The 115,343-nt window shown below is 70.6% G+C and carries 90 protein-coding genes and 5 pseudogenes (2 of these 95 running past the window's edge); 45 read left to right on the top strand and 50 right to left on the bottom strand.

What is annotated here, in order from left to right:
* Positions 1-335, top strand: the 3' end of a protein-coding gene (locus BN6_RS10335; RefSeq protein WP_015099552.1) for an FAD-dependent oxidoreductase. Its footprint begins 865 nt before the window's first position; the window shows 335 of its 1,200 coding nt (coding positions 866-1,200); its start codon lies beyond the left edge, outside the window; the stop codon is at positions 333-335.
* A gap of 183 nt (positions 336-518) precedes the next feature.
* Here the strand turns inward: BN6_RS10335 and BN6_RS10340 are convergent, their stop codons facing one another.
* From BN6_RS10340 to BN6_RS43480, 4 genes are read right to left on the bottom strand one after another with little or no spacing between them, the layout of a single operon-like run.
* Positions 519-773 carry an acyl carrier protein gene (locus tag BN6_RS10340; RefSeq protein WP_015099553.1) on the bottom strand — a complete coding sequence of 85 codons (255 nt, stop codon included), beginning with the start codon at positions 771-773 and terminating at the stop codon, positions 519-521.
* Positions 770-1,831, bottom strand: a complete 1,062-nt coding sequence (locus BN6_RS10345; protein ID WP_015099554.1) for a beta-ketoacyl-ACP synthase III — start codon at positions 1,829-1,831, stop codon at positions 770-772. The genes BN6_RS10340 and BN6_RS10345 overlap by 4 nt, the downstream gene beginning before the upstream one ends.
* Positions 1,828-2,940, bottom strand: a complete 1,113-nt coding sequence (locus BN6_RS10350; protein WP_015099555.1) for a 3-oxoacyl-ACP synthase III family protein — start codon at positions 2,938-2,940, stop codon at positions 1,828-1,830. The genes BN6_RS10345 and BN6_RS10350 overlap by 4 nt, the downstream gene beginning before the upstream one ends.
* A gap of 46 nt (positions 2,941-2,986) precedes the next feature.
* Positions 2,987-3,859 carry an arylamine N-acetyltransferase family protein gene (locus BN6_RS43480; RefSeq protein WP_051075499.1) on the bottom strand — a complete coding sequence of 291 codons (873 nt, stop codon included), beginning with the start codon at positions 3,857-3,859 and terminating at the stop codon, positions 2,987-2,989.
* A 226-nt stretch (positions 3,860-4,085) separates the two neighbouring features.
* Between BN6_RS43480 and BN6_RS45500 the strand changes: the two genes are divergently transcribed.
* The 3 genes from BN6_RS45500 to fabG are packed head-to-tail and all read left to right on the top strand — an operon-like array spanning position 4,086 to position 5,799.
* Entirely contained in the window at positions 4,086-4,529 is a 444-nt protein-coding gene (locus BN6_RS45500; RefSeq protein WP_015099557.1) for a PaaI family thioesterase, read from the top strand.
* Between the two features lie 16 nt (positions 4,530-4,545).
* Positions 4,546-5,079, top strand: a complete 534-nt coding sequence (locus tag BN6_RS10365; protein ID WP_015099558.1) for a flavin reductase family protein — start codon at positions 4,546-4,548, stop codon at positions 5,077-5,079.
* Between the two features lie 15 nt (positions 5,080-5,094).
* Entirely contained in the window at positions 5,095-5,799 is a 705-nt protein-coding gene (gene fabG, locus BN6_RS10370) for a 3-oxoacyl-ACP reductase FabG (protein ID WP_015099559.1), read from the top strand.
* A 149-nt stretch (positions 5,800-5,948) separates the two neighbouring features.
* Here fabG and BN6_RS10375 read toward each other — a convergent pair whose 3' ends face one another.
* Together BN6_RS10375 and BN6_RS48535 are read right to left on the bottom strand one after the other, a co-directional pair.
* Positions 5,949-6,371: a MaoC/PaaZ C-terminal domain-containing protein gene (locus tag BN6_RS10375; protein ID WP_015099560.1), complete on the bottom strand. Its 423-nt coding sequence runs from the start codon at positions 6,369-6,371 to the stop codon at positions 5,949-5,951.
* On the bottom strand, positions 6,368-6,883 hold the full coding sequence (locus tag BN6_RS48535) for an FAS1-like dehydratase domain-containing protein (RefSeq protein ID WP_051075501.1): 516 nt from the start codon (positions 6,881-6,883) through the stop codon (positions 6,368-6,370). Before BN6_RS48535 ends, BN6_RS10375 begins: the two co-directional genes overlap by 4 nt.
* Before the next feature lie 304 nt (positions 6,884-7,187).
* On the opposite strand from BN6_RS48535, the gene BN6_RS10385 reads away from it, so the two are divergent.
* From BN6_RS10385 to BN6_RS10395, 3 genes are all read left to right on the top strand, one after another.
* Positions 7,188-8,768, top strand: a complete 1,581-nt coding sequence (locus tag BN6_RS10385) for a class I adenylate-forming enzyme family protein (protein ID WP_015099562.1) — start codon at positions 7,188-7,190, stop codon at positions 8,766-8,768.
* Between the two features lie 43 nt (positions 8,769-8,811).
* Positions 8,812-10,038, top strand: coding sequence for a 5-aminolevulinate synthase (gene hemA, locus BN6_RS10390; protein WP_015099563.1), 1,227 nt, complete (start codon positions 8,812-8,814; stop codon positions 10,036-10,038).
* A gap of 136 nt (positions 10,039-10,174) precedes the next feature.
* Entirely contained in the window at positions 10,175-11,701 is a 1,527-nt protein-coding gene (locus BN6_RS10395) for a long-chain-fatty-acid--CoA ligase (RefSeq protein WP_015099564.1), read from the top strand.
* Between the two features lie 105 nt (positions 11,702-11,806).
* On the opposite strand, the gene BN6_RS10400 is transcribed toward BN6_RS10395, so the two are convergent.
* From BN6_RS10400 to BN6_RS10425, 6 genes are read right to left on the bottom strand one after another with little or no spacing between them, the layout of a single operon-like run.
* A complete protein-coding gene (locus BN6_RS10400) occupies positions 11,807-12,916 on the bottom strand; it encodes an LLM class flavin-dependent oxidoreductase (protein WP_015099565.1) in 1,110 nt (369 codons plus the stop codon).
* 10 nt (positions 12,917-12,926) lie between these two features.
* Positions 12,927-13,640 carry a beta-ketoacyl synthase chain length factor gene (locus BN6_RS41750; RefSeq protein WP_015099566.1) on the bottom strand — a complete coding sequence of 238 codons (714 nt, stop codon included), beginning with the start codon at positions 13,638-13,640 and terminating at the stop codon, positions 12,927-12,929.
* 32 nt (positions 13,641-13,672) lie between these two features.
* Positions 13,673-14,866, bottom strand: coding sequence for a beta-ketoacyl-[acyl-carrier-protein] synthase family protein (locus tag BN6_RS10410; protein WP_015099567.1), 1,194 nt, complete (start codon positions 14,864-14,866; stop codon positions 13,673-13,675).
* On the bottom strand, positions 14,856-15,113 hold the full coding sequence (locus BN6_RS10415; RefSeq protein ID WP_015099568.1) for a hypothetical protein: 258 nt from the start codon (positions 15,111-15,113) through the stop codon (positions 14,856-14,858). The genes BN6_RS10410 and BN6_RS10415 overlap by 11 nt, the downstream gene beginning before the upstream one ends.
* Complete coding sequence (locus BN6_RS10420) at positions 15,110-15,388, bottom strand: acyl carrier protein (RefSeq protein WP_015099569.1); 279 nt, start codon at positions 15,386-15,388, stop codon at positions 15,110-15,112. Before BN6_RS10420 ends, BN6_RS10415 begins: the two co-directional genes overlap by 4 nt.
* A 39-nt stretch (positions 15,389-15,427) precedes the next feature.
* Positions 15,428-16,246: a 2-amino-3,7-dideoxy-D-threo-hept-6-ulosonate synthase gene (locus BN6_RS10425; RefSeq protein WP_015099570.1), complete on the bottom strand. Its 819-nt coding sequence runs from the start codon at positions 16,244-16,246 to the stop codon at positions 15,428-15,430.
* Positions 16,247-16,538: 292 nt separating this feature from the next.
* Between BN6_RS10425 and BN6_RS10430 the strand changes: the two genes are divergently transcribed.
* Genes BN6_RS10430 through BN6_RS10445 form a run of 4 tightly spaced genes read left to right on the top strand, consistent with a single transcriptional unit; the run spans position 16,539 to position 21,457 of the window.
* Complete coding sequence (locus BN6_RS10430; RefSeq protein ID WP_041312521.1) at positions 16,539-17,657, top strand: 3-dehydroquinate synthase II family protein; 1,119 nt, start codon at positions 16,539-16,541, stop codon at positions 17,655-17,657.
* Between the two features lie 33 nt (positions 17,658-17,690).
* A complete protein-coding gene (locus tag BN6_RS10435; RefSeq protein WP_015099572.1) occupies positions 17,691-19,121 on the top strand; it encodes a class I adenylate-forming enzyme family protein in 1,431 nt (476 codons plus the stop codon).
* Positions 19,118-19,912, top strand: a complete 795-nt coding sequence (locus BN6_RS10440) for a thioesterase II family protein (RefSeq protein ID WP_015099573.1) — start codon at positions 19,118-19,120, stop codon at positions 19,910-19,912. The genes BN6_RS10435 and BN6_RS10440 overlap by 4 nt, the downstream gene beginning before the upstream one ends.
* A gap of 36 nt (positions 19,913-19,948) precedes the next feature.
* Positions 19,949-21,457 (top strand): MDR family MFS transporter, encoded by a 1,509-nt coding sequence (locus tag BN6_RS10445; protein WP_015099574.1) that lies wholly within the window; start codon positions 19,949-19,951, stop codon positions 21,455-21,457.
* A 23-nt stretch (positions 21,458-21,480) separates the two neighbouring features.
* On the opposite strand, the gene BN6_RS10450 is transcribed toward BN6_RS10445, so the two are convergent.
* Entirely contained in the window at positions 21,481-23,298 is a 1,818-nt protein-coding gene (locus tag BN6_RS10450; RefSeq protein ID WP_015099575.1) for an AfsR/SARP family transcriptional regulator, read from the bottom strand.
* Between the two features lie 631 nt (positions 23,299-23,929).
* On the bottom strand, positions 23,930-26,320 hold the full coding sequence (locus tag BN6_RS10455; protein WP_041312523.1) for a UvrD-helicase domain-containing protein: 2,391 nt from the start codon (positions 26,318-26,320) through the stop codon (positions 23,930-23,932).
* A 213-nt stretch (positions 26,321-26,533) separates the two neighbouring features.
* Here BN6_RS10455 and BN6_RS10460 point away from each other — a divergent pair.
* From BN6_RS10460 to BN6_RS10480, 5 genes and pseudogenes are all read left to right on the top strand, one after another.
* A pseudogene (locus BN6_RS10460) lies at positions 26,534-27,007 on the top strand (IS630 family transposase); the annotation flags it as partial.
* Between the two features lie 291 nt (positions 27,008-27,298).
* On the top strand, positions 27,299-27,745 hold the full coding sequence (locus tag BN6_RS10465; protein WP_015099578.1) for a YbaB/EbfC family nucleoid-associated protein: 447 nt from the start codon (positions 27,299-27,301) through the stop codon (positions 27,743-27,745).
* Positions 27,746-27,749: 4 nt separating this feature from the next.
* Complete coding sequence (locus BN6_RS10470; RefSeq protein ID WP_015099579.1) at positions 27,750-28,055, top strand: type VII secretion target; 306 nt, start codon at positions 27,750-27,752, stop codon at positions 28,053-28,055.
* The gene (locus tag BN6_RS10475) at positions 28,052-32,473 is read left to right on the top strand and encodes an RHS repeat-associated core domain-containing protein (RefSeq protein WP_015099580.1); all 4,422 of its coding nucleotides are present in this window, start codon (positions 28,052-28,054) and stop codon (positions 32,471-32,473) included. The genes BN6_RS10470 and BN6_RS10475 overlap by 4 nt, the downstream gene beginning before the upstream one ends.
* 1 nt (position 32,474) lies before the next feature.
* Entirely contained in the window at positions 32,475-32,918 is a 444-nt protein-coding gene (locus BN6_RS10480; RefSeq protein WP_015099581.1) for a hypothetical protein, read from the top strand.
* A gap of 183 nt (positions 32,919-33,101) precedes the next feature.
* Here the strand turns inward: BN6_RS10480 and BN6_RS10485 are convergent, their stop codons facing one another.
* Entirely contained in the window at positions 33,102-33,863 is a 762-nt protein-coding gene (locus BN6_RS10485; RefSeq protein ID WP_041312527.1) for a nucleoside phosphorylase-I family protein, read from the bottom strand.
* A gap of 65 nt (positions 33,864-33,928) precedes the next feature.
* On the opposite strand from BN6_RS10485, the gene BN6_RS43490 reads away from it, so the two are divergent.
* Complete coding sequence (locus BN6_RS43490) at positions 33,929-34,171, top strand: tetratricopeptide repeat protein (RefSeq protein WP_269454354.1); 243 nt, start codon at positions 33,929-33,931, stop codon at positions 34,169-34,171.
* Here BN6_RS43490 and BN6_RS47715 read toward each other — a convergent pair.
* Positions 34,110-34,643: a tyrosine-type recombinase/integrase gene (locus tag BN6_RS47715; RefSeq protein ID WP_197540255.1), complete on the bottom strand. Its 534-nt coding sequence runs from the start codon at positions 34,641-34,643 to the stop codon at positions 34,110-34,112. The two genes, BN6_RS43490 and BN6_RS47715, sit on opposite strands and share 62 nt — an antisense overlap.
* Before the next feature lie 1,070 nt (positions 34,644-35,713).
* On the opposite strand from BN6_RS47715, the gene BN6_RS10495 reads away from it, so the two are divergent.
* The 3 genes from BN6_RS10495 to BN6_RS10505 all read left to right on the top strand — a co-directional run bounded on the left by BN6_RS10495 (position 35,714) and on the right by BN6_RS10505 (position 38,871).
* Positions 35,714-36,148, top strand: a complete 435-nt coding sequence (locus tag BN6_RS10495) for an IS5/IS1182 family transposase (protein WP_041312530.1) — start codon at positions 35,714-35,716, stop codon at positions 36,146-36,148.
* 112 nt (positions 36,149-36,260) lie between these two features.
* The gene (locus BN6_RS49525; protein WP_015099585.1) at positions 36,261-38,285 is read left to right on the top strand and encodes a DUF3289 family protein; all 2,025 of its coding nucleotides are present in this window, start codon (positions 36,261-36,263) and stop codon (positions 38,283-38,285) included.
* A 13-nt stretch (positions 38,286-38,298) separates the two neighbouring features.
* Positions 38,299-38,871 carry a hypothetical protein gene (locus tag BN6_RS10505; RefSeq protein WP_041312532.1) on the top strand — a complete coding sequence of 191 codons (573 nt, stop codon included), beginning with the start codon at positions 38,299-38,301 and terminating at the stop codon, positions 38,869-38,871.
* Between the two features lie 261 nt (positions 38,872-39,132).
* Here the strand turns inward: BN6_RS10505 and BN6_RS10510 are convergent, their stop codons facing one another.
* The 3 genes from BN6_RS10510 to BN6_RS10520 all read right to left on the bottom strand — a co-directional run bounded on the left by BN6_RS10510 (position 39,133) and on the right by BN6_RS10520 (position 49,896).
* Complete coding sequence (locus BN6_RS10510; protein WP_231905198.1) at positions 39,133-47,898, bottom strand: SpvB/TcaC N-terminal domain-containing protein; 8,766 nt, start codon at positions 47,896-47,898, stop codon at positions 39,133-39,135.
* A gap of 1,209 nt (positions 47,899-49,107) precedes the next feature.
* On the bottom strand, positions 49,108-49,482 hold the full coding sequence (locus tag BN6_RS10515) for a hypothetical protein (RefSeq protein ID WP_015099588.1): 375 nt from the start codon (positions 49,480-49,482) through the stop codon (positions 49,108-49,110).
* Between the two features lie 144 nt (positions 49,483-49,626).
* A complete protein-coding gene (locus tag BN6_RS10520) occupies positions 49,627-49,896 on the bottom strand; it encodes a hypothetical protein (RefSeq protein ID WP_041312534.1) in 270 nt (89 codons plus the stop codon).
* A gap of 514 nt (positions 49,897-50,410) precedes the next feature.
* Between BN6_RS10520 and BN6_RS10525 the strand changes: the two genes are divergently transcribed.
* Positions 50,411-51,160 (top strand): DUF6338 family protein, encoded by a 750-nt coding sequence (locus BN6_RS10525; RefSeq protein WP_015099589.1) that lies wholly within the window; start codon positions 50,411-50,413, stop codon positions 51,158-51,160.
* Positions 51,161-51,516: 356 nt separating this feature from the next.
* Here BN6_RS10525 and BN6_RS48555 read toward each other — a convergent pair whose 3' ends face one another.
* On the bottom strand, positions 51,517-51,789 hold the full coding sequence (locus BN6_RS48555; protein ID WP_148302816.1) for a hypothetical protein: 273 nt from the start codon (positions 51,787-51,789) through the stop codon (positions 51,517-51,519).
* 177 nt (positions 51,790-51,966) lie between these two features.
* On the opposite strand from BN6_RS48555, the gene BN6_RS10530 reads away from it, so the two are divergent.
* The gene (locus tag BN6_RS10530) at positions 51,967-54,204 is read left to right on the top strand and encodes a CHAT domain-containing protein (RefSeq protein WP_148302817.1); all 2,238 of its coding nucleotides are present in this window, start codon (positions 51,967-51,969) and stop codon (positions 54,202-54,204) included.
* Here BN6_RS10530 and BN6_RS10535 read toward each other — a convergent pair.
* The 6 genes and pseudogenes from BN6_RS10535 to BN6_RS10560 all read right to left on the bottom strand — a co-directional run bounded on the left by BN6_RS10535 (position 54,189) and on the right by BN6_RS10560 (position 61,533).
* Positions 54,189-54,566, bottom strand: coding sequence for a hypothetical protein (locus BN6_RS10535; RefSeq protein WP_041312537.1), 378 nt, complete (start codon positions 54,564-54,566; stop codon positions 54,189-54,191). The two genes, BN6_RS10530 and BN6_RS10535, sit on opposite strands and share 16 nt — an antisense overlap.
* Before the next feature lie 1,141 nt (positions 54,567-55,707).
* A complete protein-coding gene (locus BN6_RS45510; protein WP_148302818.1) occupies positions 55,708-56,154 on the bottom strand; it encodes a trehalase-like domain-containing protein in 447 nt (148 codons plus the stop codon).
* 359 nt (positions 56,155-56,513) lie between these two features.
* Complete coding sequence (locus BN6_RS10545) at positions 56,514-56,954, bottom strand: hypothetical protein (RefSeq protein WP_015099594.1); 441 nt, start codon at positions 56,952-56,954, stop codon at positions 56,514-56,516.
* A gap of 29 nt (positions 56,955-56,983) precedes the next feature.
* The gene (locus BN6_RS10550) at positions 56,984-58,381 is read right to left on the bottom strand and encodes a NucA/NucB deoxyribonuclease domain-containing protein (RefSeq protein ID WP_015099595.1); all 1,398 of its coding nucleotides are present in this window, start codon (positions 58,379-58,381) and stop codon (positions 56,984-56,986) included.
* A gap of 713 nt (positions 58,382-59,094) precedes the next feature.
* Positions 59,095-59,768 (bottom strand): annotated as a pseudogene (locus tag BN6_RS10555) (transposase); the annotation flags it as partial.
* A gap of 169 nt (positions 59,769-59,937) precedes the next feature.
* A complete protein-coding gene (locus BN6_RS10560) occupies positions 59,938-61,533 on the bottom strand; it encodes an ATP-binding protein (RefSeq protein WP_015099597.1) in 1,596 nt (531 codons plus the stop codon).
* Positions 61,534-62,063: 530 nt separating this feature from the next.
* Between BN6_RS10560 and BN6_RS10565 the strand changes: the two genes are divergently transcribed.
* Positions 62,064-62,624: an EF-hand domain-containing protein gene (locus BN6_RS10565; RefSeq protein ID WP_015099598.1), complete on the top strand. Its 561-nt coding sequence runs from the start codon at positions 62,064-62,066 to the stop codon at positions 62,622-62,624.
* 141 nt (positions 62,625-62,765) lie between these two features.
* On the opposite strand, the gene BN6_RS10570 is transcribed toward BN6_RS10565, so the two are convergent.
* Together BN6_RS10570 and BN6_RS46570 are read right to left on the bottom strand one after the other, a co-directional pair.
* On the bottom strand, positions 62,766-62,978 hold the full coding sequence (locus BN6_RS10570; RefSeq protein WP_041312543.1) for an OB-fold nucleic acid binding domain-containing protein: 213 nt from the start codon (positions 62,976-62,978) through the stop codon (positions 62,766-62,768).
* Between the two features lie 217 nt (positions 62,979-63,195).
* Positions 63,196-63,348 (bottom strand): glycosyltransferase, encoded by a 153-nt coding sequence (locus BN6_RS46570; protein ID WP_158509368.1) that lies wholly within the window; start codon positions 63,346-63,348, stop codon positions 63,196-63,198.
* A gap of 590 nt (positions 63,349-63,938) precedes the next feature.
* Here BN6_RS46570 and BN6_RS46575 point away from each other — a divergent pair.
* The 3 genes from BN6_RS46575 to BN6_RS10580 all read left to right on the top strand — a co-directional run bounded on the left by BN6_RS46575 (position 63,939) and on the right by BN6_RS10580 (position 68,167).
* Positions 63,939-64,082 (top strand): hypothetical protein, encoded by a 144-nt coding sequence (locus tag BN6_RS46575; protein WP_158509369.1) that lies wholly within the window; start codon positions 63,939-63,941, stop codon positions 64,080-64,082.
* A 141-nt stretch (positions 64,083-64,223) separates the two neighbouring features.
* Entirely contained in the window at positions 64,224-65,756 is a 1,533-nt protein-coding gene (locus BN6_RS10575; protein WP_015099601.1) for an RICIN domain-containing protein, read from the top strand.
* Between the two features lie 1,304 nt (positions 65,757-67,060).
* Positions 67,061-68,167, top strand: a complete 1,107-nt coding sequence (locus BN6_RS10580) for a HesA/MoeB/ThiF family protein (protein WP_015099603.1) — start codon at positions 67,061-67,063, stop codon at positions 68,165-68,167.
* On the opposite strand, the gene BN6_RS10585 is transcribed toward BN6_RS10580, so the two are convergent.
* The 7 genes from BN6_RS10585 to BN6_RS41765 form a co-directional block, all read right to left on the bottom strand.
* The gene (locus BN6_RS10585; RefSeq protein ID WP_148302822.1) at positions 68,110-70,365 is read right to left on the bottom strand and encodes an ATP-binding protein; all 2,256 of its coding nucleotides are present in this window, start codon (positions 70,363-70,365) and stop codon (positions 68,110-68,112) included. The two genes, BN6_RS10580 and BN6_RS10585, sit on opposite strands and share 58 nt — an antisense overlap.
* A 388-nt stretch (positions 70,366-70,753) precedes the next feature.
* A complete protein-coding gene (locus BN6_RS10590) occupies positions 70,754-72,244 on the bottom strand; it encodes a TRAFAC clade GTPase domain-containing protein (protein WP_041312545.1) in 1,491 nt (496 codons plus the stop codon).
* On the bottom strand, positions 72,241-73,005 hold the full coding sequence (locus tag BN6_RS10595) for a hypothetical protein (protein ID WP_148302823.1): 765 nt from the start codon (positions 73,003-73,005) through the stop codon (positions 72,241-72,243). The genes BN6_RS10590 and BN6_RS10595 overlap by 4 nt, the downstream gene beginning before the upstream one ends.
* A 263-nt stretch (positions 73,006-73,268) precedes the next feature.
* Positions 73,269-75,818 (bottom strand): hypothetical protein, encoded by a 2,550-nt coding sequence (locus tag BN6_RS10605; RefSeq protein ID WP_015099609.1) that lies wholly within the window; start codon positions 75,816-75,818, stop codon positions 73,269-73,271.
* Position 75,819: 1 nt separating this feature from the next.
* The gene (locus BN6_RS10610) at positions 75,820-77,346 is read right to left on the bottom strand and encodes an Hsp70 family protein (protein WP_015099610.1); all 1,527 of its coding nucleotides are present in this window, start codon (positions 77,344-77,346) and stop codon (positions 75,820-75,822) included.
* Positions 77,330-79,147, bottom strand: coding sequence for an SPFH domain-containing protein (locus BN6_RS41760; RefSeq protein WP_015099611.1), 1,818 nt, complete (start codon positions 79,145-79,147; stop codon positions 77,330-77,332). The genes BN6_RS10610 and BN6_RS41760 overlap by 17 nt, the downstream gene beginning before the upstream one ends.
* Positions 79,140-80,774, bottom strand: coding sequence for a protein kinase domain-containing protein (locus tag BN6_RS41765; RefSeq protein WP_015099612.1), 1,635 nt, complete (start codon positions 80,772-80,774; stop codon positions 79,140-79,142). Before BN6_RS41765 ends, BN6_RS41760 begins: the two co-directional genes overlap by 8 nt.
* 435 nt (positions 80,775-81,209) lie before the next feature.
* Between BN6_RS41765 and BN6_RS50380 the strand changes: the two are divergent.
* Positions 81,210-81,479 (top strand): annotated as a pseudogene (locus BN6_RS50380) (IS982 family transposase); the annotation flags it as partial.
* A 322-nt stretch (positions 81,480-81,801) separates the two neighbouring features.
* Here the strand turns inward: BN6_RS50380 and BN6_RS10625 are convergent.
* Positions 81,802-85,446 carry a BTAD domain-containing putative transcriptional regulator gene (locus BN6_RS10625; protein ID WP_041312551.1) on the bottom strand — a complete coding sequence of 1,215 codons (3,645 nt, stop codon included), beginning with the start codon at positions 85,444-85,446 and terminating at the stop codon, positions 81,802-81,804.
* 360 nt (positions 85,447-85,806) lie between these two features.
* On the opposite strand from BN6_RS10625, the pseudogene BN6_RS48560 reads away from it, so the two are divergent.
* Positions 85,807-86,189: pseudogene (locus BN6_RS48560) on the top strand (transposase family protein); the annotation flags it as partial.
* A gap of 685 nt (positions 86,190-86,874) precedes the next feature.
* Here the strand turns inward: BN6_RS48560 and BN6_RS10630 are convergent.
* The 4 genes and pseudogenes from BN6_RS10630 to BN6_RS43510 all read right to left on the bottom strand — a co-directional run bounded on the left by BN6_RS10630 (position 86,875) and on the right by BN6_RS43510 (position 88,615).
* Positions 86,875-87,483: a hypothetical protein gene (locus BN6_RS10630; protein ID WP_015099617.1), complete on the bottom strand. Its 609-nt coding sequence runs from the start codon at positions 87,481-87,483 to the stop codon at positions 86,875-86,877.
* A gap of 50 nt (positions 87,484-87,533) precedes the next feature.
* Positions 87,534-87,854: a hypothetical protein gene (locus BN6_RS43505; RefSeq protein ID WP_148302824.1), complete on the bottom strand. Its 321-nt coding sequence runs from the start codon at positions 87,852-87,854 to the stop codon at positions 87,534-87,536.
* A gap of 147 nt (positions 87,855-88,001) precedes the next feature.
* Positions 88,002-88,241, bottom strand: coding sequence for a hypothetical protein (locus tag BN6_RS10640; RefSeq protein WP_051075507.1), 240 nt, complete (start codon positions 88,239-88,241; stop codon positions 88,002-88,004).
* Positions 88,229-88,615: pseudogene (locus BN6_RS43510) on the bottom strand (DUF4383 domain-containing protein). Before BN6_RS43510 ends, BN6_RS10640 begins: the two are co-directional and overlap by 13 nt.
* 336 nt (positions 88,616-88,951) lie before the next feature.
* Here BN6_RS43510 and BN6_RS10645 point away from each other — a divergent pair.
* The 5 genes from BN6_RS10645 to BN6_RS10665 all read left to right on the top strand — a co-directional run bounded on the left by BN6_RS10645 (position 88,952) and on the right by BN6_RS10665 (position 92,626).
* Positions 88,952-89,143, top strand: coding sequence for a DUF2795 domain-containing protein (locus BN6_RS10645; protein ID WP_015099620.1), 192 nt, complete (start codon positions 88,952-88,954; stop codon positions 89,141-89,143).
* 130 nt (positions 89,144-89,273) lie between these two features.
* Positions 89,274-89,660, top strand: a complete 387-nt coding sequence (locus BN6_RS10650) for an OsmC family protein (RefSeq protein ID WP_015099621.1) — start codon at positions 89,274-89,276, stop codon at positions 89,658-89,660.
* 94 nt (positions 89,661-89,754) lie between these two features.
* Positions 89,755-90,480, top strand: coding sequence for a GAF and ANTAR domain-containing protein (locus BN6_RS10655; RefSeq protein WP_015099622.1), 726 nt, complete (start codon positions 89,755-89,757; stop codon positions 90,478-90,480).
* Positions 90,481-90,485: 5 nt separating this feature from the next.
* Positions 90,486-91,907: a PP2C family protein-serine/threonine phosphatase gene (locus BN6_RS10660; protein ID WP_015099623.1), complete on the top strand. Its 1,422-nt coding sequence runs from the start codon at positions 90,486-90,488 to the stop codon at positions 91,905-91,907.
* Positions 91,904-92,626 (top strand): GAF and ANTAR domain-containing protein, encoded by a 723-nt coding sequence (locus tag BN6_RS10665; RefSeq protein ID WP_015099624.1) that lies wholly within the window; start codon positions 91,904-91,906, stop codon positions 92,624-92,626. The genes BN6_RS10660 and BN6_RS10665 overlap by 4 nt, the downstream gene beginning before the upstream one ends.
* Positions 92,627-92,676: 50 nt before the next feature.
* Here the strand turns inward: BN6_RS10665 and BN6_RS10670 are convergent, their stop codons facing one another.
* From BN6_RS10670 to BN6_RS10685, 4 genes are all read right to left on the bottom strand, one after another.
* The gene (locus tag BN6_RS10670; protein WP_015099625.1) at positions 92,677-94,149 is read right to left on the bottom strand and encodes an aminotransferase class I/II-fold pyridoxal phosphate-dependent enzyme; all 1,473 of its coding nucleotides are present in this window, start codon (positions 94,147-94,149) and stop codon (positions 92,677-92,679) included.
* A gap of 37 nt (positions 94,150-94,186) precedes the next feature.
* Positions 94,187-95,326 (bottom strand): amidohydrolase, encoded by a 1,140-nt coding sequence (locus BN6_RS10675; RefSeq protein ID WP_015099626.1) that lies wholly within the window; start codon positions 95,324-95,326, stop codon positions 94,187-94,189.
* Positions 95,327-95,435: 109 nt separating this feature from the next.
* Positions 95,436-96,125 carry a DivIVA domain-containing protein gene (locus BN6_RS49530; protein ID WP_015099627.1) on the bottom strand — a complete coding sequence of 230 codons (690 nt, stop codon included), beginning with the start codon at positions 96,123-96,125 and terminating at the stop codon, positions 95,436-95,438.
* Positions 96,126-96,283: 158 nt separating this feature from the next.
* Positions 96,284-96,808 carry a DUF2243 domain-containing protein gene (locus BN6_RS10685; protein WP_015099628.1) on the bottom strand — a complete coding sequence of 175 codons (525 nt, stop codon included), beginning with the start codon at positions 96,806-96,808 and terminating at the stop codon, positions 96,284-96,286.
* 145 nt (positions 96,809-96,953) lie between these two features.
* Between BN6_RS10685 and BN6_RS41770 the strand changes: the two genes are divergently transcribed.
* Genes BN6_RS41770 through BN6_RS10700 form a run of 3 tightly spaced genes read left to right on the top strand, consistent with a single transcriptional unit; the run spans position 96,954 to position 98,702 of the window.
* Positions 96,954-97,703, top strand: a complete 750-nt coding sequence (locus tag BN6_RS41770; protein WP_015099629.1) for a hypothetical protein — start codon at positions 96,954-96,956, stop codon at positions 97,701-97,703.
* Entirely contained in the window at positions 97,690-98,097 is a 408-nt protein-coding gene (locus BN6_RS10695; protein WP_015099630.1) for a phage holin family protein, read from the top strand. Before BN6_RS41770 ends, BN6_RS10695 begins: the two co-directional genes overlap by 14 nt.
* Entirely contained in the window at positions 98,073-98,702 is a 630-nt protein-coding gene (locus tag BN6_RS10700; RefSeq protein WP_015099631.1) for a DUF3618 domain-containing protein, read from the top strand. Before BN6_RS10695 ends, BN6_RS10700 begins: the two co-directional genes overlap by 25 nt.
* A gap of 421 nt (positions 98,703-99,123) precedes the next feature.
* Here the strand turns inward: BN6_RS10700 and BN6_RS10705 are convergent, their stop codons facing one another.
* Both BN6_RS10705 and BN6_RS10710 read right to left on the bottom strand, forming a co-directional pair.
* Positions 99,124-99,366 carry a hypothetical protein gene (locus tag BN6_RS10705; protein WP_015099632.1) on the bottom strand — a complete coding sequence of 81 codons (243 nt, stop codon included), beginning with the start codon at positions 99,364-99,366 and terminating at the stop codon, positions 99,124-99,126.
* A 336-nt stretch (positions 99,367-99,702) separates the two neighbouring features.
* Positions 99,703-100,119 carry a DUF6892 domain-containing protein gene (locus BN6_RS10710; RefSeq protein WP_015099633.1) on the bottom strand — a complete coding sequence of 139 codons (417 nt, stop codon included), beginning with the start codon at positions 100,117-100,119 and terminating at the stop codon, positions 99,703-99,705.
* A 575-nt stretch (positions 100,120-100,694) separates the two neighbouring features.
* Here BN6_RS10710 and BN6_RS10715 point away from each other — a divergent pair.
* Genes BN6_RS10715 through BN6_RS10725 form a run of 3 tightly spaced genes read left to right on the top strand, consistent with a single transcriptional unit; the run spans position 100,695 to position 104,145 of the window.
* Complete coding sequence (locus BN6_RS10715; RefSeq protein ID WP_015099634.1) at positions 100,695-101,138, top strand: hypothetical protein; 444 nt, start codon at positions 100,695-100,697, stop codon at positions 101,136-101,138.
* The gene (locus BN6_RS10720) at positions 101,135-102,385 is read left to right on the top strand and encodes an ATP-binding protein (protein WP_015099635.1); all 1,251 of its coding nucleotides are present in this window, start codon (positions 101,135-101,137) and stop codon (positions 102,383-102,385) included. Before BN6_RS10715 ends, BN6_RS10720 begins: the two co-directional genes overlap by 4 nt.
* Positions 102,382-104,145 carry a tetratricopeptide repeat protein gene (locus tag BN6_RS10725; protein ID WP_015099636.1) on the top strand — a complete coding sequence of 588 codons (1,764 nt, stop codon included), beginning with the start codon at positions 102,382-102,384 and terminating at the stop codon, positions 104,143-104,145. Before BN6_RS10720 ends, BN6_RS10725 begins: the two co-directional genes overlap by 4 nt.
* A gap of 141 nt (positions 104,146-104,286) precedes the next feature.
* Here the strand turns inward: BN6_RS10725 and BN6_RS10730 are convergent, their stop codons facing one another.
* Together BN6_RS10730 and BN6_RS10735 are read right to left on the bottom strand one after the other, a co-directional pair.
* Positions 104,287-105,483, bottom strand: coding sequence for an RICIN domain-containing protein (locus BN6_RS10730; RefSeq protein ID WP_015099637.1), 1,197 nt, complete (start codon positions 105,481-105,483; stop codon positions 104,287-104,289).
* 1 nt (position 105,484) lies between these two features.
* A complete protein-coding gene (locus BN6_RS10735; RefSeq protein WP_015099638.1) occupies positions 105,485-107,008 on the bottom strand; it encodes an RICIN domain-containing protein in 1,524 nt (507 codons plus the stop codon).
* Between the two features lie 476 nt (positions 107,009-107,484).
* Between BN6_RS10735 and BN6_RS10740 the strand changes: the two genes are divergently transcribed.
* Positions 107,485-108,711: a glycosyltransferase gene (locus BN6_RS10740; protein ID WP_015099639.1), complete on the top strand. Its 1,227-nt coding sequence runs from the start codon at positions 107,485-107,487 to the stop codon at positions 108,709-108,711.
* Here BN6_RS10740 and BN6_RS10745 read toward each other — a convergent pair.
* Positions 108,691-109,653, bottom strand: a complete 963-nt coding sequence (locus BN6_RS10745) for a hypothetical protein (RefSeq protein ID WP_041312556.1) — start codon at positions 109,651-109,653, stop codon at positions 108,691-108,693. The genes BN6_RS10740 and BN6_RS10745 overlap by 21 nt on opposite strands.
* A gap of 1,123 nt (positions 109,654-110,776) precedes the next feature.
* Between BN6_RS10745 and BN6_RS10750 the strand changes: the two genes are divergently transcribed.
* The 3 genes from BN6_RS10750 (at position 110,777) to BN6_RS10760 (ending at position 112,870) form a co-directional block, all read left to right on the top strand.
* A complete protein-coding gene (locus BN6_RS10750; protein WP_015099641.1) occupies positions 110,777-111,160 on the top strand; it encodes a hypothetical protein in 384 nt (127 codons plus the stop codon).
* Between the two features lie 109 nt (positions 111,161-111,269).
* Positions 111,270-111,821, top strand: coding sequence for a hypothetical protein (locus tag BN6_RS10755; protein ID WP_015099642.1), 552 nt, complete (start codon positions 111,270-111,272; stop codon positions 111,819-111,821).
* A gap of 86 nt (positions 111,822-111,907) precedes the next feature.
* Positions 111,908-112,870 (top strand): DUF642 domain-containing protein, encoded by a 963-nt coding sequence (locus BN6_RS10760; protein ID WP_015099643.1) that lies wholly within the window; start codon positions 111,908-111,910, stop codon positions 112,868-112,870.
* Between the two features lie 24 nt (positions 112,871-112,894).
* Here BN6_RS10760 and BN6_RS10765 read toward each other — a convergent pair whose 3' ends face one another.
* Positions 112,895-113,971, bottom strand: coding sequence for an amidohydrolase family protein (locus BN6_RS10765; RefSeq protein ID WP_015099644.1), 1,077 nt, complete (start codon positions 113,969-113,971; stop codon positions 112,895-112,897).
* Positions 113,972-114,120: 149 nt separating this feature from the next.
* Between BN6_RS10765 and BN6_RS10770 the strand changes: the two genes are divergently transcribed.
* Together BN6_RS10770 and BN6_RS10775 are read left to right on the top strand one after the other, a co-directional pair.
* Positions 114,121-114,648, top strand: a complete 528-nt coding sequence (locus BN6_RS10770) for a hypothetical protein (protein WP_015099645.1) — start codon at positions 114,121-114,123, stop codon at positions 114,646-114,648.
* A gap of 161 nt (positions 114,649-114,809) precedes the next feature.
* Positions 114,810-115,343 carry the 5' portion of a DUF6896 domain-containing protein gene (locus BN6_RS10775; RefSeq protein WP_015099646.1) on the top strand. The gene runs 93 nt beyond the window's last position, so 534 of the gene's 627 nt are visible here — the first part of the coding sequence; it begins with the start codon at positions 114,810-114,812; its stop codon lies off the right edge, out of view.

Raw genomic sequence — 115,343 nt, forward strand, 5'->3', positions numbered from 1 at the left:
CTTCCTGGCGGGCGGGCCGGGTGCTGTTGCTGGGCGAGACCGCGAACGGTTTCCACACCCTCGGCGGGCAAGGCCTCAACCAGTCGCTCCAGAGCGCGGCATCGTCGGCCCGCGCGGTCGACGACGCGCTTCGACCCGGCGGCATCGCGCGGATCGACGACTACGAGCGGGTCCGGCGCCCGTACGTCGAGCTGTTGCAGGACACCCAGTGGCAGGTGCAGGCGCTGCGCTCCTACAGCACGGCACCGCCGGAGCGGGGCGCGCACCAGGACTTCATCGGGGTGATGACCAGACTCCAGCCCGAACTCGCCGAACAACTGGCCCGTCCGGCCTGACCCCGCACCGGAAGGACACCGCACGGAGGACGTCGCCGGGACATCGCCACGCAGACGCGATCGGCCGTCCACGACGATCCGGACATCGGAGCCGCATGGCGAGAGGAGGGGGCCCGACCGGGCCCCCTCCTCTCGCCACGCGGGCTGCCACCCGTCCTCCGGGGACGGACGGCGGCCGGTGGTTCAGACCGGAGCCTTCCCGTGTTCCAGGTAGGCGACGGCCTCGCCCACGGAGGTGAGCTTCTCGACCACCGAGTTCGGGACTTCGACGCCGAGCCGCCGCTGCACCAGGACGAACACCGACACCATGGCCAGCGAGTCGAGTTCGAGGTCCGACACGAACGCGCTGTCCAGTTCGATCCGGCCGGCCGGTATCTCGGCGACCTCGTCGATGATCTCCCTCAACACCTGTAGTACGTCCTGCCCGGTGGTGCTCATGATCGTCCTCCTCGGTCCGGTTCGGGTGGTGGGGCGGTGGCGGGCAGCGGCGGGTCGACCGGCGGCGTGGGCAGCCGGACCACCTGGCCCGCCCACACCAGACCGGTGCCGAACGCCAGCAGCAGCGCCAGGCCGCCCGGTCGCGCGGCGCCCGAGGCGAGCAACTCGTGCATCGCCAGCGGGATCGACGCCGCCGACGTGTTGCCGTGCTCGGTGATGCTGCGCGCGACCACCACGTGGTCGGGCAGCCCCAGCTCGACGGCGAGCTGTTCGGTGATCCGCAGGTTGGCCTGGTGCGGGATGAACGAGTCCAGGTCGCCGACCGCCACCCCGGCCCGGTCCAGTGCCTGCCCGGCGACCGGCCCGAGTTCGTAGGAGGCCCACCGGAACACGTCGCGGCCGCTCATGGTGATCGCCGGCCACCGGGCGCCGGGATCGTCGCGCAGGGCGTCCCACGGGACGGTCTGCCGGATCAGGTCCCGCTGCGCCCCGTCGGAACCCCACACCACCGGGCCGATCCCCGGTTCCTCGCTGGGGCCGACCACGACCGCGCCCGCGCCGTCGCCGAACAGGAACGCCGTCTGCCGGTCGTCGTGGTCGGTCAGGTCGGTCAGCCGCTCCACGGCGACGACGAGTACGTACCGGGCGCTGCCGGCGGCCACCATGTCGGAGGCGAGCGACACCCCGTAGCAGAAGCCCGCGCAGCCGGCCGAGATGTCGAAGGCGGCGGGAGAACCCGTGCCCAGCCGGTGCGCCAGCACCGCCGCCAGCGACGGCAGCTGGCGCAGGTAGGTCACCGTGGCGACGAGGACGCAGCCGATGTCGCCGGCCGCCACCCCGGCGTTCTTCAGCGCCCGCTCGGCCGCCGCGGCGGCCATGAACTCCACCGTCTCCGTCGTGTCCGCCCAGTACCGGGTCCGGATGCCGGAGCGGCTGTGGATCCACTCGTCGGAACTCTGGATCCGGTCGACCAGCGCGTCGTTGGTGATCCGCAGCGACGGGACGTAGCTGCCGATGCCGAGCAGGGCGGTGGATGCACCGCGCAGCGCCGGGCTCACGACCGGATCCCCGTCGATGCGAACTGCTCCGGCGCGAGCTTTTCCGGTGCGAACTCCTCTGGTGCGAACTCCTCTGGAGCGAAATCCTCTGGGCCGCACCAGCGGACCAGCGCGGCGCCCATGCTGAAGCCCGAGCCGAACGCGGCGAGCACCACCTGATCGCCGGGGGACAGCCGGCCGGTGTCCTCGGCCTCCCGGAGCACGAGGGGCACGCTCGCGCCGGAGGTGTTGCCGTACTTCTCGATGTTGACCACCGTCCGGTCCATCGGCACGCCGATGGCGGCCATGATCTCCCGGACGATGTAGAGGTTCGCCTGGTGCAGCGCGAACAGGTCGATGTCCTCGACCTCCCGCCCGGCGGCGGCGAGCAGCTCCTCGACGAACGGCGGCACCTCGCCGACCGCGAGACCGTGCACCGCGTTGCCGTCCAGCGTGGAGAAGTTGTCACCGAACCCGCTGGACAGCCGGGTGCCGTCGCGGCGGGTCCGCCGCTCGCGCGCGACCCGCACCGCCTGGTACGCCGACGGGTCGCTGCGCAGCAGCGTCGTGCCGATGCCGAGTCCGGGCGTGCAGGGCTCCAGCAGGTAGCAGGCCGCGCCGTCGCCGAAGATGACCGCGGGGCCGGGGTCCTTCCAGTCCATCGTCCTGGTGCTGACGTCGGCCAGCACCACGGCGACCCGGCGGTATTGCCCGGAGGCCAGGTACTTGGCGCCCACGTCGAGGGCGAACACGCCACCGGGGCAGGCGCCGCTGTTCACGTCGAACCCGGCCGCCCCCACCGCCCCGGACTTGTCGATCACGAGCATCGCGGTGGGCGGCGCCATGTGGTCCGGGGTGTAGGTGCCGCACACGACCAGGTCCACTTCGGACGGACGCACGCCCGCCCGGGCGCAGGCGTCCAGCAGCGCGGCGGCGCCCAGGTCGGAGGTCCACTGGTCGTCGGCGGCCATCCGCCGGGTCCGCACCCCGATGTTCTCCCGGATCCAGTCGTCCCTGGTGAGCAGTATCCGTTCGAGGTCGGCGTTGCTGACGACCCGGTCGGGCAGGTACCTGCCGATCGACCGGATGCCCACGCCCCTCGGTCGGGTGCGTTCGCGCAGATGCTCCATGGCGGGCCCAACACCTACTTCCGCGGGTTCGGGTGACAACGTCGGGTCAGATGAATTTCCGCTTGTTCTCGCGGCGGTCCGCCCTGGCCTTCTCCCACGCGCCGACCGCCTCGGCCAGCAGGTGCGGGTGCCCGTGCAGCACCTCGCCCAGCGCCTTCTCCGCGTCGGCCGGGTCCGCGAGGAACTCCGTCCGGTCGCGGCCGTCCAGCGACCGCAGGAAGTTCTCGCCCAGCACGACGAGCTTCCCGCCGGGCACCACCCGCGAGCACAGCACGGTGTAGGACAGCGGGGACTCCTCGGAGGTGAGGTGGAAGTCGACGATCCACGCGTAGTCGGGGATCTCCAACGGCTCGTCGGCGAAGCGGTAGACCGGCGTCCACTCGTCGTCCACGCCCGAGCGCAGCACCGTGCGGTAGCCGTCCCGCTCGACCACCCGGAACCGCCACCCGCCGTCGGCCTGGGGCGTGCCGGAGAGTCGCAGCGGCTCGGTCGGGGAGTGCAGCAGGAACCCGACGTCGACCAGCCAGTCCTCGCCCTCGGCCTCGACGACCAGCACGAGGTGGTCCCAGCGCGACCACCACTCGCCGCCGACCCGCCACATCTGGGCCGCCACCAATCGCGCCCGGAACCCGACGCCGCGCAGGAAGCGGCCGAGCAGGGGAGTGGTCTCCAGGCACGTGCCGCCGCGCCGGCGGCGGACCACCCGGTCGAACGCGGCGGTGTGCTCCAGGTCAGGTACGGCGCCGTCGAGCACGTCGAGGAACTCGTACGGCACGGCGTGCAGGTGGGCGGTGGTCACGGCGCGCAGGTACTCGGCGGTCGGCTCCAGCGGTCCGGTGTGGCCGATGCGCCGCAGGTAGTCGTGCCACGGCAGGGCTGCGGTCGTGGCGGTGCGGGACGGGGAAGCGACGTGTTCCAAGGCACTCTCCGATGGCTGTCGGTGCGCGGGGCTGCGCGACGTCACCCCGTCGGAATCGTGGTCCGGCGCCGCGGCGGCGGTAAGACCCGACCGCCCTGCTCGATGGGCTAGGCGGCGGTGCACCGGTCGCGGCGGGTGTTGTGCCACGCGGATCAGGTCTTGGCGGCCCCGGCGGGTGCCGGGAGAGTTCGCCCGGCGACCGAAACCGCGACCCGGAGGGCACCCGATGGACAGCAACGCCGTCGCGGACGGCGGCCCGGAGCCGACGGCCCGCTGGGGCCGGGCCCTGCCGCCGCACCTGGTCGACCGGCAGCTGGCCGTCCGCATGGGCATCGAGATCGTCTCGTGGGACCCCGACCGGATGGTCGGCACGATGCCCGTCGAGGGCAACCAGCAGCCGCTGGGCTGGCTGCACGGCGGGGCGAACGCCGTCCTCGCCGAGACCCTCGGCTCGCTGGCGGCCGGGGTCCACGTCGCCTCGCGCGGTGCCGTCGCGGGGCTCGAACTGTCCTGCACGCACCACAGGTCGGTCCGCCGGGGCGTCGTCACCGGGGTCTGCACCCCGTTGCTGCTGGGCGACCGGGTGGTGACCTACCAGGTGTCCATCAGCGACGACCGCGGCCGACTGACCTGCACCGCCCGGCTGACCTGCCTGGTGGGCAAGCGCTGAACCGAGAGGCGGTCCCATGTCCACTCCAGCCGTGCGGCTGCCGGGCGGCCGGTCCGCCGACCCGGGGGAGTTCCGCAAGGTGATGGGGTTGTTCCCCACGGGCGTCACGGTGGTCACGGCGGGCCGGGGCGAGCGGACCGAGGCGGTGACCGCGAGCGCGGTGGCCTCGATCTCGCTCGACCCGCCGCTGGTGCTGGTGAGCCTGCGCGCCGCCGGGAGGCTGCCGACGGCGATCGACGGTGCGGGTGGTTTCGCGGTCAACGTCCTCGCCGCCGACCAGGAGCGCCTGTCCGCGCTGTTCGCGGCACGCGATCGGCCGCGCGGCGTGGCGGCCTTGGAACGCCTGGGCGGCACTGTCGGCGCGAGCGGCCACGTCGTGCTGCCCAGCGCCGTGCTCTCACTGGAGTGCCGGACCGAGCACCGCTATCCCGGCGGCGATCACGTGCTGTTCCTCGGCCGGGTCCTCGCCGTGCACGCGGCCGAGCCGGTCAAGGCGCCCCTGGTGCACCACCGGGGTGCCTACCACCGCCTGCACCACCTCAGCGACTGAACAGGAGAAGCGCTCATGGCACGTTCCGTGCTGGTCACCGGGGGCAATCGCGGCATCGGTCTGGCCGTGGCCAGGAAATTCGCCGCGCACGGGGACGCGGTGGCCGTCACCCACCGGGGTTCCGGCGCCCCCGAGGGCCTGCTGGGCGTCAAGTGCGACGTGACCGACACCGACCAGGTGTCCCGGGCCTTCGCCGAGGTGGCGGCGGTCAACGGGCCGGTCGAGGTGCTGGTGGCCAACGCGGGCATCACCCGGGACGGCCTGCTGATGCGGATGGACGACGACCAGTTCCTCGGCGTGCTGGACACCAACCTCGGCGGCGCGTTCCGGGTGGCCCGGCACGCGGCCACCGACATGGTGCGGCGGCGCGGCGGGCGGATGGTGTTCCTGTCCTCGGTCGCCGGGCTGCGGGGATCACCGGGCCAGGCCAACTACGCGTCGAGCAAGGCGGGGCTGGTGGGCCTGGCCCGCTCGCTGGCCCGCGAGTTCGGGTCGCGCGGCATCACGGTGAACGTCGTCGCCCCGGGGCTGGTGGACACCGACATGACCGAGCAGCTCAGCGCGCAGCGCAAGGAGCAGATCCTGGCCGACGTGCCGCTGGGGCGCAGCGCCGCTCCGGAGGAGGTCGCCGACGCGGTCTTCTGGCTGGCTTCGCCGGGCGCGGCCTACGTGACCGGTGCGGTGCTGCCGGTGGACGGTGGTCTCGGGATGGGCCACTGACGGTAGCCCGGCGCGGGCCGGTTCGGCTCGCCGCTCCGGTCCGCGCCACCGATGCGGTGTCGTCCGCCGCCACTCGGGGCCGCGAACCTCCTGCCGCGAACCTCCTGCCGCGAACCTCCTGCCGCGGTCCGCACCGCGGACCGGGTGCTTCAGCGTGCCACCCGGACCAGCGCGTCACCCCGCACGGTGACCGGACCGTCCACGACCCGGACGGTGAGCGACAACCGCACCCGCCGCTCGCCGTCGTGCTCCGCCAGGTCCTTGACCTTGGCCGCGCACCGGATCCGGGCACCCACCGGCGTGGCGGCGGCGAAGCGCACCCGGAACGACAGCAGATCGGCGACCGGCACCCATTCGGTGACCAGCCGGCCCAGGAACCCCATGGACAGCATGCCGTGCGCGATGACGTCGGACAGGCCCGCGGCGCGGGCCGCGTCCGGGTCGAGGTGGATGGGGTTGGGGTCACCCGAGGCGTCCGCGAACCGGACCAGCAGCGCCCGGGTGATCCGCAGCTCCGGCAGCTCCGGCAGCTCGGTGCCGACCTCCACGTCGGCCAGGCTGAACGCGCTCACCGGTCCTCCCCGACGGACGCGGAGAGGCGGACCGCGATGATCTGGTGGTGGTCGGCGACCGGCTCGCCGTCGGTGTCGGTCACCGCCGTGTCCTGCACGACGAACTCCATCCCGCCGCGCCCGTAGATGTCGGTGATCACCGTGGAGAAAGTCAGCCGCTCCCCGGCGTAGGCGGTGCGGTGGTAGACGAACCCCTGCTCGACGTGCAGCACGCGGCGCAGCTCCACCCCCATCGCGGTCAACACGTCCGAGGGGTTCCGGAACTCCAGTCCGAACAGGAACGTCGGCGGGACCGGGAGATCCGGGTGCTTCGCCGCCCGCGCGACTCCGAGGTCGGCGAACACCCCGCCGCCGACACCCAGCACCTCGGCGAACGACGCCACCTCGCTCCGGTCCACCTCCACGGTGAACGGCGCGAGCCGCGTGCCGATGAACGCCCGGTCGATCTCCTGCCCCCTTTCGCGCGTCGGACCGCCATCCACCGACGTGCTGCCGAGCCGTGCGGAACCCACAACCGACCTCCTGCGCTCGCGTACCGGGACCTCGCGCCAGCATCGCGCTCGCGGCCCGGCCCGCGACAGCCCCGACGAACCTGTCCGACCGGCCACCCCGCATGGTGTGCGATCCGGCGTGAAACCTCGCCCGGCAACGGAAAGCACGCATGTGCCCGGTCGGCGCGCTCCGGTGGGCCCCTCGATCGGGCACACCGTCCGCGCCTCCCACCCGCTGCCCGGACCCGGCGAAGCTGGCGGTGCGCCCACAGCGCGGAGCGGTGCCACCGCCCGCAAGTCGTCGCCCGTCGAATCGAGGATCACCATGGCTGTTCCGGACGAGTGGTGGGCAGGGCACGGCGGCTACGCCGCCCGCGTCCTGTCGGCACTGGTCGCCGACCCCGACCGGGTCGCCCTGCACTGGCGGGGACGCGGCGTCACCGCCCGCGAGGTGACCGACGCGGTCGCCGGGATCGCCGACACCCTGCGCCGGCTGGACATCGGGCAGGGGGACGTCGTCGGCGTGATGGTGGCGCCCAACAGCCCGGACATGCTCACCGCGCGCTACGCGGCCCACCTGGTCGGCGCCGCGGTCTGCTACGTGCGATCGACCAACCCGGGTTCCGCCGACCCCGTGCTGTCCGAGGAGGAGCAGCTGCGCATCCTGCTGGACACCCGGGCCCGCGGGCTGTTCACCGATACCGGGAACGAGGACCGCGCGAAGCGACTCGTGGACCGGGCGCGCGGCCTGGTCGCCCTGGTCGGCTTCGACCTGGACCCGGCGGGGGCCACGGCGGTGGCTTCCGCCGACCGGGCGAACCTCGCGCCGGCCGCCGCCTGGGACCCGGCGGCGCTCGCGGTGATCGGCTTCACCAGCGGCAGCACCGGCCGGGCCAAGGGCATCAGCCTCCAGGCCAGGGCATGGGAGAGCACGGTGGTCGCCACCGAGGAGTCGATCACCGAACCCGACCCCGCGATCCTGGTCACGACCCCGTTGAGCCACACGGTGGCGCCGATGGCCGACGCGGTGCTGGCCCGGGGCGGGGTCGTCGTCCTGCACGAGGAGACCCGGCCGGGGCCCGTGCTCGACGCCCTGCGGCAGCACCGGATCACGCGGACGTTCGTGGCCACCCCCCACCTGTACGAGTTGCTCGACCACAGCAGGACCGCGCCGGCCGACCTGTCGTCGCTGCGGCTGCTCATCTACAGCGGGTCGCCGGCGGCACCCGCGCGGATCGCGGAGGCGGCGCGCGCGTTCGGGCCGGTGCTGGTCCAGGGCTACGGGACCAGCGAGTGCGGCCGGATCACGTTCCTGGGCCCCGGCGACCACTTCGACGAGACGGTGCTGTCCAGCGTCGGCCACCCGTTCCCGGAGATCGAGGTCGAGGTGCGCGAACCGGGTTCCGACCGGGCGGTGGCCGTCGGCGAGACGGGCGAGGTGTGCGTGCGCTCCCCGCACGTGATGCGCGAGTACTGGGCCGACCCGGCGCGGACGTCCCGGGTGCTGCGCGACGGGTGGTACCGCACGGGCGACATCGGCCGGCTCGACGAGCGCGGCTACCTGTACCTGCTCGACCGGATCGCCGACGTGGTGAAGGCCGATGGCGTCAAGGTCTACCCGGCCGTGGTGGAACGCGAGATCCAGTCGATCCCCGGTGTCGCGCACGCCGCGGTCTACGGGGTCCGCGACGAGGACAACGCGGAGCACGTCCACGCCGCGATCGTGCTCCGCCCGGGAGCGCGGGTCGGCGTGGACGAAGTGCGCGAGCGGGTCCGCACCGCGCTGTCGGCCGCGCACGCACCCGAGCACGTGCGGCTGCTCGACGCGTTGCCGCTCAACGGATCCGGAAAGCCGGACAAGGCACGACTGCGCGGCGAGGAACTCGCCGCGCGGGTGCCCCGGTGACCGCCCGCGCATCGAACCGACCGTACCGAGGGAGTGGGTTGACGTGACGAACCGGCACATGGACTTCTTCGTCCGCGAGATGGCGGACTTCGGCCCGCGGAAGCGGGAGTTCCTCGAGATCGGGCGCAGGGCGGGCCTGTTCCCCAGCGCGGTGGCGCGTCAGGGCCCGGACGGCACCGAGGCCGAGATCAGCGTCTGGTGCAGCAACGACTACCTCGGCATGGGGCAGAACCCGTTCGTCCTGGAGGCGATCAAGGACGCGGTCGACGCGTTCGGGGCCGGCTCCGGCGGTTCCCGCAACATCGGCGGGACCAACCACTACCACGTCCTGTTGGAGAAGGAGCTCGCGGCGCTGCACGGCAAGGAGGCCGCGCTGATCTTCCCGTCCGGCTACACCGCCAACGACGGCGCCCTGTCCGTTCTCGCGGGCCGCGCTCCGGACACGGTGGTCTTCTCCGACCAGCTCAACCACGCGTCCATCATCGACGGGCTGCGCCACAGCGGCGCCGAGAAGCGCATCTTCCGGCACAACGACGTGGCGCACCTGGAGGAACTGCTGGCCACCGCCGACCCGGACCGCCCCAAGCTGGTCGTAGCCGAGTCCGTGTACTCGATGTCGGGCGACATCGCGCCCTTGGCGCAGATCGCCGAGGTCTCGCACCGCTACCACGCCACGACGTTCCTCGACGAGGTGCACGCCGTGGGCATGTACGGGCCGCAGGGCGCGGGCATCGCCGCCCGTGAAGGACTGGCGGACCGGTTCACGGTCTTCATGGGCACGCTGGCCAAGGGCTTCGGCACCGCCGGCGGGTACATCGCCGGCCCGGCCGCGCTGGTGGACGCCGTTCGCAGCTGGTCGCGGTCGTTCATCTTCACCACCTCGCTGCCGCCCGCCACCGCCGCGGGCGCCCTGGCCGCCGTCCGACACCTCAGGTCGTCCGAGGTCGAGCGGGAACGGCTCGCGGCGAACGCGCGACTGATGCACCGCCTGCTGACCGAGCGGCGCATCCCGTTCATCTCCGACCAGTCGCACATCATCGCGGTGTTCGTCGGCGAGGACCAGTTGTGCCGCCAGGCCTCCGCGCTGCTGCTGCGGCGGCACGGGATCTACGTCCAAGCCATCAACGCGCCGAGCGTGCGGACCGGCGAGGAGATCCTCCGGGTCGCACCCTCGGCCACCCACACGGCCGGCGACGTCGAGAAGTTCGTGGAAGCGCTGGACGGCATCTGGCAGGAGCTCGGGATCCCCACCGGGCCGACTGCGGGATGACCTGGCGGGCGGACGCGGCCGCCGATCACGGCCGGTGCGCGGCGGGGGAGCGCGCCGAGGGGAGATCCCGTCCCCGGCGCTCCCCCTTCGCCCGACGGCGATCGCCGTCGGGCGGGTCGACGAGGAGGGAGTCCTGATGTCCGTGTCGTTGGCGGCCGTGCTCGCCGAGTCCGCCGCCCGGTACCCGGACCGGCCGGCGGTGGTGTTCGAGTCGCGGAAGACGTCCTATCGGGAGCTGTGGTGGTGGGCGCGGAAGTACGCGGCGGTGCTGCGGGACCACGGGATCGGGCGCGGTGACCGGGTCGCGCTGCTGCTTCCGAACTCGCCACACCTCCCGATGGCGTACTTCGGCGTGCTGGCGTTGGGCGCGGTGGTGGTGCCGGTGCACGCGCTGTCCAAAGCAGACGAGATCGAGCACGTGCTGCGGGACTCCGGGGCCGCGGCGCTGGTCTGCGCCGGATCGCTGCTGGAGCAGGGCGGTGAGGCCGCCCGGCGTGCCGGCGTGCCGGTGTTCACCGTCGTGGCGGACGACGGGCTCCGGTTGGACGTGGCGGCCGGCCCTGCCGCTCCGATCGAACGGTACGCGCCGTGCGCGCCCGACGACGCGGCGATGGTCCTGTACACCTCGGGAACGACGGGCAAGCCCAAGGGCGCGGTGCTGACGCACCTGGGCGTCACGATGAACATCACCGTCACGATGCTGTCCCCGTTCGACTTCCGGGCCGACGACGTGTTGCTGGGCGCGCTGCCGCTGTTCCACATATTCGGCCAGGTCTGCGGCATGTGCGTGTGCTTCCGGGCCGGTGCCACCCTGGTGCTGATGCCGGCGTTCGACGCGGCGCGTGCGATCGAGTTGATGGCCGAGCACCGGTGCACGGTGTTCATGGGCGTCCCGACGATGTACATGGCGCTGTTGCGCGCCATGGGGACAGCGACGGTGCGCCCGCGCCTGCACCGCGCGTACTCGGGTGGGCAGGCACTGCCGGTGAAGGTCCTGGAGGACTTCGAGGACCGGTTCGGCTGCCCGGTCTACGAGGGGTACGGCCTGACCGAGACCTCGCCGGTGGTCGCCTACAACCAGCCTGCGTGGCCGAGGAAACCGGGCACCGTGGGGCTGCCGGTCTGGGGCGTCGAGGTGGCCATCGCCCGGGCCGACGTGGACGGCCGGGTCGAGCTGCTGCCCGCCGGCGAGGTGGGCGAGGTCGTCATCCGGGGCCACAACGTCATGGCCGGCTACCTGAACCGGCCGGAGGCCACGGCCGAGGTCCTGGTGGACGGCTGGTTCCGCTCGGGCGACCTGGGCAGGAAGGACGAGGACGGCTATCTGTCCATAGTGGACCGCAAGAAGGACGTGGTGCTGCGCGGCGGGTACAACGTGTACCCGCGCGAGGTCGAGGAAGTCCTGATGCGCCACCCGGCCGTCGCGCAGGTGGCGGTCATCGGCGTTCCGCACCCCACGCACGGCGAGGAGGTTTGCGCGGTGGTGCTCCCGGCGCCGGGAGCGCGGCCGGGCGCCGATCTCGGGGTGGAGATCGAGACGTGGAGCAAGGCGCGGATGGCGCCCTACAAGTACCCGCGCCGGGTGGAGTTCGTCGACGGGTTCCCGCTCGGGGTGGGCGGCAAGGTGCTCAAACGCGAGCTGGTGGCCCGCTTCGCCCGCTGAGCCTCACCGCCGTCCACGACGATCCGGACGTCGGCGCAGGAGCTTCCGGACTTCGACGGCGGTGCTCCGGCTCGGGACCCGAGCCGGAGCACGGCACTTCCGGGTTCACCGTGCGGCGAGCTCCAGGGCTTTGGAGACGGCCCGACCGTAGGACTCGGTGACTCCGCCGAGCGAGCCGTTGAACTTCGGTGCGACGAACCTGGCGAGCAGCTCGAAGCTGCGCTTGAGCGCGCTCCGGTCCGCCCAGTCCAGGACGGTGACCAGCAGCCGCCCGAACCCGCCCGTCTCGTCCTGCACGTCCCGGATGGCCTGGACGCAGTCGTCGACCGAGCCGATGACGCTGCCACGCCGGTCGATCAGCTCCTCCAGCGCCTTGCGCGCCTCCGCCCGGGAGTGCACCCGCGGTGCGCCGAGCAGGGCCCAGTACTCGTTGCGGTACCGCATCCAGCCGTCCACGATCTCGTCCAGGGCCTGCTCGCGGCTGTCGGACACGTGCACCGACAGCGCCACCCGCCAGTCGCCGCGGTCGAGCTTCCGGCCGTGCTCGGCCGCCGCCGCCTCGGCGTGCTGCCACTGCCCGACCAGGTCGCCGATCCGGCTGCCCGGCCGCGGCGGGATGCCGAAGGAGATCGGGCTGATGCCGTACTGGCCCGCGAGCCGCATGCCGAACGGGGAGACCGCGCTGGACACCGCCATCGGCAGTCCCGCCGGCGAGTGGGGACGCAACTGCAACCGGGCGTCCCGCACCTCGAACCAGTCGGTGCGCACGGTCACCGGCACGGTGTCGTGGAGCAGCTTGTGGATCACGTCGAGGGCCTCGGCGGTGCGCCGTCGCGTGTCCGCCGGGTCGATGCCCAGCAGGTGCATGTCGGTCGGGATCGACCCGGCCCCGACGCCCAGCGTGAACCGCCCGCGCGTCAGCTGGTCGAGCTGGACGGCTCGCGAGGCGACCATGAACGGGTGGTGGTAGGGCAGGCTGACCACGCCGGTCCCGAGCCGGATGTGCCGGGTCCGCTCGGCCGCCGTGGCGATGAACAGCTCGGGTGAGCTGATCGTGCCCCAGCCCGCCGAGTGGTGTTCGCCGACCCACAGCTCGTCGTAGCCGAGCTGGTCGAGCCATTCGGCCAGTTCGAGGTCGCGCCACAGGCTCAGCGACGGGTCCTCGCCGAGCGGGTGGAGGGGGGAGAGGAAGGCGCCGAAGCCGATCCGGTCCATTGTGGACTCCTCAGTCAGTGGTGGACGTGTCGGGGTGGGCCGCCGCGGTGCACAGCCCGACCAGCTGCCCGAGCCAGCCGTACGCCGGATGCGGTGGGTCCGCTGGCACGGCGGGGCGCCCCCGGGTCGCGCGGCGCAGCAGCAGCGCCACGGCCGCGTCTTCGCCGAGCGGCAGGCGCCCGAGCGGGTGTTCCGCGCCGAGGCGGTCGCGCACCCAGGTGACCCGGTCGTTCGGCGCCAGTTCCACGCCGATCACCAGCACCTGCTCCAGCTCGTCGTCGAACAGCAGGAGGTCGGCCAGCCGCAGTGCCGAACCGGCGAGGTCCTCGCACGCCGAAACGCAGCTGACGGGGCCGGTGATGCCGTACTGACGGGCCAGGTGGCCCAGGATGGAGGTGGTCACCGACTGGAAGAACAGCAGCGGGCTGTGCACCTGGCCCGCGACCAGCTTCCGCGTCGCGAGGTCGGAGGTGGTGGTGTCGCCGCACGCCGTGGCAAGCACGATCGCGGTCCGTTCGCCGAGCCCGTGGATCAGGTCGCCGCCCGGCGCACCCAGGCACTGCTCGGCGACCGCCGCGACCAGCGGGTTGAACCTCGACGTGACGAAGCCGGGCACGGAGGTCAGGTCGACCGGCGCCGCGCCGGGCACGTCCCGCGCCCGCTCACCCCAGGGCGCCAGGCAGGCCGCGCCCACGACGGCACGCGGTAGGTCGGACGTCGTCATCGCAATCCTCTCGGCGTGGTGGAGCACGGTGCTCACACCCGTTTCAGGACGAGCGCGGCGTTCACCCCGCCGAAGGCGGCGTTGAGGGACAGCGCGTGGGTGATCGGCGCGCGGCGGCCCACGTCGGGCAGGTAGTCCAGGTCGCACTCGGGATCGGGCACCCGCAGGCTCGCCGTCGGCGGCAACAGGCCCTCGCGCAGCGCGAGCAGCGTGATCACCGCCTCCACCGCGCCGGTGGCCTCCAGCATGTGGCCGGTGCTGCCCTTGGTGGAGCTGATGGGCACGGCGGGCGCGTGCGCGCCGAGGATCCGGCGCAGGCCGGCGGTCTCGGCCACGTCGTTGAGCGGGGTGCCGGTGCCGTGCGCGTTGACGTAGCCCAGCTGCCCCACGTCCACCTCGGCGCTGCGCAGCGCGGCCCGCGCCGCCCGGACCAGTCCCTTGCCCTTCGGGTGCGGCTTGATGACGTGGTGGGCGTCGGAGGACATGCCCCAGCCGGCGACCTCGGCGAGCGGTTCGGCGCCTCGCGCCCGGGCGCGCTCGGCCGACTCCAGCACCAGCACGGCCGCGCCGTCGCCGTGCAGCAGGCCGTCCCGGTCGGCCGCGAACGGCCGCACCGCGCCGGACCTGCTCAGCGCCTTGCCCGAGTCGAACTTCGCGAACACGTCCTCGGTGACCAGGTACGCGCCGCCGCACACCACCGCGTCGGCCAGCCCGCGCCGGACGAGTTCCGCGCCGTGGCCGATCGCGTTCGTCGACGCGACGCAGGCGTTGACGAACGCGAGCCGGGGCGTGCCGAGCCCGAACGCCGCGCCCATCGACTCCGGCAGGTGACCGGGCAGGCTGTCCACTGTCCGGGGGTTGCCGGGGTCCCGACCCTCGGCGTGGTCGGTCCAGAACGACCGCGCCGCCGAGTGGTCGCCGTTGGTCCCCAGCAGCACGGGCGCACCGGCCGCGTCGGTGCCCGACATGCGCAGCGCCTCGGCGGCGCACGCGTGCAGCACCTCGGCCTGCGTCGGCGTGTAGCCGGGCTTGACCGGCACGCCGGGCATCTCCGGGCCGTCGCCCTCGTAGGTCGCGGCGTGCGCGGCGTGGTAGGGGGTGCTGTCGAAGCGGGTGACCGGCGCGAAGCCGGGCCGGCCGGTGAAGACGTTGTCCAGCAACGCCTCCGGCCCGAAGCCGAAGGCGGTCAGGACGCCGTACCCGGTGATCACGACCTCACGGGACATGCCGTGCTCCTTCCAGCGCGCCGGCCTGCACCCGGCGCAGGACGAGGTGGAGCGAGCCGATGGAGTCGCTGGCGGCGACCTCGTCCTCGTCCTCGGGGCCGACGACGATCCCGTACTGCTCCTCCAGGTGGTGCAACAGCCACACCGAGGTCAGCGAGTCCAGGACGAGTTCGGTCGAGCTGTCCCACTCGGCGAGCGGGAGGCCGGACTCCCGCAGGAGCCGCGCCACGTCGGACTCGGTGATCACCTGGCCACGCTGCCCGCGGCGGCGGCCGACCGCAGGCCGACCACGGTGTCCACCAGCGCGCCGAGGTCGGGCACGAGGTCTGCGGTCAGCTCGTCCTCCTGGAGTTCGACGCCGTACGCGCCCTCCAGCTGGAGCACCAGCTCGATCATGGCCAGCGACTCCAGCCCCAGGCCCTCCTCGCCGAGCGGGAGGTCGTCCTCGACCCGGTCGGGCAGCGGAATGTTGATCACGTCCCTGATCACGGTCAGGATGAACTCTCGGGTTTCTGCGCGCATCGGTGTCTCCGTTGGGTGGTGGTCGGCCCGGGGCTCCGCTCAGCGGGCCGGGACCGAGTGGACGCGGTCGAGCACGGGCACGGGGGACAGGGCTTCCTCGTGCACCACGGCCGAGACGGCGCGGATCACGCTCGCGGGCGAACTGCTCTGGAAGATGCCCCGGCCGATCGCCAGCCCGCTGCACCCGTGCGCCAGCAGCGTCGCGGCGAACGCCGCCGGGTCGACGCCCCGGTTGCCCGGACCGCCCGCCGAGAGCACCGGGATCGGGCAGCTCTCCACCACCTCCGCCATCCGCTCCAGCGGCACCGGCCAGGTGGTCTTCACCAGCGACGCGCCCAGGTCCGCCGCGATGTTGACCACGTGCGACAGCAGCGTCGGGTCGTGCGGGTCGGTGATCGCCGGGCCGCGCGGGTACACCATCGCCAGCAGCGGCACGTTCCACCGGCGGCACGCGTCGGCCACCGCGCCGAGGTCGGCCAGCTGCCGGCTCTCCGTGGCGGAGCCGATGTTGACCTGGACGCTCACCGCGTCCGCGCCCAACTGGATCGCCTCCTCCACGTCGCCGACCAGCACCTTGGCGTCGGGGTCCGGGCCGTGCGCGGTGCTGGCGCTCAGGTGCACGATCAACGAGCACGCGCGCAGCAGGGCAGGGTCGAGCGTCGCGACCCGTCCTTTGTGGACCACGACGGCGTCCGCGCCGCCCTCGACCGCCACGCGGACGAGCCAGTTGAAGCGCCCGGCCGCGATGATCGGTCCGTCGGCGACCGAGTGGTCCAGCGGCACGAACAGGTAGCGGCCCTCGCGGTGTCTGGCCAGCCTTGCGAGACGGACTGCGGTTCCTCCCGGCCTGGCGGACATGATGCACCCCTCGTCACCCGGAAAAGCGCCTACGCCGAGGGAGTCTGCCCAAGCCGGGTGGGTACCGGACCCTCGATCGGACTGCCCCTGCGAACGCGTGCGGCAGCACCATCGAGGTGCCCGACCGGTCAGGTCCGGCGCGCACCCGCCCGGCACCCGGTCGTGCAGGTCCATCGAGGCTGCCCCGGCGCGGTCGCCGCTGTGAGGGTTTGTCGCGGTGCCTCCCGGGCACCGGATTCGTCCCGACCGGCGGGCTTCGCCGCACTGGAACGCAGTAGGGGGATGGTTCGGAGTGAAGTTCGCGTGGATCGACATTCGTGCGGTGGACGCGCGACACCGGGAGGCGGTGGTGGACGCGGCCGTCCACGCCGGTCTCGGTGGGGTGCTGGACCACCGGCTGGAGACGTTGGCGACCTTGCCGCCCACGGTGACCAAGGTGCTGCTGCCCGGCCCGGGCGAGGTGCCGCCCGCCGAGGCCGCGGGCGCGTGCGACGTGGTGCTGACCCGGGTGGCGACCTTCACCGAGCTGGACAAGCTGAAGCTGGTCGCCGGCGAGGTCGACGCGCACGCGGGCGCGTTCGTGGAGGTGGTGGACGACCTGACGCTGCGGGTGGCGTGCGCGGCGGTCCAGGCGCTGGAGCACACGGTGGTCCGCTTCCGGGACCCCACCAAGATCCCGCTGGAGATCGTGATCGCCGCCGCCGACCGCGCACCCGGCCTGCTGGTGTGCGAGGCCGACGGCATCGAGGAGGCCCGCATCGTCCTGGACGTGCTGGAGAAGGGCTCGGACGGCCTGCTGGTGGCGCCCCGCGACGCCAACGACGTGTTCGACGTCGACAAGCTGCTCCGCACGGCGACCCCGGACTTGGCGCTGACCACGCTCACCGTGCGGTCGGTGGAGCACAACGGGTTGGGCGACCGGATCTGCGTGGACACCTGCACCCACTTCCGGGAGGACGAGGGGATCCTGGTCGGCTCCTTCGCCCACGGTTTCGTGCTGTGCGTCAGCGAGACCCACCCGCTGCCCTACATGCCGACCCGCCCGTTCCGGGTGAACGCCGGGGCGCTGCACTCCTACGTGTTCGGCGCGGACAACCGCACCAACTACCTCAGCGAGCTCAAGGCGGGCAGCACCGTGCTGGGGGTGACCGCGGACGGGCGCACCCGCCGCATCGTCGTCGGCCGCGTGAAGCTCGAATCCCGCCCGTTGCTGACGGTCCACGCCACGGCGCCCGACGGCACCGAGGTCGCCCTGACCCTCCAGGACGACTGGCACGTGCGCGTCCTGGGCCCCGGTGCGGCGGTGCTCAACAGCACCGAACTCGAACCGGGCGACCAGCTGCTGGGCTACCTGGCCACCGACAAGCGCCACGTCGGGTGGCCGGTCGGGGAGTTCTGCATCGAGAAGTGACCCGGGCGGATCCCGGCGAGGAAGGACCTCAAGATGACTCCAGGCAGGGACTTCGAGGCGTGGCTGGACGCCGCGCTGTCCGACCCGGACCGGCGCCGCCTCACGTGGGCGACGCACGGCGAGACCGTCGTGACGCGCGACGCGCTGCGCACGGAGGTCGACCGGGCCGGGCGGGTGCTCGGGGCGTCCTCGATCACCCGGGGCAGCACGGTCGCGGTGCAGCTGCTGCCCAGCTTCACGCTGCTCTGGTCGCTGTTCGCGTTGTGGTCGCGCGGCGCCCAGGTGATGCTGCTCGACCCCCGGCTCACACCCACCGAGACCACCCGGCTGCTGGAGCTGTGCCGGCCGCAGTTCCACCTCACCACCGGTGGCGTCGCGCGGACCTTCACCCCGTTCCGCGACCAGTGCGAGGTCCTCGTGCGGCCCATGCGGTCGGGTGCGCCCGCGCAGGGCGACCACCGGCTGATCCAGTTCAGCTCCGGTTCCACCGGCCTGCCCAAGGTGATCGGGCGGACCGGGGGCTCGCTGCTGACCGAGGTCGAGCGGTTCGCGCGGCTGTCCGACATGCCGCGCCTCGGTGAGAACGTGCTGCTGCTCAGCTCGCTGGCGCACTCGTTCGGCCTGATCGGCGGGGTGCTGCACGCGCTGAACGCCGGTGCGGCGCTGCACTTCGCCGGTCGGCCGAACCGGGGCGCGCTGCTGTCGGTGCTGGCCGGGCGCCGGATCGCCGCCGTGCTGGGTGTACCGGCACACTACGCCCTGCTCGGCAGGCCCGGTGACGTGGAGCCGCTGCCGGACCTGCGGCTCGCCGTCTCCGGCGGGGAAGCCCTGCCGCCGGAGGTGTTCGCGCGGTTCGAGGAGCTGTTCGGTGTCCGGATCGGGCAGGCGTACGGCATGACCGAGACCGGGATCATCGCGACCGACCTCACCGGCCGCCACGGGCCGCCCGCTGTCGGGGTGCCGGTGCCCGGCCTGTGCACCGAGGTGGTCGACGGCACGCTGCGGGTGCGCCTCGCCGAGACGCCCTACCTGCACGTGGACGCCGACGATCGGTACGTGGACGGGTGGCTGCACACCCGCGACCGGTGCGTGCGCCGACCCGGCACGAACGTCCTGGAGATCACCGGGCGCACCGATTCCCTGGTGTCGATCGGCGGGCTCAAGGTCGACCTGATGGAGGTGGAGGCGGTGCTCGCCGAGCACCCGGACGTCCGCGAGGTGGTGGTCGTCTACGGCGAAGCCGTCGAGGCGCACCTGGTGATCGCCCCGTCGTTGGCGCGCAGCGAACTGCTCGCCTGGTGCCACGAGCGGCTGAGCACGTACAAGATCCCCAAGGCGTTCCACTTCCGGACGGCGCTGCCACGCACGTCGAACGGCAAGCCGGTGCGCAACCGCGACCTGCTGCACGCGTCGGGGTACACCGCCCGGTCGGTCGTGCACAGCGAGGTCGGGCAGTCGGCATGAGCACGTGGCGAGACCCGTGGCTGCGACCGGTCACCGGATCCCGGCCGGACAGCGCCGTACGGCTGTTCTGCCTGCCCTACGCCGGGGGCAGCGCGACGGTGTTCCGCGCCTGGCGGTCCGCCGCCGCCGACGTGGAGGTGCACGCCGTGCAGCTGCCCGGCCGGGGGCGGCGGGTCGCCGAGCCGCCGCTGCACGACGCCCGGGTGCTGGCCCGGCGGCTGGCGGCGGCGCTGGAGCCGCACCTGGACCGCCCGTACGGCATCTACGGCCACAGCATGGGCGGGATCGTCGGCCTCGCGCTGGCGCACGAACTGGCGCGGTCGCGCCCGCCGAGCGGGCTCTTCGTCGGAGCGAGCGTCGCGCCGTCCTCGGTGCGGCCGGTACGGGTGTGGCGAGGGACCGACGAGGAGCTGCTGCGGTGGCTGGAGTGGGTGGGCGGCACGCCCGCGCACCTGCTGGACCGGCCCGGGCTGCGGAAGCTGCTGCCGGTGCTGCGAGCCGATCTGGCGGTGGTGGCGGGGTATCGCGGGCGGCCCGGTGAGCGGCTCGCGGTGCCCGTCACGGGGTTCGCCGGCGCGTCGGACCCGTTCGCCGGCCGGTCCGCGATGCTCGGCTGGGAGCGGGAGACCGACGCCGGCTTCACGTTGTCCGAGGTGCCCGGCGACCACTTCTTCCTGGCGGGCTCGGGTCGCCTGGTGCTCGACTCGGTGACCGCCTCCCTGCTCGCGGCGACCCGATCGGGCAACTATCCGACACTTGTTGCGCAAACGACGACTGTCGTGGAACCATGACGCGATCGAATCCGTCGACGAGGGGGACAGCCAGCCGTGGGAACTCACCGACCTCCGGCCACCGAGGGCGACTCGGACCGGCTCACACCGGAGCTGTGGTGGCTGAGCGCCATCATGGCGTTCGGCGGATTCGCCAGCCTGCTCGACGCCACGATCATCAACGTCGCGGTCGGCCCCCTGGCCGCGGTGTTCGCCGCCGACCTGGACACCGTCCAGTGGACGATCACCGGCTACCTGCTCGCCATCACCGCCTCGCTCCCGCTCAGCGGCTGGGCCACCGCGCGGTTCGGCGCCAAGCAGACCGTCATCTTCTCCCAGATCGTCTTCCTGGTCGGCTCGGTGCTGTCCGGGCTGGCCTGGTCGGCGACCAGCCTCATCGTCTTCCGGGTGATCCAGGGCATCGGCGGCGGCCTCGCGGTGCCGGTCGGGCAGGCGCTGCTGGCGCAGGCCGCCGGGCCGAGGCGGCTGGGCAAGCTGATGGCGATCGTCTCCATACCCGCGCTGTTCGCGCCGGTGCTCGGCCCGTCGCTGGGCGGCGTGCTGATCGACTACCTGGACTGGCGGTGGATCTTCTTCATCAACGTGCCGTTCTGCCTGGTGACCATCGCACTGGTGCTGGCCAAGGTCCGCAACGTCGTCCAGCCCTCGCGGACCGCGAAGCTGGACGCGCTCGGCCTGCTCCTGCTGATGCCCGGGCTCGTCGGCCTGATCTACGGGCTGGCCGAAGCCGGCTCGGCGGGCGGGTTCGACAGCGCGACGACCCTCGTCAGCCTGGTGGCCGGCGTCGTGCTCCTGGTGGTGTTCACGGTGCGGGCGCTGCGCAAGCGGCAGAACCCGCTGCTGGACCTGAGCCTGTTCCGGGTCCGCGACTTCAAGAACGGCACCGCGGCGGGTGTCCTGCTGAGCATGGCGATGTACGGCGTGCTCATCCCGCTGCCGCTGTACTTCCAGCTCGTGCAGGGGACCAGCGTGCTGGAGTCGGCGTTGCTGTTGCTGCCGCAGAGCATCGGCTACCTCATCGCGGTCGCGACGATGAACCGTTTCGCGTCGGTGCTGGGGGTGCGCAACCTGTCGCTCGTCGGCGTGGTGTTCGTGATCGCCGGCACGGTCCCGTTCGCGCTCATCACCGCCGACCCCAACCAGGTCCTGCTGGGCGCGGCGCTGGTCGTGCGCGGCATGGGTCTGGGGCTGTCGATGACGCTCACCATGACGATCGCCTACAGCAGCGTGTCCAAGGAGGTCGTCCCGAACGCCACCAGCGCGTTCAACGTCTTCCAGCGCGTCGGCGCGTCCTTGGGCACCGCCGTGCTCGCGGTGGTCCTCCAGAACCAGGTGGCCGGGCTGCTGCCGGCGGGCACCACGACGCTCCAGCAGGTCGAGCCCGGCGGCGACGTCGCGCACGGCCTGGCGTCCGCGTTCGGTGCGCCGTTCTGGTGGGCGCTGGCCTTCACGGTGGTGGCACTGCTGCCGGTCTTCTTCCTGCCGGGGCGCCAGTCGCCTGCCACCGCACCAGTGCGGGCGCCGGCGCCGGCGCGGGCGGACTGACCGGTCGGGAGCCCCGGCCCGGGTCAGGCGAACCGGGGCTCCGGCCACATGTCCGACAGCCGGCGCAGCGCGGCCCGGTGCCGCCCGAGCTGCTCCTCCGGGCCGGCCAGCTCCAGGGCCAGGCACCGCGCCAACTCCGGGAACCGGTAGTGCAACCGCGCGTCGCCCCGAATCACCACCACGTCCAAGAGCCGCGCGTCGACCAGCCGTTCCAGCACCTCGTCCGCCTCGGCGGAGGTGAGGTCGAGCAGCAGGGCCGCGGCCCGGGACGGAAAGTGCGGCACGTCCGGCAGGGACAGCAGCCGGAACGCGTGCCTGGCCTGCTCGTCCAACCCCCGGTAGCCGGAAATCAGGCGTGCCCGCACGTCCAGGTCGGCCACCCGCAGCTCGTCCAGCCGGCCGCGCCGGTCGGTCAGCAGGCCCGCCAGCCGGGACAGGGTCCAGTGCGGCTTGGCGGCCAGCCGGGCGCCCGCGATCCGCACCGCCAGCGGCAGGTGCCCGCACAGCTCCACGATGCGTTGCGCCGCACCGGGTTCCGCCCGGAATCGGTCGACGCCCACGATCGCGTGCAGCAGGCCGAGCGACTCGTGCGGCGACGGCAGGGGCAGGTCGACCAGCGCGGCGCCCTCCAGCGCGACCAGCCTGCGGCGGGCGGTGACGACGACCGTCGAACCGGGCCCGCCGGGCAGCAGCGGCCGTACCTGGCTCTCGCTGACCGCGTCGTCCAGCAGGATCAGCACCCGCTTGCCGACGATCCGGCTGCGGTACAGCCGGATCCGGTCCTCCAGGGTGTCCGGCACAGCCGTGCCCCACAGCGCGGTCAGCATCACGGCGAGCGCTTCGGCCGGGTCGACGGGGCGCCCGCTCCCGCCGAGGTCGACGTGCAGTTGACCGTCCGGGTAGTCCGACCGGCACTGGTGGGCGGCGTGCACCGCGAGCGCCGACTTGCCGACACCGGCCATCCCGGACAGCACGCAGACCGAGCCGTGCCGCCGCATCGCCCCGACGACCAGGTCGACCTCGCGGGCGCGGCCGGTGAAGTCGGCGATGTCGGCGGGCAGTTGCGCGGGCGGCGCCCCGATCGCGATCGTCGCGCGGACCGCGGGCGAGGCCTGCCGCGCGGTGAGGATCCGGTTGTGCAGCTCCTGGAGGTCTGCGCCGGGATCGATGCCCACCTCGTCGGCCAGCAGCCGGCGGTAGTCGTCATAGGTCGTCAGGGCTTCGGCCTGCCGGCCGCTGCCGTGCAGCGCCAGCATCAGCTGGGCCCGCTGTCGTTCCCGCAGGGGGTGCGCGGCGACGAACCCGGTCAGTTCGGAGACGACGCCGGCGTGCGCGCCCAGGTTCAGGTCTGCCTGCACCCGGTCCTCCCAGACCGCCAGCCTCGCCTCCTCCAGCCGGGGGCGTTCGGCGTCCCCCAGGAAGTCGGTCACCCCGGACAGCGCCGGACCGCGCCAGAGCGCGAGCGCCCGGCGCAGTTCATCGGCGGCCTGCGCGAACTGCCCGGCGGCCAGCGACTGGCGGCCGTCGGCGGCGAGCCGTTCGAACTCGAACAGGTCGATCTCCTCCGGCGGCACGCGCAACAGGTAGCCGGGGTGCTGCCGGACGAGTTCGGCGTCCGGCCCGACCAGCCTGCGCAACCGGGACATGTAGGTCTGGATCTGCGCCGCCGAGGCGGCGGTCCGCTGATCGCCCCAGAGCATCGTGGTGAGCCGGGCGTTGGACACCACTTTCGACCGCGCGAGCAACAGGACGGCGAGCACGGTGCGCAGTTTCGTCGCGTTCGGCCCGACCGGAACGCCGTCGTCGTGGACCTCCACCGGACCGAGAAGCCGAAAACGCACGTCAGGACGCCGCGGGCGTGCCGGTGGCGTTCTCCCGGCCCGGTGACGGGCCGCGCCGGCGAACGGCTGTGGATCTGGTCGTCCGCGGCATGTCCCAGGCCTCGTGCGCGAACTCGTGAACCATCAGCTGAAATCGTGACACTTGTCCCCCTGGATAACGCTGCCGCGTCCCGTCGGCGCTTCGCCGCCCCCGAGTACCACAGAACCGGTGGCGAGTCCCCACTCGCCACAGCATCGTCTGCAACAACGGTACCTGCCCTGTCCGGAACGTCATGTCCGGCATACGGGTCAATCTTCCGTCAGGCCCGAAGCGTAATCCGGAGGTGGTCCTCAGGTATATCCCTCTGCGCGTGACCGGAGTCCACACACCTGTGCCCGTACACCAGTCCCTACCTGGTCGATTGGGTCCGGCTGGGTGATTTTTCCCGAATGTGCGAGCCTGTCCGAATGTGGTGCTGGAATGCGTCGGTGGCGTCGGTGCACTCGTGTGCTCAGCACGCGGAATGATCGCGTGGTTCCGCGTCGATTTGTCCTGCGCTCCTTCTCGCGAGGTGTGCGGCGATCGTTTCCGTGCGAATTTATATGGTATTCCGGTCAATGGTCGAATATTCGTCTGCCGGTTGAGGGGCTGTTACCCGCGTAGGTCTTGAGCTTTCAGCTCCTCGCGAAGGTCCGCTCGCAGGCGGGCTCGTAGGGTCGCCAGTGGTGCTGACGCGCCCAGCTTGGTGAGGAAGTCCTCGACGTTCCACACGATCAGACCGCCCTGCCGGGACAGGTAGAGACCCACGCTGTTGATCGCGTAGTGGTTGTTGTAGTCCAGCAACAGGTAGCCCGCCAGTTGATGGAACTCGTCGCGACCCAGTCGGTGTGGGTCCTTTGTGGACTTGCAGTCCAGGAGCAGGCCTCCCAGGATGTAGTCGGCGTCCGCCGGGACGTCGGCACTCCCCGCGAACACCGGTCCGCACACCTTGGCCGACGGTGGCAGGGCGCGGAACCGGGCCAGGGGGCGGTCGGCCAAGGCCAGTTGGGCGTGGACGTCCTCGATCACGTACGGCGGCACGGCGGCGACGAGGTCCGCGAGTGCGGTCGTGGCGTCGTGCTCGGCGAGCATGCTGAAGCGGCGGATTTGGCCGGTTCGGTAGATGTCCTCGAAGGACGCCGCCACGTAGCACAACCTGGTCAGGGAGTTGTCGTCGTGGACGGTCGGATCGGCCAGGTGGGCGTCGATGCGCTCCAGGAGTTGTCTCCCCACAGTGGACAGTTGTCGGCGTGCGTGACCGTGTGACGCGCCGGGCAGTTGGTAGAAGCCCTCCAGCAGGGACACGCCGTGTGCGACCGCAGGCCCGAGATTGCCGCCGAAGGACAGCCGGAGGCGGTAGTCGACGGCGTGGCCGATGCCGGACCAGTCCGGGTACTGGACGTCGATCGGTTGCACCGGGTGCGGCAGGGTCGCCAGATACCTGTGGTAGTCGCGTTGTGGGCCTGCGGTGGCGGGCAGGTGGCGGGCCATGAAGTGGGAGACCGGAGAGTCGGGGTGGCGCAGTTGGCCGGTGAGGCTGAGTTCGGCCAGTCGCCTGGTGCGGGTCGTCGCGCCCTTCTCGTACTCGTGGATCCACGCCACGCCTTTGAGGTCCAAGCCGAGGCGGGCTCGGGTGACCGCGACGTAGATCAGACGCGCCTCGGCGGGGTTGACGTCCCTCGGCAGGCCGTCGTCGTCGGCTGACGGAGCGGCGAAACCCGGCCCGATGCGCACGGTCGCCCACTCGCGCCCTTTCGCCTTGTGGGCGGTGGAGACCACGACCTTCGCGTCCCCCTCGGCCGACAGCCTGCCCACTGCGCGCAGGACCTGCTCCGGGCCGTACTTGTCGACCAGCCTCACGATCGACTTCAGGTCCTGGCCCGCCTTGTCGTTCTCGACGTAGTCCTGGACCTCGCCCCACGAGCCGAACAGGAACAGCTCAGGGTGGCTGGTCCGCTTGCCCGCCTTCAACTCCTCGGCCGCGGCGGCGATGCGCTGGATCGCGTCGCCGCCGCCGGTCAGGGCTACCGGGACGCCTCGGTCGAGGAACGCCATGACCTCCTGCATGGCGTCGGCGTTTCCCCGGCACAGCACCACGTCCGGGTTGTGCACCTCGCCGATCCTCGACTCGCCGGGACCGCGTCCGGTCAGCCTCAGGGTCGACTCGGCGTGCCGCAGCCAGCGGTTGGCCTCCTCCGCGACCCGCGGGCCGAACCGGAAGGACTCGGTGAGGTGCAGGGATTCCGCCGGGAAGCCGGTCATCACGTCACGGGCGCTGCGCCAGCCGTAGATCTGCTGGGCCGGGTCGCCCACGCAGACCCGCTGGGCGCTCTGGTTCAGGAAGATCTCTTCGAGCACCGGGTTGGTGTCCTGGGCCTCGTCCAGCATGACGAAGTCCCCGGCCAGCTCGGGACCGGTGAGCGCCCACATCTTGAGGTAGTGGTCGTGCTCGAACCGGAGGGTGCCGCGGTCGGAGCGGATGTCCTCCCACGCGCGCGTCGCGTACGGGAGGAGGGTCCGGGCCAGGTACTCCTGGCCGACGTTGTCGAGGCCGGTGACCGTTTCCAGGTGGCGGGCCATGACCTGCTTGTCGGTCGAGTAGCAAAACCTGCGGATCATGCCCATCACCAGGCGAGCCTGGTGGTTGATCTTGATGAAGTGCTTGCCGACGGCCAGGTCCCGGGTGATCCCCAGCCTGCGCGCGGTCTGCCAGGCCGGGAGTCGGGTCTGTGAGCGTAATCGCTCCTGGTAGCGGCTGCCGATGGCGCGGTAGGCCAGGGAGTGGGCGGTGCGGCACTGGACGTTGGAGCCGAAGCGGGTGCGGGCCTCGTCGGCGATCGCCTTGTTGAAGGCGATGTACAGACCCCGCCTGCGGGTGGTCGCGGCCATCTGCACGAGCGTGGCGGTCTTGCCCGTCCCGGCGCCCGCGACCAGCGCGAGGTCGCGCCCGGCGGTGAAGACGTCCCGGGCGGCGGTTTGCTCGGGGGTCGGCGTGATCGCCATTGTCACCCTTTCCGGAGTGTCTCGACTACCCACAGTCACCTCAAAGGGGTGATCATAAGCTGCCGCCTGCCGAGCCTGGTTGTGAACGCGCGGCATACCCGGTCCGGACTCCTCCGAGTGTGGGGGACGGCCGGGAGATTCCGGCTGGGTAGCGCTCGTGGACGCGGCGGGGGCGCGATGTGACGATCCTGTGGAGGGCGGAGGTGTTACCGCCGGGCTGTCGCCGCGATGGGCCGGACTCCGGTGGTCCGGGTGACCGGCAAGCGCCTGCGAATCAACGTCATGTCCGCGGTCGCCTCACGCGGCGCGCTGTGGTTCACCGTGTTCACCGAGCGGTTCACCGCACCGGTGTTCACCGGCTTCCTCGACCGCGTGGCCCGCCAGGCCGACCGGAAGGTGCACGTCATCGCAGACCGGCACCCCGTGCGCCGCGGCAAGGCGGTCCGCTCCTGGCTCAAGGCCAACACCGATCGGATCGAGCCGCACCTGATGCCCGGCTACAGCCCCGAGCTCAACCCCGACGAACTGCTCAACGCGGACCTCAAGCGCAACGTCAACGCCTCCCGCGCCCACACCGTCGACCGCCTCGCCCACGAAACCCGCCGATTCCTGCGCCGCCGCCGGCATCAGCCGAACATCGTCCGCGGCTACTTCCGGGCACCGCACGTCCGCTACGCCGCTATGTAGGCAACCGGACACTTTCGGCTCAATAATCGCAGTTCGAGGCAGATCGTGTTCTTTGCAGTACAAAGAAGTCTCCCTCCTGCCCCTTCTCTTCCGCCCCCTGGAACACATTCAAAGTGACCGAGGTCCGCAGACATGCGTGGAGGTCTGCTCACGCGAAGGCAGATCGGTGGGCAGATTCACCACTCTGGGTCAACCGGTTGGGCCGATCCGGTCATCTTGGGAGCGAATCGGGCCGGTATGCCGTCCCGGGCGCAGTAGCTTGGCTCGATCCACGTCACCGGAGGGGAGCCGATGACTGATCCGTTGGCGAACGTGCAGCGTTTGGTGGACGACTGGGAGCGCGACGCGGAGGAGAAGGCGGCGCGGTACGAGTCGATGCGGCAGGAGGTCGAGCGGATCTCCATCACCGCGTCGGCCGCGAATGGCGCGGTGAGCGTGACCGTCGGTCCGAACGGCATCCCCAACGCGGTGAGCATGACCGACGGGGTGAGCCGGTTGCGGCCGGAGCAGATCGCGGCGGCGGTGATGGAGGCGATGGGCAAGGCCCAGGCCGGCTATCCGGCCGAGTTGGCGCGGATCGTCGGGGGAACGGTGGGTCCGACCCCCTCGGGGCAGCACATCGTGGCCGTGGCCGAGCGGAACTTCCCCCAGCCCGAGCCCGATGACCGACCTGCGGCCCCGCCGCGTCGCCGGCCGGGTGACGACGGTGACTTCACCGACGACAGCTTCCTGAGGTGACGTGATGACCGGCTACGAGGCCGTTACCGGTGAGATCGGCGCGTTGGCCGGTCGGGTGGAGGGTCTGGCGGACCGGTTGCGCACGGCGGCGGACGCGGCGCGGACGGTGGCGATGAACGACTCCGCCTACGGGGTGGTGTGCCAGCCGTTCGCGATGCTGCTGCAACCGTTCGAGGACATGGGTGTCGAGGCGTTGTCGAAGGCGGCGGAGACGGTGGCAGACAACGCCGCGAAGCTGCGCGAGACCTTCCGTGCCTACGACGACCAGGAGACCGGTGAGTCGGCGCGCTTCGACGGGATGAACACGTGAACAACCCCTTGGTCGCCACGGCGAAGAGCGACACGACCGCAGTCACCGGGATCGGCATCGCCGAGTCGGCCAACGACCTGGCGCAGGGCATCTCCGACGGCAGCTGGGTCGCGGCCGGGCTCGGTGGTGTCGGTGTCGGGCTGGAAGTGCTGTCGATGGTGCTCGACCCGATCGGCACGGTCGCCTCCTACGGGGTGTCCTGGCTCATCGAGCACGTGCAGCCGCTCAAGGAGGCGCTGGACTGGTTCGCGGGCGACCCGCCGGTGATCCGCTCGTTCAGCGAGACCTGGTCCAACGTCGCCGCCGAGGTCGCCCGGGTCGCCGAGGAACTGGCCGCCCAGGACGCACCCGGCTGGCAAGGGGCAGCCGCCGACGCCTACCGCGGCCACGCCGCCCAGACCGCCGACGCCATCGCGGGCGCGGGCTCGCTGGCCGACGGCGTCGGCGCCGGGGTGATGATCATGGGCGAGGTCGTCGCCGCCGTCCGCGAGATCATCCGCGACCTGGTCGCCGAAGTCGTCGGCAAGCTCATCACCTGGGCACTCGAAGCCGTCGCCACCCTCGGCCTGGCCACCCCCCTGATCGTGGCCCAGGCGACCTCCACCATCGCCAAGGTCTGCAACCGCATCGCCGACCTGGTCCGCAAGCTCGTCAAGACCATCGGCAACGTCACCCCGCGCATCCGCAAGGTCCTCGACAAACTCGGCGAGATCATGGAAAAGCTGGGCAAACTCGGCCGTCGCGCCGACGGCCCCAGCAGCCCCGGCACCACCAGCCCGTCCAGCACTCCCGGCGCGCCCGACGCACCCACCGTCAAAGGCCCCGACGGCACCACGTCATCGTCCGGAACCACCAGCCCGTCCAGCACCACCTCCCCATCGGGCACCACCTCCTCATTGGGCACCACCTCCTCATCGGGCACCACCTCCCCATCGGGCACGACGTCCCCGGCCGGCACGGACACGTCACCGGGCGCGACGAGTCCTTCCAGCACGTCACCGAGCACTGCGAGCAACGGCAAGTCTCCAGACCAACCGGGGACGACGAACCGCCCGGCCGATCCCAACGACACCAAGACCCCGGCCGACAAACGCACCACCTGCAACGATCCGATCGACATCGCGACCGGCGAGGTGATCCTGGAGCAGGTCGACCTCGACCTGCCCGGCACGCTCCCGCTGGTGCTGCGGCGGGTGCACGTCTCCTCCTACCGGGCGGGCCGCTCGTTCGGGCGGTCCTGGGCCTCCACGCTGGACCAGCGGGTCGAGCACGACCACGAAGGCACGGTCTTCGCGGCCGAGGACGGCGTGCTGCTGGTCTACCCGCCGGACCAGGAGCTACCGCTGGTCGGCCCGCGGTGGCCGCTGCGCCGCGAGAACGGTGGGTACGCGCTCGCGCAACCAGAGTCCGGCCGCACCCTGCACTTCGCCGGCACCGGCCTGCTCTCCGCCATCACCGACAACAACGACAATCGCATCGACGTCCGACGCGACCACGCGGGCGCCGTCACCGGGGTCGACCACTCCGGCGGGTACCGACTCACCGTCCGCACCGACGACACCGGCCGGATCACCGAACTCGCGGTGGCGGGCATCAGCGCGATCCGCTACCGCTACGACGACGCGGGCAGGCTGCGGGAGGTCCACAACTCCTCCAACCTCCCGGCCCGCTTCGACTACGACGACTCCGGCCGGATCACCCAGTGGACCGACCGCAACGGCGAGTGGTACCGCTACTTCTACGACGCCGACGGCCGCTGCATCGCCAACCAGGGCTCCGGCGGGCTGCTCAACGGCACGTTCGGCTACCACCGCGACCCGGTGACCGGGGACAAGACCACCCGCTTCACCGACGCGCTGGGCAACACCACGACTTACCGGCTCGACCGCCGCAACAACGTCGTGGCCGAAACCGACCCGTTGGGCAACACCACGACCTCGACGTGGGACGACCGGGACCGGTTGCTCTCACGCACCGACCCCTTGGCCCACACGACCCGTTACGAGTACGGCTACACCGACCTGGTCGGCATCGTGTGGCCGGACGGCAGCCGCACCAGCGCCGAGTACGACGACCACGGCAGGTTGACCGTCCTGGTGGCACCTGACGGCGCGCGGTGGCTGCGCGAGTACGACCAGCGGGGCAACCTGGTCGTGGTGACCGACCCCGTCGGCGCGGCCACCCGCCACACCTACGGCCTCAACGGGCAGGTCGTCGCGATCACCGATGCGCTCGGCGCCACCCGGCGCTTCGAGACCGACGCCGCCGGCCTGCCGATCGCCATCACCGACGGCGAGGGCGGCACCGTCCGCTACGAGCGCGACGCGTTCGGACGGATCGGCCGCATCGTCGACCCCGTCGGCGGGCGCACCACGCTGACCTGGACCGTCGAGGGCAAGATCACTTCGCGCACGCTGCCGGACAACACGATCGAGCGCTGGCGCTACGACGGCGAGGGCAACGTAGTCGAGCACCGGGACGCCACCGGCCAGGTGACGCTCACCGAGTACGGCGGCTTCGACCTGCCCGTCGCCCGCACCACACCCGACGGCGCCCGATACCGGTTCACCTACGACTCCACCCTGAACATCACCTCGGCGACCAACCCCCAGGGCCTGGTGTGGCGCTACGACTACGACCCCGCGGGCCGTCTGATCCGGGAAACCGACTTCAACGGCCGCACCCTGCACTACACCTACGACGCGGCAGGCAGGCAGACCGGCAAGGTCAACGGCGTGAGCGAGGTGATCACCTTCGGCTACGACGTCCTGGGCAACGCCGTGGAGAAGAACGTTGCCGGGGTGGTCACCACCTACGCCTTCGACGCCGCCGGGCGGATCGTTCGCGCCACCAGCCCTGACGCCGACGTGGCCATCACCCGTGACGCGACCGGCCGCGTCACCGCCGAAACCGTCAACGGACGCACCACCACCTCCACCCTCGACGCGTTGGGGCGACGCATCCACCGCCGCACACCATCAGGGGCCGAGTCGCACTGGCGCTACGACGCCGACGACCGGCCGGTGGAGCTGACCACCGGCGGCCAGACCATCCGGTTCGGCTACGACGCGGGCGGTCGGGAGACCACCCGTGCGATCGGCGCCGAGGCCGTCCTCACCCAAGGGTGGGATGCCAATCACCGGCTGGTCGCCCAGACGGTGACCGGGCGGCAGTCCCGCCTCGTGCAGCGGCGCTCCTACCGCTACCGCCCCGACGGCTACCTGGTCGGCGTCGCCGAGCACCTCGGCGGCGTCAGGCGCTTCGACCTCGACGCGCTCGGGCGCGTCACCGCCGTGCAGGGCAGCGGCTGGGCCGAGTCCTACGCCTACGACAGCGCGGGCAACATCGCCGCCGCCACCACCCCGACCGGGCGGGGACCGCACGAGTACACCGGCACCCTGGTCCGGCGGGCCGGCAACGTCACCTACCGGCACGACGCGCAGGGCCGCGTCGTGCACCGTCGCAGGACGACGCTGTCGGGCCGGCGTGAGGACTGGAACTACACGTGGGACGGCGAAGACCGGCTGGTCGGGGTGGTGACCCCGGACGGGAGCCGCTGGCGGTACCGCTACGACGGGCTCGGCCGCCGCTTGTCCAAGCAACGCCTGGCCGGGGACGGCGGCACCGCCGAGCGGACGCTGTTCACCTGGGACGGAGTGGTCCTCGCCGAACAGGAGCAGGACGATGCCGTCACCACGTGGGAGTGGGACCCGACGACGCAGCGACCGGTGACCCAGGTCGAACGCACCCCGCTGCGCGACGCCCCGCAGGAGTGGGTCGACCGGCAGTTCTACGCGCTGGTCACCGACATCGCCGGCACGCCCGCGGAGATGATCGATCCGAACGGCGACCTGGTGTGGCGCGCCCGGACCGGGCTGTGGGGTCAAGCGCCAGACGGTCCCGCGCCGGCCGTGAGCTGCCCGTTGCGGTTCCCGGGCCAGTACCACGACATCGAGACGGGCCTGCACTACAACTACTTCCGCCACTACGACCCCGACTCCGGCCGGTACGCCTCGGTCGACCCGCTCGGCCTGGCCGGCGGGCTCAACCCGCACTGGTACGTGCCCAACCCCTTCAGCTGGGCCGACCCGTTCGGCCTCGCCCTGTGCCGCGCCACCCCGCGCATGGAGGACGGCACGTCCAAGCAGGGCTGGAAGCACATCGAGCAGCGGCACGTCCCCGGCGGCAACGACCCGACCAAGCAGGGCTCGTTGTTCGCCCCGGGCACCACCCGCGACCAGATCGAGCGGGCCGCCGAGGAGATGGTCCGCAAGGGCACCAGGCAGTCCGACCCGGGCCAGGACTACCAGGTGTTCGAGCGTAGGATGACGATCAACGGCCTGCGCACGAACTACCGCCTCGTCGTCGATTCGTCCGACGGCAACAACGTCATCACCATGTTCCCGATCGGCAGGTGACATGCCCTCCTTCGCCTTCTCCGTGGACGACGACCCACCCCACAGCGGCTTCTCCCTAGGGCACCTGGACGTCTCCGGCAGCGACGGAACAGCCACTACCAGAGGACACGTCCCGGACGAGCGGCTGATGGTCTACCTGGCCGCGGCGCAACTGCTGTGGGACGTCCGGGTGCTGGTCGACGCCGGTCGGGGCACGAGGAAGTTCGTCGGGACGGATTCGAGCTTCACCTTGGTCTTCTCGCTGAAGAAGGCCGAGGTGGAGACGCGGCACGGCAGGCAGGCCATCGACGTGTCCACTGTGGACGACTTCCGGGCGGCGGTGCTGGACGGCGCCCGCGGCCTGTACGAGCTGGGATCCGCCGAGGTCGAAGAGGACCGCAAGCCGTTGGACGACCTGGCCGCCGCGATCGCGAAGTACGAGAGCTGGCACCGCCATCCGCCGTGACACCCCTCGACCCCGGTGCTTTCGCCGACTGCCCTGACCAGAAGTCCCGTTACGTGACCCTCTTCAGGCCCTCTCCCGGACCGGTTGTCGGCCCCGTTCGAGGTGCCGTGCCCCGGGGTCGCCGCCGAAAGCGCGCCAGAACTCGAGAATGGACCACAGCTGTTCGGTCGCCTGAGCGGCGCGTCACTCGTCCGAGCGCCGGAAAGCTCCCGCGATGTCCAGCGCGACCCGTGCCGCCCGCCGGGCGGCTTCGGTCTGCTTGGCCTTCTTGTCCACCGCCATCTCCTCGTCACCGAGGTCGCTGACGCACTTGAGCATCGCCCCGCCCACGAACTCCTTCGCCTTGAACGCTTCCCAGATCGCGTGGAGCACCCCGTGCGCCTCGGTCTCCACGCCGCCGACGTCGGCGGACAGGGCGAGCAGCCGGGCCCGCAGTTCGGACCCCTGCCAGGCGATCACCTTCTCGCTGCTCGCGAAGTCATTCACCAACAGCTGATGGCCTTCCAGCGACGCGTCCAGCCTGCCCCTGGTGTCGAGCTTGGTGACCAGCCGCAGCAGCTGCTCGTCGGTCCGGTAGACCCGGGGCCGGAGACCGCCGCCCTCCGGCCGCATTTTTTCCGGGGTGTAGTCGAACACCTCCCGCGCCAGGAGCACGTCGCCCAACGACACCCCGCGCTCCCCGAACCCGCCGAACCCGCCGAACACCCCGACCAGGAGGATCAGGGTCGGCCGGAACATCGACAGCAGGTCGCGCGTCACCGCCGCCGTCGGCTGGCCGCCCTGGTCGGTGGCCTGCGCGGAGACCACGCGGACCGGCGCCCGGCCTGCGGAGGTGAGCTCGAAGACGTCGTAGTAGCACCCCTCGCGCTGCACCTCGGTCGTGGTGATGCCGCGGTCGGCGAGCTCGAACTTCGACTCCCGTTCTTCGCGGAACCTGCGGAGCACGGACCGGTGAAGACGAGCAGGGAGATCATGGAGGTCCTTTCCACGGCCCCGACCACCCGGACACGCTGGGCTCGCGCAACAACCTGGCCGCCGCATACGAGTCCGCCGGTGATCTTGGTCGGGCAATCCCACTGTACGAAGCCACCCTCGCCGACCGCGAGCGGGTACTCGGCCCCGGCCACCCCAGCGATCCAGACAAACCTCGAGCGCGCGACATCGACCTGAACTCGCGCGCCCACGCGACCATCACAGACCGGCCGACCACAGCGCTCGAACATCCGCCTCTCGGCATGACCGTGTGTTGTTGAGTTCAGGTGGCTGAGGCCAGGTAGGCGGCGAGTATGTAGTTGGGGTGGCGGTCGAGGTTTTGCTGGCGCGGTCGTAGCGCATGGTGGTTCTGGGGTCGGCGTGGTGTGCGGCGATCTGGACGTCGCGGAGGTCGACTCCGGCGTCGAGCATGGTGGTGACGTAGGTGTGGCGCAGCAGGTGTGGATGCACCTTGGGCAGTCGCACGACGGCGGTTTTGGCGAGGTGGTGCAGGCGCCGGGTGGCGCAGTGCCGGTCCATCCGCCGATAGCGTCGGTTGAGGAGGATCGGCCCGTTCGCCCTGTCGTCGACGGCGCGTTCGATCGCCCTGCAGACCGCGGGCGGCAGTGGCACGAGGGTTTCCTTGCCGCCTTTGCCGTGGACCAGGAGCACGCGGTGTCCGTGTTCCTCGCCGAGGTCCTGCACATCGCCGCGCCCGGCCTCGGACACCCGCAGCCTGAGCAGCCCCAGCATGGCGACCAGTCGGCCGGCGAGTGGTCGAGTACCGCGTCGATGACGCAGGTGCGGTAGAAGCCGGAGACCACGGCCATGCGGCGGGACACGGTGGAGGGCTTGAACCGGCGGACTTCCTGCATCCACCGCACGTACAGCTCCACCTGCGCCCGCCCCAATCCCAACGGGGCCAACTCACGTTCGGCACACCAGCCCAGGATCAGGCGCAGGTCGGACTCGGTGTGGGTCCGGAAGGCCCCGGTGTAGCGACCCAGGTAGGCAGAGGCGGCCAGGCGCAGCAAGACATCGTCAATACTCGACGGGTTCATGACCCACCACGGTCACCCCACACCGGCGAACGTCCTGCAAAGATCGTGCGCGCGCCCCGATGCCACTGTGTCTGGACGACTACGGGCATCGAGACCTGGGTGTGGATGCGCATCGTCGGAGCTTGAGCCGTCCAGACGGTCTGCTTGGTTCGGCGGCGGAGCCATCGGTCTGTGGTCCAGTGGTGTATCCGGTCGCGACGACGTCGAATCGTTCTGTGATGGCGATGTTGTACCTTCGGATATTCTACACGAGAATGTCGTGCCTCTGAATCGATCTGCCGTGCACTATTGCGGATCTGTGCTGTTAGCGGCGTGCGGTTTCCGCAAGTGCGGTCATTCTGTGTCGGTCGGACTGGCGTGAAGTCACCCGGTCGGCTGTGTTCGTGTTGCCGTCTTTCCGATTCAATGGCACGGAACGTTCGCGCCTGCTGTCGTCGCGTGGTCCACAGGGGGAAGCTGATGGTTGCTCGCGAGAGGTCACTCGTGTCGTAGGTCGCCACGGGGCTCCTGTATACGGCGCGCCCTCGGCCTGATCTGCCGGGCTTTGACGTGGTCCTCGGGTCGATGTCCAGCCGGTCGTCGGTTCTCCGTGCGTCGTGCCGGAGCGGCTGTGTCGTGCACATCTGTGTGCCGGTGCATGCCGAGTCGGTTCCTGGACCGATCCGTGTTGCGCTTATTTCGTGCTGCGTGTGATTCGTGATGAGCTGAATACGATTTGGGGGAGCGGTGACGGGCCGTGTCGTGAGGCGGCAAAGCCGCCCTGTGGCAGCGCCTGCACCACGCGGTGCTGGACGAACTGGGCTCGCGGTCGGTGTCTCGGCGGCCAATCTGCACGACAGCCAGGCGCTCAAGCCCATGCTCCGAGTCATCCCGCGCATCCGCTCCCGGTGTGGTCCGCGTCGCTTCTGCCCGGCGAAGCTGCACGCCGACAAGGCCTATGACATCGACCACCTGCGCCGCTGGTTACGCCACCGCGGCACCATCCCGCGCATCGCCTGCAAGAACATCGACCCCTCCGACCGCCTCGGCCGACACCGCTGGGTCGTCGAAAGCGCCATCTCCGGGCTCACCGGCTACCGACGCCTGACCATCCGCTACGAGCGCCACGCCCTCACCTGCCGCGCCTTCGCCACCCTCGCCGCAGCCCTGACCTACTTCCAACGACTCACCAATCCACCACATCAGACGTGGGTGTAAGACGGCTGCCGCCCTGATGGCGGCCGTCGCTCTACACGCACCAGACTGAGAGGTAACAGTGCACAGAAGCGCCGCCGCGCCCCTCGGCGCGGCCTTACTCCTTCTCCTCGGCATGGCCGTGCCCGCCGTCGCGGGAACCCCCGGCGGCGCGGCCACCGACGGGGCGACGCTCTACCGCGACAACACGATCGACGTCTCCTACCACCAGATCGCCCCCGGTGACGCGACGTGGAGCCAGGTGCCGGCCGCCCTCCGCGGCAGAACGACGGAGGGTTCGTACGTCGCCCGCCTCCAGCTCGAGAACGTCTCCGATCACCCCGTCTCCAAATGGTCGCTGACCTTCGAGCTCTCCGACCGAATCACGGACACCTCCGCCGCGAAGCTCGCCGCCCCCCAAGGCGCGCGCACGACGCTCCAGGGCGTCGGCCCCACGAACACCCTCCAGCCGGGCAGGACCGAGACCGTCTGGTACCGCGCCGAGCCTGGCACCACGGCCGATACCCCGACCTGGGCGTCCTTCACCGAGCACGGCGTCTCGCCGACGGAGGACACCGACGGCGATCGCCTCCCCGACGACCTGGAGGTGCGCGCCGGGCTCGACCCCAAGTCCGAGGACACAGACGGCGACGGCCTCTCCGACTTCGCCGAGCTCGGCTTCCGCTTCAGCAGCCCGCTCAAGGCCGACACCGACGGCGACGGCATCAAGGACGGCGCCGAAGACCCCGACACCGACGGCCTCACGACCGCCCGCGAGCTGGAGCTCCGCACGGAGCCCACCAACGCCGACACCGACGGCGACGGCGTCCAGGACGGCGAGGAGACGAGGCTCAACACCTCTCCCCGCGCCAAGAACTCCGCCTTCGACGTGACCCGCCGCGCGGACGGCGGCGCCACCGCCGCCGAGGCCACGCTCAAAGACCTGGCCGCCGAGCAGGTCGGCGGCTTCCAGGTCACCGCGCTCCCCGCCGAGCAGCGGGAGTTCCCGAAGTCCACTCCGGGCTACCTCGGCAACGGCTTCCAGGTCTCCGCCCCCGCGGACCACGCCGCAAGGCTCACCTTCCACCTCGACCCCGACCGTACGGAGGGCACCGCACCGGCCCTCTACCGCTACGACGAGAAGGCCCGTCACCTCGTCAAGCAGTCGGGCCAGCAGCGCAGCGGCAGCACGATCACGGCCACCGCCACGGCCGGCTCCGCCAAGTACGTCGTCCTCGACAGCGACGTCTTCGACAAGGCAGGCCCAGAGGCCCCTGGCAAGCGAATCCCCGACGGCGGAGACCCGGGTGACCCGCCCCCGACCGACATGCTGATCCACCAGTCGTCCTTCCTCGAGGGCCACCGCAAGGCCCCCGACCCCCGGCACCCGCCAGTCCCGGCCGACCCGCGCGTCGCCGACGACCTCACCTTCAACGACTACAACTTCGACGAACTCACCGACCTCGGCTGGGAGTTCTGGGTCGCCCGCATCACGCCCGAGTCCTTCATGTGGGCCGAGTTCAACGACATCATGAACCTCGGCAAGCTCGGCGCCGACGCCGACCACGCCCAGTCCGTAGACGACCTCCGCAACGCCTTCCGCTACGGCCGCGGGGGTCAGAGCGCGGGCACGGTCACCGTCGACGACAACTTCGACCCCGGCCGCTACCTCTACCGCGGCTCCGGCACGGCCCTCTCCCGCGCCGTCGGCGCCTCACCACAGGAGAAGACGTACACCGACAAGGCCGGCCAGATCATCAAGCAGTCCCTCATCGACAACCAGGGCCGCACCGATCAGCTCAAGGTCCAAGAGGACCTCTCCAAGAATTTCCTCTTCCAGCAGTTCTACGACCAGGGCGTGAGATACCCGGTGTACGACTTTTCGCTCTGGGACGCCAACCAGCGCGCCCTCTCCATCGCGATACACCAGTTCCACGGCCACACGATCGCGCTGAAGGACTACAAGGTCGAAGGCAACTCCTTCTCCGGCAAGCTCGTCTTCCACTCCTACGACCACTTCGGTCTCGACCCGGACGACGAGATCAGGGAGTACGGCTTCATCGACTGGTTTACGCTCCAGCACTATGACCGGTTCGACGGGAAGTACCCCCCGGCGATCGCGCAGGCGGACATCGAGCTCCCCGTCAGCGGCACGTTCTGACCTCGCCGACCTGATGCCCCACAAACGCTCGCCGGCCCGGGTCCTGGTCGTCACGCTGGTCGTTGTGACGGCCGGGTACCTGGCCTGGCGGCTCGCCGTCCTCGCGGGCCTGGAGGCCCACTTCGGCAGCGGCCTCGACGAGCAGCGCTTCAACCGACTGCAGCAGGAGTACGACCACCACGAGGACGCTTTCGCCCGGGCCGACGCCCGGATGCGGAAGCTGATCGCGGAACATCCCCACGCCGAACGCATCGGCTGGAGCCCGTACCGAACCTGCGTTCGCGAGCCCGGCCGCCCATCCGACACCTGCACGACGACGCCCCCGAGCGACCAGGAGGTGTACGACGCCCTTTGGGGCGTCAGCTTGATCCTCTACCAGTCCAAGGACGAGGGCCGCACATTCTACCGCTTCTACCACGAGGACCCCCCGCGCTACACGATCATGCACGCCCCCGAGGACACCGCGGAGGAGGCCGAGGAGTACGCGGACGCCCACGGCTTCCGCTCCACCCGCCCCCTCGGGTCCGGCTGGACGATCCTCGGTCCGATCGACGACGTCGGCCGCGAGGGGGAACAGTTCCCGTAGGAGGAGGCCCTCGGTACTGGTGGACTCGCGCAATCATCTGACGCCGGTTCAGATGGGAGCCGGTCGAATTGCGCTCCCTGTCGTCAGGTACTCGACGCAGGTGAGTCGTCGGTCCAGGAGGTAGGTCGACGCCTGGGAGAGACCGAAGGGAGGTGGCCGAGCATAAGTCCACTGTGGACGTTCGAGGGGTGCCGCCGGTGCCCTTTCCGCGGTCGAACCCGTCGGGCAGCGCGGCGGATCGTCGGCAGCGGGCCGGGTTCGTCAGGGTTGGTAGTACTGCGCGCGTTTGGGGTTGTGCCCCGGGGAGTTCCGCTTGTTGCTCAGATTCGCCTTGCCACCGAGGGAATCCATGAGTCCGGCCTCCGCGCCGTGGAGCTCGTTCTTGCCGCCGCAGACGTGCACGCACACGACCGGGTCGCCCGGCAAGCGCTTGCCGGTCCCGACGTGCTCGGTGTCCAGCCGCCTGGTGAGGTTGTCCGACTCCCCCACGTACGGCCGCCCCGCCGGGTCCGTCCGGTCCTGGAACACGTAGACGCCCTGGTCGTTGCCGCAGTTGTGCACCAGGACGTCGGCGGGCCCGGCGGTCACGTAGTAGGTGTGGAGGCCGTCCACCGTGAGGTCGTGGACCTGGTCGGGCGCGGTGAAGTGGCGCACCGCGACCGCCTGCACCCACGTGCCCGTCGACGTCCGCAACCAGGAGCCGACGCGCAGGTCGCCGATCGGCACCCACGCCTTCGCCTCCGGCACCCAGACCGGGTGCCAGTCGGTCGCGGTGAGGGTCGACGTCGCCGTGCCGCGCTCGCCGTCCACGTCCAGCGTGACCTCGGTCCGCTCGGGCTCGTCGTCGTGTGCCCAGGTGGTGGTCACCTCGCGGGCGACGGTCTCGCCGGTGGCGGGGTCGGTCGCCAGGACCGCCTGCCCCACCTCGACCTCGTCGATCCGCTTGCGCGTGCCGTCGGCCATCACGACCGGCGTCGCGCCGGGGAAGCTGTGCCGCGCGCACGACGTGGCGTCGGCCTTCGCCGGGGCGGGCACGGCCTTGGCCGTGTCGGCGGTCTTGTCGACGGCCCGGACCGCGTCGCCCGCCTTGTCCGCCGCCTTCGCCGCGTCCACCGCGTGCTTGCCGTACTTGGCGGCGTTGGCCGCGTAACCCGCGCCGGGGATCGCCGACGCGGCCGACAGCGCGGCGTTGGTGTAGTCGCCCTCGGCGGTGTACCAGCCGGCGTTGGCCAGGTCCGCCGCCTCGCCGACCACCGGCACCATGCCCGCCACGTCCAGGGTGGTGTGCCCGATCTTCTTCCACGTGTCCTTCGACGGCATCTTGAGCTTGGGCCACTTGCCCGTCGGGTCCACGAGCTTCACCGGGTCGTTGTGGACGTAGGTGTACGCGGCGAGGTTGCGGGGTTCGTGGACGCCGCCGGCGGTCTTGGTGTCGAAGTAGTCCGGCAGGGCCGGGTCCGGGCTCGTCCACAGCTGCGTTCTCGGGTTGTAGTACCGGGCCCCGTGGTAGTAGAGACCGGTCTCCTCGTCGAGTTCCTTGCCGGTGAACCGGTAGGGCGGGGAGCCCCCGGAGGAGCCGGCCCGCTCCTGGACCCAGGTCTCGCCGAACGGGAAGTACTCCAGGTGCTCCACGAGCCGGCCCTGGCCGTCGGTGACGTACCCGGCGGACCCCACGTGGTCGGCGTGGAAGTAGGACGCGTCGGTCCCGGCGGCGCCGTCGGCCTCGACGGTCTTGGTGGCCAGCCGGGTGTCGCCGACGAAGACGTGCTTGTAGCCGGTGCCGTCGCGTTCGCTGTAGTTGCCGCTGGGGTACAGGCTCAGCCCGTCGCCCTGCTTGACCACGCGCTCGCCCTTGGCGTCGTAGAGGTACCGGACCGTGGCGCCAGCGCAGCTCGCGGGGGCCTGCGCGACCGTGGCGACCGCGCCGTCCTCGTTGCACGCCAGCCGGTTCTCCTCGTCCCACACGAACTGGCGGCGCTTGCTCGGGCTGGTCCCGGTGTTGACCGAGTCGGTCAGGTTGCCGTTGTCGTCGTGGTCCTGGGTGATCGGGCCGACCCGGCTGGGCGCGTGCGGCCTCTCGCCCTGGTAGCTGTAGGTGTAGTCGTAGCTGGTCTTGTCCTGGACGTCGGCGTGGGCCGCCGGGTCGTCGTCGGGCGTCTCGACCGGGCCGGAGGGCGTGCCCCGGTCGTAGGACGACAGCGTGAACGGCGACGGGGACGCGGTACCCGCCGGGCCGGTGATGGTGTGCCGCTGCGTCTTGGTGGTGGCGTTGTGGATCGAGTCGTAGCTCATGGTGAGCGAGTACCGGTTGGGCTTGGCGTCCTTGCCGGTGTACTCGCCACTGGCCGACGTGAGCCGGTAGAGCTCGTCGTAGCCGAAGGCCTGGGTGCTGGGGCCGCCCACCGCCGACGACGCCGGCGCGGCGTTGGCCAGCTTGGTGATGTTGCCGACCCGGTCACGGGTGTAGGTGATGTCCTGGAAGGCCGACCCGTCGGCCAGCCGGGACTTCAGGTTGGCCAGTTGCCGGTCGGCCGGGTCGTAGGTGTAGGCGGTGCGCACCCCGGTCCCGGTCTCCTGGAACAGCTTCTGGCCGAACTTGTCGTAGTCCAGCCGGGCCAGGTAGGTGGTGCCGGTCCCGTTCTTGACGCCGCTCGCCCGGTCGACCTGGCCGGCGGAGTCGTAGTCGTAGGTCAGCACCTCGCCGTCGGGGTAGGTCAGGCGCAGCACGCGGTTGAACGCGTCGTACGCCCACGTGGTCGTGAAAGCCTTGGTGGGCTTGCCGGGCGGGGTCACCGTCCGGGTCTCCCTGGCGATTTCGCCCAGCAGGCCGTAGCCCCGGGTGACTGTGCCGGCCGCGTCGCGCACCTCGCTGATCCGGCCGGCGGTGTTGTCCGCCGCGCCGGGCGCGCCGTAGGTGTAGCTGACGTCGTTGGCCGGGAAGGTCGGGTAGCGGACGCCCTTGAGGCGGTTGTAGTCGTAGTCGTACTCGACCGCCCTGTCCGCCTGCCGCAGGTTCGCGGTGACCTTCGCGACCAGGTTGCCCGCCAGGTCGTAGCGGGTCTCGGTGCGGCCGCTGTCCGGGCTGTCGAACACCGTGCGGCGGCCGAGGTTGTCGTAGGACGAGCGGGTGGCGTTGTCCTTGTCGTCCACCACGGCGGTGATCTGCCGCACCGGGTTGTACTCGTAGCTGGTCCACAGCACCGGCTGGCCGCTGGCGGCGTTGAACTCCTTCACCGCCGTGGGGAGTTCGCGCACGTCGGTGTAGGTGCGGCGCTGCTTGCCGTTGGCGTCGGTGGCCGTCTTCTCGAAGCGGGTCACCCCGCCGCGATCCGGGCCGAACCCGTAGGCCGCGCTGGTCGAGGTGTTGTCCGGCAACACCGACGACACCGTGCGGTCGAGCACGTCGAACGTGTCGCGGGTCGGCGGCACCGCGTCGAACGCGGGGTTGAACGTGGTGCTCGCCGCGCCCTTCGGCTCGGTCACCGGGTGGTACTTCTCGGTCACCCGCCCCAGGAAGTCGACCTTCGTGCGGCCGGAGACGATCATCACGTCCGCCGGGGCCGCACCGGGCGTGGTCGCGACCGCGGCGTCCTTCTTGGTCTGCACCACCGCCTTGAACCCATCGGTGAACGAGACGGTGTCGATGGTGTCGGCCCGCACTCCGGTCGCTGTGCGGTCGGTGTTGCGGGTCACGGCATAGGGGACCGGGGCCTCGGGGTGGTACTCCATGGCGATGGTGGGCCGGCCCGAGCCGATCTCGTACGGCCCGGTCACCGCCTCCAGCCGGCCGACGCTGTCGTACGAGCGCAGCAACTGCCGGCCGTTCTGGTCCACGGTCCGGTCGGGCAGCCCGTACTTGAGGTCGTGCGTCGCGGTCGACCGGAGACCGAAGCTGTCCACTGTGGACTCAACGTGCACGCCGACGACGGTGTCGTAGCCGTACTCCAGCTCGTAGCGTCGGCCGGTTTTGTCTACCGGCCCGGTCACCTTCCTGAGGTTGCCGTCCGCGTAGTAGTCCAGGTCCGTGGTCGCGGCGGTACCGTCGGCCAGGTACTCGCGGACCTGCCGGACCTCGCCCGACGCGCAGTCCACCGCGGCCTGCCGGTGGCGCAGGAGAATGCCGGACCCGGTCTCCCGCACCGAGTCGGCCGTGCCGACGATGTTGCGCTCGCGGCAGGCCGGGTTCGACGCCGTGTAGGTGAAGGTCGCCTCCACGTCGTCGTCGGCGCCTTCGTCGGCGGCGTCGAACGAGCGGGTCAGGTTGCCGTGGTCGTCGTAGGAGTTCTCGACGTGGGTGGACTTCCCGGCGGTCGCCGCGCCTTCGTAGAACCGCTTCTCCACCTTCACCAACTGCGGGTGGACCGTCGCCGTGGTGGCCGCCGGGTTCGCGTCGCCGCCGGTGTCGACGTCGCGCAGCCGGTAGGTGTTGACGGTCTCGTTGAACGGCCGGCCCGCGCCGTCCGCGGTCAGCGTCCGGCTCACCAGGCCGCGGGTGTAGCTGCTGTCGGTGCGGAACTCCTCGGTGGTGCCGCGGTACACCGCGTCGCCCGTGCCGGGGTCGCGGACCTCGGTGACCACCTTGCCGAAGCCGCGGAACTCGCGTTCCAGCCGGTCGTGCCGGCCCCGCTCGTAGCGGAAGGTGGTCAGCCGGGTGTCCACCCCGTCGCCGGGGTGACCGTCGTGCACGGCGGTGCGGGCCAGCACCCACTTGGACTCGGGCTGGTCGTAGGTGTTGCCGGTGCGGGTGTAGTCGAGGTCGATGCGCGCGCCCATCGGGCGGGAGACCGACTTGAGCAGGTTGGTCCGGCCTGTCCTGTTGGCGGCGTAGACGAGTTCGTCGTCCCGGCCGGACTTGACGTGGTCGGCCAGGCCGTCGCCGTCGATGTCGCGCAACGCCACCTTCGCGCGGCCGATGCCGATCGAGGTGTCCACGCCGGGGTTGAACACGACGCAGCCCGCACCGGGCGAGCAGAAGCCGAAGGTGAAGTACGCGCCGCCGCCGAGGTTGGCGTTCTCGTCGGCCGCGATGTCGGCGAACCCGCCCCGGAACGGGACCTTCGGGCCGAAGCCGCTGCCGGTGTTGATCGCCACCTTGATCGGGTTCGCGCCGTCGGTGAACACCCGGTCGGTCAGGCCGTCGCCGTTGACGTCGGTGAGCGTGGCGTTGGTCTTGGACGAGCCCAGCGTCGCCGACAGGCCCCCGGCGAAGCCGTAGCTGTCGAGGTTGAACCCGAGGTTCACGCCGGCGTTGCGGGTCTGCGCGTCGTTGACCGGGCCGCCCGGCCACGGCTCGCGGGCGGCGAAGCCGTAGCCGAGGTTGAGCGCCGCGTCGCCGTTGGCGTAGACCTTGTCCGGCAGGTCGTCGCCGTTGATGTCGATCAGATCGACCTTGGCGTCCGACTCGCCGCCGCCCAGGCTGCCCCCGATGCCCAGCGACGGCATCTCCGCGCCGGTCCGGGAGGTGTTGGCCGAGCCGTCGCCCGACGGCGTGTCGGTGCCGCGCGCGGTGCCGACGGTCCGGGCCGGGCTGCCCGCGTTGGCGGAGACGTTGCCCGCCAACGAGTCCGTCTCGCGCACGTTGCCGCCGAGCGTGCCCCGGGTGCTGCCCAGGCCGCCGACCATGTCCGAGTACTGGATCTCGCGCGACCCGACGACGTCGGGGAACTTGTCGCCGTTGAGGTCCAGGAAGTCGACCTCGCCCACCGTCGTGCCCACCATCGCGGTGCCGCCGAACGGTCCCGCCGCGAGGGTGGCCGAGATCTGCTGCGTCCGCCCGCGCCGGGGCACCCCCCTGGCCCCGGCGATGTCGGAGTCGGCGAGCACGTCGATCGTGTCCAGGCCCAGCCGCGAGCTCGACGTGCCGCCGCCGGAGACCCAGGTGTTCTCGTCCGAGCCGGCCCACCGCCCCTTCGCGGGCAGCGGCACCAACACGGTGATCCGCGGCGCATCGACCCTCGGGTTCGCGGTGAACCCGGGCACGTCGGCTTCCCTGGGCTGCGCGGGCAGGCTGTCGCGGAAGCTCTGGTCGAGCACGAGTTCGGCCTGCGCGATGGGCCGGGTCGCCCGGTCCTTGTTGGCCTGGTAGCCGATCGCGCCCCACCCGCGGTACGGCTGCGCGAACGCCCCACTCGGCGCGGCGGGGGCGTGCAGCGCGCTGGGGACCGGCGTCCACGTCGACCCGTCGTAGCTCACCTTCACCGACTGCTCGGTGAGCACGCCGGGCATCTTCGAGTCCAGGGTGGACAGGTCGAAGAACAGCTCGTCGCCGGCGGTGACCGGCGTGGTGACCCTGGTGAACTCGGGTGGCACGCCTACGCCGAACTTGATCCCGATGACCCGCTTGGCCAGCACCTGCCCGCCGCGCTTCTTCACCGTGAACACTATCTCGCGGCTGTCGGTGTTGAAGTTCATCTTGATGTTCGGCTGGGCGGTCAGCGTGCCGGTCCTGGTCACCTTGTAGGACTGCTGCGGCGCGGTGAGCGTGTTCACCGGGTACAGGTCCAGGTCGTAGGGCGGGTTGACGACGATCGTCGGGTGGCCCGCGGAGTCGACGACGGAGTCCACCCCCTGCGCGGCCGTGTAGTGCGCCTTCGGCACCCAGCGCACCGCGCCCGCGTCGATCGGCGAGTCCACGCGCAGCCGCCAGGACAGCTTCTCGCCCCGCGACACCGGGACGCCGAGGTCGATCGGCGTGGTGCCGGCGGACGCGGCGGGCAGCACCTTCCGGAACACGTCGGTGGAGGTCGGGTTGCCCTGGAAGTCGGTGCCCTCGCGAGCGATCACCACCGTCACGTCGTCGGAGGTCGCGCCCTTGCCCACGTCGCCGGTCAGCCGCAGCGTGCCGGTCAGCGGCGCGGTCACCAGCGACGGCCGACCGCCCAGCGTGAAGTCCCGCGAAGCCTGGTAGGTCGAGTTGTCCAGACCGTTGACGTCCGTGCCCGCCGGGACGCCGAGGTAGGAGATCCGGGGGTCCCACGCCACTTCGTCGTACTTGCCGTCCAGGATGGACTGGACGCGGAAGTAGACGGCGTCGCCCTTGCGGACCGCGATCGAGTCGACGCCGGTGGGGGCGAACTCCAGGTAGTCGCGCGGGCCGATCCGCTGCGCCCACAGCTCGGTGTCCTTGTGCTGGATGGCGACCCGGACGCCGTCGGCCTTGGTGTAGGCGGCGCGCTCCGGCCCGTTGTCGGCCACCAGCCGCACCCGGCCGTCGACCCGCACGGTCCCGTCGAACGGCGCGACCCACCGGCGCACGCCGTCCAGCAGCGGGGAGTTGTCCACCTGGCGCTGGAACTCGGCGGTCTGGTCGCCCACGATCGTGCCGGACACCGCCCCCGCGCCCACCGGCACGGGGGTGTCGAGGCTGTTCGCGCCGTAGGCCGGCTGCCCGTTCGCGTCGAGCCGGCCGAACAGCACGCTGCCGTTGTTCACCAGGTCGGTGATGCCGTCGGCGTTGACGTCGGCGAAGTACCGGTCGGAGATCGTCGTGGTGGACACGAAGTCGAGCTGCGCCGCGACCCCGGCGTAGCCCTCGATGCCGATCGAGCCGGACAGGGTCTTCTCCGCGGAGATGCCCGGCAGGTCGGGCAGCCTGATCGCGGTGTCGCCGAACTTCGGCTGCCCTCCGGGGCCGGACAGGTTCGGCCGGTAGAACACCGACCCGCCCTTGCGAAACACCTTGTCCGGCAGGCCGTCCCCGTTGACGTCGGCCAGCGCCAGCAGCCCGTCCGCCACGCCCGCGTTCGCCCCGACCTTGACCCCGACCGATCCGGACTTCACCGGCGCGACCGGGTTGTAGCCGACGTAGAGGTGCCCGCCCACGCCCGCGGAGGTGGTCGCCGACAGCGCGCTCGCCTCGCCCTCGCGGATGTCCACGCCCAGGTCGTCGTCGGCGACGTGCCAGTTCACCGCGGCGGCGAAGGCGTTGTACCCGCCGGACTGGTCGCGGACGTCGTCGAAGTAGTCGAAGGCGTGGGTGGTGAACAGCCGGTTGTCCTCGCCGAACTGGGAAACCGACGCCAGCAGCGTCTTCGCGAACGCTCCGCTGCGGTAGTTCAGCTCGTACGCGCGGACGAGCTGGTCCTCCAGCTTGACCTCGACCCGTCGCAGCAGGTCCGCGGTGACCTTCTTGAAGCCGTAGCGCGCGTCGATGGACACGTCCGCGCGGCGCGGCTCGCCGCGTTCCCGGTCGCGGATGAACGTGACCGAGTACTTGCCCTCGGTGGAGCCGTGGCCGGTGTAGGTGATCCGCCGCGGGTACAGGTTGACGCCCGGCACGGTCGAGTTCGCCACGCCTCCGTCGGCGACCCGGACGTGCGTGTAGCGCATGAAGTTGTCGTTGGTGTCGCGGACTTCGCGCAACGCCCACGTGGCGACGTTGCCCGCCGCGTCGGTCAGCGTGGTGTTGTCCGCGCCGCCGAACGCCATCCGGGTACCGGCCTTGTCGGTGACCTCCCACCAGTAGTTCCGCGGGCCGTCGCCGTGCCGGACGATCCGGTCGAACCGACCCTCCACCCTGGTGTGGAACACCTTCTCGGCGGTGCGGGGGCGCGGCTCGCCCCGGTGCGCGACCGGTGTCAACTCCTCGCCGTCGAGCTGGTAGGTCTCGGTTTCCAGGCTGGGGTGGTAGCGCGGCACGCCCCACCGGGTGTCCAACGTGATCACCGGTGTGGTGACGTCCCACCCCGAGCCCAGCCACCCGTTGCCGCCGGCGGAGTTGTAGCCCACCGCGAGTCGGGGTTGCAGGTCGGCGCGGCCCTTGGGGACCTCGAACGGGTAGCTCAGCCGGGCGTCGCCCTGGTTGTTCGCCGTCGGCGGTCCGATCAGGCCGACGCCCGCCCCGGGATCGGCGGCCTTGATGTCCTTGATCTCGTTCGGGTTGAACGACGTCCCCTCGGGGTGCTCCGGCGCGGTCACCGCGGACCCGGCCTCCCCGGAGGTGCGCAGCGGGCCGAGCACCTGCGGCACGGTCAGCCCGAAGGCGACCACCGCGGTGACCAGGCTCGCGATGACTCCGTTGCGGCGCAAGCGCGAACGACGGTCGGATAAGCGTTGGACAACCATTTCCCCCACAGCCCCCGGAGTCGCGCGGCCGGCCGCGCATCCCGGTCCCGCGCACGGCTGTTGCGGGGGAACCGCGTTCACGACCACCGGTCGGGCCGCCGATCCGCCTCCCGGTCTCGCGAACGTAGCCGCGGGTGATCCGCGCCCACAACGGAGTCCGGTGCTTCCCACCTGGAGGGACGCACGCCGCGACAGCACGCACTCGCCGTGCTCGGCCAAGAGGATGACCCGCCCACGCCGGAGCGCCGCCCGTTCGGCGGTCGCGTCGTGAATCGCGATTGGGCCACCGCCGGTGGCCACGTCCTGGACCTCGATCGGCCGCCTCGTGGCCTGCCTTGGTTTGAACTCCCGGTTCCTCGGACCCGACCGGGCGAAGAGCGCGGCTCGTGAGATGCAGTGGCCGCCCCGTCCGGCGGAGGTCGAGGCTTGTCGGAGGCCAGCGGCGGCGGCGTTGCCTCCTGCCGGTTGGTGATCTCGGGACGTGCCGCCGCCCTTGCCGGATCTCGGGGAGGACACCAACCTGCGCGAGACCGGTTCTGCGGAGGGCCGGACCTCGGGAAGGATCACCAAAGGATGGGACCTGGGTTGACCAGCGGTTTTGCACTGGCAGTCTAGTGGTTGAGTGTCAGTTCGGACTGCCTACGCGGGACTGACCGGCCGTTGCGGGCGGGATCCTGTGGTTCCGCCCACAACGCGAAGCTGATCTTCGAGGTTCAATGCCGTCGCTCACGCGTAGCCAATCTGTCGGGACGACCCGGCCGGCGATGTCGAACCTGATCAACATCCTGGACCGGTCGAGCACACGAGGGACGTAGCCGGTGCCCCAGTGCCAGCAGGAGCTTTAATCTAGTGAAGGCGTAAGGCGGTAACCGAGGCGTTCCCTGTCCAGGACTCCCGCAAGTCCCGTCGGTTCCAGGCCAAAGCCGCGGCGGAGAGCTCGCAGATCAGATGGTCGAGCGCGGCGCGGACCTTGGCCGCAGAATTGCGGACTTTCGTGCATAGTTCTCGATCGGAAACGTATTGCAATCCATAGCGCGAGTTGGACGGTGTCGAACCGTGTGTGGTGTGACGGGCCGTTCTGCGTGGGTTGTGTCTGTGGAACCCTGTAGTGCAACCCGGCTTCGGGAAACCGATGCTCGGCGGCGGGGCGGTGCGCACTCTGCGCAGGCGCTCTCACGCTGCGCACGCAGCACTGTTCTCCCGGGCCATCCGCTCGATCAACGCCGCGATGGTGTCGTCGACCGGCGGTCGGCCGGTGCGGTCGGGGTAGGTCCACTTCTTCGCGACCAGGCGCCGGTGCCATCGCAGGAGGGTCCCCGGTGTCACCAACCGGTGTTCCCGTAACCAGCCAGGCAGGCGTCGCACCAACGCGACGAGCACCGTGCGATCGGTCCAGTCCAGCCGTGGGCGAGGGTTGGTTCGGCGCAGCACGGCGACTTCGTGCCACAGCACCAGCAACTCCACGTCCTTGGCCGCCGATGACCGGTCGAGTAGAACCAAGCAGTCGACGACCCAGACGAAGATCAGGTACAGCAGTCGTAATGCCACACCTCGCGATCATGTCCATCGACTCAGGATGCATGATCACCGCAGGTCAGCAACCCAGTGCGAAGTTCTGGCCTCCCACAGGCTCGGAGGCGTTCTCGGACTGCAGCCCGTGCGAAGCCTGTCGAGCAGTCGATCTTCGGTGCTCTAGTTTCCTGGCCGGTGGCGGATCAGCATCGTGCCGGCGCTCGTGGTAGTTACTTTCCAAGGGCTCTTCGGGCGTCCGCGGACGAGCCACACGCACAGGAACAACGGCCAGGTGAACATCGACACCATCTGGGTCAGGAACCACCGCGAGCTGCCGAGGATGGTCAAAAACGACAGCCGCCCCCCTTGGCCGAGGCCTGCTCGGGAGCGGGCGATCCCGGCCGTCGTGATCATTCCGATGATATAGGTGATGCCGAATACCACTTCCATGGTGTCTGACCTTCCGTGAAGCAGGCGTGCGATGACGACATGTGCCGTATGCCCGATAGGCCGGTTCCGGTACACGCGTATGGAGTGCATCGAACAGCACTGGCCAGTGTTACCGCGCGGAGGTGCCGTCTGCCGTATTCACCCTATCAGCGTACGGTGGCGTCGGATTCCGCAGTATGGCGGTTTTCTTTCACTCATCTTTTCGGCAAATCGGTGGGCAACATCGTGTCAGCGATCACGTCGCGGCATGAATCCGAATCGCCTCGGTCGTTGTTCGGGGGATGCGGATGCATCGGGTGGTTCGGGTGCGTTGTCGGACAGCGGGAGCTTTCGGTCGTCCTTCCGCCGCTGGCCCCGGAGGTCACCCAAGAATACCGAGGGATCCTCCTCTTCGGTTTTTTCGTTGATCGGGTCGACCATGGTCTACTCTTCCTTTCCCGGCCTGGACCTGGGTGACCACGAAGGCCGGCAACGGCGACCGACTGTCCGGTCGTCTCTTCCTCGAGGAGCGAAGATGCCTTCGACCGTCGGCGGACTGATCATCTTCGTCACCCTGCTCGTCCCCGGATTCGTCTTTCAGCGTAGGTGGTCCCGCGACCGGCCGGTTGCGGAGGAGACCGCCCTCCACGAGGTGCTGACCATCTTGTTCGCGGGGCTGATGCTGGACGTCGCGGCTCTCGTGGTGCTCGGTGGTGCGTGGTGGGCTCTCCCGGGTCGAGCCATCGATCCCGGCCGGCTCATCCTCGACCCGGCGGTGTACGTAGCCGCACACCCGGTCAGGGTCGCTGGGTGGGCCGTAGTCCTCTTGGTGATCGCCACGGCAGGGGGAGGCGTGGCGGCCGCGCGGCGCGTCCAAGCGGCGGTCCGGCGCTCGACTCGCCGGAGCGCTTCGGACGAACCCTATGCCTCTGCCTGGTGGCAGTTGTTCGAGGAGCACGTGTCGGTCCCCATCCACGTCGGCTGCTTCCTCACCGACGGCGGGTATCTCGGTGGCCGCCTGCACAGCTACAGCCGTGTCGGAAAGGAGTCCGGCGACCGCGAGCTCACTCTGCGGGACGACATCACGTACCGCAGTTCCGGTGACACGTCCTCCGCGCAACTGCTGCGGAACGTCGGGGCGGTGAGCGTCAGCGCACGGAACATCCAGTTCCTGACCGTCACCTACCTCGCCTCGGCGAACAGTGGAGACGACGTCGCGGCGGCGACGTCTTCGCGCTCCGTCGGCGTGAGTACGCCCACCGACCCCGCTGAAGCGGGTCGCTGATGGCTCGAAGACCGCCACGGACCTCGTTCGGCTACTCGGCCCCGTCGGGTGCGCAGGTCGTGGGCTGGAGGTGCTTCGCAGGAGGTTGTCACAGGACCGAGGACGCAGCCCCGCGTCGGTGGCCGTTTGCCTGTCCGGGATGCGGTCGTCCAGTCGACCCGGTGTTCGCCGAGCCGTGGGCGCATGACGCCCAGGGGTACGAGTTGCGTGGGCGCGCGGCGTCGCCTCGCGACACCTACGACTACCAGAGCGCGCTCGTCGATCTAGCGGTCTGGCGCTACAAAGACGCTCTCCGCGCACGAGACCGCGCCGGAGCTGACGCGGCTCGAGCGGATCTGCGCCGGATCGGGGCCCGGTTACGCGCCGAGGGTGGTGATTGGTGGTTGTCCCAAGCGCGGGCGCGGGTCGTCGTCCTCGCGCTCGAGAATGATGATCCGGACGCGGCTGCGGACGAAGTGCTCGCCTTCCACGCGGACGTCCGGACGACCTCGCGAGGCGATCTGGAGGACAACCAACGCCTGACCGACGCACGGGTGTTCGTCGACGCCTGCCTCACGTTCCTGGTCGATCCACGTTCCGTGGGTCACCGAAGAGAGGGGGACGTCGTCGATGCCATGGTCCCCGTCCACGAGGTGCTCCGGGCCTCCTGGTGTTCGGTTCCAGCTCTCGAGGACAAGCGTCACGAGGCGCTGCGGATGCGAGCAGCCCTGCACGGAGCCGCCCGGCCCGCGTCACCGGAGTGGACACCGCCCGGAGATGTACCTCCCGTCTCCGAGGGGGAATCGCCTGCCGGCGTTCAGGCGCGGATGGCGGCTGCTGCGGCAGTGGTCGCGGACGCGAAGGCGGGGAAGAGCCCGGAGCACCTGGTCCGGGTGTTGGACGACATGGCCGCCCTGGTGTCGGAGGGTTACGGCCAGCACACCGTCGCGCTCGCGGCCGGTGTGCTGGCCGACGCGGCGTTGACCGTCGCCGAGATCCACGACGATCCCGCACCCCTGTTCGCCGCGGCCGACCGACTCTCCGACTCGCCGTCCCTCGCGCATCTGCTCAGGGCCCGAGCCCACATCGTGGCCGGCGACATCTCGTCCGCCGCATCGGAGGTCGAGGCCGGGTTGTCGGCGTCGGACGGCGCGCGTCCAGGTCTGCTTCCCCACCTGTACGCGATGCTCGGATGGACGATCGCGCAGCGCGTCCCCGAACAGTTGGACGCGGCGATCGCGGCCTGCCGCACAGTGCGGGACCGGGGACGGGCGGACATCACCCCCGCGGACCTCCCACTGGCCCGGCTGCTCGTGGAGAAGGCGCTGAACCGGACGACCCCGGCCGGTGAGGCGATGTCCCTGCTCCGGGAAGCGCTCACGCTGTGCGGGCGTCCCGGAACGGACAACCAGGCCGTCGCACAGGAGGCGAAGGACGCGTTGGCCGTCCTGACCGGCCGCGGCGACGTCGACGAGCGGTTACACGCATGGCGTTCCGCGGTTCGGAGCACCGGGAACGCGCCCGCCACGACCCAAATGCGCCTGGCGACGGCATGGGTCCGCTGGGCGCTGGGAACGAACCGGATCGAGCCGGTCGCGGAGGCATACCACCACCTCGTGTCGCTGATTCCGGTCGCCGTCCGGGTTCGCTACCGCACCGACGCCCAGGCGCGAGTGCTCGCCGCGGTCCGGGAGCACACCGAAGAGGCTGGGTACTGGCTGGCCCGTGCCCATCGCTACCGGGACGCGGTGGTGGCGCTGGAGACCGGGCGGGCGGTCGCGCTCAGTGCGTTGATCGAGCGCGACGATCCTGTTGTGGCCCAGGCGCTGTGCGAGGCCGACCGCGCGGATCTGCTCGACCGCTACCGGGACGCGCTGGCGGGGGTGGACGCCTGCGAGCACGGTCACGGCGACAGCCACTCCGCGTGGGCGCTCGTCATGGCGGTCGCCCGGGAGATCGCGGACGTCATCGGCGCAGATCCGGTGGCACCTGCGGTGGAATACGCCGATATCGCCGGTGCCACCGACGACGGCGCGGTGGTGTACGTGGCGGCGGCCGACGCGAGCGGCTACGCCTTGGTCGTCGCGGGCCGTCAGGACCCGCAGTGCGTGTGGCTGCCAGACCTCAACCGGGGTGTGGTGGAGGAGTGGCTCGAAGACCAGTCGGGCACGCCCGATGAGCGGGCGCAGCTCATGAAGGGGGACCTCGACAGGTTGTGGACCGGGGGGATGCGCGACCTGCTGGCGTACTACGCGCGCGGACCGATCGTCACCCTGGTGCCGGTCGGCGTGATGACCTCGGTGCCCCTGCACGCGACGCCGAGTCGAGCCGGGCAGTTCTCCGCGCTCAGGTACGCCCCGAACGCGCGCACCCTCCGCTGGTGCGAAGTCCGGGCCCGCGCCTTCGCCGGGCACCCGGCGAGAGTGCTCGTTGCGGACGTGCCGCAGGCCGCAGGGGAGGAACAACCGCTGGGACAGGCCGCTGCCGAGGCCGCCGCCGTCGAGGCGGTCTGGTCAGATCAGTGCACCCGTCTACCCTCAGCCACCTGGGCCCGGTTCGAGCCGATCGCTCACGCCTACGACGTCTGGCACATCGCGTGCCACGGCCACGTCGAACCGCGGGCTGTCCTGAACAGCGCGCTCGGGTTCACCGACACCTGGGTGACCATCAGGGACTTGCGCGACCGGTTCCACTCCGAGCCACGCCGGCTCGCCATCGTGTCAGCGTGCGACATGCTCAACGTCGGTGAGGACATGCCCAACGAATCCATCGGCCTGCCGTCGGCGTTGTTGCAACTCGGATTCGCGGGCGTCATCGCCGCGTCCTGGAAAGTGGGCGACCTGGCCTCGGCCTACTTGATGGCGCGGTTCCACCACGAATGGCGGAGCGGCGGAGCGCACCCGGCCGTCGCACTGACCGTCGCGCAGAGATGGCTCCAGGGCGCGACTATCGAGGATCTGGCCGCGTTCGCACCGAGCCTCCCGCTTCCCGACGCCCGGTACGGCCGGCCTCGTCCGTTCGCCCACCCGTGGCACTGGGCCGCCTTCGCCTACACCGGCGGTTGAGCGGGCCCGTCCGGCCAGGTCCCGGGTCCGTTGACCTCCAGCCAACGGGTCCGCTCATACCCCTTGAGCATCGCGCTCGGCAAGCGACGAACACGCTTGACCTCGATCGCGGCATCCAGGATGGCCAAAGCGTCCGGCGTGGTGAGTAGTTCTCCGCGGACCAGTTCCCGGACGAGGCAACTCGCCCCGTAGGTGGCGAACCCGCCCTCGTCATCCGCGACGAAGCCCCGTAGATCGCACATGAATCCGACCGGGTCCTCCTCCACGTATCCCCAGAACGGCGCGATGCAGGTCGGGTGGATCGCGATCGAGTCGATGCCGGATCCGTGCACGTCGAATTCGAACCGTCCCAGCATCTCCATGCGGCGTGGCATATCCGAGGGGAAGCGCGATCTGGTCTTGCGGTTGCACCATCGCATACCGCCGAATCCCTCCTGGAGGCGACTTCACCGGTAAGATCGCGCCCCGGGTCGATGCTGTTACCGGCGGTCCATGAAAAGTGGACGCAGGCCACCGGCTCCGGAGTTTTCCCGATGTGGCAACGCTTCGAGATCGCGCGCCACGTGCGACTGGGCAGGAAGCTCTGGCACTGTACTGACAACAAGGGTGCGGAGCCGCCGAACGCATCCAGCGGCACCCAGCGACCTAGGCGAACCTGCGAGGGCCTCTAGAGGCGGCACACGAGTTCTGGACCGTTCGGTCGACGCAGGCTCGTAGTCGTTGATCAGTCGAGGACGAGGTGACCGCCTATCTGTCCCGAGGTGTACGGACCGGGCATCGGCGGCTTTGCTGGCAGAGCAACCCTGACAGTCCAACTTGCGTAAACGTGAGGTGCGGGACGCGGGTTACTGTATCGATCATGAAGACCTGCGCTGGCGGGCTGGTGGGCGCGACCACCCGAGAAGACACCTTCGAAACGAGCGGCGCGAGATCGGCAGCCGGACGTTGACGCTGGGCAACAAGGGAAGCCCCGCGCGCGCTAACGAGTACGGTGACACCCGCCAGCCGGACCCGCTGTCCATCCGGCAGCCGGAGTGGGCGGCAGGGCCGCTGCGTTGGCCAGGGAAATCGCACTGGGGAACAGGTGGCGCGGCGGTTGCAGCGGTGAGGGCTCGACCACCTGCCCGGTGTTCTGCTGGCGATCGCGCTGGTTGTGGCCATACATCGGCGAGTTGCGGTGCGACGGCGATCGGACGTCCGCTCCAGGCACTACTAACGATCGTTCCGCTGGCTGCGCGGCACGGCCGGAGTCGGAGGCTTGGTCATGCGTGTTCAGGGGGCGGACGAGAAGGAGGGCAAGGAAGGAGATCTCGTTGTACCGTAACGAACATGATCTGCCTCGAACTGCGCTCAACGGACCTGTATTGGAGTCTGGATTGAACGTTTCCGCAGGTCAAGGCTTGATCGAGGCGATTCTAAGGGAGGAGCCTGCAACATATCGGTTGGTCAAGTAGTCGCGCCTTCGAGCTCGGCTGAAGGCGACTCGCGGTGTGCTGTATGACTCTATCGCTCTGCTCGAATGTTGGCATTCGAGGTGCTTCTTGGAGTCAGTCGAGGGGTACGGCGTGGCGTCGCGCAGCCAGCGGTACTGGTAGTCCCGTTTGCGGATGCCGCCCGGTTCCTTGGTGGGAAGGCGGTGGCGGCCATGATCGTGCCGGTGTCGTGGTGGGCCGGGCCCGTGAGGGTCAGGGCCGAGCGCAACATCAGCTCGGGCTCGACGGTGGGCAGCTTGAGTGTGGCGGTCCAGTTCGACCGGTGTGCGCGGGCGCGCCGCTCGGGCCCGCCGGGAGTGGGCTCGGACAGGTTGGTGGCGCCGCAGTGTAATTCCAGCAGGATCACCACGCCCTCGCGTGGCCGAACGACCGCGGTGGCGGTCTCCTGCCGGCTGTCGAAAGTGGTTTGCCAGTTCATGCCGGGCGAGCGCAGCACCATCGGCTCTGACGCGCCCACGACGCAGGCCTTCGCGCTCGCACGGCAACCGCGCCAGTTCTCTCGTGGTCAGCCAGAACGCTGCCTGACCAAGCGACCTGCAACGATGACTTTTCGAGCGGCACACCCTTGAGGAGGGCGTGGACCTCGTCGTGCCGGCCGCATGACCGCCAGCCCGGTGTTGGTGCGCACGCCGGGCATCGCGGCAGGTGAGCTCCTCAGCCAGGTATTGGTAGGGGCCGGGCCGCCTGTTCGAGGTGGAAGCCGGTGTCAGCGACGCGCCGGTGTTCCAAGATCCCGGATGAAGTCGAACTCGGAGAAATACCCTGGCGGTGGCGGCGACCGGCCGCAAGGGCGTGGTCACCGCCACCGGGCGGTGCTCAGTCGAGTGGCCAGATCCTCACGAGCCAGTGCTCGACGTCGCTGAAGAACAACTCGTGCTCCTCGTGCGAGAGCCGTGCCGCTTCGTCACGGCCGGTGCAGCTCACGCGGACTCCGGCTCGACCGGTGAACGCCGCAGGGATCTCCACGGAAAAGCCGGTGTCGATCGCCAGCAGGACCACGGCAGGCGCTGCCAGGTCGACGGCGCCGGTCACGGTCTCCGACCCGGAGGGGTGCTCGGGCGGTTCGCCATCCCAGAACTCGACCCGCACGTTCGCGGTGTGGTCGTCGGCGGCGCTGAAGAAGCCGACACCGCCACCGATCACGGATGCCACGGGGTGCTCGACGGCGAGCGGATCGCCACCCGCTCCGGTGATCAGGGAGAACGCCCCGTATGTCACGGGCACCGGGGTTTCCCGGGATGAGAGCAGGTTCGGCACTTCCCACCTCCGCCTTCGCCTGGACTACGTCATCCGACGATATCGACGTAGAACGTGTCGCGTTCGAGGATGTGGTCCGCGGCGTACCAGATGCCCAGCGCTCGGCCCGCGGCGCGGTTCTGGGTCCGGTCCAGCGGCATCGACGAGAACGAGACCGCGGTGTTGCCACCGTTCCACAGATTGTAGGCCGCCCCCTCGTAAGTCGACGCGAACGGGTACTCGTCGCAGTCGAGCGTGCCGCCCCGTGAGTAGTTCAAGCCCCAGAACCGGATGCAGTTCGCAACTGCCAGCAGCCTGTTCGCCTCGTACCTGTCCTCACGCCCGACGCCCAGATCCGGCACGAGCCTCGCCAGCTTGCGCCCGGATGCCTTGGCACCCGGGATGATCCTGCCGACCCCGCCGGGCCTGGTGTTCTCCGGTGTCCTCTGCGCCAGGTCGATGTGTTCCGCGACCACCTTCACCGGCGATCCTGACGCCTTGGAGTAGGTCAGCACGGCGTCGACGTCGGTGAAGATGCACGCGCCGTTGTCACGGCGCTGCGTCTCGACGTTGTAGGTGTACGTCGAGGTGTCGCAGCGCAGGGCGTCGTCGGGCAGTTCCACCTCCGGCGGCAGGTAGTCGGGGGCGAAGTTCGTGATCGTCAACGAGGTGTTGTAGTAGGTCTTGTTGTCCGGCTCGTTCGGGAACGCGCTGTTGCCCGAGATGGTCAGGTCGAAGCTGGTCTCGAACCCCGCACGCAGTTCGCCGAGCGTCTTGGTGACGCCGCCGCTCTGCGAGTTCTGGCAGGTGGAGCCGTCGAGCGCGACGCAGTCCACGCGCAGTCGGATCAACGTGCTGTCCGGCGCGGGTTCCGGACCGGACTTTTGACCGGTGTCGGTGCGGATGGTGAACCTGGCCTTGCGAACCGGTGCGCTCGTGTCACCGGGAGGAACGGCGTTGGCGTCGCCCACCCCGATCACGACGATCCGGAACGAGTTGATCGACGGGCTGCACAGGATCGGGCAGGACGCCGGCTTGACCAGGTTGTCGTATCCCGCGTAGCAGGTCGAGTAGTGGTTCTTGTGCCACCAGACCGGATCGCCCGACGGGAACTGGTGGTCGTCGCACTCGTCGAGGGTGACGGGGTCGACCGCGATCTGCGCGGAAGCATCCGGTGCCACGATGTCCGTAATGTCCCTCGTGAAGTCCTGCTGCTTGTCGGTCTGCTCCCAGGACATGCGTTCGTGCAGCGTTGCGGGCGGGGGGTTGGTCTGGGTCACCTGGTCGACGGGAACCCTGACGATGTCGCCGGAAGGCGTGACGCGGTCGGTGACCAGGCCGGCCGGTGTGTCCGATGTGGTCGTTTGAGCGGTTGAGGTGCCCGTCGCCAGCAGGCTGGCGGCGAAGGCCGCCAGTACCGCGATGGCGGCGGAACGAGATCTGCGCACGGAAATGAGCCCCCTCTTCCTCCGAGTGGAACGAGGGGTCGGCGCAAGCGGATGGCGAGAGTGTTCGCCCCGATCCCCCCCGATCGTGGTGAAGAACGTCGCGCCGAACCGGATCCCCCTCCGGCTGTCACGAGGCAACGCTTCCGCACGGCACTCTGCCGGCGTGCGACCGGAACACCGGGAGAGGCGTCCGCGCGTCACCCGTTCGCCGGTGCGCCATTCGAGTGTTCACCACCAACGAAAGGGGTTTCGCTGCTGTCGACCGGTGGACCGGTCTCGCTGGCGGGACAGCTTGTCCAGGTGTCGACCGCGATGCTCACCAGGTCGTCATCGCCTGACCCCGCCCGCGGAGCGGGTCAACACGGCGAGGGGTCTGTCCAGTTGCTGGCTCTGACACACTTTCGGCGGTGACGGTGAGTAGCCGGTTGCGGCAGTGACCTTGCGCCGGACGCCGGACGGCACGGCCGCAACCCGGATGCGGACCGCGACCACCGCCCTCCGTCACGCTGTGCCTGCCGAGAATCTCGTCCGTGCAGGTCAGGCAGCATGGTGGTGCTCGTTGACAGTACTGTCCGACCGCTGTCGTCGCCGGAGGCGCTGTCGAACCGGTCGGACAGCGAGTGCGGGAACAGCATGATGTCCGACGCACGACGGGCATGGCCGTGTCGCTGAAGTGCTTACAGAGGTTGAATGAGCGATGGCGGATGTCGTGATCATGCTGTCGTCGTGAGGGCCAGTCCGGTTTGGGCGAGGCAGCCGTCGAGCACGTCGGGCCGGTACTGGATCTTCTTGAGTTTCCGTTTCACCACCCGTACCAGGTGGTCGAGGTCGGCCGCGGCGAAGTCGGTCAGCGACCGCTTGAGCAGTGACCACACGCCTTCGGTCGGGTTCAACTCCGGCGCGTAGGACGGCAGGTGCACCACGCGCAGCCAGTCCCGGTTCGCGTCGATGAACTCGACGAGCCCGTGTGTTTTGTGGACAGTCAAGTTGTCCCAGATCCACACCATCGGAGAGCGGAGTTGGTTGTGGGTGGCCACGATCAGGTCCCGGTAGTCGGCCCAGGTGAAGCCGCGCCGCTCGCCCTTGCGTCCATGCCACAGGCGCAGCCGGTCGAGCAGACGCGGCCGGTCACCGGGCTTGAAGCACCGCACCCCGGCGATGGACACCCAGCCCGCGCGGCGGCCGCGCACGGTGAACACCGGGGTCTGATCGTGTGGCGCCCAGCTGCGCCCTTTCGGTGGTCTCAGCCCCTGGCCCGCTTCGTTCTCGAAGCAGATGACGGCGCCCAGGTCCGCCGCGAGTCTTTTGCCCAGGGCCACACCTCCTCGTGCCACACCCCGACCGCTCCGTCGTTACGCTCCAACGCCCGATGCGCGGGGACCTGCAGTACTGCCCGCAGGTTGTGATCGTTGAGGATGAGCAGTCAATCGCTGACTTCGCACCTGGCCGTGCCGACGAACCGCTCGGCTTACGGATACCGCAGATAGATTTCGCGACCTGGATCCTCTACCGGAGATTGCTCCGTCGGGCGAGGCGGTGAACGAGCCTATGAGGTGTCACTGTCGGCTTTGCAGGTCTGACCTGGGGCTGTACCGCCGCACTCTCGACTGACGATCAAACGGCATCGACGCTGCAGCTATTGCGGCTACGGCTGAGTTGCTCCCGGAGGCAACCTTGGTCACTTTATTCGCGCTCAAGTGGCGCAGGCTGCCGGACTGTTCAGCCGTTTTCCAGCAGTCCATGATCTCTTGTGGTCCCCATACGAGGTCGACGTCGTTGGTGTCGATGTCCGTGCCGGACAGGGCCACGACGGCCAGTCCGGAGCGGCCTGCCTCGTAGCCTGGGACGTGGTTGGCGGAGTAGCGGAGTGTTTGGAGGTCGTGGCGGTCGAAGGTGCTGTCGATCCATTTGATCGACCCGGCGAAGTCGATGCGGCCGGCGACGGGGGAGCGGTCGGCTCCGACGAGGTCGATCTCGGGGTTGTGCTGTCGGTCCCACCAGCCGCCTACCGCGGCGGTGTCGGGCCAGGGCAGTTCGCTGGCTTGTCCGGCGAGTTCCAGTGCGTCGCGGATGAGTGGTTCGACGGCGCGTCCGCGCCAGCTGGTCCATTGGCGTTGCAGGACGCGTGCGCCGATGTGGGGGCGTCCGCGGCGGGCTTGTTCCTGGACGGCGCGTCCGATGGGCAGGTAGAAGCGCAGGTTGCTGTCGGCGATCCGGTAGAACGCCGGTTTGCCGGGCTTGGTGGAGAGCGGGTGGTCCACTGCCAGGACCCGTTTCTCCTCGGCCAGTCGTCGCAGCAGCGGCGACAGCGTTCCGGAGGGGATCTGTCCCTGGTTGCTTCCTGCGGTGGCGGCGATGTTGGCGTGGGTGCGGTTGTCCCCGCCGATCGATTCCACGACGCGGTGGGCCTGGTCGGGTGAGGGGAACTTGGCCAGCAGGGAGGACTCGGGCACGCCGAACAGGGGCGCGGCCGGGTCGTCGCATTCCCTGCGCAGAAAGTCGGCCGGTGGCATGGCGTGGGGCCAGCTGCGGATGATGCCGGGCAGCCCGCCGGTCACGAGGTGGGCGTCGATGGCGTCCGCCGCGTCCAGGCCGAGGGCGTGTCCGGTCTCGGCGGGGTTGAGCGGTCCGAGCACGAGGTTGTCCGCACGTCCATAGAAGGGGCGGTCGTAGGCGGTGAGGCGTTCCATCATGTGCAGGTCGCTGCCCAGCAGCACCAGCAACACCGGGCGCCGTGACCACAACCGGTCCCACGCGGTCTGCAACGCGCCGTCGAAGACCGAGTCCTGTTCCGTCAACCACGGCAACTCGTCGAGCACCACGACCGACAGGGTGTCCGGCAGCGTCGCGCCCAGGACGCGGAACGCGTCGGGCCATCCGCCGGTGACCCCGGTGGGCGGACCGACCTGTCCGGCGGCCAGGGACGAGTCGGCGAGTTCGGCGAGGAAGGCGGTGGTCGACTCGACCGAGGATGCGCCCTTGGTGGCGGCGAAGTAGAAGTAGGGGACGTCGGCCCGGTCGCAGAACTCCTGGACCAGCCGGGACTTGCCCACCTGTCGCCGTCCGCGGATGGCGATCGCGGCCCCTTCCCGCGAGGTGATCACCCGGTCGAGGCGCTTGCGCAAGAGGTGCAGCTCGGCCTGCCTGGCCACGAAACATCAGTGTAGATGCGATCTACATAGATTGCATCTACACGCTTTGAGGAAGCGGTGGGCCCGATCCTGCGTCGCCCTCGCTTCTCGTGGAGTGCCGACTGTCCCCGGGGATCAAGAGTCAACGCCGTGGTCTGGCTCTGCGTGCCGAACGGGTATGGCCCAAGCTTCGCTGGTCAAGTCGCCTGCACCGTGTGGGCGGCGGGGTAAGTACTTCATTGCTGACAAGCATTTCGGCCACTCGATTTGTGCACAGGCGTTCGACGTCCGTAGTGGTCGACATGGGCCCGTCATGGGAGGAAGCTGGGAGGAAATTGGGAGAAGTCAAGGTGGGACAACAGGAACGAGCTGCGCTCAGGTGCATCCAACTGCACCGCCGTGACCTGCCGCCGCGACGTTTTCGCAGTTCAGGTCATGATCCGGTCCACCCTGTGGGATCCGGACCTTCGGGCGTTTCGGCGTTGTGCGGTGACTTCTGACGCCCGTACGCTGGTTTCCGCCCGTCCCGACCGATCATGTGTGGAGCTTCCGTGCCGGTGAACGACCTGCTCAAGGCCAAGATCGAACACGGGTTCTCGCACTTGGACGTGGACGGGGACGGGTTGCTCACCGAGCAGGACCACGTCCTGATGGGCCGCCGGACCGCCGAAGCCCTCGGGCACGCCGCCGGCTCACCGCAGGAGCAGCGCATCATCGACGCCTACCTGCGGATCTGGCGCGACCTGCACCTGCCGCACATCCCCGATGGCGGCACCGCGATCTCGCGCGAGCAGTTCCTCGTCTCGACCGGTTCGCTCGCCGACGACCCGCAGGCCGCGCGCGCCGGCCTCGGCGCGCTGGCCGAGGCGTTCCTGGACATCGCCGACACCGACGCCGACGGCCGCGTGGGCCCGGCCGAGTTCCTGGTGTTCCAGCGCGGTCACTTCCCCGGCCTGACCGAGGACGAGGCCACCGAGGCGTTCGGACACCTCGATTCCGACGGCGACGGCCATCTCACCGCCGAGGAGTTCACCCGGGTGTGCGTGGAGTTCTGGTCCAGCACCGACCCGGACGCCCCGGGCAACTGGTGGACCGGCCGCCGCTTCGCGTAATCCCACGAGCCGGAGTGCAGGCCGGCGGCGAGGATGGTGGCAGTCCGCTCGCTGTGCTCCCGTATGGTTCCGGGTGAACGGCACCAGGGCTGGTCGACGGCAGGCAGGTGTTATCGGGCCTCCCAGCCGAATCCGCTTCCCTCAACGCCGCAGGCGACCGGATCCGTCGAAGCGGCGCCCACCGTCGCCCGCGAACTTGGCGGCGTTTTCGTTGGTCTCGGCGTCGAGCACCTGGTAGTCGGGGTGGGCGAGCTGCAGCTTTCCGTTGAACATGCCGACCTTGCCGGCGAACATCGCCTCGCGGCCGGGCAGCGGCTCGCGCTCGACGGTGCGCGACCCGTGCCCAATGAACACCAGGTGCGAGGTTCGCGACCCGCACCGATCCCGGGGTGAGGCTTCCAGTCGCGCAGAGCGCGGACGGGCGGGTCCCCGCGTAGCCGCGGCGAAGGTGGCCATCATCAGCTCGACCGCGTCGGTGGACAGGGCGCGTCGGCGCGATCACGGCGTCGCTGGTGATCTGCGGCAAAGACCATGTTCTGCGTCGACGCCTTCGACCCGCCCTTGTCCTCGATCACGACCACCCCATGCCGCGGGCTATCCCGGCGGTGCGGTCGGGAGGGGTGTCCGCGACCACGATGATTTGGTCAATCGGGTAGCTCCGCGCGCGGCAGGACCGGATGGTGCCCGCGAGCGATGCTTCTTCGTCGCGCGCCGGAATCACCATGGACGCACCGCTCGGGAATCGTGACCACTCTTCTTTCAGGGAATGGGCCGAGGTCGTTCTCCGGTCGTTTCCGCCGAGGGCCTTCGGAGGTGTTCGCCGCGAGTTCATTCGAGGTCGATCCCAATCCGAGTCGGACCAAGGCCGACACTGTCAGCAGTACCGCGCCGAGGCCGGTGCCGGCCGGCATGGACATAACCCTCCCCGTGTCGCGTCCCACTACACAGCACCGTTGTCCGACGTGCAGGGCCGGGATGCCCCGATCAGGTGCAGGGTGATGTCGACTGCGGTATCGCTGACGGTGAAGGGGCGACGGCGTACCGCTGCGGCTGTCCACCCTGAGGTTGGCCGGATTCACCGGCTTGGCAGACGGCGGCGATGGTATCGACCGGCGCCCGACCGGCGTGCGGGAACGGCTGTCGATGACCTGCTCGGGTGATCTGCCGCCATCGCGCCGAGGGCAGCGGAAATGCACACTTTCGGGTTGACAGGCCGTCCTCGTCTTTCCAAGCCGAGACCGGAATTGTGATCCTCGATCGGAGGTCCGTAGTCGCGAGGCGACCCGAAGAGCAGGGACGAGGAGCCGCTACACCATGCCCACCACCACGCCGTTCTCGCCGTCCGGCATCGAAACCACGACGAACCCGGACTCGCCGGCGAGCCAGCAGGGCTACTGGGGCGATCACCCGTCCTACCAGGAGAAGCACAACCAGCAGGGGGTCCTGGAACGCGTCTGACCGGCCGCCTCACCCGCCAGGCCCGATCACCCCCGACCCGACGGCGAGCACCCGCCGGAATCGCCGACCGCGCCACATCGACACCGATCGTGGCGGGGACCGCGCTCCAAGACGGCCCGACGGCACGATCAGGAGATCCTCATGCCCAGCACGACCCCGCTCGTCCCGGCGAGCATCGACATCGCCACGAACCCCGACTCGCCCGCCAGTCACCGCGAGCGGGTCGAGGTCCAGCTGCCCGGGAGCGGGGTGATCCCCAAGATCGACGTCTACTTCCTGGCCGACAACACCGGCAGCATGGGCGGCATCATCAGCGCGGTCAGCGCCCAGGTCGAAGACATCGTCAACCGGTTGGTGACCGCCGCGAGCGGGGTGGGGGCGGACGTCCACTTCGGCGTCGGCAACTACCTGGACATGGAGGACCCCCAGCCCAACCGCTTCCGCAACCAGGTGCCCCTGGGGCCGACCCCGGGCACGGTCGCGGCCGGCATCCGGGCCTGGACCGCCGCGGGCGGCGGCAGCACCGTCGCCGAGGGCCAGTTCTACGCCCTGGACCAACTCGCGCAGCCACCGGGCGGGTCCATCGGCTGGCGCGCCGACGCCAAGCGGATCGTCGTCTGGATCGGCGACGCACCCGCCCACGACCCGATCTGCCAGGCCGTGTCCGGTCTGACCTACGACGTCACCGAACTGTCGGTCACGGCCAAGCTCCAGGCGCAGGGCATCTTCGTGCTGGCCATCAGCACCGCGTCGGGAGGCGCGAACACCGGGCTCAACGCCGACCCGGTGCCCGTGTCCGGCGGCACCGTCTACCAGAGCCTGTGCGGCGTCCTCGGCGGCATGGCCGGGCAGGGCTCGCGGATCGCCGCGGCGACCGGCGGCGAGTACCGGGACGGCATCACGCCCGCCACGGTGGTGCAGACGATCATCGACCTCGGCACCGCCGGCATCACGACCCTGGGCAACGTCGGCCTCGTCCCCGACCGGGCCATCGCCCCGTTCGTGCGCGTCCACCCCGCCGGTGGCTTCGGCCCCTTCACCGGCGCCTACCCGGCCACGCTGGACTTCGAGCTGGAGTTCCCCGCCGCGACCGGGTCCCCGGGCACCCCGGTGACCCGGGAAATGGCGACGCAGGGCGAGGTCGACGTGATCGTCGACGGCGTGAAGACCGGCTCAACCACGGTGAAGATCGTCGTGCCGGACCTGACCGGCAAGTACAAGATCCAGAGCACCCTCAGCGACCTGTACCTGCAACTCGACGACCCGAACTGGACCGGCGACGGTGCGAACGTCGACCAGAACGACTACACCGGCCTGGAGGCCCAGCACTGGGAACTGGTCCCGGTCGCCGGCGGCGGCTACCGCATCAAGAACTGCGACCCCGCCCGCGACCGCTACCTGGAAGTGGTCGGCATGTCCTACGCCGACGGCACCGAGATCCTCACCCGGGACGATCCCAGCGGCCCGCACAAGGAGTGGCTGTTCATCCCGGCCGGAGCCTCCGGCACCACCGGCGCGGTGTTCCGCATCCAGAACCTGCACACCGGCAAGGTCCTCGACATCCAGGGCGGCAGCACGCAGCGCGACGCCCCGGTGTTCCAGTACTTCTACTGGGGCGACTACCCCTCCTACCGGGAGAACCACAACCAGCACTGGCGGCTGGAGCGCATCTGAGGTGACACCACCGCACGACACCCCGCTCAGGCTGGTCAACACCGCCAACGGCGAAGCCCTCTCAGCGCCGACGGGCGGCACGTCCGCCTGCGGCGAGGGGACTGCGGACGGCTGTTTCGGGTACGGCTGGTCGAAGCCGTACGTGGCACCTGCCGGGCGGTGATCGGCCGACAACGTCGCGCGGCGATGGTCCCGAGTTGCCTGACACCCCGACTGGGCAAGTCAGCCTTGAGCAGCGTCACGAACCCGGTCGCACCGACGAGGCTCACGACCGACCCGGGCCGGGCCGCCACGGCAATGGGGTTGCGGACAGCGCTCGAACCTTCAAGCACCCTGAGATTTGCGGCGATCTGCCCCATCCGCCTGTTGTCGACCGCCGCGACGGGGCGCATCCCAGGTAGTTGCACCTCGAACGGCGCCCGGATCAGCAGCGTCCCGGTTGCACTCAGGCAGCGCGCATGGGCGGATGCGAAAGCCATCGCGTCCACCGTCGAGGAGTCGACCATCCTGAAGTGAATCCCGGTGTCTTCGGTGATGTCGTGGTCGGTCCAACCGGCTACGGGTGGCCGATGCCATGGCCCCATCATGGTGAAGCTCGACGTGCCGGTGGGCCGGATGGTCAAGGCGGTCCAGCTGCACGGCCGTCGCGATCACGTGCTTCCCAGTGTGCGGTTCTGGCGCCCCGCAGGGGTTTCTCCGCGCCAACTCGGCACCGGGAGCCGGATCGAGCGGGCGGTTCGAGGACGGCCGCGGTGCTTTTGCCGGGACGGTGATGTGGTGCCGTAGCGCCAGAACCTCCACTTCCTAGTCCCGCTCACGCATGGGCAGCAGGCACAAAGCCGTAGGGCGCTGTGGATCCCGACCCCGCCCGACAGTCGGATCTCCAACTCCGCGTTCTCCCCTTGACGGCACCCTGGCCGGCGTGCGGCACCCGCTGTGCCGGAGCGGTCCGAAGCTCGGGCGATCCAAGACCACCCGTTCGGGCGAGTCCTTGTCCCGGTCTTGTCCGGCCGGTTGTCCCCGGTTCTGTTCCGGGGTGCCCCGCATCCTCTTCTCAGCCGGCCACTCGCCGGCCACCGCAGGAGAGGAGGGACCGGGGGTGAACCCATCTCGATTCCACGTCCCACTGCCGGACGAGTCGCAGCCGCCGCGCCCATGCTTGCCTTTCCCCGCTCTGCGCCCCGCGACCGGCCGGGAGGGGGTGAATACATGATCATCACTTTCATCGCGGTCACGGTGGACCGGATCCCGTGTGACTCGAAGACGACGGACGAGTCCTAACATGATGTGACAGGAGAAGTGTGATGCACCGCCCACGTATCAAGTACGAGCACCTGCCCGTCCGCCACGGCGAAGACCTGGTGCAGATCGGTGGTTCCCTGCCGGGAGTCGCCGCCATGATCCCGGACCCGGACGGCTCGGTGTGGACGTTGCTCACCCTTCTCGACGGGACGCGCATGGTGGACCAGGTGGTCGCCGACCTGGTCCACCGCCATCCCGACAAAGCGCCCCACACGGTCTACACCGCGGTCGACGCGCTGGCCGCTGCCGGCTATCTGGAGGACGCCGACGAGCCGTCGCCGGAGGTGCTCTCCGAGGTCCAGCGGGAGCGGTTCGCGCGTGGCCGGGCATTGTGGCGGTGGATGGACACCGCTCCGCGCACCACCGGGTGGCACGCTCAGTTGGCGCTGCGGCAGGCGCGGGTCACGGTCGTCGGCGTCGGCGGGGTCGGCAGCACCGCGGCCCTCGCGCTTGTCCAGTCCGGGGTGGGGCGGGTGCACCTGGTCGAACCGGACGTGGTGGAGCTGTCCAACCTCAACCGGCAGATCCTCTACACCGAGAACGACCTCGGCCGCGCCAAGGTCGACGTCGCGGTCGACGTGCTGCGCCGGCACAACGGCGAGGTCGAGGTCACCGGCGAGCAGACCACCGTCGACGGCGTGTGGACGCTGCGGCGGTTGGCCACGGGGTGCGATGTGCTGCTGATGGCCGCCGACACGCCACACGAGATCCGCTCGTGGACCAACCGGGCGTGCCTGGACACCGGCACCACCTGGGTCCACGGCGGCTATCACGGGCCCAGGGCGGGAGTCGGGCTGTTCGTGCCCGGCAACGGGCCTTGCTACGACTGCGCGCGCACCGCCGCCGCACGCGAACAACTCGCAGCACCGCCGTCGACCCCGTGGCCGGAGATGAGCGGGACGACGGGGACGCACGCGGCCAACGCCGTGTCGGCCGGGATCGCGGGACACCTGGCCGGTCACGCTGTGATGAGCCTGATCACCGGGATTCCCCGGCTGCGGGCGAACCGCCAGATCGGGTACAACCTCATCACGTTGCAGCACAGCACCTTCTACGAATCGTCGGAACCGGAGCCGGACTGCCCCGCCTGCGCACGATCCGACGCCTGACCGGACCCGTCGGCGCGGGCCGAGGCCAGGTCCTCCGCACGCCGCTGGACCAGTTCGGCGCGCGGGTCGTCCAGGTCCGTCAGGATCGCGGCGGTCCGCCGCAGGTTGTGCACAGCCCGGTCGTCCCGGCCGGTGGCGGACAGCGAGACGGCCATCGCCTCCAGCGCCGCGGCCAGATGCGATTCCGCGCCGCTGTGCCGCGCGTAGACGTCCACGACCTTCTCCCACAACGCGATCGCGGTGTCGTGCTCACCCAGCCCCTGCCGCGCGAGCGCCAAGTCGTCCTCGGCATAGGCGGTGATCAACGGATCACCAGTGCGGCTGCGCAGCTCCCACGCCCGTTGCGCGTAGTCCAACGCCTCGTCGAACCGCCCCCGCGCCACGTTCACCAGGCACAGGTTTCCCAACGCGATGGCCTCGGCCGCGGTGTTGCCCTCCTGCCTCGTCGCCTCCCACATCGCCAGGTAGTACTCGACCGCCTCGTCGTAACGCTCCTGTGCCTCGCGCAGGCTCGCCAACCCGGCCAACGCCCGCCGGCGCAGGACCCGATCGCCGGACCGGGCCGCCGCCTCCACCACGTTCTGGAAGTCGGCCTCGGCCGCCGCTTGGTCACCCGAACTCCGGTGACTGTGCCCACGCAGAACCCGCAGGAACGCCTCGGCCGCCCAGTCCTCCGACACCCGAGCCGCCTCGATCCCGCGCGACTTCGCCTCCAGTTCCTCCCGCCACCACGCCCGCGGTCCCGACCCCAGGTGACGCGACGACAACGCCAACGCGATCACCACCGCGTACATGCCGTGATCCACGGCCATGCGCTGTGCCGCCGACAACACCGCCCGCTCCGACCGCAACCACCCCAACGCGTCCTCCCGGTCCCACTTCGGCGCCGGCACGACGGGGAGATCCACCGCCAGCCGGGCCGACACCGGGTACACGAGACGATCTGCCAGGTCCGCCACCGCGGCATACCACCCCAGCAAGCGCGCCACCGCCTCCTCCCGCGCTTCACGTGTTTCGTCCAGTTCTGCGCGGTGGGCGGCATACTCGTGCAACAGGTCGTGCATCCGATACCGATGACGGGCCACCTGCTCGACCAGGTGCTGCTCCGCCAACTCGTCCAGGACGCGCATCGCGGAACGAAGGTCCAGCGCGGCCAGGGCGGCGACGGCATGCGTCCCGAACTCCGGCACCGGGTGCAACCCCGCCAACCGGAACACCCGCGCGTGCAACGGGTCGAGCAGGGTGTAGGACCACTCGAACACCGGCCGCACGCCACCCAACCCCCGCCATGACCCGTCCACCCCGATCGAGCCCTGCTGTTCCTCCCGGATCTCCTCCACCACATCGGCCACCGAAAGGAACGGACGTGACGCCAACCGCGTCGCCGCCACCCGCACCGCCAACGGCAACCGCGCGCACACCCCCACCAGTTCCCCCACCGCGTCGGGCTCCGCGGCGGTCCGGGCCCCACCCACTACCCGCTCCACCAGACGCACGGCGTCCCGGGCGTCGAACACGTCCACCGTGACCCGCCGGGCCGCCTCCAGCACAACCAACTCCGACAGCGCGCCCCGACTGGTCACCAACGCCAGCGATCCCGCCGCACCGGGCAACAACGGACGCACCTGTTCAGCGGACCCGGCGTTGTCCAGCACCACCAACACCGGCCGGGCGGTCACCAGCGACCGGAACAACGCGCCCTGCGCCTGCACGCCCTCGGGCACCCGCCGCTCCGCGATACCAAGCGCGGTGAGGAACTCCGTCAGCACGACCAGTGGGGCCAACGGGGCGCTCGGGCCGTAGCCGCGCAGGTTCACGAACAACGTGCCACCCGGGAAACGATCCTGGACGCGGTGCGCCCACCACACCGCCAACGTCGACTTTCCCGCCCCGGCCGAACCATTCAGCGTCACTACCACCGCCCCGCCGGCGGTATTCCACTCCAATTCGTCCAATAGAGCGTCGAGAGCGGCGACATGGGCGCCACGCCCGCAAAAATCGTGCACCGCGGCCGGTAGCTGACGCGGCACCACCACGGTTTCCTGGGTAGGCGGCAGCACCACCTGATCAATTCGGCCCGCCTGTACCAACACCCCTTGGACCGTGCCGTCCATGTCGTTGCTGACACCACCGTCGACCATGGGTATATAGTCTGGCCGCAACGCCGACAGGAAAGTCCGCTCAGGCCGCTGCGTCACTCTGTTGAATCGTGCACACCCCTCTAACGGTGGACGGTCCGGTCTGCCGGTTACTCGTTTGCTGATTGAGTGAACGATAAAGTGGGACTACCTCACGCAACCCCCGGCGGAACCTCCGGGCATAGTTGATCGAAATCCTGACTGTTCGAAACCTGGAATCGACCCGGCCGAGCCGTGGCATGACCAGCTCGGCCGGAGATCGACACTGGCGCTGGTCGTCGATCACGGGATCAGCGGCAGAGCCGCTCGTCGAACAGCCCCAGACCCGGGCGGTGGCCTGGTCGTCAGAAGAAGGCCGTGCCGGCGAGGACCAGCAAGCCGACGGCGGTGAGGGCGGACAGGAGCAGGAGGACGCGGGCCACAGCGCGGCCGCGGTCGGTCGATGACGTCATGGGGTGGTTCCTGTCAGCAACCAGTGGACAGGGGCGGCCGGGTCGTCGTGGGAGGTCGGCGAGGTGGTGAGGTAAGTGACCACGAAGTAGTGGACGTGGGGGAAGTGGTGTTCTGCGGAGTGGACGATGTCGGCATGGCCGTGGGCGATGAGCCACGCGCGGACTGCGGCGGGGCGGTCTGGTGGGCGAGTGGCGTAGGGATGGGTGGGGCCGGAGAGGGTGTCGCCCTTGGTGATGACGACGGCGATGCGGCGGGGCGTGGCGGTGTGGTGCTCGCTGAGGGTCTCGGTGAGCAGGTCGAGGACGGTCTTGGGGTCGGTGCCGGACGTGCGTGAGGCGCCGAGGACGTCGGGGTCGGCGCGGGCGCGGACGGCGGGAAGCGCGAGCGGGTCGATGACGAGGACCACGCCGTCGCTGAGGGCGAGGAAGACGGAGTCGGCGATGCGGTCGGCGTCCTGGACTATCTCCCCTGCCGCGTCGTACAGGTGCAGGAGCCGGTTGCGCACCTGCAGGGTGTACGAGACCGGTCGGCTCACCGGCGTGCGCGGCGGGAACAGGCCGTCGGCGAGGAGAGCGCCGGTTTCGGCCAGCCTGCTATCGGTGAACGGGTCCGCGGGGACGGCGTCGTGACCGGACCTCATGCAGGCGACCGCGGTGTGCAGGAACACCGACTTCCCGGCGCCGGTTCCGCCGACCACCGGGACGTGACGCGTGGGCATCAGCTGGGTCGGGGAGGGGAGGGAGGCGCCGCAGCCGCCGCACCGAGGGGAGAGGCCGCGTTTGCCGGTGAGCAGCAGTGTGGGCAGGCCCTGGCCGCAGCGGCAGGTGCGGAGGAACACGCCCTGCGCGCCCGGAACGAGCGCGTGGTGCTCGCGTCCGCAGGGGCAGACGAACACCGGGCGGGTGAGTCGGGTGTGGCAGCGGGGGCACTCCGTCGTGATCTGCCTCAGCGCCAGCGAGAACACCTCGAACAGCCACAACGTGCCGGAGAGGAGTCGGAAACCCGCTACCGCGGCGGTGAGCAACACCAACTGCACCAACCAGGTGCCGGCCAGCAGGGCAAGCGCGAGGACGTAGCCGAGGGCGAACCCGGCGCGCGTGCTGAACGTGAGGATGCCCACCGCGGGCAAGCGGGTGATGAGCTCGGACTCCCGGATCGGGCGTACCCGGTGCGGCCCGTTTCCCGCGAAGCTCTCGTCGAACTGGGTCAATCCGCGCTGATGCAGCGCCACCAAGCAGGCCACACCGAGGCGCCGGTGGTCGCGCAGGGCGGGACCGGACAGGTACCGCCGGTCGGCGGGATCGGGCAACGCGTCCAGCGCCAGGTGCTCGGTGTCCGCCTGGGCGGCGAGGCAGTCGAGCGCTTCCCGGATGATGGCGACCAGCGCCAAGGTCAGGCTGAGCGCGACCGCGGCGGCGAGGACCGGCCCGGCGACCAGGAGCGCGAGCACGGCCTGCAACAGGGAGAGGAAGAGTTGGACGATCATGTGGTCGTCCTCTCCACGCCCCGGAAGACCGGTATCGCGCCGAAGCCGGCGAGCAGCCACAGCAGCGGATCCTCTACCCGGTAGGCCATCGGTTCCCGCCTGCCGCCCACGCGGTCACCGAGCGCGGTCGTGGCGAAGTAGCGGTGGCGGTGGAAGGCGGTGCGGACACCTCGGAGGAGGTCCGTCCTGTTCCAGTGGCCGAGCCAGGCGGTGGTCTCGTGGTGGACATCCACGCCGTCGGACACCGCGTAGCCGCCCGTCCGGGGCACGGGTCGCAGCAGTGGCGACCCGGGGTCGACCATGTCCCACACAGTGTCCAATTTGGTCAGTACGACGGCCAGGGGAAGGCGGATCCGGCTGTGGGGACGCAAGTCACGCGCGGTGCGCACAGCTTCGGCGAGTCGGGCGATCCCCGCGTCGCCGGGCACAGCGCCGGGTTCGACGGCCAGGACGAGGCCATCGGCGTGCGCCAGGTTCGCCGCAGTTCCGTCGGTGCTGTCGTAGAACGCGATCACCACGGGCCGTGCCCGCGGCCGGACGCGCAGGCTGACCAGCAGCGGCTCGGTCCCGATGTCGCGGTACAGGACGGTTTCGGCGACCAGCACACGATCTCGCTCGTGCCGGAGCCTGCTTCTTTCGCCGAGCACGTCGAGCGACATGCCGGGGAAGCGGTCGTCCAAGTGTCCTTTCGCGACCCGCCGGATGACCGACGCCAACCAGGTGCTCTTACCGGACCCCGCCGTCCCCACTACGGCGACCACCCAGGGGCAACCCTCGATGTACTCGCGCGGCACGGGCTGCCCACACGCCGGGCAGACCCGGCGGGCTTTCGGAGCACGCCCGTGCGGGCACTTGCCCCTGCGTGCGGCGGAGACCGGGAAGTGGGTCGCGGTCTCGCCGCAACTCGAAGCGCACTGCCTCAGATACGCCTTCCCCGGCGTCCGGCTGTGGCAGTAGGGGCAGGCCGGGGCACGCCTGGTCGGGACGCTCCAGGTCGGTGCTGGCACAGCGGTCTCCTCTCAGGTCACGGCACGACCAGGAGGTGGGGGGCGGGGTGGGCGAGCGCGACGGTCTCGTCCAGGGAAAACGCGCGGAGGAAGACCGGCCGCCGCAGTTGGCGCGGCACTCGGAGCCGGACGGGCTCGGGCGGGCCGAGGGCCGGCAGCCGCAGGACCTCGACGCCGTCCTCGGGGGCCAGCGGACGCGACCCGGACTTGGCGACCACCGCGATGTCGGGGGTGGGCTCTGGACCGTGCACGGCCACCAGGAGTTCGCCCCGGCGCCACCAGGCCGCGCGCCGGACGCTGTAGCGCACCTCGCGCAGCCGGGTCGAGGACACCGTCACCATCGGCCCGAACCGGCCGCAGTCCACGACCGACACCCCGAACCAGTGCTCGCCGGGCAGGGTCGCGGTGATCCGCGCGCCGCGGCCCTCGTACGCGGACCTGCTGATCTCGACCACGGTGGCCTGCGGGTCCAGCGGCCCGGTGGGCGGCCCGTCCACCCGCCAGACCACCCGCACGTCGGTGGCCCACATCGGCCACTGCCACGACAGCACCACCTGCGGACCGAATCGCCTGGCGTGCAGGCCGATGACCGGTTCCAGTGGCGGCGTCACCCGCGTCGCCGGGCCGATGGCGGCGAGCGGGCCGGACACCGCGACCGGCACGAGCACCCGCTGCCCTGCCAGGTCCGCCAGCGGGACCGATGCGCGGCCCGTGTCGCTCACCGCGACCACCCGGCCCGTGACCGCCGCGTCGGCGGCACGGAGAACCTGCGGGGCGGGCGCGACCCCGTCGTGGGGGACGCGGATCACCAGCGGAGTGCCGCTCTGCCTGCTCCAGGTCAACTCCACGGTGTCACCCGAGAGGCTGGCCCGAAGGTCGTCGACCTGGCGCGGGTTTCCCGGACACTCGCCGCAGACCACCAAGCCCGCGCTGTCCTCGGGCTTCCCGGCCTGGCCGGGATAGCGGGCGCGCACGAGGTAGCGGTACTGCACACCGGGCACCACAGCGGTGTCGTCGAATCCGGCCCCGTCGGGCGTGGCGACCTCCGCGATCTCGCCCGTGGGCGCGATCCTGGTCACCGACGCCCCGACAGCTCTGGAGGGCAACCGCCAGCGGCCGTGTACCGACCGCAACGTCGACTCGACCGCCAGGTCCAGCACTTCGGGTGCCGGCACGACCTCCTCGCTGTGCGCCATCCCGCCGGGGACGCCGTTCCGCAGGGTCTGCACCGCGTACGACGTCGGCACACCGGCGGGCGGCACGTCCGACAGCGCCAGGGCGTCGGTGTCGTCGGCGATCACCGTCCCGCCCCGGCTTACCCGGTAGGTCAACAGGCCCGCGGTCGATGTCGACTCCTTCCACGTGATGACGATGGCGTCGTGGTGCGCACGCGCGGACACCTCGGCGGGTGCCCTGGCCGGACAGCGGCGCAGGCCCGACTTGATCGCGGGGTCCGTCAGCTCCCGATCCGCTGCGAGGTAGCGGGCAGCCGCGTCCTCCGGCGCGGTGTCCTCCAGTTCACGGGCGGCTGCGAGGTCGGCGGCCACCCGGTCCACCGTCGCGGCCAGCGCGTCCCGGACGCGTTCCCAGTCGCCGGTCAGCCGCCTGCTCGACAGCACGACCAGCGCGGCGTGCAGCCTGCCGTCGGCGACGGCCTGCCTGTAGTCGGACTCCCAATCCGATCGGTGGACGCGTCGGCACCAGAGGGCGTAGGCGAGCGTCTCGGGGTCGCGCGGGAGGCCGCTCGCGACGCACCGCTGCGGGTCGGCCGCCGCGAGGAAACTGACCTCCTGGTAGCCCACCAGCACGGCCACCGACAGCTCGGTGAGGAACTCGTGGCGCAGCAGCGAACTCAGTCCGTCGGGCTCGTCCAGCGCTTGTTCGACGATCTTGAGCACCGTCAGCTCGGCCTCGACACCGGCTCCTCGCCGGGTCCGCAGCTGCGCGCGCCTGTCCCGGAGCACGTCCGCGTGGACGTCCGAGCCGCCGGAGGACAGTCTTCTGGTCAGGTACTCCCACAGGCCGGCGACCCCGAGGTCGGCCAGCGCGGTGGTGATCCGGCGCGACCGGGGCGTGTCCGGCGTGATGTCGAGGCTCGCGGGCTCGCGCACGACCGCCCGGTGCTGATCGAGCGCGGCCACGACGTCCGGCCGGCTCCAGCGGCCCGCGGACTGCCGGACGAGGGCCGTGACGGCGGCGGCGGGCATACCCGGCGCGGACCGCAGGAATTGGTCGACCACCTTGGCGAGGGTGGTGCGCTCCGCCGCCACGGCGGCCCGGTGCACCGAACGCTCGCCGGGATCGCTCAACACCCGCACGGCCACCGGGTGCCCGCGCCGCAACCGGTCCACGGCCTGGGTGTGCTCACGCAGTTCGGGAACGCCCCACAGCGCCAGAACGGAGGTCAGTGCCGAGTCGACCTCGTCGGCGGTGCAGTCGGAGGGCAGGCGGTACACCCGGAACAGGTTCCGGTGGGGCGACCACCCCGTCTCGACCGGCGTGATGACGTCGTCGAGGTAGGCGCGGACGTCGGCGTCGCGGAGTCCGGGAAGGTCCGTCTCGGCCATGTCACCGCCGCAGGCCAGGCAGGGGAGCGAGGACGTCGCTGTCGCGGCCGCGGACCTGGGTCTCGATCCGCAACCGAGCGCCGTTGGCCGCGTGGGCGTCGATCCGCAGCACCCCGTCGGCGCCGAGGGAGAAGTCGAGCTCGACCGGGTCGCCGCGTCTGCTGTCGCGCGGAAGTCCTTCCATGGTGCGCTCGTCGAGCCGGATGTGGTCTGCCTCGTCGTCGGACAGGACATCCGTCGTGGACTCGTACACGGCGACCCGCATCGTGGTCTGCCCGTCGCGCACGGTGCACAAGGGGTGCCGTCCGCTGGTGGGCAGCGGGGTGTTCGGGGTGATGATCCAGTGCACCGCGCTGCCGAGGGAAGGGCGACCGGTGTCGCGCGTGATCAGCACCCCGTAGCCCTTGGACGTCACGTCCACCACCTTCCGGGACTCGCCCGCGGCGACCTGGGCAGCGCCCTTGGCCACCACCAGTTCCGCGTCGGCCGCGAGCCGCGGCGCGGGCAGGTGCGGGAACGTCTCGTCGAGCCTCCGCGCCACGGCGGGCGTCCGTGACATCCCGCCGACCAGGAGGACGTCGTCGATCGTCGGCACCCCGGCGGCGCGGGCCTGCGCGATGAGGTCGCCGGTGAAGTCGAGGGTGCGGTCGAGCAGGTCGGACGTCGCCTTTTCGTAGTCGTTGCGGGAGATGACCATGCGGTGCACGTGGCCCTGCGCGGTCCGCATGGTCAACATCTGCTCGGTGGAGGTCGACAGCGCGACCTTCACCGCCTGGGCCTGCCCGAGCAGACCGGCCATCAGGCGCGGAGACGTCCGAGGGTCCTCCTCGTCGGGGAAGTCGCCCATCCGGTCGAGGACGAGGTCGACGAGCACCCGGTCCCAGTCGGCGCCGCCGAGACGGGCGTCCCCGCCGGTCGCCACGACACGGACCTCGTCGGGGAACATGAGCACGACGGTGACGTCGAAGGTGCCGCCGCCGAGGTCGTAGACGAGGACCGCCCGACCGGCCGGGGTGCCGCGCAGGCCGCTGGCCAGTGCCGCCGCGGTCGGCTCGTTGACCAGGTCGAGCACGTCCAGCCCCGCGATCCGGCCCGCCTCGCGGGTGCGTGCCCGCTCCGCCGTGCCGAAGTAGGCCGGAACCGTGACGACGGCACTGGCCAGCGGACCGGCGGCGGGCACCGCGGTGCCGAGCGCCTCGAGCGCGTCCTCGACGGCCTGCCGCAGGATGAGGGCCGAGATCTGCTCCGGTCGCAGGTGCCCGCCGGGGACCGCGACGGTGTAGTCACCGCCGATCTCCCGCTTGATCTCGGTGATCACCCGCCCCGGCTCGTACGCGCGCTGGTCGAGCGCGAGGTCACCCACCACCGCCGTGCCGTCCGCGCCGAGGTACACCGCCGACGGGGTGGTCGCGCCGCCCTCCCGGTTGGCCAGCACCCTGGCCTCCCCGCTGCCGTCGACCACGCAGACGCACGTGGCGGTCGTGCCGAGATCGATCCCCAGGCGGGGACGGTTATCGCTCGTCGCCATGCTCCTGCTCCTTCCGGTCGTAGGCCTCGGTGAGCCGCGCCGGCTGCGGCTGCACGTCCTCGGTGTCCAGCACCCACCCGGGAACCTGCCCGCCGCGGTGGGCGACGCCACGGACCCGTCTGGGGAGGTCGAGGACCCCGGGGTCGCTCGACGCGACGAGGACCTGCGGAACCTGGCGGCTCGCGTCGATCCTGGCCATCCGCTCCGCGGCGACCTGGTCACGGCCCAGGATGCGGACGTCCTCCTCGAGCTCCGCCGACCGCTCCAGCTTCGCCTGCTTGATGCTCTCCCTCTTCAGGTCCGTCTCCACCGCCGCGTTGGTCAACTGCTGGCCGAGTTGCCTGCTCTGCTGCCGCAGCTTCGCGATGTGCCGGAACTCCTCGTTCATCTCGTCGGACTGGAACTTGATCGCGCCGATGGTGGTCAGCCGGGGCGAGACGTTCTGCTCCCGCAGCGCTTGTTCGACCAGGGTCTTCAGCTCGGCGCGGACCTGGTTCTGGTCGCTGATGAACTCCTCGACGAGGTGGCTGTTGGACACCTCGTTGAAGTAGCCCTTGACGACCACGCCGAGCAGGCGGGTGACCAGCCGCTGTACCGCGGCCGACTTGCGCACACCCGCGGTGCCGTGCTCCTCGTCGTCCTCACCGAACCGCTTGACCAGGTGCGGCGCGGTCTCCGGCGGGATGACGAAGGTCTGGGTCAGCTCGACCGAGACGTGGAACCCGTCCAGGGTCACCTCGATCAGGTCCAGCTCGGAGTCGTAGCGGTCGGCACTGACTTCCTTGCGGCCCCAGGAGAGGATCAGTTCCCGTGAGGGAATCCGCACCACACGGGCGAAGAACGGGTTGATCGCGTAGGTGGAGCCGCCCGGGAGCACCTCCGACTGCGGACCGAACTGCCCGCCGTTGGCCAGGAAGATCCAGGGGAACTGGAAGCTCTCGTGGCCCTCGATCCTCGGTGCGGGCTCGGCGGCGTCGACCGGGTGCAGCCCTTCGGTGACGATGACGACACCGGTCTCCTCGCTCTCCACCGACACCAGTCGCAGATCCTCCGGCTCCAGGTAGTGGTGGGACAGCGGGACCGTCTCCAGGTCTATCTGGTTCTGGGTGAGGACGTTGAACATGTCGGTGTTGATGTCGTAGTAGCTCCCGCCGGGGAGGAGCGCCTGCTGCGGGCCTTGCTGTCCGCCGTCCTCCAGGAACTTCACCCCGTTCTGGAAGTAGTTGCATTCGACGTGCCGGGCGAGGGTGTGGCCGTACGGCATGATTTCGCCCACCTTGGCCACCACCACGCCGATGGTCCGCAGCGGGACGTAGGTGCGTTTGGCTATCCGCACCTCGAAGACGGTGGGGTGGATGGCGTACTGGCCGCCGCTGCCCAGGATCTCGATCTGCGGCCCCTGCTGCCCACCTTGGTCGAGGAACTTCTCGAAGTCCTGGAAGTGGTCGCACGGGACATGCCGGGCGATGGGTTGCCCGTGCTCGAGCGAGCCACCCATCTTGGCGTGCACGATCCCGATCGAGCCCACCGGAATGCTGATCATGTCGTGGATTCGCACCTCGTAGAGCCGGTGCAGGCGGAAGTAGACGCGACCGCCGGTCAGCAGCTTGCTCTGCCGGTTCACCGCCTCGGCGAGCGAGCCGGCGAACCGGAACGAGCTGTACTTGCGTGTCACGATGGCGAACCGACCCAACGGAACGTCCACGATGGACCGCCTGATGTATTGCACAAACAGCACGAGGAAGCCCAACCCGGCCAGGATGGCCAGCCCCGGCAGCACGTACCCTGTGACGTCATCCATCGCGCCACTCTTCACTGATCCGGTCGTGCACCGCGGTGACCGTCATGCTCCAGTTGTCGTACCAGCCGTATGACGGCTCCGGCGAGCGAAGCGTCGGGAAGAACCCTGGAACGTCGGCGCGGTCGGACACCCATGTCTCGTAGTCGTCCGCTATGGAGCCCTGATCACTCCACCCAAAGGTGCGGGCCAGGGAGAACATCCTGTTCCGGGTGTTCTCCGGCAGCAGCGCCCGCTGAGCGCGAAAACCGTGCCTGCCACCGGTTTCCTCCTGCCACACCCGGGCGAGTTCGCGCAGGAACGCCGTACCGACGTGGTTGACGTGGGACCGGGTCATCCAGCCCTCGTCCGACCGCCCGGCCGCCGCCAGCAGCATGTCGGTGGTCAGCCGGTCGGCCGTGACGGGATCGCCCGCCCGCAACGCGGTACGGACCGTCGTGACGAGCGCCGCCGTGCGGTCCACCGGGCTGGTGGCGTCGTGCCTGCGCTGCTCTGTGCGCACCAGGGCACGCAACTGCGCGAGGTGGTCAGGACCAGGCAGTGCGTTGGCGCGCGCGTCGAGGAAGGAGTCCGGCTGCCGCGGACCGTCGATGACGATCCGCCGGACGGGGATGTTGAGCAGATCCGCGGCGAGTCGCATGTCGAAGGCCTCCGGAGGGGGCCGGTCGGTGACCAGGATCAGCAGCACGCCCGCGCCGTTGAGAGTGTCCGGAACGGCGGAGATCCGTACGGCTAAACCGTTCTCCACCAACAGCTTTCGCAGCCGGCCCCGGTATCCGCCGTGGGACGCGCCGCAGACCACCACGGACGCGGCCACCGATTCCAGTTCGGCGGCCACCTCCTCGGCGTCCGGCCGGTCCCGTTCCCGCTTCGACAGCGCCAACCCCACCATCTCGCGCACCTCGCCCGGCACCGCGCGCAGGTCGGGATCCGCGCCGAGGATGGCCGGGATCACCTCGCCCGCCGCGCCGTCGCCGAACGGCCCTCGCCCGGTCGCGGCGTAGAAGACCACACAACCCCAGGCGAAGACGTCGGACTTCACCGATGCGATGCCGCCTCCCCGGACCAGTTCCGGCGCCTGGTAGGGCAGGGTTCCCATCACCTTTCCGGTGCTCGTCAGGCGACCGATGTCGGCGACGGTGGTCGCGATGCCGAAATCGATCAGCACGGCGCGGGCCGCGCCGACCATCACGTTGGAGGGCTTGAGATCGCGGTGGACCAGCCCCTCACGATGGATGTCACGCAGCGCCCGCGCGGTGTCGCGGGCGAGCGAGACGACGCGTTCGGCCGGCAGCCCCCTTCCCGGTACGGCCAGCCGGTCGAGCGCCTGCCCCCGGACCACCTCCGTGGCCACGTAGAGCGGGTCGCCCACCACCTGCGAGTCGACCACAGTGGCGGTGTACTCCGAGCGCACCGCCCGCGCCGCCGCGATCTCCTGGGTGAACCGCTTGCGGTACACGGGATCCGCTGCGTGCGAGGAGTGGATGACCTTCACGGCCACCTGTTCTCCGGACGACTCCGCCAGGTACACCGTCCCCATCCCGCCTGATCCCAGCCTGCCCAGAACCCGGTAAGGTCCTAGCCGTCTTGGATCACCGGGCCTCAGTCCCCCCACCTGTCCAATGACCATCCGTCACCTTTCCGGTACACGAACGCCCCCGATGCCTGCCACGCGCGGGCCCCACTCGCCCTCCGTGCGTCGCGAATACGATGCTAGCCCGCCTTACAAGAAGACCGCTTGGTTGTCACGCTTTTGCCCTACGGCAGTCGGCTATTTGTGTTCGCTGCCGAGGGATCCTCAAGATCACTTGTCCAGTAAGGGTCCTTGACCTGGAATCAACTGCCTTTGCCGTAAATCTGCGGATTTAGCACCCGCAACGGAATGATCTTGGAGTAAGGCCGATCGACTGGGCGTTGCCCATGGTGCGAGGAAGGGGTGGCGGCTTACCCGGGATCGTCCCCGACGAGCTGTCGGCAAGGTCCCGGCCGCTGCTCCCGGCGATACGCCCGACAGCGACCGCCCGGCCGCCGGCCTGAACACCCTTCCGCAGCACTCCACGTCAAGATCGACGATCACCTTGCCGATAGGTCGGGCGGGCAGGCCACCGAAGTTGACCGACGCCGAGCTGGTCACCCTGGCGGTGGCCCAGGTCCCTGCTCGGGTTCACCTCCGAGGCCAACTGGCTGCGGTTCCTGCCCCGCCCGCCTCCCTGTCGCGCTGCCGCTGATCAAGCAGTTGACACGCTGGCTGGCCGCTGACACCGACCTGGGGACCGACGCCACCTGGATCGTCGACTTCACCCAGGAAAAGTGCGGCCACCGCCGCCGCCCGGTCTGCTGATCATCGCTTACAGGGGCCTAGGACTCCCGTGGCGAACCGAAACGCAAGGAAACCTGCGCGCGTTTTCCCTCGCATGATCACCCGTCACAAAAGTCGACCATGGCTTCGCATCGGGCATCCACCGGGTGGCCGGTCGAACACTCCTTCCCTCCACTGCACTGATCCCGCCGCTTATGAACCCGATGGGAGATCCGCGATGACATCCACGAGACGTTCTGAAGCCTGCCCCGACATCATCTGCCGGTGCCGTTTTGTGCAACCTCGCATTGAGTCAGGAGTCCTTGGCACATCACTCCTACCTCCAAGCGGACTTCCCTCACGGCCACCAGCGCCGCGCGTCGTCGATCGCCGCAGCGAGGCTGTCGGGAAACCCTGGACCGGCGAGTTCCGCCAGTCTCGGAGCTGCCCTGTCCACAAGCGCGAGACAAGTCGTCCGACTGACCGACTGCATCGTGCGACGAAGCAGGACGACCAGATCCGGGCCTTGCAGGACCGCTGCGGCGCGGGTCACCACCGCGACCAGCAACCCACGGTCCCGGCTCGGTGCCGCCACGGCGGCCCGTGCGAGGTGAGCGGCGGAGCCGAGGACGGGCACCAGGCCGGTGAGCGCCCGTGTCCGGGCCTCCTCGGGAAGGAGTTCAGCGGCGGAAAGCGCCACATCCACCTCGGCGGCGGCCAGACCGGGTGCGGCCGAGGCCAGCGCGCGAGCTCTGCGGAACGGGTCGTCCATCGCCAGGATCTCGGCGAGCGTGCGGGCGGGAGGCGGAGGAGGGCTGTGTCCCACGGCGGTGGTGCGCTCGTCGGGCAACGCGTAGCCGGCCAGCACCCCGGCACGGGTCCGGCGGCCGGCCGCTGCGGGGGCGTCGTCGTCGGGGGCGGTGGTGATGGTGCGGGCGGCAGTCAGCGCGGCGGCGAGCACCGGCGGCCGTTCGCCGACGGGCAGCCGGGCCGCGACCGCCGTCAGCAGGACGGCGCGGGCGTCGGGGTCGGAGATCCCGGCTGCGGCGGCGAGCACCTCGGCGAGGTCGTCGTCGGAACCGGTCGAGATGAGGGCGACGAGTTCGTCAACCCGTGCGGGGTCGCTGCCGTCCGCTGTGGCGTGCTTCAGCAGAGCGCCGATGTGCGGCCGGGGAATCTCGCGCGGCGGGGCGGTTCCGGCTGCGGCGGACACCGCGTCATCGACGAGATCGTCGGGCAGTTCCGGCAGGATCCGCCGGACGGCCTCCGCGCGATCGTGCTCACCGGCGACGGACATCGCCGAGTCCAGCGCGTCCTGCAGCAAGCTCCGCCTGGGCTTCCCGTCCAAGCGTCGCGCGATCGCCGCCTGCGCGGCGGCACGCCACCCGCCGTGCCGTACCCGGGATGCGATCGACACCGCGTCGGCCACGTCCGTCAGGTGCGGCGCGATCCGAGTCAGCACGTCGCCGGTGATGTGGGTGACGGGATCACGGGCAGCGGCCAGCGCCCATGCGACCGCCGGAGGACGAAGGCCGTCCGGCAGGAGCGGGACCAGCGCGGCGAGCAACAGCGCCCTGGCAGGCGGGGCGTGCAGCCTGCGGGCGTGCGCGACCGCCCGCGTCGGCGTCCACATCCCTGCCTTCACCAAGGCCACCACCAGATCGGCTGGGATGTTCGCGGTGAGGCTCGTGATCGAGGAGACCACGAGCGCGCACCGGGCCTCGCCCACCAGCGTCGGCGCCTTTCTGCCCGCGGCCAGTGCCTCATCGGTTCTGCGCGCGAGGTGCGCACGCAGGGCGGCGATGTCGGCGAGATAGTCGTCGACGGCGTCGGCGTGCTCGTGGGCGGCGAACCACAGGTTGTTGCCGATCCGGTCTCCGGTGGCGAGAAGCCGACAGAGCTCCTCGACCCGCCCGGCGTCGAGCAGGTGCCCCGCCAGGTGTCGCACCGCGTACCCCGACCCGGCTGTCAGCAGGTCGTGGTCGGCGGCCAGTCGCGGCAGTCCGGCGTCGAGTCCGCCGAACCTGCCGAGATGGTGGTCGACGATCCGGTGACGTGCGGTCGCCGCCGCGGCGCCGAGGGTCTCGCTCCAGTGCCAGTCCTCCTCGGACCCGAGGTCGTCCAGAGGGCGGCCGTTCAGGAACTCCCGCAGGCTGCTGTGGTGGACGGCGAACCTGCGGACCGTCGAATCCGCGCGCTCCACGGCGAGGAACGGCCGAAGGGTGCCGTGACACCAGCGTCGGACTGCGGTCTCGTCGGCGTCGGCCGCCAGAGCGAGGTCGGCGGCGTCGAGCGGTTCGCCGATGATGGCGACCACGCCCAACAGCCGGAGCAGCCCGGCGTCCCAGTCCGGGCTTCGACTCCAGCGGTCCACGGTGTCGGTGTAGTAGTGGGACAGACCCGAGGGCAGAGTGGCGATGTCCCGTACGTCGTGAACCCCGTTCCGCAGTTCCTCGACGGCGTAGCGCAGGTACACCCAGACGCCCTGGCACCGGTCCGACAGCGCGGCGATGACGTCGTCGTGAGTAAGCTCCGGCGGCAGCACCGCACGTAGGCGCTCCTTGACGTTGCGGAGCACCTCACGTATGTGCGCCTCGACGTCGAGGCGGTTGCGCGGATCGTCGGCCGCCAGCCTCACCACGGCCGAGTTGCCGCCGGCGCGCGGTGGTGGATGGCCGGTCCGATAGGTGCCCACCACGAACACCCCGTCCGGCAGCACGAACGGCAGTCCCCACGGCTGCCCGTCGACCTCCGCCTCGTCCGCCCCGTCGACGACCAGCACCAATGGGCTTCCCGCGACCCGCGACCGCTCGGCCGCCGCCCGGAGCACCACGTCGAACCCCTCCGGGGTGAACGCCCACTCCGGCACCATCGCGCCCGGCGCGATATCCGCCAGCGTCCACCGTCGCACCAACTGGCCGACCAGGTTCTGCAACCCGACCCGCACCGTCGCGCCCCGGCTCACACCGGCGAAGTGCCCCACCCATCCCCGCTCCCGCACCAGGAACGCCGCCAACGCCGTCTTCCCCACCCCGGCGTCCCCCGCGATCCAGACGTAGCCACCGGACATCTCGGCCAGCCGTCTGTCGATCTCCGCGAGCACCCACGCCCGCCCGGTGAACCCCTCGCTCAATACTCGGTCCGTCACCTGCCGGTGCTCCCGGACGGCGTTCTCCACCGATACCGCGGCGGGGCCCGCCAGCACGGGGGTGAGCGTGGTGCCCTGGACCGCGATCACGGAACTGCCGTGGACGTCGACCACGGCCCGGCGGCCGGTGACCTCGGACAGATTGGGCAGCAGGTTGTCGGGCGCGCCCGCCACGGTGGGCGCGGATGGTGAGAACTGGCCGATTGTGGCGGTCAGGTGGCGGGCGTGGGTGAGCGTGCCCGCAGAGGGTTCGGCGCCGTAGATCTGGCGCATCAAGGTAGTAAGGCGGTCGATCCAGGCGCGGACAGAGGTGTGGCGTCCGAGCGTGGCCAGGGCGCGGACGCCGAGAAGCAAGAACTCGTCGGTCGGGTGGTGCTCGACGAGGACGTGCAGCTCCTGCAACACCCTTTCGGCGTGGCCGCTGTCGAGCAAGGCTTGTAGGTGGTGCTCTTTGAGCGTCCGGTGCCGGCCGGCCATGTCCTCGCGGCGGCGGTCGGCCCAGTCGCCGCCCAGGCCGGCCAGCGGGGCACCCAGCCACAGGGCGAGCGCCTCCTCGAACCGGTCTGGGTCACGGGTCTGTTGGGCAGCGTCGGCCAAGCTGAGAAACCTGTGGTAGTCCACCATCATCGGGTTGATGGCGAGCAGGTAGAACCCGGGACGTGACCTGCTGTCCAGCCAGGCACCATCGCCGCCCGCGTCGGTGAGGGCGCCGCGTATGTGCTTGGCGTAGGTCTGGATGGTGGACGCGGGTTTCTTGGCCTGTTTGCGTTCCGGGTTGTCGGGCGACCACAGGCAGTCGATCAACTTTCCGACGCTGACCGGTTCGCCCGGGGACAGGGCCAACACGGCCAGCATGCACTCCTGCGTTCTTGTTTTCAGCTTGTGCACGCCCTGGTCACTGCGAATCCCGACACCGTCCAACAGCCGAATCTCCACCCGCGCCCTCCCCGAAGGCTCGACCTGTCCGGAGTGTGACAGGCGGTCGGTCGGAGGAATCCGTAGCACTGCGGGCTTTCACCCGTTGGACGCAGTCTTGTCCCGATGGTTGCTCCTGGTTCTATCCGGGGTGTCCTGCATCCTCCCCTCGGCTGGCACACACCGGCCACTGAGCCTTTTCATCGTCACGGTGCAGGTTGAGCAGTGGGAGCGGAGTGGGGCGAGGCTCACGGTAAGGCAGCATTCGATCAAGACCCACTGCCCTGGCGGAGCCTCGCCGTGCTGTCCCACCCTGCCGTGATTCCCCTGTCCAACCACACCTTCGTCCGCCTGGCTCACGTCATCCACGCGGAGCGGGCGCGGCGTCGATCCCGATGGCAAAGCCTCGATCCAGGCCGTCAGGCACTGCTCGTGCCGGCCCACCTGCGCAACTGCGACACCCGCACCCCGCCTCGCTGCGGGCTTCGGCAGCTCCCACAGCACCAGTTGGCGCTACGTCAGCGAAGCGCTGAACCTCCTCGCCGCCTTGGCCGACGACCTTGACGTCGCCGGTGAACGCGCCGTCCGTTGGGCTACGCGATCCTGGACTGCACCCTGTCCCGATCGACCGCGTTATGAACCAGAGGTCGTATGACTCGCGCGAACACCGACGCCGCGGCGTCGGTCCTCTACGTGCTGAACAACGGTGCCAAGTGCGCGCTGTCGCTCGGTCGATTTCGATCACCCCGCCTTCTTTGTGGCCGGGTGGTGGAACACGGTCGCAAATGGCTACCGTCCGGACGCGAGGAGGGTTCGACGAGGGTGTTTCGGGGATGAACTTCACAAAGTATGGACCCTCGAAGAAGTAGAAATCTGCCGGCTCCCCGGAGCGGACACGCTCGATCGCGGTTCCCATGGAGCCGACGACGGCGTGTTCGGAAGGTACGCACGAACTCCTGGCGCTGGGGCGATCAGCGATGGCTCCTCGCCGGCGGTCGCGGTGGCCCGGGCTGTGGTCAGCGGGGTACGACGGCAAGGCTCCAGCCGCCTTCCCGGCGGTTGCAACCGCCTGCGGCTGGTCGATCTGGGTGTGAGAGTTCGGCACGCTCAGCCGGTGAACCACGTCGACGTGCTCGCCGGATGTCGCCCCGCCACGCCGACACACCAGGTCGTTCAGTCCGACACGACCTTCCGGGAGGCTGGCGCGGCTGGCTCACCAGATGGATCTCCGAAGCCGGCTCGCCGCCGTCGACTGGCCCTGTTCGACGAGGTGGGAGCGAGTCGAACTGCACCCAGAGGACGCGCATTGGCGTTCGGAACAGAGGTTTCCGCAGGTCAGTGCTTGATCGAGACGATTCTGCTGTGGACTCACCGCTCCTGTCGACGCGCGCGTTCCAGCGGTTCGGCCACCGCCGCGCGGACCTCCTCCCACGCCTCGGGCAGTCCGTCCACGACCTCGTGGGCGGCCAGGAACTCCACGACCCGGCCGACCACGTCCGGGTGGCCGAGCGGAACCGGGTGGTCCACCCGCACTGCGGGGTCGTCGTCCCCGCTGACGAAGCACCGCACTGCGATCCCCACCTCGTCGAGCCGACGGCGCAGCGGCACGGCGTCCTGCTCCCACCACGAGGCCCCGGACCCGTCGGCCCGGTCGTCCACCGGGTCCACCACGAGCACGGCGCGCACGACGTCCGCGCGGTCGGCTGCGGCGGCGAGCGCGGGCGCGGTCGCCCGACCGCCCACGACGACGTGCACCCGGTCGGCGCGCCCGTCCAGCACCTCGTCCACGTCCGGGAATCCCGCAGCCTCGGCCGGCAGCCTGCACCACGCGATCCGGAGGCGTTCGGCCAAGGGGCGCCAAGTGGGCGGGAGGTCGCCGCGCGGCGCCTCGCCCGCGGGGTCCAGCACCACGACCACCGGCCGGCCCTCGGGGCCGTGCCACACCACGCCCGGGCCTCGTTCGGCGACGTTCGTCATGTCCTGCCTCGATTCTCTCGTCGTCCGACGGCGCGGCGGGTTCCGCGCCGTCACCCGCCCAGCGCCGACCTCACGAGGTCGCCGGTCCGGTCGAACAGGCCGACCGCCCGGCCGAGCAGCGCGTTCGCCGCAGGCGACTCGATCCCGGGGTGCGGGTGGGCGCGATCGTGTCCACCGCGCACAGCCGCCGCCATCGCCCGCAGCTGTTCCGGCTCGTACTCGGCGCGCAGCCGGGGAACCCGTCGGCCCCCTCGTGCCGGGCGTGTGCGAGCACGTCGTCGCGGAGCTGGGCCGGCGTCGACCACGGTGTCACCGCCCGGACCGTGCCGTGCCGCCAGGGGCACCACCTGCTCCTCGGCGGTCTCGTGCACTGCGAGCAGGTGGACCAGGTGGTGGAACCGCTCGGTGTGCGGCCTGTTCCACCCACGCGAACAGCCTGCGGATCTCACCGTGCCGGCGGGTCGGTGCGATCACGTCCGCTTGTGCGTCCATGCCGTGGTGGTTTCCCCCATGTCGAACTACAAACCCGGATGAACCCACGAACGTGGCAGGACCAGGACGGTTCGGGGAAGGACGATTGCCAGGCCGATCGCGGCGTCACGAACTCCTGTGCCGATGACCAGCCTGGGCACCGCAGGAGTGACGCCGCAGGTCGCGGTGGTGAGCCCCACGGTGTGGCCGGGGACGGCCGGCGCGGCCACGATCGTGGCGCTGTACGCCGCCGTATCCGCACCGAGCACGCGGGTCAGGACGGGCATCGTGTTCCTGCGCCCAGCCGATGGCTGCCATGGGGGACGGCGCGTCGGCTCAGGCCGAGACCCAGGGCGATCATGCCGCGCGCGAGGCCGAGGCGCAGCCAGGTGTCGGCGTTGTTGACGGGCACGAAGTTCGCCGCGCTGTCGTGGTCGGTGCCGAGGCTGGACGGCCAGCAGCACGAGGTAGACGGGCACCGCCGCCGATCAGGTGGCCGAACAGCAGGTGGACGGTGTTGTGCAGCACCGAGACCTCAAAGATCCCGAGCCGCTCGGCGCTCGAGCGGTGCCCGGTGAAGCTGAGCATGTCGTAGTCCGGTGGTCACCCCCGTAATGAACCCCGCGATGCCCACCAGCAGGAACACCAGGCCGACCGCCAGAGCGGCGGACTGGACGGGTGTGAAGGTCGTCGCAGCGGTTGAAGACGTGTCTTCCTACCTCCGGTACCCGACGGCACATGACACGACGACAACCGGTGACCGGCGTCGCGAAAGCGACCGTCGTTCCATGGGCGGACCCAGGACGGGCGATGTCCTCGACCTGTCCGGGTGATGTCGACCGGGGGGTCTCATGACGGCTCTGGGCGAGGTGCGTGCCTGCCTCGTGGTGCTCACTTTCCGCTGGTGACCGGTAGGTCCGGGCAACCCGGCGCCGAACCGTCCGGTCCGACCGGAAAGGACATGGATTAGCGGGACGTCACCGGGTATCCGCTCGGTATGACTACCAATCCCATTGAGGTTCAGAAGCACCTGTCCGGCGTGGACTACCCGGCGGACAAGGACGACGTCGTGTCCGCAGCCGAATCGCAGGGGGCGTCCGACGACGTGCTCGACGCGTTGCGGGCGTTGCCCGACCGGTCGTTCGAGTCCCCGACCGACGTCAGCGGAGCGATCGGGGACCAGGGGTAGCAGGTGGCCGGGTCCTGCCCGGTGGTGGTGCACGGGGTGCGGTAGGCCCCGGCGCCGCCACCGATTCGTCGGGCTTGCTGCGTTTGCCCTCTCTCCCACGGGATAGCCCTGCGCGAGAGAGGGGAGTTCGATGACGATCAGCACGGGGACGACCACCTGCACGGCCGTGGTGTCGGACGGGGTGGTGGAGGCGGCCGGTGTGCGTGACACCCTTCCGGTCGGCGACCCGGCCGAGCCCGGGAACCGGTGGACCGCCGAGCGCTTGTACGCGGCCTCGCTCGCCACCGCCCTGCGGGTCGCCTTGGTGCGGTTGGGTGCGGAACGGGGTGCGGACCTGACCGGTGTCGCGGTCCGCGCCGATATCAGCACCGGGGAACTCGGCGGTGTGGAGCAGGTCCTGGACGTCACCCTCCGGGTGGTGGAACCGGACGACGGGCCGCCGCTCGACCGGGAACTCGTGGAGAGCGCCGCGGCTCGGTGCCCGCTGGTCGCCGGGTGGCGGGTCGACGTCGGGTGACCTGTTCGCGCGGGCCCGTTCAGGTGATCGGAGCGTAGGAGTCGTGCCACCGGAGATGGGGCGTGGGGATTTGCAGGGCGCAGGAGGTGGTCGTGTGGTCACGGCGGGGTCGTCGCCGGCCGACGAGTTGGCCGGGGCGTTCGTCGGGGTGTCCGGTCTGCTGATGTCACGCGAGGTGGTCGACGCCGCGATCGGGTCGATCACCTCACTCGCGGCGGACGTGGTGGCCGGAGCGGTCGGGGCGGGGTTGACGCTGGTCGGCCCGGACGAGCGGCGCGTGACGGCCGCCGCCACCGACCCGGTCGTCGAGCGGGCGGACGCACTCCAGTACGAACTCGGTCAGGGTCCGTGCCTGGAGGCCGTGGCCCGGCGGGACGTCGTCCGGGTGGACGACATCATCCGTGACGACCGGTGGCCGTCGTGGTCACGTGCTGTGACGGGGCTCCACCTGCGGTCGTCGCTCAGCGCCCCGATGCTGTCCGGTTCGGGGCTGCTGGGCGCGATCAAGGTCTACGCCTCCGAGCCGGCGGTGCTCGACGAACGGGACGAGCACCGGCTCACGGTGTTCGCCGGGCAGGCGGCGATCCTGCTCGCGAACGTGCGGACCGCCGAGGACGCACGGCAGGTGAGCGACGACCTCAAGCGGGCTCTTCGCGAGCGCGACGTCGTCACGCTCGCGAAAGGCGTGCTCATCGCCCGCAGCGGTGTCGGCGAGCAGGACGCGTTCGTGGAGCTGGCGTCCCGCGCGCGGGCGAACGGGCGGACCCTGGTGGCCGAAGCCGAGCACCTCGTGCGGACCGCGGTCCGCACCCGGAGGTGAGCGCCGTGCCGAACGACGCGGCGGAGCAGCAGCAGAGCGCGGCGGCGGCGCTGAAGCACGCCGACCTGACGTTGGACGAACTGTGGGTCCGGTACTTCGCGCTCGGTGGCAACGCGGGCCTGGTCGAGGTCGACGCCTACCTGCACGGGCTCAACGGACTGGACCGCGCGCAGCGGGACGTCCTCGCCCACGCCGTCAACGAGCGGCTGGACGAGCTGACGCCACCGCGACGCGCCGGCTACAGCCGCCACGCGCGTGCGGACCGTTCCCGGGCGGACTCCCTGGAGGCGCTGGTCGGCCTGTTGGAGGGTGCGGAACTCGCGCCGCCGGAGCGGTTGCCCGCCCTGCTGGACGGCGCGGCCGGACTGCTCGGGGTGCGGGTCGCGGTGCTGCTGGCCGACAAGGAAGAGAGGTCGCTGCACCCGTGGTCGGCCGACGGCACGCGCGGTGGGCCGACCCTGGACCTCGACACCACGCCGGCGGGGTGCGCGTTCCGGGAACTGCGGGTGCTGCCCGTCGAGTCGGACGGCCGGCTGCTGCTGTGGGTGCCGCTCCTCGACGGGGCGGAGCGCCTGGGCGTGCTGCGCGTCGAGGTGGACGACCCGGCGGACCTCTACGACCCGGAACTGCGGGCGCGGTGCCGGTGGTTGGCGATGCTCGTCGGCCACCTCGTGACGCTGCTGGGCCGGTACGGCGACGCCGCGGACCTGGTCCGGTCGCCGGGACCGCACGCGCCGGCGGGGGAGCTGGCCTCGGCGCTGCTGCCGCCGCCGACCGCGGGCGTGGACCGGTTCGTCGTGACGGCCGCCGGGAACGCCTACGACTACGCGTTGTCCGATCGCACGGCGTCGTTCGTCGTGCTGGACGCCGGCGGGCACGACTCGCGCGGCCTGGTGGTGGCCACCGCGTTGGCCACCCACCGCAGTGCCCGCCGCGAAGGACTGGGCCTGGCCGACCGCGTCTGTGCGGTGGACGAGGCCGTGCGGCGGACGTTCGGACCGACGACGACCGTGACCGCCGTGTTCGCGGAGGTGGACCTGACCACTGGTGGACTGGTCCACCTCGTGGCCGGGCACCCGGCGCCGCTCGTGGTGCGCGCCGGTAGGCGGGTCGACGTGCTGGGTGCTGGAAGCGCGCCCGCGTTGGGCACGGGCCTGCGCCACCTGACGCCGGCGGAAGACCTGCTGGGCCACGAGGACTGGCTGGTGCTGCGCACCGCCGGGACGACCGCCGCGCGCGACGAGCGCGGCGAACCCTTCGGTGAGGCGAGGTTCGCCGAGTCGCTGCTGGGCGAGGCGGCCGCCGGTCGGCCGCCGGTCGAGGTCGTTCGCAGGCTCGTGCGCGCCATCAGCGGCCACGCGGCGTCCCGCGAAGAGGTCACGCTCGTCCTGACCATGTGGACCGACCCCCGGAGGATCACACCATGAACACCCGCGACCCGGCTGACGGATCAGGTTCGGAGCTCGCTGTGCGGCTCGCGGACGTCGCGCGCGAACTGCACGAGCAGGACGACCCGCAGAGGACGTTGGACTCCATCGTCGCCGCGGCCGTGGGCACGATCCCCGGCGCGGTCCACGCGGGCGTGATGGTGGTGGACCAGGGCGAGGTCCGCACCGTCGCGGTGACCGGCGAGGTGCCCGCCGCGATCGACCAGGCCCAGTACGAGACCGGTCAGGGCCCCTGCCTGCAGGCGTTGCTCGAGCAGAACCTGGTGTCGACGCCCGACCTGGACAGCGAGACCCGGTGGCCCGCCTTCGCGGCCCGCGCTCGCGCGTCCGAGGTGTCGAGCATGTTGTCGTTCCGGTTGTACGCGCGGGGTTCCGACGTCGGCGCGCTGAACCTCTACGCGAGCACGGCGCACGCGTTCGACGAGGAGTCCGAGCACGTGGGCCGGTTGTTCGCCGAGCACGCGGCGGTCGCCCTCGCCAATGCGCAGCAGCGCGCCCACCTCGCGGAGGCGGTGCGCACCCGCGACCTGATCGGCCAGGCCAAGGGGATCCTGATGGAGCGCCACAAGCTGACCGCGGACCAGGCGTTCACCCTGCTGGTGCGGGCGAGTCAGCGCACGAACAGCAAGCTCCGCGACCTGGCCGAGGAACTCACCACGACCGGATCGCTGACCGTCGAGGCCAACCGCCGCGCCTGACCTGATGGTCCACAAAGGACTTTCCACGCAAAAGCTCTGCTGTCAGGCGATTACCGCCGTTCCGCGCCGCGTGCCACCACCCGCACCGAGTCGAGTTCGGCGTCGGAGGGGTCGGGCAGGACCATTCCCGCCGCCAGTCCGCTGCGGACGTAGTCCAGGACCGCGCGGGTGATCACCTCGCCCGGCAGCACGGCCGGCGCGCCCGGCGGGTAGGGCGTGATCATCTCCGCCGCGATCCGGCCCACCGCCCGGTCCGCGTCCACCTGCTCCACCGTCGCGAAGAACGCGTCGCGGGGGAGCATCGCCGTCTCCAGCTGGAGTTGTTCCGGCGTCGGCAGGTCCACGGGTTCGGGGGAGGGCAGGCCGGCGTCGGTGAGGGCGCGCAGGGCGTCCAGCAGGACCGTGGCGGAACGGTCGTCGTCGGCGTGGGTGAAGTGGACGACGATCCGCCGGTGGTCGGACAGCCCCACGGTGACGCGCCGGTGCTCACGCAGCCAGTCCGCCGCCTGGTAGCCGCTGATGTCCAGACCGGACACGTCCACCACGAGCTTGAGCGGGTCGAACGAGTCGGCCAGCCGTGGACCGGTGAACTCCGCCTCGCCCATCACCCGCAGGCCGGGCAGCGCGTTGATCGCACCACGGGTGGAGTGCGCGAGGGCGAGTGCAGCGGTGAGCAGTTCGTGGCCCTGTTCCACCATCTGCCGTCGCCACCCGTCCAGCGTGGCGTACACCAGGGACGAGGCGCTGGTCGTGCCGAGCAGGTCTTCCCGCGCCTTCAACACCTTCGGGTCCACGCGGTCGCCTTGGAGGTGGAACACCGAACTCTGCTCCACCGCCGCGCCGGACTTGTGCACGCTCGTCACGCACACGTCCGCACCGGCGTCCATCGCCCACGGCGGCAGGTCGGCGTGGAAGGGCAGGTGCGCGCCCCACGCCTCGTCCACGATGAGCGGCTTGTCGAACTCGTGGCACACGTCCGCGATGGCGCGGAGGTCACCGCACGTGCCGTAGTCGGTGGGCGTGACCAGCAGGACGCCCTTCACGTCCGGTTCGGCATCCAGCAGCTCGCGCACGTCGTCCGGGCCCGGCGGGTGGGCGAGGTGCCGTTCGGGGTCCCAGTGCGGGGACAGCCACACGGGCGACACCCCGCTGAGGATCAACGCCGAGATCACCGACTTGTGGGCGTGGCGGGGAACCACGAGCTTCTCGTGCGGTCCGGCGACGGACAGCATGGCGCTCTTGACCGACAGGGAGCTGCCGCAGGTGGAGAAGAACGCGTGGTCCGCGCCCACCGCGTCGGCCATCAACGCCTGCGCCTCTTCGAGCACGCCGCCGGTGTTGCGCCGGTCGTCCAGCCCGTTGGGCGTGATCACGTCCGAGGTGAACACCGCCTCGCCGACGACGTCGAGCACCCTCGGGTCGACGCCGCGTCCCTGCCGGTGGCCGGGCGGGTTGAACGGCACGTAGCCGCGGTCGTGGTAAGCCTGGAGCGCTTCGAGCACAGGTGCCTTGCCGTGGTCCATGCCCGGTGAGTAGCCCGAACGTGCGCCGGTCGAACATCTACCCCCGATCGGGTGACCTGTGAAACTCCTCCCACATCGCCGCCACGACGTCGGGGCGGGTCAGCACGTCCACGGCGGTGCGGGTCAACGCCTCGGTCGCCCGCGCCAGCGCGGCCAGCCCGCGGGTGCTCGCCGCGGCCTCGGCGAACCGCGGCGTGTGGTCGGAGGCGTCCGGGTCGTCGATCGCGACGAACGGGTGGATGGCGGGCACGACGGCGCTGACGTTGCCGATGTCCGACGACCCGAGGAACACGCCGGGCTCGGGTTCGGTCAGCCCCGGCAGGTGGCCGGCGAACAGCCCGGACAGCACCTTGTTGTCGCGGAAGTGCGCGTACGGCGCGCGAACCCGCTCCACCTCGGCCGTGGTCCCGGTGGCCACCGCCGTGCCGCGCACCACGTCCGCCACCTGGCCGGCGAGCGCGTCGAGCGCGTCGGTGGTCGACGCCCGCAACCCGAACCGGCCCTCCGCGAGGTGGGGCACGATGTTCGTCGCCTCCCCGCCGCGGGTGACGATCCCCTGGACGTGGGATGCGGTCGGCAGCCGGGGCCGCAGCGCGCCCAGGGCGTTGAACACCTGCACGAGCGCCGCCAGCGCGTCGATCCCCTCGGTCGGGTTGCCGGTCGGGTGCGCGGCACGGCCGTGCAGCACCACCCGCAGTTCGACCTGCGCGGTCAACGGCGCCCACCGCCAGTCCTTCACCCCGGGGTGGAACATCAGGGCGGCGTCCACGCCGTCGAACACGCCCGCCTCCACCATCGCGATCTTGCCGCCGCCCCCTTCCTCGGCCGGCGTGCCGACGGCCAGCACGGTTCCCGGCACGTCCAGCCGCCGCACCGCCAGCGCCGCGCCCAGCCCGGCGGCGGCGATGAGGTTGTGGCCGCACGCGTGCCCGAGACCGGGCAGCGCGTCGTACTCCAGGAGCAGCGCCACGGCGGGGCGGCCCGAGCCGGCACGGGCGACGAACGCCGTGTCCAGCCCGGCCACCCCGCGCGCGACCTCGAAGCCCCCGGCCGACAACTCGGCGCACAGCCGGTCAGCCGCCCGGTGCTCGGCGAACGCGGTCTCCGGATCGGCGTGCAGCGCCAGCGCCACGTCCCGCGCGAGCGCGGCGACCTCGTCCGGCACGATCAGGTCCATGTGCGCCGGGTACCCGGCACCACGGCGGCGATGCGCCCGGCTGTGCTTGTCGGTCGGGAGGCGACTCCACGACCCCTCACCGGAGGGGTGCTGTCGATCCGGCGCGACCTCAGCCGGCGAGGCGCACCGAATCCCGGTCGATGGCGGGTTCGTCGACGAGAGGCGCGGCGTCGGCCAGCACCTGCCGGACGGTGGCGAGTCGGGCGGCGACGTCCTCGCGGTGGGCGTCGATCTCGGCGGCACGGCGGCGTGCCTGGCCGATCACCCGGTCGGCCAGTTCGGTGGCCTCACGCACCACGCACTCCGCCCGGTCGCGTGCCGCGGCTTCGACCGCCGCGAGTTCCGCCGTCGCCTCCGCGCGGCGCGCGCGCATCGCGAGGTCGAAGTCCCGTCGCTCCCGCTCGCGCAGTTCCGCGGCACGCCGGTCCAGGTCGTCGCGGCGGCCGGCGGCCCTCCTGGCCTCGTCCGCGGTCTGCTCGGCGACCGCCCGCGCCCGGTCCAGGATCTCGGCGGCTTCCTGGTCGGCCAGCTCCACCCGGCGGCGGAGCCGGTCCTCCAGCGCCGCGGTGTCCACCGGGGCGCGGCACAGGCGGTCGATCCGGGCCCGTAGTGCGGACACCTCGCCGCGCATGCGCTCCAACCGGGCGGCCAGGTCGTCGGCGCGGGCCTCGGCCGCGTCGCGGTCCGCCGTCACCAGGCGGAGTTCCGCCTCCACGTCCTCCACGAAGCTGCGCACGGCGGCGGGGTCGTACCCCCGCCACACCACGTCGAAATCGGTTCGCAGGGGCACCAGGTCCACGTCATCCCTCCGTGTTCGGCTTGGTCCTGATGGCAGAACTTCTAGCCACCGCGACGGCCCGTGTCAAACCCCCCGACGCGGATGGGCAGAGCGCATGACGGTGATGGTCGCCAGCGCGACGACCGGGAAGCGTAGGGGGTACCGGGGTTGCCCTTCGGTCACGCCGCACCGCCGTCCCGGCGGGCGTCGGGATCGATGCCAGCCGAGCTGGTGCGAGGGGCCCGCCCACCTCCCGGCCTACCCTGCGTTACCGAACGCGGCCGGGCCAACAGTCCGCCGCCGACGATCAGCAGCACGCCCAGTGCCAGGAAACCCAGGTCCCACAGCAGTTGGTCCGGACCGTGCCGCACGTGGTGCACGCCGAGCAGCAGGTGGTCCACCACCCCTTCCACGACGTTGAACACGCCCCACCCGGCGACCACCCCACCCCACAGGACGCGTGCGGGCAGCGAGCCGGCGCGGTTGAGCAACGCCACGCCCACCAGCACGAGCACGAGGCACCCGAGGTGGAACGCCCCGTCACCGATCATGTTCACGTGCTCGGCGTGGGGATCGACCAGCGGGTACCAGCCGGACAGCATGTGGTGCCACCCCAGGAGTTGGTGGATCACGATGCCGTCGACGAACCCGCCGATCCCCAGACCCAGCACGAGGGGCGCGCGGAGTCGTGTCGTCGTCTTCATACGCCGGGACTTGCCCGCACAAGTCGGCCGAAACGCCCGTTACCCACGTTCTCGGACGAAAAACTCCATATTTCCATCGACTTTCACGAATACCGGCGTGTTCCACGGGTAGTCGCCGCTCACACAACGACGCGAGGAGGCATCCGTGACCGACGACAGGAGTGGCACGGCACACGCGGCGGGGGACCAGGCGTCCGCGGTCGCGCAGCACGCGGGGCAAGCGGCGTCCGACGTGGCGGCGACGGCCCGCGAACAGGTCGGGAACGTCGCACGCGAGGCGGCGGGGCAGGCCCGCGGCGTCGCGGGCGACGTGCGGCAGCGGGTGACCGGCGAGGCCGAGGCGCAGGCGAAGAAGGTGTCGCGCCAACTGGTGCGCATCGCCGACGAGCTGACGTCGATGGCGGACGGGCAGTCCGACAGCATCACCGCCGGACCCGTCCGGCAGATCGCCGACGCGGGACGGCAGGCCGCCGCGTTCCTCGACGAGCGGGGAGCACGCGGCCTGCTCGACTCCGCGCAGGATTTCGCCCGCCGCAACCCGTGGACGTTCGTGCTGGGCGCGGCGGGCGCGGGGTTCCTGGTGGGGCGCGTGGTGAAGGGTCTGGGCGGTGCGCAGGAGTCGGACGCGCCCCGACGTCCGGAGGGCGCCGAGGCGCAGTTCGCCGCCTCCACGCCACCGACGACCACGCCACCGACGACCGCACCGACCGCCACACCCACCGCCGCACCCACTGGGGCACCGACTGGGGCACCGACTGGGGCGAACCCGCCGGTCGCGGGCCACGCGGCCGGGCAGTTCGCGGGCGTGGAGCCACCCGGCCCGGTGCGGCCGACCGAGACGGCCACGCCCGCCCACCTGCGCGAGACCCCGGACGTGCCGCATGTCCACCGTTGAGCCGGGCACGCCGGAGGACCGCGCGTCGCTCGGCGACCTGCTGGGCGAGCTGACCGGAGACCTCTCCCGACTGGTCCGGCAGGAGCTGGAACTGGCCAAGGCGGAGGTGCGCGAGGAAGCCGTCAAGGCGGGCAAGGCGGGCGGGATGCTCGCCGCCGCCGGGTACGCGGGCCACCTCACGGTGGTGCTGCTGAGCTTCGCCGCGGTTTTCGGCCTCGCCGAGCTGATCGGCCTGGGCTGGGCCGCTCTGGTGATCGCAGTGCTGTGGGGCATCGCGGGCGCGGCGCTCTACAGCTCGGGCCGCGCCAAGCTCAAGCGCGTCTCACCCAAGCCCGAACGCACCGTCGAAACCCTCAAGGAGGACGTGGAATGGGCGCGACACCCGACGAAATAAGGCGGGACATCGAACGCACGAGGGCCGAGCTGGTGGTGGACGCCAACCGACTGGTCGACCACACCAGCCCGAAGCGCATCGCGCAGCGCCGGGTGCACGGCATCCGGAACGGGATCACGAGGGCGAGGGAGGCGGTCATGGGCACCGCGGTGGACACGACGCACGCGGTACGCGGCCAGGCGCACGGCGCCGTCGACGCGGTGCAGGACAAGGCGGGACAGGCCGCGGACGCCGTGCGCGAAGTCCCGGACCGCGTGGAGCGCCAGGCGCGGGGGAACCCGCTCGCGGTCGGGCTGATCGCCTTCGGCGGCGGTCTGCTGGCCGCGACGCTGATCCCGCGCACCAGGGCGGAGCAGCAGGCGCTGCAGGCGGTCGGCGAGCACGCGTCCGCCGTGGTGGAACCGGTCAAGGAAGCCGTCGCCGAGTCCGCCGAGCAGGTCAAGGACGCCGCGCTGTCGGCCGGGAGCGACGCGGTCGACCAGGTCCGACAGGTCGCCGCCGACGCGGTGCAGACCACCACCGGGCACGCCAAGGAGGCCGGCCGCGAGGTGGCCGGCCACGCGAAAGGCGCGGGCCAGGACGTGGCCGAGCAGGCCAGGTCGTGACCGGCGGTGGGCGCGCCGGTCCGGCGCGCCCACCGCGCCCCCTGGAGGACCGCGCCGTGCGCGACGACTCGTTGTTGTTCGGCACGGACCGTTCACGCCACTGACCGATCCGAAATACCTCCATAAAGGACAGCGGACCCACATCGGGTAGGACCTCCTCCGCTGCCACCACTTGATCACGTCGCCGTGGATCAACTCGCCCGCGATCTGTCGGTCTGCACCGCGCACGCGGCCAAGCGTTTGCGGCGCAGGGAGTGCGGAGGTTGCGAAGCGTGAGCGCGTCCGGCCCATCACAGGGAATGCCCATCCGACACACCGGGTGGCCATTCGTCCACTCAGGACCGGTCGCGATGCGCGACCCGGTTATGCGACAGGGCGCCGCCCCCACCGGGAGGTGGGAACGGCGCCCTGCACCGCGGTGTCAGGACACCGCCGGCCCCGAGTCCGCACTGCCGGCAAGCTCCTTCAGGAACTCGTGGCACTGCTTGGCCCGCGCCGAGTCTTCGTCCATCACGCGCTGGAAGAAGTCGGCGATGTCGTCACGACCGGCGTTGCGCGCGTCGCGCACGTACTGCCCGTAGTCGTGTCCGGCCTTCAGCGAGTGGTACTGGACCGAGACCAGGTCGAAGGTGACGTCGTCGAAGCCCGTTTCTCCGGTCGCCATCGGTTCTCTCCTCCTGTTCGGGATGGGGCGGTCCCCGCTCAGGTACCCGGCAGAAAACCGTCAAACCACTGTCGCACAAGGAATCCCATCACTGGCGGTGCAAGCGGGACATCACGGGCGTGAGCGCGTCACCCGGTCTCGGCACGAGCGAGGCGAGCTTCGTGAACCCGCGGGTACACCGGCGGCGGCTGGATGAGCCCACCTGCTCGGCTCCGCGAGTGCTCGAAGAACGGCGTGCCGACCGAGAGCTGTCGCAGAACGCCCGCAGCGCGAGCTTGCTCGCCGATGACATCGGGACTTGGTCTCGCTGGACGTACCCGAGCAGTAGCGGTCGGCTCAGAGCCAGTCTGCCTCGATTCCTCGGGCACGCAAGGTCTCCAGCGCTTCCTCGTTGCCCGTGTAGAGCAGTGTCATCGACTTCAGGTTGGGGAAGTGCCGCAGGTCGGCGAACTCGTCGACGTCGAACAGCCCGTCCTCGCCGTCCCAGTTCGGTGCGATCTCGAGGTAGATCTCGTTGCCGCCGTCCATCTCGATCTCGGTGATCTTGTCCGCGAGCTCGACGGGGACTTCGAGCGCCTCGAAGTAGGCCAGCGCCTCAGGCACTGCCTCGACGCTCCCGGCGTCGTAGGTGAAGCCCTGCTGGGCGGCGTACTCGCGCAGGTCGAACTCCGGCAAGAGGTCCTGGTTGTACATCAGTTCTTGGACGACGGCGAGCTTGAAGTTGGTGTCGGTGAACGGAATCGGCTGGCTCATACCCGAACCATATAGGCGGCGGCGACGCCGGTCTCCGGGCAGGCAGCTCGGTCTTGACCCACCCGGTGTTCGCGGGTGGTGACGGTGGGCTGGTCCGTCACCGTGGCCAGGGACTCTCGGCGGTGGTGATGGTGAACTCGGTTGGGAAGCGACGACGCACGTCGCGCGCTTTCGACGTGGCCGCCTGACCTGTCGGGCTCTCGATCCGTCACCTCGTCCAGGCGCAGTGTGGGTGCTCAGGCCGGCGGGTGTGGTGCGAACGACCGATGCGGCGCGGTCGTCGGTCGAATACCCTCGCGGTCGCGAGCGCCCTGACAATCCTCGCCGTCGCGTCGGGTCACGTGATGGGAAGGTGTAGTGGCAGACTCAACAAGTGATCACCGGCACCGGCGACGTGGCTCGCGTCGTGATCGCTCGACGTGCCGACGTGCCGACGTGCCCTGTGCGTTCACGGCCGGCCCAACGCATCGATGCGTGAGTCGGGCCGCTGGACGCGACGACGGGCGACACGGTCGGTTGATCGGTTCGGGTCATGACGGCCACTGTGGACAGCTGAGCGGACGAGAGAGAACCGGATGACCAGAGACAACAACCCCGAGACGGTCACGGAGCTGGACCGCCTTGACGCGGCGGTCAAGGCAGCGCCTGCGGGAGACACGGCGGCGCAGATCGCGCTGTGGCGGCAGGTGACCAGGTTGGAGCACTGGTTCTTCATCGCGCGGGGCTCGGCCGACCGACCGGTTCCCTATGCCGTGGCCGCCGAGCAGGGGTCGATGATCTGCCTCTTCAGCAGCGCCGCGCGGGCTGGTGACGCCACCCACACCCTGGGACTGGTCGACTCGGAGAGCGGCGCGGCGCCGTTGTTCAGCGTGCCGGTGCCGGCCGCGATCGACTACGTCGCCTCGTTCGCCCAGGCCGGCGTCTTCGGTGTGACGCTGGACCACCCGCGGCTCGGGCACTACATCCCGTTGGCGAACCTGGGGCTGCTCAAGGGCTGGGTCGACGGGGCCGCGCAGTGAGCGGCGCCGACCCGGGCGACGGCTTCGTCGAGGTGATCGCGCGCGAGGTGGAGGCCGACCCCGGCAATCTGGCGTTGCGCGAGGACTTCGTCACGCTGCTGCTGAAGCAGGACCCGGACAGGGCCGCCACCGAGCTGAAGGCGTTCGAGGCGCTCGGTGGTGATCCGGCGCGGGCACGCGTGCTGCGCGCTCGGCTGATGGCGGCGCGGATGCGGACCTCGAACCCGCCGCCGCCCGCCGAGACCGCGCCCCCGGCCGCGTCGTCCGTGCCGACGGTGCGGTCCGGGGGGAGCGTTCCGACACCGGTTCCGACCCCGGCCCCGGGAGACCGCCAGGACGGCGGCGCTGCCGCGTCGGCGTCGCTGTGGGACGCCGAACGCCCGGCGGTGACGCTGGCCGACGTCGCGGGCCTCGCCGAGGTCAAGAAGCACCTGGACATCGCGTTCCTGGCGCCGCTGCGCAATCCCGAGATGGCGGCGGCGTTCGGGCAGAAGCCGGGCGGCTCACTGCTGATGTACGGCCCACCGGGGTGCGGCAAGACGTTCATCGCCAGGGCGATCGCCGGCGATCTCGGCGCGTCCTTCATCCACGTGACCCTCGCGGACCTGCTCAGCCAGTGGATCGGGGAGAGCGAGAAGGCGATCCAGAGCGTGTTCCGCGACGCGCGCGCGGCAGCGCCGTGCGTGATCTTCTTCGACGAGTTCGACGCGCTGGGCGGACGGCGCACCTCCGGCGGCGGCGGGTCGCAGACGATGCGGATGATCGTCACCCAGCTGCTGGAGGAGCTCGACGGCGTGGCCGGCGCGAACGACGGGGTCTACTTCCTGGCCGCCACCAACAGGCCGTGGGACATCGACTCCGCGCTGCGCCGACCGGGCCGGATCGACAAGACGGTGCTGGTGCTGCCACCGGACGCCGTCGCCAGGGCGGCGATCGTCCAGGGCGCGCTGGAGGGCAAGCCCGCCGACGGGGTGGATGCCGTCGCCGTCGCGGCGGCCACCGAGGGGTTCTCCGGGGCCGACCTCAGCCATCTGACGACCACGGTGCTGCAGCAGGCCATGGTCGAGTCGATGAGCAGCGGTGAGCTGGTGCCGGTCACCACCGACGCGGTGCTGGCCGCGGTCGGCGGCATCATCCCGTCCACGACGTCCTGGTTCGACCAGGTGGCGCCGGTGCTGGAGTACGGCGTCGACGACGGCACGTTCGATCAACTCCGGGCGTACCGGGTCAGGCGGGGCATGCGATGAGCGACTTCGGCCGCACGGCCACCGACGACGACGCCGTGGAGCGAAGCCTCGACCTGGCGTGGGAGCTCTTCGCGGCACAGCCGACGCATCCCAAGGTCGCCGAGCTGGCGTTGCGGGTGCTCACGGCCCAGCCGGAGCGCAGCAGCGTGTCGCTGTTGCTCGCCAACCACCGCGAGGTCTGCGGCCAGGCCGGCGAAGCGCGGCGCCTCTACCTCCAGGTGGCTGGTCGCCGCGACCACCAGTTCATCAACGCCGCTCGCGCCCTCCGACACCTGGCGTTGGCCGAGCATGATCACCCCGAGGCGCTGCGCTGGGCGCGCGCGGTGCTGGGCGAGGACCAGGAGGGGTGGGGCGACTGGATGGAGCTCGGCTTCGCCCAGGCCTGCTGCGGGGAGCACGAGGACGGGTGGCGCCAACTCGACGAGGCGGTGGCGCTGTGCGCTCGGACGACGCCGGACCAACTGCCCACCGCGCTCGGGCAACGGGCGGTGCACCTGCTGGGGAGCTTCGCCCCACCCGACCGGTTCGTCCCCGCGGCCGAGGAGGCCGTCCGGGCCGATGCGGCGAACTCCTGGGTGGCCCTGATGCTCGGCTGGTCGTACCTGGTGCAGTACCGGTTCGCCGACGCCGAACAGCTCGGGCTGCGGCTGCTGCGCGAGAACCCGACCGAAGACCTGCTGCAAGGTCTGGTGGGGACGGCTCGGACGATGCTGCGGATCGTCGAGAACGCCCAAGCCCAGGACATCACGCTGGAGGACATCCGCCGCACCGGGGCGATCGAGTCGGCGTGGCGGCAACTCCGCGACCAGCTGCTCGGCACCGACCTGGCTTCCGCGCTGGCGGCGTTGGACGACGTGATGCCGGCCGACCTGCGCGCCACCCTGCGACCAGGGGTGTCGATCTCCGACCTGCCCGACAGCGACAAGCTCGGCTCCGAGGTCGCGGAGGAGCTGGCGGCCTGGCACGACGGCCAGCAGCCCGGCTCCGGTGCCGCCTGGGGCCTGGCCGAGTCGTTCCGGCTGATGTCGGCGGCCGAGATCATCGCCATGAGCACCGGGATCGAGGCCGACCCGGCAGCGCACCCGGACTGGCCCGAGAACGAGGTCTGGGAACAGGTGATGACCGACGAAGCCGGGGCGTACCTGGTCGTCGTCGCGCACGGGGCGCTGGTCAAGCGTCGACCCGGACACCCCGACGAACCCGTCGCCGAGTCGATGGCCGACTGGATCTGGGACCGGGTGGCCGACTTCGGCGGTCGGGACCCGCGACCGGCACCGCGCAGGACCGAAGCTCCCCCGACCGACCTGCCCGCCGTGCCGGGGACGTCGTTGACCGGCGTCATCACGACGATGTACGCGGCACTGGGTGCGTCCGAGCGCTCTGCGCCGTACGCGGAACTGCGCGGCCTCTTTCCCGGCTTGACCGTGCGGCACAGCGCGCTGGACCCGGTGGGCTCGACTCCCGACGGCGTCGACCTCGCGTTGCTCGACGGGCTGGTGAAGAAGGTCACCGTCGATCTCACGCTCTGCCCGAGCGCCGACCGGGTGATCGCCGGGCTCGACCTCGACGGGCAACGCGGGCCAGCCGACGCCTACGTGCGGTCGCACGGCGCCCTCCCGCACAACAGCTGGGAGAACCGCGCCACCGGCGAGGTCACCGTCAACTACGACCTCGCCGAACATCGGCTGGGCTTGCAGTGGCAGGCAGGGCGACTCGTCCGGATCTCCGTGTCAGCCGTCGGCCGGTCGACGGCTGAGTAGGGGACAAGACCCGGTGGACGTGCCGGGGCGCTCGCGACGCTGTTGGTCGCCACCGGAGTGGAAGGCGTTTCTTTTGCGTGGGTTGTGATCGCTGGGTCCGATGACCGGGTGGGTGGCGGTCTCGGGCGGCGGGGGTTGTTGTCACACGACGGATCGCCAGTGCTCGGGTACGGGTTCGGGGTGGATCGGGTCGCCGCAGACCCTGTCTTGGTAGAACCAGTGGTGGAACTGGTCGGGTTCCACGATGCGGTTCTGGTAGCCGCGGTGGTTGTCGATGTCGTCCTGCGCTGTGTTGTGGGTGGTGCGCAGGCGATGGCGGCGGTGGCAGATGTCGTAGTCCATGCGGTGCAGGTGGATCAGGTACAGGTTGGGGTCGTGGTTGGTGGCCTGGTCGATGCGTTCGTGGAAGCCGCCCAGCCAGGTCATCGGCACCCGTGCCAGCAAGGGCTTGGAGTACAGGGTGTTGGAGAACCAGGTCGACCGCTGTTCCAGCACGCCCCGGCCGGCGTCGAACGGCGCCTCGCTGTCGTTGCGGTGCAGGACTTCCCAGCCGGTGCAGTTGACGAAGTCGTGGTCGAACTGGTCGATGTACTGGCCCAGGTCGCAGTAGCGCGGGTCGGGGGCGACGATCTCGTCGACGTCGGTGCTGAGCACGACGTCGTAGCGGTCGACCAGCTCGTGCTGGTGCTGTTGCACGATGTCGCGGTGCCAGTCGCTGCTGAACTCGTCGTGGTGGATGGGGATGCGCGTGAAGCGCTCGTCCGGGGGCAGGCCGGGCTTGGGCTGGTGCTCCAGGACGTGGATGTCCTCCGGTGCGAAGAAACGGGAGTAGTAGCGCAGCCAGACCGGGAAGAAGTCCGGTTCGTCGCGCACCAGCGTGACCAGCGCGCGGGTGTTGCGGCGGCGGGCGGTCGGCCGCAGGTGCCAGCGCTGCTGCGGCCCGTGCCAGAAGTCGTACTGGGCCAGTCGTGCTTCGTGCCCGGCGTCGGCGTTCCACAGGTCCAGGTACTTGCCGCTGGCGGCGTTGGCCAGCGCGTGCCCGCCCGAGCGCAGCGGCACCAGGCGCCACTGCTGGTGCCGGGCGTCCGGCTCGGGGGTTTCCAGGACGACCTCGGCGCCGTTGTGGTCGGCGGCGCCCGCCACCGACAGCACCAGGCCCCCGGCCGCGTTCTCCAGCACGACCGTGTGGCGGCTGGTCGGAGGGCGGCGCAGTCGCCACCGCTGGGCCGGGGCGGCCTTGTCCGGCCAGCTCTGGTGGATGCGCCGGCCGTCGACGGTCAGGGCCTTGCCGCTGGCCGTGTTGACCAGGGCCAGTTGGCTGTTGTGCGCGTACGGCATGTCAGACGCGCTCCAGGACCCAGTGCTGGTTGTGCTCTTCCTGGTAGGTCGGGTAGTCGCCCCAGTAGCCCTGCTGGCTCACCCGTGCGTCGGGGTCGAGGCTCTGGTTCTTGACGTCGAGGACCTTGCCGCTGTGCAGGTTCTGGATCCGGAACACCGGCCTGCCGCCGACGGCGGCCCCGGCGGGGACGAACAGCCACTCCTTGTGCTCCCCGTTGGGGTCGGAGCGGGTGAGCACCTCCGCGCCGTTGGCCGTCGACATGCCCACGACCTCCAGGTAGCGGTCACGGGCGGGGTCGCAGTTCTTGATGCGGTAGCCGCCGCCGCTGACGGGGACGAGTTCCCACTGCACGGCCGGTGCGCCGTTGTCGACGTTCTGGTCGATGTTGGCGCCGTCGCCGGTCCAGTTCGGGTCGTCCAGCTGGAGGTACAGATCGCTGAGGGTGCAACGGATCTTGTAGCGGCCGGTCAGGTCGGGCACGGTGATCTTCACGCGGGTGGAACCGGTCCGCACGCCGTCCACGTCCACCTCGACGTCGCCCTCCACGGAGATTTCCCGGGTGGTGGGTGCGGTTGTGGCGGGTGTGGCGCTGGGGAACTCCAGTTCGAAGTCGAGGAGCTGCTCCTGGGTGCCGGGGAAGGGGCCGTAGCCGGCGGGGTGGATCTGCACGAACGGCTCGATCTCCCGGCCCGGCACGAGCCGGACGTTGCCGATCGTGCCGATCCCGGTGGTGCCGAGGTCGATGATCGTCTGGACGATGGTGGCGGGGGTGATCCCGTCGGTGTAGGTGCCGCCGGTGGCGGCGGCGACCCGGCTGCCCTGTCCCGCGGTGCCGCCGATGGGGCAGTTGCCCTGGTAGGGGGTTCCGTTGGACAGCGGCACGGGGTCGACGTCCAGGCCGGGGCCCGACGCGCCCGACGGCGTGCTGACCACCAGCACGACGATGCCCTCGACCTGCAACTTGTCGATCACCGAGTGCTCGGTGATGTTGTAGGTCAGGCCCGACACGCTCTGGCAGATCGGGTCGTGGGCGGGCGCGTCGCCGATCCACAGGATGATCCGCTTGGCGTCGGCGCGCCAGCCGATCGTCCCGCCGGGTGGTTGTGCCAGGTGGTCCAGGGCGAAGTACTGGCCTTCGGCGGTGGTCGTGCCGCCGGCCGTGGTCCACGCCCCGATGCCGTGCGCGGCCGCCGCCGAGCTCGCCGTCAGCGAGAGTTGGTGGTGGAAGCGTTGGGCGGCCGGGAAGTCGAGGTCCCGGTAGTTGCCGACGCCGAACTGGACGTCCGCGCCCACCTGGCCCGCCGCGGTCACCAGCCGGTTCAGGATCTCCTCGACGCGGGCGCGCACCGCGTCGATGATGCCGGTCATGCTTCCCGTGCTGTCGACCAGGAAGTAGACGTCGATCTTGGGGATCGCGCCGCTCGCGGGCAGTCGGACCTGCACCGTCTCCCGATGGCTGTCGGTCGAGTCCGGGTTGGTCGACAGCTCGACACCGGCCGGGGTGATCGGTGTGGTGTTGGGCATGGGCGTAGCGCCTCCTCGTCCGGGCAACGGGCCGGCCACGTGCTTGCGGGCCTCTCGCCGAGGATTACAACCACGATCCCGCAAAGGAATAGGGGCCCTGCCCCTCAACCCGAAAGTGTGCAGTCCGCCGTCGACTGGCCGGTGTTCCGAAATTCACCCGTGCAGGTCATCTACACCCGCTTGCACGCACCCCGAGGTCGCCTCTCACCACCCCCGCTCTCGGTCGTCCTGGTGATTCCGCACTACCCCTAGCGGGTGTCGGCGGCCGGATTGCGCCGGCGTCTTCACGCTCAGCGACAACGCGGCCGCCGGTGCGTCGCACCTGATCGGGCATGATGGGCCGGCGCGACGAGGGTTGATCCTGTGTAGTGGGCGTGACATGGGGAGGGTTATGTCCTTGCTGGCCGGCACCGGCATCGGTGCGGTACTCCTGACAGTGTCGGCATTGGTTCGGATCGGATTGGGGGAATCCTCGAATGCGGTCAGGGGAAACACGCGTGAAGGTGCGGGCGGACGATCTCGGGACGATCTCGGGCCGAACCGCCAAAACCGATCGGTCACCATTCCCGAGCAGTGTGTCGATGGTGATTCCGGCGCACAACGAGGAAGCCTCGATCGCGGGCACCATCCGGTCCTGCCGTGCGCAGAGCTATCCGATTGACCAGATCATCGTGGTCGCCGACAACTGCACCGACCGCACCGCCGACATCGCCCGCGGCCTGGGCGTGGTCGTCATCGAGGGCAAAGGCGGGTCGAAGGCGTCGGCGCAGAACATGGCGCTGTCGCGGATCACCAGTGACGCCGTGGTCGCACTGGACGCCGACGCCACCCTGTCCGCGCACGCCGTGGCGCAGATGATGGACACCCTGCGCCGCGGTTTCGCGGGGACCTGCCCGTCGGCGCTGCCCTGCGACACCACCACCCCCTACAGCCAGTACCGGACGCTCTACCACGCGATCGCCAACGGGTGGGTCCGTCCGCTGCAGGACGTGTTCGACCGGCAGCTCGTGCTCAGCGGCATGGCCAACTGCCACCGCACCGACGTCCTGCGCGAGGTGGGCGGGTACCCGGACGACAACATCACCGAGGACTTCAACCTCACCTGGACCCTGCACCGCCTCGGTCACCGGGTCGGCTTCACCCCGGAGGCCGTCGTCTACACCCAGGAACCGACCTCGCTGCGCGAGCTGCTCGACCAGATGCACCGCTGGACCGCCGGGTTCGCCCAGACCATGATCAAGCACCGTGCGCCGATCATGGACGGCCGGGCGTTCGTCGTGGTCGCCTCGCAGGTGGTCGACTCGCTCATCGGCGGGCTGGCCACCTGCACCCTGGTGCCCTACATCGCCCGCCACGGTGTGCTGCGCGGACTGCGCAGCTGGTGGAGCCCGCTGTGGGTGGTCGTCACGGTGGCCTCGCTGGGGGTGGCGGTGCGCCAACTCGGGTGGCGCACCACGCTGAAGTGCCTGCCTAGCTGGATAGTCATGCAGTACCTCACCGGCCCGCTGACCGCGTGGTGGCTGTTCCGCGAGTGGGTCCTCGGCCGCCGGCTGACGACCTGGACCGGCCGGCACGGTCGCCGGCCCGCGCTGACCCCGGTGACCAGGAACCGCAAGGCCGTGCTGGCCGCGGCCGTCGCCGCGGGCACGCTGGTGGCCGTGCGCGGGTGGTTGCTGCGACGTTCACCCGACCAGGCGCCGTAGCAGGCCCGGTGCCGGCGACACCGCGCCGGTCAGGTCCGAAGCCGGGAACTCGCGGTGGAAATCACGCAACTGCCACTCGTACGCCTCGGCCGCGCGCGCCAACTGCTTGCTGTCGACGTCGTCGCCGCTGGGACGCGCCTTGCGATCGCACCACGTCCTGACCGCTGCCTCGACCAGCATCGAGACCCCTACTGCGGCGTGCCCCGCGTAACGCCGCGCGGCGCGACGTTCCGGCACGGCGTCCACCACGCGTCGCAACACCTGCTGCACGGCCATCGCGGTGACCGCCTGCGACAGCCAGTTCGCCCCCACTCCCGCAGCCAGCGACCCGCCGTCGCCCGCTGCCCGTTCGGCGCGAGCGGACGTCGTCCGCAACACCTGGGACAGCACGGACAACAACGGCACCAACGCCTGCCGTCCGGCGTCGTCGCCCACGACGCTGACCGGGATCAAACCGATCGACCACGGCTCTGCCGGCCGTGCCGACAACCGCCGAAGGGCCGACGTGAACCCCGGCAGCCCCAGCAACACCTCGCGCACCTGGGCGAGCGAGGCCCGGTCCGCCACCAGGTCCCACTTGGTCACCACGAACCGAACGGCCTTTCCCGGGTCCGTCAGCAGCTTCCACGTCGCGGCCATGGACCGCCCGAACCCGTCCCGGTCACCGTCGAGCAGGGCCGCGACCCGCTCGCCGTCCACAACGCACAACAACGCGTCGGCCGCGCGGACCCGGGATGCCAACGCCCGGCCCACGTCGGGCCGTGCGCCGGCGGCGGCTCGACCGTCGTAGTCGGCCAACCGGGTCTCGAACAAGGGCGGCCCGCCTTCCGGTCCGGCTTCGAACCACAGGTCGACCACGGTCCGGCGGCGGGTGCCCATCGGATCACCGGGCTCGGCCGCCTGGAACGACCGCCACGCCTCGTCGAGCACCAAGGCGGTCACCGGGTCCGGTCTGATAGCCCGCGCCGATGGCCAGTCCGCCAAGCCCTGTTTCATCGCGGCCAGCAGGCGACTCTTACCGGCCCCCGCCGGTCCAACCGGAACGATGTCGATGAACGGCACGTTCCGCACCGTATCGAGCACCGCCTCACACCGTCGGCTGTGCCTGAGCCGACCACGTCCGCAGTGCTCACCCACCGCCACGATGGTGGGCCATTCGAGGCATCCGTCGCCATCTCGTGAGCGATCGCACGGCACCGGCCCGCCACGCACACCCGGAAACCCACCTTCCGGACAGACCCGATCCCACCATCGGTGGAACTTTCTCCCGGACGTCACCTGGCATGGGCACAAGCTGACAGGTTGAGTGGCGCTGGCAGTGGTGCATCGGCACTAGGATGGCATCCATCTGCGGTGCACGCGGCGCGGAGAACGCCGTTGCTCGAGATCCGGAAGTTGTTGTGCGAGCGGACCTCGAAGGCGTCGGCGAGGGGGACGAGGGTTGCCCTGTCCGGCCGACTGCCCGCGTTTTTGGGCGAGCGGCGGTTTTCGCCTGATTCTCACTCTCCCAGGTGGCACGCCTTCGAAAGGGGCAGCCGCCGGCATCGCTCCGGCGTCGTGCACCTCGGGTGCGTTGCGGAGTTTTTTGGCCCGGTGTCGGCGATTCCGCGACTCGGAGGCCGGCGACCGCGCACGAAGGCTCGCAGCCCGACACGTCACCGGGAAACGTTGAGACTCCCGCGCGTGCTGCCCCCGCCCCGCCTGCCGTCGGTGAGGCAGAAGCCGTGATTTACCAAGGGAATCGTCAATCGATGGTCCGCTCTATGAGGCAGGGCACCGATGTCGATGTGGGTCAAGGACTGTGTCAACGCGAGGACGGGCAGGAGCCGGGCGCGGACAGTTCGGTCACGCCCCACGTTCCGCCGCCGGACAGTGCGGACGGCCTGGATGCCCGGGTGCCGCAGGGCTCGGCGTAATCCGAGCAGGGACACGGGACTTGCTTCCGTTGTGACGCATGGTGATATGCGAATCGCCGTGCGGATGCGTCGTTTTCGGGGCTGTGTCATGGTGGCGGACGTCGGGGCTGGTTGCCCCAATCAGCCATTGATCACAAGGGAGTCGCACCATGTCCCCCGTCATCAGGCAGCACCAGGACATCCCGCCCCAGCAAGCGGTGAAGGTCAAGACCGTGCTGGAGGCCGAGAACATCACCGTCCACGTCGTGGGCTTCAGGGGGCGTGCGAAGGCCACGCTGAGGGAAGCGACGACGGGCAAACCGATCGTGGGCGAGAACGTCGAGTTCTACCTCAACGGCACGGACGCCCACCTGGGCGACAAGCTGACCGACGGGCAGGGTGTGGCCGCTTACGAGAGCGGCGGCCACATCCTGAAGTTGCAGGAGGCGGTCCAGGCGTGGCAGGAGGGTTACACCGCCAGGTACCGGGGGAGCGACAAGTACGAACCGGCTCCCGACTCGACGGGAAACGTGAACCTGATCCCCACCGTCTGACCGATCGGGCAGGGGTGGTGCCACACCGTTGGGCGGCACCGCCCTTGCCGGCGATGATCCCGGCGACTCGCCGGACCGGTCCGCACCGCCCACCCAGGAGGAGAGCAGCATGAAGAAGCAAGCCGGCACTGCCACCGCCACCGCCGCCGCTCCGGCCGTGCAGATCCCGAACTTCATCAAAGAGGGCCAGTTCCGCAGGCCCGCCGCGGCACCCGATCCGTCCGTGGAGGTCAGGTCCCCGGAGCCGGAAGCCATGCGGCCCTGGGACGTGACCGGGGGATCGGTGGTGGTGTACAGCCCGAGCCTCGCGCACGCCGGCCACCAGGCGGTGGACATCGGTGCCGCCGTCCTGGAACAGGACTTCGAGGCACCGGTGGGCGCGAAGGTCGAGATCACCTGGATGCACAGCCGCAACACCGACGCGAGCTGCCCGGCGATGAACCAGGCGTACGGCGCCGCCGTGTGGCTCGGCGACACCCAGGTCGTCGCCCACAGCTACGAACCGGATGGTGTCGGGTTCGTCGCCATCCCGTCGAAGCTGACGCTGAAGTTCACCGTCAACAGCGCAGCGCCCTACACGCTCAAGTTCACCGGTCGAACCCCGGATTCCTGTGGCGCGCTGATCTACAACGTCGTCGGCCAGGGTGTCGGCAGGTCCTGACCGGACCGCGGCGCACCCCGCTCCCGCGGAGGCTTCCCCGCCCTGCGGGATCTTCCCTGTCCCCCGAACCTGGAAGGCAGGCCCGCATGGCAGTGGAGATCGAGAACCCGGCGTTCGCCCGACCCGCTGTGGACCCGGCGAGGGAGTTCCTCACCATCACGGGCCCGGACGGGCACACGATCCCGGGATGGCGGGTGACGATCGGAAAGGTGCAACTCGTCCCCCTCGGCGCGCACCAGCGGCCACGCGGCAACGGCGAGGTGACGCAGGCGTTGCGGCTCAAGGAAGGCAGCGCCCCGGGCGTCATCGGAGAGATCCGTCAGGAGGTCCGCACCTCCCCCGGCGAGCAGGTCACGTTGACCTGGTGCGAATCGGCCGACATCACGAGCGCCGCGCGCTCGGCCACCAACGAGCAGAGCTACACCGTGACCGTGCGACCCACCGCCGGCGGCAGCGTCGGCCCGGTGGTCTTCTACCCCGGTGACGACGTGCGCGGGCCGCACTGGCAGTCCCGCAGTCTCGACTTCGTCGTCTCCGCGAGCGTCACCACGATCGAGTTCCGAGCGAGGATCGAAGGCACGCAAGGGCCGCTCATCGCCGGCCTGGGCGTCATCGGCGGCAGTCCAGTGCCGCCGGTCGCCGACCTCCGGCTCACCCAGGCCGACCCCGATCCGGTGGAAGCCGTGCTCGGGCAGGCGGTGCGGCTGAACATCGAGATCGAGGCCACGACGACCGAGCCGGTGATCAAGGAGGGGGTAGGTCAGGTCTTCACCGCGCCGACCGGTGTCGTGTTCACCGGTGTTGCCTCCTACGGCTACTTCGGTACGCGGCCGCCGGTGACGGGGGACCTGAACGCCACGGTCGGCGACGACGGCAAGACCATCACCGTGCACGACAAGCTGGCCATCAACACCTCGCCGCAGACGATGGGAGCGGTCACGTACACCTTTGAGATCCTGGTGCCGGCTCCTGCCGAGCCCGGAACGTACGGCGACGGGACGGCCAAGGTCGACACGCAGAGCATCCCCGTGGTCGTCACCGTCCGCTGAGCTTCCGCGGACCGTCGTCTCGCGTCACCGCACCGACTCGACGCCGGCGAGCCACACGCGGCGGATGGCACGCGTGGCGTTGATGTCGGCCAGCGGGTCGCCGTCGACGAGCACCAGGTCCGCCCGGAGACCCGGCTTGATCGAGCCCCGGTCGGACAGGCCGAAATGCTTGGCGGGCAATGATGTCGCGGCGCGCAGGGCGGCGGCGGTGGTCAGGCCCGCCTCGACCAGCAGCGCCAGTTCGTCGTGCAGGCTCGCGCCGAACGCCGGTTGGTACGGGACGCCGGGTGTGGTGTTGGCATCGGTGCCGGCCAGGATCGGTACGCCGGCGGCGTGCAGCGTGCCGACTCCGCGCGCCGACGTGGCGTAGGCCCCGGGCGGCAGGTTCAGGGCGTCGGCCAAGCCGCGCATCATGTGCAGCGTGGGGATCACCACCCGGCCGTCGGCGACGATCCTCTCCACGTCGTCGTCGGCCACCGGTGCCCCGAGCGGCATGTGCGTGATTACGTCGGCACCCACGTCCAGCGCCATCGTGTAAGCCCCTGGCGCGCCGGCGTGGGCGACCACCCTCAGCCCGTGCGCGTGGGCCGCGGCGACCAGCGCGGCGGCCACCTCCTCCGGCGGGCCGCCCCCGCCGGGCGGTTCGAGGACGATCTTGAGGTAGTCGACGCCCTCGGCGACCCGGTCGGCGACGAACCGCCGCGCGTGTGCCGGATCGCGCACGACCGCGTGCTCGGCCAGGCCGGGCATCCGCGCGTGCAGACCACCCGGCCCGATGGCCGGCAGGCCCGCGCTGCGGATGTCGGTCAGACCCGGCACGTTCCGCAGCGAGGCCACCAGCTCGGCCGGCCAGGTCGCCATGGTCAGCCCCGTGGTGACACCATGCGCGGTCAGCGCGACGAGCGCCGCACGGCCGTCAGGGTGGATGTGCGCGTCGATCAACCCGGGCAACAGCACACCTCCGGCGGTGTCGACCACCTCGGCGTCGGTCGCGTCAGTGCCGATCACCGCGTCGTCGATCACCACCATGCGAGGCTCGGTCAGTCCCCGACCGTCGAAGACCCGGACGTCACGCAGCACTGTCTTACCGACCGTCGTCACACAGTCACATTAGCCGGGGCGTGCAGCCGACGACGGCGCGAAGAGAACCGGCGCTGTACGGAAGCGCCGGGCGAGGGCGGTTGAGGTGAGCAGGCGTCGAGTTTTGGGCGTGGTAAGGGAAACTTGTCCGCGCTTCGGCGGAGAAGGGGATGTGGCCCGCCAAGATCACCGCAATGGCGCTCGTGCCGCTACTCGTCGTGTCGCTAGCGTCACGGAACATGACATCCTCTGCGGCGACTTCCGCCAACGCAGGCTCGACCTGGCTCCAGACCGGTCCGCTGGCCTTCCACCACAAGCTCTCCGGTGCCGACCGTGCCTACGACAAGATCACCGCGGTCCCGGACTTGACCATCCCGTTCCCTGGGGTGTGGGAGGTTGCCTATGCCGTGCGCACGAACATCGGTACGCCCTCGAAGGGCGCAGCGCTCTACGTCAGCGCGGCGGTGTTCGTCAACGGCGGGATCATCCTCGGCACCGAGGCGCTGACCGGCGCGTACTTCAACCCGGGCGAGGCGGTCCAGGACACCGTCGGGCAGACGTTCCTGCACACGTTCAAGGTCGGGGATGTCCTGACCCTGCACGCGTTCCGCATCGGGCAGGACGGTACGACCGACGTCCTCAGCAACACCGACGGACGTACCCGGGTCACCGCGCACTGGGTCAGCCCGGGTTTCTGACCTGGCAGGCACCCGCGGGTGGTGTGAGGCTTGCGCGGTCCGTCCACACGCAGTGGCGGGACGCTACCCGGTTGCGAACCGCAAACCTGCGGGGAATCGCCGATCCGCCCGGACCTGGCCACCCTCGGCAACACCTGAAGTCCATCGGGGACAATGCTCGCATGCCGCCCTCGCACCCCGAACCTGAGGCGTGGTCCGGCGACCTCCCGGCGCCCGACGTGGTGGCGCGGTCGGTGGTGCGTGGTCGGCGAGCGACGTTCGCGTTCTCCCCGCAGGCCGAGTGGGCGCAGGTGCTGGCCGCCGCCGAGGGGCTGCGGGCCGGCTTGCCGGGCGACCTGCTGGTCATCGCCTCGCCCGGCACCGGGTCGGGTCGGCCGCCGGCGCTCGTGGTCGTGCGGCTGATCGACGAGGCTGAAGCCGGCCGTCTGCGCGATCGGCTCCACGCGCTCGTGGCGGAGTTCCGCGAACTGGCCCACCGCCTCGCCGCACCGTTCCGCCGGCACGTCGAACCGGCCTACGACCAAGAGGACTGCTACCCGGACGAACTGGAGGTCGACGGCGAGACCTGGTCGCTGCACATCCACGGCGAGCACTGCCTGTTCACCGGCCTGAGGAGCGGAACGGACATCGAGGTGCACACCGAGCACCCCGACGCGATCGACCCCGGGTTCCTGTTGCGGTACGCCGAATCCACC

The sequence above is a fragment of the Saccharothrix espanaensis DSM 44229 genome, assembly GCF_000328705.1.
In the GTDB taxonomy this organism is placed as follows: Bacteria; Actinomycetota; Actinomycetes; order Mycobacteriales; family Pseudonocardiaceae; genus Actinosynnema; species Actinosynnema espanaense.

Coding starts and splice junctions, on each gene's coding strand:
- BN6_RS41765 (WP_015099612.1), bottom strand. CDS start 80,774: ATGGTCATTGGACAGGTGGGGGGACTGAGGCCCGGTGATCCAAGACGG.
- BN6_RS10575 (WP_015099601.1), top strand. CDS start 64,224: ATGCCCAGCACGACCCCGCTCGTCCCGGCGAGCATCGACATCGCCACG.
- BN6_RS10400 (WP_015099565.1), bottom strand. CDS start 12,916: ATGGACCGGATCGGCTTCGGCGCCTTCCTCTCCCCCCTCCACCCGCTC.
- BN6_RS10650 (WP_015099621.1), top strand. CDS start 89,274: ATGACGATCAGCACGGGGACGACCACCTGCACGGCCGTGGTGTCGGAC.
- BN6_RS10535 (WP_041312537.1), bottom strand. CDS start 54,566: ATGGAGATGCTGGGACGGTTCGAATTCGACGTGCACGGATCCGGCATC.
- BN6_RS10365 (WP_015099558.1), top strand. CDS start 4,546: ATGTCCACTCCAGCCGTGCGGCTGCCGGGCGGCCGGTCCGCCGACCCG.
- BN6_RS10340 (WP_015099553.1), bottom strand. CDS start 773: ATGAGCACCACCGGGCAGGACGTACTACAGGTGTTGAGGGAGATCATC.
- BN6_RS10640 (WP_051075507.1), bottom strand. CDS start 88,241: ATGCCCGTCCTGACCCGCGTGCTCGGTGCGGATACGGCGGCGTACAGC.
- BN6_RS10725 (WP_015099636.1), top strand. CDS start 102,382: ATGAGCGACTTCGGCCGCACGGCCACCGACGACGACGCCGTGGAGCGA.
- BN6_RS10480 (WP_015099581.1), top strand. CDS start 32,475: ATGCCCTCCTTCGCCTTCTCCGTGGACGACGACCCACCCCACAGCGGC.
- BN6_RS10740 (WP_015099639.1), top strand. CDS start 107,485: ATGCGGTCAGGGGAAACACGCGTGAAGGTGCGGGCGGACGATCTCGGG.
- BN6_RS46570 (WP_158509368.1), bottom strand. CDS start 63,348: ATGGTGATTCCGGCGCGCGACGAAGAAGCATCGCTCGCGGGCACCATC.
- BN6_RS10675 (WP_015099626.1), bottom strand. CDS start 95,326: ATGGACCTGATCGTGCCGGACGAGGTCGCCGCGCTCGCGCGGGACGTG.
- BN6_RS47715 (WP_197540255.1), bottom strand. CDS start 34,643: ATGCTGGGGCTGCTCAGGCTGCGGGTGTCCGAGGCCGGGCGCGGCGAT.
- fabG (WP_015099559.1), top strand. CDS start 5,095: ATGGCACGTTCCGTGCTGGTCACCGGGGGCAATCGCGGCATCGGTCTG.
- BN6_RS10525 (WP_015099589.1), top strand. CDS start 50,411: ATGCCTTCGACCGTCGGCGGACTGATCATCTTCGTCACCCTGCTCGTC.
- BN6_RS10395 (WP_015099564.1), top strand. CDS start 10,175: ATGTCCGTGTCGTTGGCGGCCGTGCTCGCCGAGTCCGCCGCCCGGTAC.
- BN6_RS10435 (WP_015099572.1), top strand. CDS start 17,691: ATGACTCCAGGCAGGGACTTCGAGGCGTGGCTGGACGCCGCGCTGTCC.
- BN6_RS10440 (WP_015099573.1), top strand. CDS start 19,118: ATGAGCACGTGGCGAGACCCGTGGCTGCGACCGGTCACCGGATCCCGG.
- BN6_RS10730 (WP_015099637.1), bottom strand. CDS start 105,483: ATGCCGTACGCGCACAACAGCCAACTGGCCCTGGTCAACACGGCCAGC.
- BN6_RS10465 (WP_015099578.1), top strand. CDS start 27,299: ATGACTGATCCGTTGGCGAACGTGCAGCGTTTGGTGGACGACTGGGAG.
- BN6_RS10520 (WP_041312534.1), bottom strand. CDS start 49,896: ATGGAAGTGGTATTCGGCATCACCTATATCATCGGAATGATCACGACG.
- BN6_RS46575 (WP_158509369.1), top strand. CDS start 63,939: ATGCCCACCACCACGCCGTTCTCGCCGTCCGGCATCGAAACCACGACG.
- BN6_RS10735 (WP_015099638.1), bottom strand. CDS start 107,008: ATGCCCAACACCACACCGATCACCCCGGCCGGTGTCGAGCTGTCGACC.
- BN6_RS10385 (WP_015099562.1), top strand. CDS start 7,188: ATGGCTGTTCCGGACGAGTGGTGGGCAGGGCACGGCGGCTACGCCGCC.
- BN6_RS10610 (WP_015099610.1), bottom strand. CDS start 77,346: ATGGCGACGAGCGATAACCGTCCCCGCCTGGGGATCGATCTCGGCACG.
- BN6_RS10700 (WP_015099631.1), top strand. CDS start 98,073: ATGGGCGCGACACCCGACGAAATAAGGCGGGACATCGAACGCACGAGG.
- BN6_RS10605 (WP_015099609.1), bottom strand. CDS start 75,818: ATGGCCGAGACGGACCTTCCCGGACTCCGCGACGCCGACGTCCGCGCC.
- BN6_RS10590 (WP_041312545.1), bottom strand. CDS start 72,244: ATGATCGTCCAACTCTTCCTCTCCCTGTTGCAGGCCGTGCTCGCGCTC.
- BN6_RS41760 (WP_015099611.1), bottom strand. CDS start 79,147: ATGGATGACGTCACAGGGTACGTGCTGCCGGGGCTGGCCATCCTGGCC.
- BN6_RS10695 (WP_015099630.1), top strand. CDS start 97,690: ATGTCCACCGTTGAGCCGGGCACGCCGGAGGACCGCGCGTCGCTCGGC.
- BN6_RS10420 (WP_015099569.1), bottom strand. CDS start 15,388: ATGCGCGCAGAAACCCGAGAGTTCATCCTGACCGTGATCAGGGACGTG.
- BN6_RS10350 (WP_015099555.1), bottom strand. CDS start 2,940: ATGGAGCATCTGCGCGAACGCACCCGACCGAGGGGCGTGGGCATCCGG.
- BN6_RS10760 (WP_015099643.1), top strand. CDS start 111,908: ATGGCAGTGGAGATCGAGAACCCGGCGTTCGCCCGACCCGCTGTGGAC.
- BN6_RS10625 (WP_041312551.1), bottom strand. CDS start 85,446: ATGCTGGCCGTGTTGGCCCTGTCCCCGGGCGAACCGGTCAGCGTCGGA.
- BN6_RS10470 (WP_015099579.1), top strand. CDS start 27,750: ATGACCGGCTACGAGGCCGTTACCGGTGAGATCGGCGCGTTGGCCGGT.
- BN6_RS10705 (WP_015099632.1), bottom strand. CDS start 99,366: ATGGCGACCGGAGAAACGGGCTTCGACGACGTCACCTTCGACCTGGTC.
- BN6_RS10530 (WP_148302817.1), top strand. CDS start 51,967: ATGGCGGCTGCTGCGGCAGTGGTCGCGGACGCGAAGGCGGGGAAGAGC.
- BN6_RS10750 (WP_015099641.1), top strand. CDS start 110,777: ATGTCCCCCGTCATCAGGCAGCACCAGGACATCCCGCCCCAGCAAGCG.
- BN6_RS49525 (WP_015099585.1), top strand. CDS start 36,261: ATGGCCGTGCCCGCCGTCGCGGGAACCCCCGGCGGCGCGGCCACCGAC.
- BN6_RS10710 (WP_015099633.1), bottom strand. CDS start 100,119: ATGAGCCAGCCGATTCCGTTCACCGACACCAACTTCAAGCTCGCCGTC.
- BN6_RS41750 (WP_015099566.1), bottom strand. CDS start 13,640: ATGACGACGTCCGACCTACCGCGTGCCGTCGTGGGCGCGGCCTGCCTG.
- BN6_RS10685 (WP_015099628.1), bottom strand. CDS start 96,808: ATGAAGACGACGACACGACTCCGCGCGCCCCTCGTGCTGGGTCTGGGG.
- BN6_RS10580 (WP_015099603.1), top strand. CDS start 67,061: ATGCACCGCCCACGTATCAAGTACGAGCACCTGCCCGTCCGCCACGGC.
- BN6_RS10715 (WP_015099634.1), top strand. CDS start 100,695: ATGACCAGAGACAACAACCCCGAGACGGTCACGGAGCTGGACCGCCTT.
- BN6_RS10455 (WP_041312523.1), bottom strand. CDS start 26,320: ATGGCGATCACGCCGACCCCCGAGCAAACCGCCGCCCGGGACGTCTTC.
- BN6_RS10755 (WP_015099642.1), top strand. CDS start 111,270: ATGAAGAAGCAAGCCGGCACTGCCACCGCCACCGCCGCCGCTCCGGCC.
- BN6_RS10770 (WP_015099645.1), top strand. CDS start 114,121: ATGTGGCCCGCCAAGATCACCGCAATGGCGCTCGTGCCGCTACTCGTC.
- BN6_RS45500 (WP_015099557.1), top strand. CDS start 4,086: ATGGACAGCAACGCCGTCGCGGACGGCGGCCCGGAGCCGACGGCCCGC.
- BN6_RS10665 (WP_015099624.1), top strand. CDS start 91,904: ATGAACACCCGCGACCCGGCTGACGGATCAGGTTCGGAGCTCGCTGTG.
- BN6_RS10630 (WP_015099617.1), bottom strand. CDS start 87,483: ATGACGAACGTCGCCGAACGAGGCCCGGGCGTGGTGTGGCACGGCCCC.
- BN6_RS10410 (WP_015099567.1), bottom strand. CDS start 14,866: ATGTCCCGTGAGGTCGTGATCACCGGGTACGGCGTCCTGACCGCCTTC.
- BN6_RS10505 (WP_041312532.1), top strand. CDS start 38,299: ATGCCCCACAAACGCTCGCCGGCCCGGGTCCTGGTCGTCACGCTGGTC.
- BN6_RS10670 (WP_015099625.1), bottom strand. CDS start 94,149: ATGGACCACGGCAAGGCACCTGTGCTCGAAGCGCTCCAGGCTTACCAC.
- BN6_RS10645 (WP_015099620.1), top strand. CDS start 88,952: ATGACTACCAATCCCATTGAGGTTCAGAAGCACCTGTCCGGCGTGGAC.
- BN6_RS10425 (WP_015099570.1), bottom strand. CDS start 16,246: ATGTCCGCCAGGCCGGGAGGAACCGCAGTCCGTCTCGCAAGGCTGGCC.